This window comes from Alkalinema sp. FACHB-956 (assembly GCF_014697025.1).
Lineage (GTDB): Bacteria > Cyanobacteriota > Cyanobacteriia > Leptolyngbyales > Leptolyngbyaceae > Alkalinema.
On the sequence record NZ_JACJRC010000016.1, the window covers coordinates 1 to 115343 of the forward strand.

Genomic DNA, 115343 nt, shown 5'->3' on the forward strand with positions numbered 1-115343 from the left:
GCCGCTAAGGCTACTTTGGCTTTGAAGTCGGCGCTGTATTGTTTGCGTTTATTGCCCATGAAATACTCCTATCACAGTTTGAGTTTTCAGAGCTTAACTACCTGTCCAGTTTTTGGGGTCCACCGTACCTCTCGAGCGATCGAAATACAAAAACCGGGGTTCTTTGCACACTCTCAATTTTTAAAAGCCCCTAGAAGAACCCCGGTTTTTAGTCCTCACGAGCGATCGATTACACTAGAACTAAGCACAACGGTCATCCCAATGGTTCCTAACTCCCTGCGGTGGACAACTCGCGATCTGGATGTCATGCCCGACGATGGCGGCTGGAAACGCTATGAAATTATCGATGGAGAATTGTTTGTGACCCGCGCCCCCCACATCCGCCACCAAGCCTCAGGTGGCCACATCTATGTAGAATTGGCAATCTGGTCAAGAACAACCCAACTGGGGGAACCCTTTCAAACTCCAGGCGTTATTTTCACCCCGACTGATGCCGTTATTCCGGATGTGGTTTGGATTAGTCGAAACCGCCTCGCGAATGGCGTGGATGAAGCCGGTCACCTGGTGGTCGCGCCTGAGCTGATGGTTGAAATTCTGTCCCCCGGTGCCATCAACGAGCAGCGCGATCGGGAAGTCAAACTCAAGCTGTACTCCCGCCACGGTGTGCAGGAATATTGGATCGTCAACTGGCAACTCAAAACCCTAGAAATCTATCGCCGCACCAACGCCCAACTCCAACTGGTCACCACCCTCCTCGAATCCGACACCCTCACCTCCCCCCTACTACCGGGATTCAGCACCGCGATCGCTCAGATTTTTACCTAGCCCCTGCTAACAAAAACCGGGATTCTATTAGTAATCTAATTCTTCGAAGCATAATTTAAGAATCCCGGTTTTTAGGTCAAATTCTCCTACTTCCCATTGCTGCCCATGGTTCTCCAGCCCTTTGCCCGCAACCAGCCGATTCCTCCCTTAGAAAGCGGCGATCGCTTAACCCGTGCAGAATTCGAGCGTCGCTATGAAGCAACCCCCGAAAAATTTAAAGCCGAACTGATTGAAGGAGTGGTTTACGTGGCATCCCCGGTTAGAGTCTTCCATGGAACCCCCCATGCGGCCTTAATCGGGTGGTTAACCGTGTATTGGGCTGCAACCCCTGGCGTCAGCGTGGCAGATAACACCACCACCCGACTGGACATGGACAATGAACCCCAACCAGATGCCTTACTGCGCATTGAAACCGGGGGGAGTTCCACCATTAGTAACGATGGCTACATTGAAGGGGCACCGGAACTCATCGCCGAAATTGCGGCCAGTAGTGCTGCGATCGATCTGGGAGCCAAGCAAAACGCCTATCGTCGCAATGGAGTTCAGGAATATCTCGTCTGGCAAACCTTTGAAAATCGTTTAAGTTGGTTCCGCTTGCAGGATGAGGAATTTGTGTTGGTGGAACCGGATGCCGATGGCATTATTCGCAGTCGTGTGTTTCCAGGATTATGGTTAGCAATGCCTGCGCTCTTGGATGGCAACATTGCTGAAGTTCTCAAGGTACTGCACCAGGGGCTCGCGGATCCCAGCCATCAAGCCTTTGTTCAGCAGTTGGCTAAGCGATAAATCCTCAAACAAAAACCGGGGTTCTCTCACACTCCCAAATTTTTAGAAGCACCCAGAAGAACCCCGGTTTTTAAGCCTTCATCGATCGCGCTACGGCACAAACTTCTTAAAGGCCAGCGTTACATTGTGACCGCCGAATCCAAAGGAATTCGACAGCGCCACATCCACGACCTGTTCCCGGCTTTCGTTTGCAACGTAATCCAAATCGCAGCCCTCGTCAGGGTTGTCTAAGTTGATCGTCGGTGGCACCCGATCGTTCGCGATCGCCATCACACTGGCCACCGCCTCAATCCCCCCCGCACCGCCGAGCAAGTGCCCGGTCATCGACTTGGTGGAACTCACCGTAATCTTGTAGGCATGATCGCCCAGCGCCAACTTAATCGCAGCGGTTTCGTTGGGGTCATTAATCGGCGTACTGGTGCCGTGGGCATTGATGTAACTGACCGACTCCGGCAACAAATCCGCATCCTTCAGCGCCAGGGAAATCGCCCGAGCCGCATCCTTCCCACCGGGCGTTTGACCCGTCATGTGGTAGGCATCACAGGTGGCACCGTAGCCCACCAGTTCCGCGTAAATTCTGGCACCCCGCGCGATCGCGTGTTCCATTTCCTCAATCACAAGGATCCCCGATCCTTCCCCTAGAACAAAGCCATTGCGATCGCGATCGAAGGGGCGGCTAGCATGGGTCGGGTCATCATTGCGGCTGGTGCAGGCCGCCTTACAAGCCACAAAGCCCGCCACCGACAAAGGCGTTACCGCCGCTTCCGTCCCGCCACAAATCATCGCCTGGGCATAGCCGCCGCGCACAATCCGGAACGCATCCCCGATCGCATTGGAACCCGCCGCACAGGCTGTTACAGAGCAGGAGTTTGGCCCTTTCGCACCCAACTGAATTGCCGTCACCCCGGCTGCCATATTAGCAATCATCATGGGAATCATGAACGGGCTACAGCGATCGGGCCCTTTAGTGCGATAGACCTCATGCTGATCCTCCAGCACCTTGAGGCCACCGATCCCTGTCCCAATCAGCACCCCGATTTGCTCGGCATTCAGTTCATTAATTTCTAACTTGGCATCGGCAACTGCCTGCTTACTGGCCGCCACCGCAAACTGAACAAAGCGATCCATGCGTTTCGCCTCTTTGGGCGGCATATACGCACTGGGGTCGAAGTTCTTCACTTCCGCTGCAATCCGACAGTCGTGAGCGGCAGCATCAAACAACGTGATTGGCCCAATGCCATTCCGACCCGCCATCAATCCGTCCCAATACTCGTTCAAAGTATTGCCGATCGGCGTAATTGCACCGAGACCTGTGACTACAACGCGCTTATATCCAGGATTTGCCATGATTTACAGTTCAAAGGTGAGGTCAAAAGTTCTGAGTCTTGAAGCTTGAGTCTTGAGCCAGAGTCAGAACTGAAAACCCAAAACCCAGAACCCGAAACTTTAACAATTAAGCAGACTTCTCTTTGATAAAGTCCACAGCCGCTTGGACGGTCGCAATGCTTTCCGCAGCTTCATCGGGAATTTCGATGTCGAACTCTTCTTCCAAAGCCATCACAAGTTCAACGGTATCCAGGGAATCTGCACCGAGGTCATTTTGGAAGCTGGCTTCAGGGACAACCTTGTCCGCTTCCACGCTGAGTTGATCCACCACGATGCCTTTTACTTTTTCAAAGATTTCAGTCTCAGTCATAACCTTCCTCAATTGTTTGCAGCCACTAATAGCAGCAATGCTCTCCTACAGAGACTTCATTATTCCATGAATTGGGATCTTGGAAGGGAGGAGGCCGGTTTGAGCCCAGGAAATTTTGCAATTAGCAACCTGTTGCGATCGCCCAGAAAGGCCGAGCCGCCGCAATGGAAGGTGCAAAAGCCCCGAGTTTCCCGAAGCGCTAGTCTGTTGCCCCAGCCGTGACCGATCGTAGGCGACTCCGTTAACTTTGGGCAACTCCGTTAACTCTGCATGATTCCTGCTGCACGATTCACTTTGCACGGAACTTTGCACAATTAACTCTGCACAAACGGGGTCACGAGTGCTAAGTCTGGACGCAGTATCCGCGCATCTCGCAAGTAGGGATGGTAGATTTTTTGGGCGGGATCGGGGGTGTTGAAATGCAGCAACAACCGAATACAACGCTCCAAGCTACCCGCCACATACATGTGCTGAAAATCCATCAGAGGAACCTGATCCCAGCCGGGACGTTTCCGGGCGATCGCCGCTGGAAAAATAGCATCTAGATCCCGAGTCACGGAGAACGTTACGCTAACCACTTCCGACAAATCCAGCGGATTTCGGGACTCTAGTTCATCCAATAACTCTGTCACTGCCTCTGCGATCGCGTCTTTCGTATTTTCAGTGACGGTGATTGCGCCCCGAATTGCTCGAACTCGCCAGTGCACGTTAGGTATCCTCCGGGTGTGAAATGAGGTGAGCAAACTAATCATAGGAGATCTGGACACAACAGCCTCCCGGAGAACCGTCGCAAAATCGTAGAGGAACCTAGGATGATGGGATCCGGGAATTTTCGTAGAACCGGTCTATTCCAGTCGTCGTCGGGGATTGTCACCCCTGGGATCCCCCTGATAAATCCCCGCTACCAGACTAGCTAGGGAGAACCGCCTTTGCCAACCACGATCGGCCCTATTTTGTAGAAACAGTTTATTCCCACGCCCAACGCTTTACGGAATTTTGATGTCTCCCTGTGAGACTTCCCTCCAACCACTGGGGATGAATGGGTCGGTCATTAGGCTAGCGTGACAGGCCAGGTTGACAGACTAGCGTGACAGGCCAGGTTGACAGACTAGCGTGACAGGCCAGGTCACGGACGGTACAACCAGAGCGGCATACCCTGGGTTTCCAACTCAAACTCCAGCCAGTTGATCCCCGTTTGCAGGGCAGGTACCTTGGCCCAGGGTTGCAGGCGCGATCGGCTCCCCGTGACTCGACTCAGCAAGGGCTTGGGTTCCTCAAACCGAAAGACCTTGGCTTTGTCCGGATCTAGCCCTGCCAGTTCCGCAGCCCAGCGGCGAGCATCTTCCTCCGTTCCGAGGCGATCGATCAGTCCCAGCTTCAGCGCCTGCTCACCGGTAAAAATGCGACCATCGGCGAACTGCTTCACAGCATCCGGTTCCAACTTGCGGCCCTCCGCCACCACCTGAACAAATTGTTCATAGCTGGTGTCGATCAAGTCCTGGAGAATCTGCTGTTCTGGCTCCGTCAATTCCCGATCGAAGGAAAGGATATCTTTATACGGCCCCGATTTAATCACCTTAAAGGACACACCAACCCGATCGAGCAGGCGTTCCAGGTTATTGCCCCGCAGAATGACGCCAATGCTGCCCGTAATGGTGCCGGGGTTGGCCATGATGTGCTGGGCCGCCACCCCAATGAACACGCCACCCGACGCAGAAATATTGCCAAAACTCGCCACCACCTTACAGCCCTTGTCCTGGAGCCGTTTAAGGGCGCTGTAGATTTCGTAGGAGTCGCCCACGGTGCCGCCGGGACTGTCGATCCGCAGCAGCAACACCGGAAATTTGCGCTCCTCCACCTCTTTCAGCGCCTCCAGTACCCGCTTGCGGGTGCCACTGGCGATCGCGCCTTGAACTTCAATGCGAGCAATTTGTTTTTTGTAGCGGGGACGAAATGGAAACATGATTTGTGGGAGGTTGAGAGGGCCTAAGATGCAGTCAATGGTGTGAAATGGGTGTGAAAGCTATGGATTGGAAGCCAGAGCGTAGAATCCAGAGTGCGCAGTAAACGCCATCCAGTCAACCCACATCGGGCAACCCGATCGAGCGAATTGAAGGATTTCTCTGCTTCACACCCTATACAAATACTTTACACAACTACATAATTTAACTAATCCTTCCACGCTCTTAACCTTGCCATGCTGTCAAAGCTTTCCCAGGGGAAATCCATTTCGGCGCTGCTGTTGATTGCTCCCTTCTTCTTTTGGGGCACGGCTATGGTCGCCATGAAGGGCGCGATCGCCGATACCACGCCGTTTTTCCTAGCGGGATTTCGTCTTGTTCCGGCGGGCTGTTTAGTGTTACTAGCGGCCTTCCTGAGTCGCCGAGAACAGCCGAAAACCTGGCAGGCTTGGCTGTGGATCAGCCTGTTTGCCCTCGTGGATGGCACCCTCTTTCAGGGGTTTCTGGCCCAGGGCTTGACCCGTACGGGAGCTGGATTGGGGTCGGTGATGATTGACTCCCAACCCTTGGCCGTGGCGCTGCTGGCTTGGATTTTGTTTGGTGAAAAGATTGGTTTGATCGGCGCGATCGGGCTGCTCCTCGGGGTCGTGGGCATTAGCTTGCTGGGCTTACCCCAGGAATGGATTAGCCAGTGGGTGGATCCTGCTGCCTGGGGGGCAACGAGTTTCAGTTTTGTGCCCCTAGATCTGATCAGTAGCCTGTTTGATAACGGCCAATGGCTAATGCTGATGGCGGCCCTGTCCATGGCGATCGGGACGGTGATGGTGCGCTACGTTTCTCGTTACGTGGATCCGGTGGTTGCAACGGGGTGGCATATGATCCTAGGTGGACTGCCGCTGTTTCTGCTCTCCGATTGGCTGGAAACTGGCCAATGGACGGCCTTAACCTCTACCGATTGGCTAGCCTTGGGCTATTCCACGATCTTTGGCAGTGCCCTGTCCTACGGTTTGTTTTTCTACTTTGCCTCCCAAGGGAATTTAACAAGCCTCAGTTCCCTGACGTTTTTAACCCCTGTTTTTGCCCTGACCTTTGGTAATTTCTTCCTAGCTGAAAATTTAGAACCCTACCAGTGGCTAGGGGTTGCCCTCACCCTAGTCAGCATTTACGCAATCAATCAGCGGGATGTCCTCACCGCCAAGCTCTGGCCCACGGGGGATACCCCAGATTCCTCGCAGGCTTTAACCAATTCAGTGGCCGATCGCCCAGAGGGAAGCACCATGGCCACGGTGGCCGTAGGCTTGGCCGACGATCGGGGCTCTGAATCCTAAAATTTCTGCACCGTAACCGGACTGGGAAGTTAGGATTGAACCAAGTTTGTGCAATCTGAAGAGTATTAAGACTTCTCTGAGCAAAATTGAACGTTATGGCTTCTCGCTGCCCAAAATGGTTTTGGATTGCCTGTTTGACGGGGATCAGTTGGTGGATCCCGGTTTCAGTCCTGTCCGCTACCGCCCAGAGCGCTGCACCATCGGCCCCAGCTACCCAACCCGCAGCCGAGAAATCTGCCAAGAAATCTGCCGAGAAGTCTACGGAAAAACCAACCCCACCCTCAGCTCAATCCAAGACTGAAAAATCCAGCAAACCACCCACCAAACCTTCCCTGAAAAGGCTACTCGTGCCAGGGGTGATGGGCCTCTCCGTTGTGGGTGTGGGCGTGGGGACTGTCGTATTAATTTTGCGGCGATCGGCGATCGGGCAACCGTCCCAGCAAACCCGACCACTAGGAACCTCAACCGCTCCAGCCCCCCAAGCCTACATTCCCCTAGCACAACGAGCAGCAGCAACCACTCCTCCCGCCGCCGTCGAACCCACCGTTCAACCCACCGTCGAACCTGCCGTCGAACCCACTGGTAAACCCACCGTCGAATCCACAGCAGGTGCAACTCCCACAGCAGCCCCAGAGACAAACCATCCGATCGAGCCCCCCACCCTAGAGTCCCCCACTCCCCAATTTCCAATCTCCACTCCCCAATCTCCACTCCCTACTCCCCAATCTCCACTCCCCACCCACCCCACTCCCCCTCTCCGCCTCAGCAAACACAACATCGTTGATACCCTCCTCCAAGAACTCCAACAATGCGATCCCCAAAAGCGTCAAAAAATTATTTGGGAATTGGGCCAACGGGGAGATAGTCGAGCGGTGCAACCCCTCGTGGATCTGCTGTTGGACTCAGATTCTCGGCAGCAGAGTTTAATCCTGTCGGCCCTCTCGGAAATTGGCACCCGCACCCTCAAGCCCATGAGCCGAGCCTTGGCACTGTCTTTACAGAATGAAAATGCCGATGTGCGGAAGAATGCCATTCGGGATGTCACGCGCATCTATGACCTAGTGGCTCAGATTAGCCAACTCCTCCATAGCGCAGCAGAGGATCCGGATACAGAGGTGCAGGCAACGGCTCAATGGGCCTTAGGGAAAGTCAATCGGATTAAAGCTGCCCCGCCAGAATCCCTTAATTAACCCTCAAAATAATCGTCCAAGCCTCACTGACTCGGCTTTTCTTCCCTAGGGTTCTCCCAACGGAGAGCGACATGGGATACTAACGACGTTAAGCCTTTGGAGAGATGGACTAGGGTATGCGATCGCTCAAACTGTTGTTTGTTTCAACCTCGGTGGGGGCCCTGGGCTCCGGATTGGGAGGGGGCGTGGAACTGACGCTACGCAATTTAGCGATCGCCCTTCATCAGCGTGGCCATTCCGTCACGGTTGTTGCCCCCGATGGCTCAAAACTAGAAAGTTTTTCGCTGGTTGAAATCGTCGGGAATTTGCAAACGACGGCCCAAAGCCAAGGTCGAGAAGCGCCGATTACCATGCCCAGCAATCCCGTCATCGGCAACCTGTGGAGCTATGTGCGGCAAGTTCAGTCCTGCTATGACCTGATTCTCAACTTTGCCTACGACTGGCTACCGTTTTACCTGACGCCCTTTTTTACGACCCCGATCGCCCATTTGGTCAGCATGGGATCCCTCTCAGATGCCATGGATCAAGCCATTCTGGACGTGGCAGACTCCTTCCCCAACACGATCGCGGTGCACAGCCATGCCCAAGCGCAAACCTTTGAAATGGGGTTTACCTACTTCAATCTGCAAAATGGGTTAGATCTCTCCCAATACCAGTTTTGTTTAGAGGCTGGCGACTTTCTGGCCTGGGTCGGGCGGATCGCACCGGAGAAAGGGCTGGAGGATGCCGTACAAGCAGCGGCCCAGACGGGACTTCCCCTGAAAATTTTTGGGGTGATTCAGGATGCCGCCTACTGGCAACAAATCCAAACCGACTATCCCCAGGCGGCCATGGAATGGATGGGATTTTTGTCTACCCAGGAATTGCAGAAAGCCCTAGGCCCTGCCCAAGCCCTCCTGATGACGCCCAAATGGGTGGAAGCCTTTGGCAACGTCGCGATCGAAGCCTTGGCCTGCGGGGTCCCCGTAATTGCCTACCGCCGGGGCGGGCCAGCGGAAATTATCCAATCGGGTTACAGCGGATGGTTGGTGGAACCCGACTCCGTGGAGGAACTGGTGCAAGCCATTCACAAAATTCCCCAAATCTCTCGCACCATTTGCCACCGAGAAGCCGAAATGCATTATTCCCTGGCGGCCTTGGGCGATCGGGCGGAGGCTTGGTTTAAGCTGATTCTGCAAAATGAAGCGATCGACTAGTGGGTTCTCTCGCGTCGTTCTGACAGGAATCAGGGACAATGAATGCCAAGAATTTCGTATGAGAGATTTTGAATGCGTCCGTGCTGTTTCCCGACTCCGCTTAAACCGGGTGATTCACTGTGTGCGATCGCGCCTAGTGGTGCCCTTCGAGAACAAACAGCCTTTCACCAAGGGCTAGAAATTTGGCAGGCACGGGGCTACCAGGTGGATGTGCTTCCCGGCTATGACGATCGCTGGGGCTACCTGGCAGGCACTGACAAAGCCCGCTGTCAGCAGTTAGCGACGGCCTTGGCCAACCCAGACTATCGGGCCGTTCTCTGTGTGCGGGGGGGCTGGGGCGGGGCACGCCTCTTGGAAACCTGGCAGGCCACCTGGGGAGATTTGATTATGGCTGAGCCGAAGTGGTTAGTGGGCTTTTCCGATATCACCAGTTTGCTGTGGGCCTTGAGTCTACAGGGCATCAGCGGCGTCCATGGCCCCTTACTAACAACGATCGCCCAAGAGCCGGGGTGGTCATTGCTACACTTATTCGATCTCGTGGAAGGTCGTGCCCTGGAACCCTTACAGGGCAAAGGCTGGGGTGGAGGCATTGCATCCGGGTTACTGCTTCCGGCCAATTTGACCGTGGCAACCCATCTGCTCAATACGGCTTACCAACCGGATTTACAGGGCATTATTCTGGCGCTGGAGGATGTGGGAGAAGCCCCCTATCGCCTCGATCGCATGTTGACCCAGTGGCGCATGACGGGAGCCTTGCGGCAAGTGGCGGGGATTGCCCTTGGTCGATTCAGCCTCTGTGATGCCCCCAGTCACATTCCCAGTTTTACCGTGGAAGAAGTGTTGCGCGATCGCTTAGGGGATCTTGGCATTCCGATCGTGGCGGATTTGCCCTTTGGCCATGAAGGTACGAATATCGCGTTGCCGGTTGGAGTTCCGGTGACGCTAGATGGCGATCGGGGCGCTCTTTACTTCGCTGAAGCCGAATGACCGATGCCTGATTGGGCGCTGGATTGACAAGCGTCACCAGGAATCGTAAAACTTTGCCATGCAGAGCTGGAGAGCTATGTTACATTGACAGCACTATTTCGGACAGCGCCATTTGGAAGTTAGTCCCTGTTTTAGGTCTGTGGAGTGCGATCGATGGAATCTTGCTTGCAGTTGCTTTGGCGAACGCTCCGGTGGCCTCCTAGGGTTGCAGGAAAGCTGGGGGTCTACCGTATTTTGATTGTGACGTTGATTCTGGGAACAGCTTTGCCCACCCAGGCTCAATCGATTCTGAATATGGTGATGGGAGAAACGCAGGATGCGCTCCCACCCCCCCCAGGGTTTACGGGTTCTGCTCCAGGCAGTTCCACGCCTGCTAGTGCCCCTACTCCTAGTGCCCCTGCTCCTAGTGCCCCTAGTAATTTTGTCGTCGTTCCCCCGACGGGCATTCCCCCCATGGGCACTGTTGCACAGGCCAATCCGGCAGCCCGTGCCCTCACACCGGCTTATCGAATTTTGGTGGACGATCGTGCCATCAGCCTAGCGCAAGCGAAACAGATTGAACCCCAAGCCTTCATCACCACGATCGGGGGGCAGCAATGGATTCAAGTGGGAGCCTTTAGTACCCAAAATGCGGCGTTCCAGCAAGTGCAGCGTTTTGCGAAGCAGGGGATTTCCACGCGCGTAATCGGGGCAAATGATTCACCACAGCGTCCGCCAAACTCGCAAACGACAATGCCCACGGGCTACTATGTGGTGGTTCCAGTCGCCATTGATCAAGTTAATCCAGTGGCGCGGCGGTTGGTTAATCTGGGCGTTTCAGCGCAGTATACCCAGTTGCGGGATAAACCCTTGGGTTTGCATTTTTCGATCGGAACCTATGCCGATCGAAAAACCGCTGAACAACTCAGTGATTATCTCCGGAGTGATGGAGAGTTGGATGCCCGGGTGTTCTATCAACCTTAGGGCCAGTAATGTTGAATTTTGGTACCCAGATATACCCTAGATCACTTGTCCCAGCATCCAGCCGGAGGCCAGCCCAATCCAAGCAGTTACGGTCATGATGACGGTTGATAGTTTTTCTCCGTAGCGCGCGGATTGCAGATCAATGCGGGCCAAGGCTTCACAGGCCAACAGCATAAACACGGGCAAAAAGAGTTTGAACCAGTTCAGCAAAATGGATGCCATGGCTGCCAGTCCCACCAAAGTGGTAAATGCAACGGCATCGGATTCAAAGCGTCCATTCAGGAACCGTCCAATATTGGTGAGCGGATGGACGAAGAAAACGGCGAGAACCAGCGCCCAAACAGCCGCAATCCAAAAACTGGTCGGGGGATCGGCGGTTTCGGTTAAAAATTTACCAAAGGCCGTGTAGGCACCGAGGAGCAGAAAAACAGCCCCCCATGGAGATTGTTTGAATTGTGCCATTGAAGAAATCCCCGTTGTTTGAATGGACAGTTCCGACAAAAACGCTCGATCGCCGGTAATGATTATGGCATCACCAGCGATCGAGCGTTGTCCATGGGAGAGGAAATTAAAATTCGAGGCAATTAAACGGGTTGCGATTGGAGTCTGAATAACCGTTAAGCGCTGCTAGAACTTCTCGCCCACTGAAATCATGCGGACTTCTCCGTTGCGGCGAATGGTGGCCACTGCGCCATTGGTATCGACCAATGTCCAACCGCTAGAACCAATGTTTTCTCCAATCCCTACGGTTTGCGTCACGCCATTCGATCGGAAGATTCCGCCGGTACCTCCGGCAGCTCCAATAAATTCCCGTTGCGGCGCAGGGGCCGCCGCGGGGCGGTTCGCAGGGGCGGCCCCGGCACGGTTGGCCGATGCTCCTACGGCTCCCACGGACGCCACAGAGGATCCAACTGGAGCCCCATTGGGCGCAAAGCGATTGACCAGGGCCGTTAAGCGATCGAGCACTTGGTTTAACTCATTGCGAGTGGCATCGGGAGCAGCATTGGGAGCCGTGGGTAAGCCTGCATTGCCTGGAGCCTTGCCATTCATCGCGGCAGGTTTTGGCAAAAGCACACCAGAAGTGGAACCCAGCCCACTCGGGTTACCCGACACAGGGGTTCCCGGCACCACGACCTTAGGCACTCCCGCAACGACTCCATTGGCGGCTCCGTTGGGCGCAGGGCCGAGGGCAACAGAGGATGCGGAGCCAGAAGACTGGGCCACTTTTTGTTCAATGGATTCCAGCGATCGGCCTAGGTAATCTGCAAATTTTTGATCAGCGGGACTGACGGTGGGCACAGTGGCCACAGGTTGGGTCGGTGCAGGCGGTTGACTCAGCGCTTGGATGACGCGGCTCAACACCCCTTGGCTCGCCAACCAAATCATGACAGCGGCAAGGGCGGAGGAAGCCCCCACAAACATCAATAGCTTTTCTGCTAAGCCATAGGATGCCTTGCGTTGTTCCTGGCGAGCCAACTCTGTCGGGGCGGCGGGCAATTCCAAAGATTCATTAAAATTGGCAACGGCGGGGACGATGGGTTCCTCTGGGCGAGCCATCACCAAGCCGGGACGGGAGGCCACAAAGGCTGCTAAATCCAAATTCAGAGCCGATTTAGCCGGTTCCGCCACTTTGACAGAATCGGTCGGGGGCAATAAACTGCCGTCTAAAATTTGATCGACATCTCCAAACAACTCGTCCATCAAGTTGTTGGCATAGATAGAGGACGGTGGAGACGACCGATCGGCAACCTGTTGTGTTTCAACGGGAGCCTCTAAATCTGCGTTCCATGACTGTTCCAGGAGGATGTGATCATTCTTAAGATCGTGTGACATAGCGGTTCCACCAACCCATTCCGTCGGATTGACTCCAATAGATGCTTAGCAGTCTACTCGAAAAATCAAAAAACGCTACATATAATGTGGGACTTTTCTCAAAATCTGCCTTCAGGGCGATCGAACCGTCAGATATAGCGGTTTTCCTCCGTGGAGGGGCTTGAGGGAAATGTGCCAATTTCCCAAGTGGCTGTTGAGCCAAAATGTTGCCTGATCCGCTAGCTTGGGAAAGGTTGGCATCGGCTAGGCGCTTGAATTTGGGAAACGGTAGATTGGGAGAACAATAGGTTCAGCTTTGGAAACCGGGGAGGTGGCGGATGAGTTACATCATGGTGGACGTGGAAGCGGATGGCCCTATTCCAGGGGATTATTCGATGGTTGCTTTAGGCGCGATCGTGGTGGAGCCGTCCCTCAGCCAGACCTTTTATGCAGAACTCAAACCGATTTCCGATCGGTGGATTCCGGAGGCGCTCCAAGTGAGTCAGTTTACCCGTGAAGCAACCCTTCTGTTTGAGGAACCGCAGAGTGTGATGGAACGCTTTGCCCAGTGGGTGGATTCTGTAAGTATTGGCCGTGCTTTTTTTATTTCCGACAATAACGGGTTTGATTGGCAGTTTGTGAATTGGTATTTCCATCACTTTTGCGGGAGGAATCCCTTTGGCCATAGTTCAACGAACCTGGGTTCACTCTACAAGGGGTTAATGAAAGATGCATTTGTGAATTTTAAACATCTTCGCAAAACGAGTCATACGCACAATGCATTGGATGATGCGAGGGGAAACGCTGAAGCCCTCTTACAGATGAAGACGGAGTTAGGTTTGAAGATTAGCCTGAAGTGATAGTAGACAAAGGTGTAAACGGTCTTTTGGTGTAAACGGTCTTTTGATGTAAACGGTCTTTTGGTGTAAACGGTCTCTTTAGGGTGCGATCGCGTAGATTTCGTCTCTGCTTGCCCGCTAACTTGCCGTCTGACTTGTCCACACCATAACGCCTACCCCATAACGCTCACAGCATCAAGGCAATCCATCGCAATCAAGGCGACCCATCGCACCAAAACGCAGGGGCATGAAATATCTGAATTGGGCACCACACAGTTCGGATCTTTAGGCGATCGAGGTGGGTGATCTCGCCTTGGGCAAGTCTATCCTCAGGGTTCCCTAGCCTGATAAACTTTTGTTAATCACCTCTCATGTAATCACCCACCATGACTAAAGGATTTGGGCAACCCAAGGTAGCTAAAAAGCCGCCCTCCGAAGCTGCTAAAAAGCGGGCTGAAGCGGCGAAGCAGATGGACGATATGAAAGCAAAGGGGATGCCCGAGTTTGAAATTTACCTTCGGATTCGGGATAAAAAGCCGTGGTATCCGGTGGGTGCCATTTCTGTCCAGCGTTCTAATCAGATTAACCAAGCGATTTACGCCAACGAAGAGGGCTTGCTACAAGGCGCATTTCGCCTTTTTCCTATTCTGAAAAAGAATGCGCAAAATTTGGAGTATGGCTATCGGTTGAAGGACTATCGGGATGAGGAAATTCAACTCGCAGTGAAGCCCACTTCGATCGTGCCCAATGCGTTGCAAAATGCCGTTGCGAATGTTGGTGCAACGATCGGGGGACTGTTTAAGAAAAAATCTGTGTAGTGTCCGTCTTTTTGACTCCCCGAAAGCTATACTGAATGCACTGTTGGTCGAAGGTTGCGGCCTACTAAACTTAAGTAGCTACTAAACTAAGTAGCCTACTAAACTAAGCGGCCTACTAACAGGTTGTGGCCTGCTAACTTCGGGGAACGCGTTGCATTTCAGCCCATGACTCCTGATACCGAGCATTCATCGTCATCCTGGGAGTCCCAGCCTGATCCCAGTGTACTCCCAGGGGAGTCAGCAGTCGTTGTTCAAGATATTGTTCTATCGTTGGATTCGGGAGCGGGTGTAATCCCAATTCTTCAGGGGATTAGCTTTACCGTTCCTCGGCAGCAATTACAATTTTTGATGGGGCCATCGGGATCCGGAAAAACAACGCTTTTGCAAATTCTGGCTGGTTTTCTACGTCCGACGAGTGGGGATGTCCAGTTGTTAGGGCAGTCACTCAATTGTTTGACCAATGCACAATTGACACAATTTCGTTTGCGTCATCTCGGCTTCATTTTTCAGCATTTTAATTTGTTTCCAGCCTTGAATGCGGAAGAGAATGTTGCGCTGGCCTTACAGATTAAAGGCGTTCGCAAGCGGGAGTTGAAGGAACGGGCGATCGCGTTGCTGAATCAAGTGGGGATGGCCCATAAAGCCGATCGACTGCCGCGAGATTTGTCCGGCGGGGAACAGCAACGGGTGGCGATCGCGCGGGCGCTGGCAGGTGACCCGGAAATTATTATGGCCGATGAACCGACGGCGGCTTTAGATTCGGCTAATGGAAGAGTTGTGATTGATTTATTGCGCGATCGGGTGGTGCAGTCTGGTGCAACGGTGCTGATTGTGACCCACGATTTTCGGTTGTTGGACAAACACGATCGGGTGTTGTTTTTGGAAGACGGTAAGTTACTGAATGTATAAGACTGGGGCGCGCGATCGCCTACTCACCCTGACTGTTTAACCAATTGGTGAGATCCTCAATCGATTCAAAATCCAGTAAGGCTTCACCAAGGGATTCAAGGTGTTCGATCGAGAGCGCATTGATGCAATCGAGGGTGTGATCGGGGAGGGCTCCCACCTTGCGAGTCAGTTGTCGTAAAATCAGCGATCGTTCACGTTCCAGCGATCGTTGGGCTTCTTCCAGCCGACCTTCCTGTCGGCCTTCAACCTTACCCCGATCGTAGCCAATTCGTTCCACGCTGGTAATGTAAGGCACTTTGCGCTCCTCCTCGTAGGCTTGCAACTCTTGCCAAAACTTACGCTCTAACGCTTTGGGTAACCCCAAAATCCAATCGATGAAGTTGAACAGATTCAGCACATCTGTTTTATTATAGCCAGACTCATGCAGAGAGCTGAGTTACCCTGTAGCACGACGGTCGCCAATGTGGTTTCCCATCGCACAAAATTGCAATACTCGTAGCATGGTGATCGAAATAATCGAAAATCCGAAATGAAATTCAAGATGGGCAATAGCGATACATGGCAGAATGCGCCAGGATTTTCGATGATGCAAGTATCATTTGAAAAATCCTGGCGCAATTGATTTAGGAGATAGTCCTATCAGTGTCGCCTAAACAATCAAGGGAATGATTAAGGAATTAATTCTCCGGTTTCTTGTAAGGCGTTTAATCTAGCGTAGATACCACCGTGATCGATGAGATCTTCGTGGCTACCGACTTCAACGATTTCTCCTTGGTTTAACACCACGATTTTGTCGGCTTCGCGCACGGTGCTGAGACGGTGGGCGATAATGATGAGCTACAGGTACCAAACAGCGATCGCCGAAACCGTCGAAAACGCCCAAGCCACAGCAGTCATGGTTTCTATCATAGTTAGGGGATGGAAAGATGACAGATCGCTACTATTCTAGTCACCCCACTCAAGGGTGCCAAGGATTTTGAAAAAATAGTAGAAATTGACCGTTAATGCCACTAATGCCACTGCCCTTCCGCGATCGCATTTAACGCATCCCGATCGAGCACCGTAATCACGCCGCCCCGCCGATAGGCCACTACCTCCTGCATCTGCCGCAGGAGCCGCACCGACTCCTCATAGGTAATCCCAATGCTCCGGGCAATGTGATGGTGAGACAGCCGGAACGTTAACGATGGCAGCTCCCCCTTCAGCCGTTGTTCAGAAAGCAAACTCTGCTGCAACAATCTCGCCAACCGAACAATCGCCCGCTCAGAAATCAAATCATGAATCGTTTGGTGCATCTGCTGCAAACGCTGGTTGTACACCTCCAAAATCCGAAATGCAATCTCTGGCTGATTGCGAATTTGCTGAAACAACGCCTCCCGTTCGATCGTCAGTACTTGGGAATCCGTCATGGCCGTCACCGTCGCCGGAGCCAAGCCATCCCCCACCAACGCAGGCGCAGCAAAATTCTCCCCCGGCAACAATACCCGCAAAATCGTCTCCTTCCCCGAAGTCCCCACCCGCGTCAACCGTAACGCCCCCTGCACCAACCCATACAGCCGAGGCAACAGTCGATCGCCCTCCATCATGACAATTTCATTTGCAGCATAGTCATAGATCAACCCATGGGGCTGCAATTCCCCCAGATCCGCCAAGGATAAACCTTGGAAAATCGCCACTTCCGCCAGTTGCTGAATTGAAGCAATCTTAGATCCTTGAGCCATAGGGTGTGGTGCTGGATTCCCAGTGCGATCGCGTTCTCCCATTGTCCCTCGATCCCCAGGGTCTTGAGTCAGCAACATTTGACGTAGCCATTTGAGTCAGCAATATTTGACGTAGCCATTCGAGACAACAATATTTGAGACAACAGCATTTAAGACCACAGCGGGGAACCCTAAAAGTATTTAACAGAAACCAGCTTGGACAGAACCATGCCTAAGAAATTTCCCCTTCTTACCACGATCGCGCTACTGAGCCTGTTCACAGTGAGTTGTGGCGGCGATCGGGCTACCTCCAACGCCAGCAGCACCCCCGCCCCTCAGCAACCCGCCTCTCCAACCCCCGTTGCTTCCACCAGTCCCGCTCCCCTGCCATCGGCTTCCGCCCCCGCCACGCCCCAGGCAAATCTCACCCCTCAAAATGAATCCACCGCCCCAACGGGAACCCATGCGGGAACCAACGACAACACCTACCTTGTGCAAACCCAGGATGGATCAGCCTTAAATGTGCGGGCGGATATTTCCACCAATGCCGCGATCGTTGGTTCAATTCCCAATGGCACCCAAGTCCTGATGCACCTCAGCGATCGGAGTGGAGAATGGCTAGAAGTCTCGGCTCCCGGCAATCTGCGGGGCTGGGTTTCTGCCCAGTATCTGGTCGATCGTAAAGGCAACGTGGCCTCTCCCTCCCTTTCCGCAGCGGCCCAGCGTCTCGCCAACAGCACCCAAGCCAACAGCACTCAAGACAACACCCAAGACAACCCAGCCAACGAATCGCCCTCTGAAAATGCATCAGGCAAAACCTATCGAGTCAAAACCGTCGATGGGACAGCCTTGAACCTGCGCGTCAGCCCCCAATTGGGCACAGATGTCGTGGCCAAACTCCCCAATGGCGCGATCGTCACCGAAGTCGGTACTGTAGGGCAATGGACGGAAGTGGTGACTTCGGATGGGTTACGGGGCTATGTGGCGACCAACTATCTGGTAGACAACTAGCTGCGGGTCAGACCAGACGTGGCTTCCCCTGTGTGGCTTTCCATGTGTGGCGGCCTCGTCTTTAGCCAGGGAAGCTCACTGAAGGCAAATTTCTCAAGAAAAAACGACCGCCCTGCTGGAATCCAGCCCTGCGATCGCGTTCAACTTTGATCCTCTGAATATGCTTCTATAAGATACTCAATTTGTTGAGTGAATGCTTCCCCCGATCGTCATCAAAAACAATGACTAAAGTCATGCTTCCAAAAATCAACCCCGGCTCCACTCTCCCCGGCGAACTGCGATAGGATGACAAAAGACTCCGTCCAGACAGTCCTCTCCATCGCGCCTTTAAGGGGTGCCATTGACCTATGTCACCTGCTACCTCCATGCCCGAACGGGTTTCAGCCTCTCCCTCCATCCGACGCATTCTGCGCTATGTCGAGTGGACAGTCCTCACCGTCATTTTCATCGTGATTCTTGTCACCCCCCGGTTGACCCCTTGGCAGCAGTTACCCACTTGGATGGTATTTCCCTTCCTCGGAATGATTGCCGCGATGAGCTTTTGGATGCCCCTAGACCAACCTGCTTGGCAACGCCGCAGCTATGTCTTAGTTGAAATCCTCTTAGTCTTCGCCTGTCAGGTTGCTGGATTTAACTTTGATATTCTACTATATCTTTTCATTGCCAAAAGTTGTTTTCTTCTCAGTCGGCGGGACGTTGCTATTACGGTTATCGGTATTGGATGTTTCTGGCTCCCCTTCCAAGTGATGCTATTTCCCCATAGCGTTGAATTTATTCAACGATTTAACCAGCCCCAGGAAATCCATAAACTTGTCTTTAGTAATGTAATTAATTACATTGGTTCCTACATTACTGCCAGTGTCTTTGTCCTGTTGTTTAGTTATACGATCGTCGCGGAGTACAAAAGTCGCCAACGGGCCGAAATCCTCGCCCAGGAAGTGGAAACCCTCGCCGCAACCCTGGAACGCACCCGCATCGCCCAGGAAATCCACGACTCCCTCGGCCACACCCTCACCACCCTGGATATCCAACTGGAAGTGGCTCAAAAAATGCGCGATCGCGATCCCAAAATTGCCCTGCAAGCTGTAGACACTGCCAAACAACTGGCCAGCCAATCCCTCCAAGATGTGCGCCATGCCCTGCAAACCCTGCGATCGTCCACCGTCAATCTTAACGACGCTGTCCTCGACCTTGTGGAACAAACCCGTCAGCATAGCCCCTTTACCATCCAAACCCATCTGGATCTGCCACCCCTGCCCCTTCAGGCCAGTCATCAACTCTACTGCGTCATCAAAGAAAGCCTAATGAATGTGCAAAAACATGCCCTAGCGAGTCAGGTGGTACTGAACAGCCGCACCACCGCCGAGGAAATTGATTTATCGATCGCCGATGATGGTGTGGGATTTAACATGAATCTGCCCTATTCAGGCTTTGGCCTCCGGGGAATGCAGGAACGGATTGAATCCCTAGGCGGTAAAATTCACATCAAAAGCAATCCCAACCAAGGCACCGAAATCACCATTAACCTGCCTCGGAGCAGCCTCTCCGCTGAATCCCCCTGCTGTTCGGTCAACTGGCTTGCGGGTATCGCCCAGCGATCGGATAATTTTCCAGTGAAAACTATGGGTTCTAGTATTATTTTTATGATGATCAGCATGGCAAGTTCTTGTTTCCAAGCTTTGGATTAAGTCTTTCGTCAGTTTTATAATTTAGTTATTGAATGCATTTATCCCCGTATGATTCGGTTGTTGTTAGTCGATGATCAAGACTTATTTCGCCAGGGATTGGCTTCCCTGCTGACGATCGAAGAAGATTTACAGGTGGTGGGGCAGGCGGGCAATGGCCAAGAAGCGATCGACTTTTGCAGTGAGTCCCAGCCCGACGTGATTTTGATGGATGTCCGGATGCCCATTTGTGATGGGGTCAAGGCAACCCAGGAAATTCACCAGCGTTATCCTTGGATTCGGATTTTGGTACTGACGACGTTTGATGAGGATGAGTATATTTGGCAGTCCCTCCAAGCGGGAGCCATGGGCTATTTGCTAAAAAGTACCCCGTCTAACCAAGTGGCCAATGCCATTCGTTCCTTGCATCAGGGGCATAGCCAACTGGGGCCGACGATCGCGCCCAAGGTCTTCGCCCAAATTAACCCCACGCTGACTAATAAAGAATCCCAGCGTCATTTATTTAGTGAACGGGAACTGGAGGTTCTGATGTTGCTGGGTCAAGGTCATAACAATCGCGAAATCGCCCAAACTTTGCACTTGACTGAAGGCACGGTAAAAAATCACATTACACGAATTCTGAGTCAACTAGGAATGCGCGATCGCACCCAAGCCGCTCTCTGGGCACAAAAAAATCTTATGGACTAAGGCTCAAAATATAAGTTCGTCAATTATAAGACCCTAGGGCAGGGGCAACCCTTGCTGAAAAATTTTCTCTGGGCCTAGGGGCTCTGCATGATTAAATTGATTATCTGTAACAACTTGAATGATGTTAGCTTCGTTATTAGAAGTGCCATTGGATAAAGGTTGAATCGATCGAATAGTGATGCCTGCACGAATAAATGCAAAGGCAACAATTTTGACATCTTCAGTACTCACACCCGAACCATACAAAATAGTATTGGGTATTTGCGTGGTTTCGGAGAGGGGCTGAATGTCCTGATCAAATCCCAACTTAGTAAACACTCGTTTAAAATGCTGTGCATCAACGCCGATCGGTGTGTATTGCAGCGTAATTTTTTGCAGACGTTTGAGAACGGGTTTCGCCGTTGGTGAGGTTGGGTTGGGCGCGATCGGGGGTTGAATCCCTGCTCCTGAATTGGATGGGGAGGGTGATTTCCCCTCTGTTTCCGTAGCGATGATTTTAGCGGGGCTTGTGCCAGGATTGATCTGTTTTTCTAATTGCTTGAGTGTTTGCTGATAACAATCATCGGCTTGTTTGGCCTGCTGAAATTCCTGGGCTAGGATTGCGGGTTCCGCCTTTTGTAGGCTTTTAATTTTTTCGTCTGAGAATCCGAGCTTTTTTAGTTCCTGGCTGACCGTTTGGGTATCGCGGGCTAACTGGGTGCGAAGGACATCAATTTCTAGTTCCTTTCTAGCAATGTCTTGATTGAGATGGCCAACTTCTTCCCTTGCTTTTTGTACGGTGAAAAACAGAGTCAGCCCCGCAACCACGATCGTTCCAAGCGACACAATTGTACTGACTTGAATGATTCGTTTCGTCCGCAATCCAATTTCTGCTAGCCGTTGATTGGCAGATTCTACAATACGACTTTTAGTAATATATTGATGTTGTAATTCCGTCGGTTTTGGATTTTTATTTTCTGCTTCTATATACCATTGTTCACTCGTTTCTAAATCCTTACCCCTTAGCAAAAAACTATCGTCCCGATCGCGCTCCCATTCAATTGCTTTTACTAATAATCGAGTATGTTGCTGCACATGCTCCCAATCCGTTTCGATCGTCAGCGTCAGCGTCTTAAACATTTGCTGAAAATCATCACTTTCTCGAAAGAATAGCCAATTGTGGCGGCTGAGGGCTGGATGGACGAGGTTGGCATCGAACTGATCATCCCGTACCACTGGAATCAGCCGTTTGTTACACTTTACGGCATGGTCAATTTCCTGCTTGCATACAGTAGACAGAACAGAGTGGGGTGTCAGGATAAACAGAAAAATATTGGCCGACTCAATTCCGCGCTCAATGGCCTGCCACCAATCTGCGGCGATCGGAATATCTTCCCAGTCAATCCAAATATCGCGTTGTTGCTGCGACAAAGCGCCATGGAGTTGCTGGACAAAGGGCTTATCCTTGCGGGAATAGGAGATAAAAACGTCAGACATAGCAGGATCCCCAGAGCACGGAGGGTATGAAGGAAACTAGAATTTTAAGGTGTGCTATAGGCTTAAAAGTACGCTACAGCCTTAAAGTGCGCTACAGCAAGAAACAAAGACGTTTCTGAATCATTGTGCCAGTTGCGAAAATTGGTTGGCAAGGTTCCTAGATGCACTGCTCCCATACCATCTGCCTGTGGGACGATCGCTGGCTTTTCGGGCCTTGCGCTGATTTCCTGGACTCACGTTGATTTCCTCGGCTCGATTTGGCTATCGTGGGGTGTATTGTGGAATGTGTTCTCCCGCATGTGCTCTCCCGATCGCGTCTATGCTGTCTTTTCTTTCCGGTCTCATCGTGGCTCAGGCAACCCCGGCTCCCACCCCACGGGAAACTTTACGGCCCCAGGAAATGCGCAGTTTACCGGGGCAACTGGATAATATCCCGGTTTTTAACAGCAACAGCCCAGAATTGGTCTTGAAGGAAGGCATTCTTCTGTCTACCTTTCCCAAGGCTGGCAAACGAGTCCCCGAGGCCCACCTCAACTACGCATTTTCGGGACGCTTTGATCTGTTTGCCCACCACATTGCCAAGGGCACGCCCGAGAACCTGCGGACTCTTTACCTAGGCGTTCTGGTGCAAAATCCTGGTTCCCAGCCCGTTACGATCGACCTTTTGCAAGCCGCCAGTTACCTCAGCCAACCCGACGCTCCTTTTATCGATCTGCCGCCCTACGTTAATAATGCAGAAGGGACTGTCTATTCTGGCCCCGGTAGTCGGATTACCCATGAAGTGCTGCGGGGCAAGCGTCAAGATCTCTTTCCGCCCACGCTGACTCTGGCACCGGGCGAGAGCCAGATGCTCATGAACCTACCGATTCCGGTCAAAACCTTAACTCCCCCCTTAAATGGCCGATCGAGCCTGCTGAAATTGCGCAGTACAGGCCCCGTTTACCTCGCCAGTATGGCTTTGTTCGCCAAGGATGATGCGACTGGCCAGGAACGCCCCCCTACCCTGGCAGAATGGGCTGATCTACTCCAAACAGGTGAGCTATCCACCCCCCGCGATCGCGTTCCTACCCCGATCGAGCAAACCACGGGCCAGGTCATTTACGGTCGGGTGGCGGGAGTTTCCCTGGGGGCAGAATGGAAGGCTGTGGTGACTGACCCCGGACAGCCCAACCTGAAAATTCCTCAACCCGGCAATGCGTTTTCCTATGGCCTCAGTTTGCTCAATCGCGGTACCCTAGGGACCCAGCAGAACCAAAGCGCCAAAATGCTTGTGCGCTATCCCGATACGGCCTATCAGTCCCACGGGAATTACGTCGTCCGCTACAGTCTGACCTTACCCTTGGTTAATCCCAGCGATCGCACTCAGGCCGTGGCAATTATGGTGGAAACCCCCCTCAAACGCGAAGATACTCAACAGGGATTGCGCTTTTTTGACCCGTTACCGCGTCAGGTCTTTTTCCGAGGATCGGTGCGCCTTCGCTATACCGATGATGAGGGATTACCCCAATTGCGGAATGTTCATTTAGTGCAACGCCGCGGTCAGGCTGGGGAACCTCTGGTTGTCATGAATCTACGATCTCAGGAACGGCGGCTGGTGCAATTTGATTTTCTCTATCCTCCTGATGCCACTCCCCCGCAGGTCCTCACGGTACAAACTCTCAACCGTCAATAACGCTACTCTCCAGTTAGGGGTAAGAGTAACTGCATTACCCCTGCTCTGCTTCCTCGATCGGTTGAAAAATCGATCGCAGCTTTTGTAACGAAGAATTAATTCCCAGCAATTCAGATTCATTGAGCTGATCAAACCGCTCTTTCAAAAACAACATGTGTTCAGGAAAGACCCGCTCAAACACCGCATTTCCTTCTGGGGTCAGCTTAACAATGAAGCAGCGACGGTTGTTGGGGGGCACTTCCCGCCGGACTAACCCTTTTGCTTCCAATCGATCGACAATTCCCGTCAGTGTTCCTTTGGTGACTAACGTTCTGGCAGCGAGTTCATGCATCATCATGCCTTCGGTATTGCCTAAGGTGCAGATTACATCAAACTGGGGAGAGGTTAAGCCCAGCGATCGAATGTGGGGTTCATCCACTGCACAAAAGGCTTGGTAGGTTCTCACTAACTCTCGCAGCGTAACTATAAAGGTTGGCTTTTTTCCGTTTTGTTCAACGGGGATGCCTAGCGTCGAAGGACTGCCTGCCACCTCATCTGCACGTTTAGTCATCATCATAATTGTGAGTGTACTCCTCTGAGAACCAGTCTCAAATACAGCGATAAAGTCAATGATTGACAATAAGAACAATCAATACAATGACCTTCGCAATATATTAGTAGACCTTATCACAAGCCGATAAAGTCTTCCTAAAGTTCAGGCTAGGTAACTTTACCGAAAATTAATCAGGTGATCAACCTTCTTCCAACCTAACTTTCTGATTGTGTGACCACCTTTAACTGGTAATGTTCTCGCTTTAACTTTTCAATTGTTCAATTAAGTAATTTAGCGTCTGGATTCACGTTTTATCCAGCGTTGCTGTGTAGTTAAATTTAGTGCATACGTAATTTGGGTGATGTGCGGCGTTCAACCCCACATTGCACTCAACTCAACATTGCGCGCAACCCCACGTGTTCAACCCCACATTACCGATGCAAGCAGCACTAATCACGACTACTAGCAGCACTAATCACGGCACCCCAAGCTTTCCCGCGTCTCAATGCCTGTAATTGGATTGGTGCCGGAGGCACGATCGCAGAGTTGCTTGACAACGTAGCGATCGACAATGGCATCGGTAAAGTCGGCATTCGTGACATCCGCTTCATCCATCATGGTCAGCGTCATGGTTGCCCCGGTTAAAACCGCGTTGCGTAGATTGGCTTTATAGAATGTGACGCGATCGAGTAAAGCATCCGTCAAGTCGGTATCACTTAAGTCAGCACCTAACAAATTGGCTTTCGTAAACATTGCCCCTTTGAGGTTCGCTCCTTGAAACTTGGCATTACGTAACTCTGCACTGACAAATACCGCCCCTTGCAGATCTTCCTTGGAAAAATCGCGCCCCGTTAAGTCCGTACTGGAATAATTAATCGTTTTGGATTGGGCCAAGGCAACGGCTCTGCCATCGAGCAACACTAGGGCGATCGCCAACAGGACAATGACTCCCCCAATCAATAGCCGAGCAACCCAATTCCGCCCAGAAAAAACGCCTAGGCTCCAAAAAGAGTTGTTGCTAGAAAAAACACTAGAAAAAATGCCAGTGGAAGCGTCAGTGCGAGACATCGTGGCCCTCAGAACATAGCTGCTTCCATTATGGCGGGAATTGTGGACTTCCTGGGGTGTTGCCCGATCGGCTTACTGGGGATTGGCGGATTTGGCGGCAGGGTTGGCCGATGGCTTCTGGCGATTCCAGTCATCCCCGATGCGTAGGGTCAAGTCAGATTCCAAGTCCCCCGTTGAACTGGCCTCCACAGAGCCTAGGTGCAGCATTTTCTTCAGCATTTCCGCCGATTCCAATTGGCCTCCCTGGACAATGATTTGGGTTTGTTTTTGGGTTTCTGACCAGGGTTCGATCGCAAAGACATTGGTATAGCCCAATTGCAGCAATTCACCCACCACCTCTTGACCTGCATTGGGGTTACTGGAAGCATTTTGTACGGCAATGCGTAGGCTGGCGATCGAGGTTTCTTCAGCAGTGCTGCTGCCTTGGTCAAAGTACTGCTTCATGACCCGATCGCGGCCTGCTTCGTTCATGATCCAGTAGCTGGCCCGAAATTCGTTGGGGGCACTAAATCGTCCGGGTAGCATCACCATCTTGACGTTTTTCTGATCCAACTTGAGGCCGAAGTTGACCAAGGCCAGCATTTCCTCAAAGCTGAGATTCGTATCAATATACTTTTGCATCGTGCTCAAAATTCCGGGCACGCGGGGAAAGACCATCGGTGAACTCACCTGCGATCGCAGTGCCTTCAGTAAGGTCTGCTGCCGTTGCACCCGGCCAATGTCGCCAAAGCTATCGTGGCGGAACCGGGCAAATTGCTCCGCTTGGTTGCCATCCAGGGTTTGCCAGCCTTTCTTGAGATCGATGAAAAGCTTCTGGGTTTTGTCCTGGTAGGACATATCTTCCGGAACGTACACCTTGACGCCCCCCAGTTGATCCACCAGTTCCTTAAAGGCATCGGTGCTGACCCGCACGTAGCGATCGACTTCAATGTTATTCAGGGTTTGGTTGACGACCTGTTTAGCGAGGGCTGGCCCACCACTGGCGTTGGCTTGGTTGATTTTGGTAACGCCAATGCCCGGAATATCCACTTGGGTATCGCGGGGAATTGACAACAAGTTGACCGTTTGCTGCACCGGATCAATCCGCAGGAGCAGCATCGTATCGCTACGGCCAGAAAAAATCTCGTCGCTGCCTTCCTTGGCATCGGGCACGCGATCGATCCCCATCACCAGCACAGTTACAGGTCGAGTAATTTGGTACTGAAAGCCGCTCTTAATCAGATCGCCCAGTAGGCGCTGTCCTTCTTGGGGCGGGATGGCTCCTGGGAGAGGCATCGTAACGGCTAAAAAAGATCCAGCCCCCGCCGCAACCACGGCAGTCAGCACTAACGATAGCCCTTGGGCGACGGATTGGATCAGGGGTGAGCGCCATTTTGGAACCACAGTCACCTGGTCAGCTTGCCGGGAAAAGGGGCTAGAATTGCCTGGGTTGGCAGGAGATGGGGATGATGAATGGTTCGTCAATGGTTTCACAAGCCTCACACTACGTTGGAAAAGATTGAGCGTATCCGGCGTATCTGTCTAACGTATCGATCCGTCTCAGGTCTCTAGCTGTTTTAAGGTTTCTAACCGTCTGACCTATCTAGAAAGCCTTTCGAGAAAGTCTCTGTAAGCAAGTTTTTGCCAACAAGTCTTTACAAGCAAGTCTTTGCCAACAAGTCTTTGCCGGACATCTCTCACCGAGCAACCCTGTCAATCCTAACGAATTTCTTAAGGACTATCCTGAACCTTGAAATCCGATCTTTTCAACAGTGTTTTTGCCTGTAAAGCAAATTCCCTGACTAGAGTCATTCATCCGGACAACGAGCAAGACGGGATTTCGGCGGGAAAGTTTCTGCCAGACTGGGCAGAGTGCAAACTGGGTAGAGTGCAAACTGGGTCAAGTCCAACGGCCTAGGTTGCAGGCCATGGAACCTAGGAAATGACGGTTGTCACCCCTCAAGGCAGATAACCTACCACGATCGGGAACCCTGAACGACGGGGCTTGGGTAAATTACCCAGGGTCTTCACAGCTCGGAATCGATCATTCACAGATCATTCACTGGAACCCTAGAAACTGTCGGCAAAAAAATTTGTCCACGCTGCTAGTAATTTTTCCACAATCTTTATGCATCCTTTATGCATCGATCGTAAGATGCGGAAACCTAGGAAGAGTTGTCAAAGATCCCAGGTGTTTACTAGGCACTCGATCGAGTCTTCACTAAGATAGGGGCGAATTGAGGGGGGCGAATCCTGACTGCTCTGAAATCTTGGGGATGGTAAATCTATAGAGAGATGCTCCATCCACTGCTGACCCCCGTTCTGGGTTGTAGGCTGTCTGTGTCCCGTAATCCTGCCCCGTTGACAAACCTTGCACCGTACCGTTGATTAACTATGACCCAACCCCTGATTTCCGTAATTTTGGCTGGTGGTAAGGGGGAGCGCTTTTGGCCCCTGAGTCGCAAGCATCGCCCTAAGCAGTTCCTCAGCCTGGATGGCAGCGGTGAAAGCCTCCTCCAAACCACTGCCCAGCGTTTACTCAAGCCGGCCCAAGGCTGGGAAAACCTCTGGGTGATTACGGCCTCTCACCTGGCAGATGCTGTGCGGGCGCAGTTACCGGATTTGCCTCCCGAAAATCTGTTGGTGGAACCGGAAGGACGGGATACAGCTCCAGCGGTGGCCTGGAGTACATTAGAAGTGGCCAAACGCTACGGGGATCAAGCTGTGGTGGGGTTTTTCCCAGCGGATCATTGGATTGATGATGCCGATCGCTTTGCGGAAACCCTGCTGGCTGCCCAACATTTAGCACTCCAAGAGTCAGCGATCGTCACCTTGGGGATCCAACCCACCTATGCGTCAACGGGTTACGGCTACATCGAGCAAGGCAAAGCGATCGCCCAGTACGAGGCAGCAACGGGCAATACCTATCCCGCTAGCCAAGTGGTGCGCTTTACCGAAAAACCCGATCGAACTACCGCTGAAGACTTCATCCAGCAAGGCTGCTTTAGCTGGAATGCGGGCATGTTTGTCTTTCAGGCCAAAACCGCGCTGCAAGAGCTGCGCCAGCACGCCCCTGAAATTTTGGAACCGCTGGAGGCGCAGGGGACTGCTGCCTATGGCGAAGTCCCGAAAAAAAGTATTGATTATGCCTTGATGGAAAAAACCCAGCGGGCTTGTGTGTTACCCGTCACCTTTGGTTGGGATGACCTCGGGGATTGGGGGGCGATCGAACGACTGCTGAAAAGTGACAATCCCAATGTCGAGTTAGCGCAGCATGTGGGTTTAGATACTCGGGGGGCCTTGTTCTACGCCACTCAAGAGGATGACCTGATTGTGACGATCGGTCTGGAAGATACGGTGATTGTGCGGGATGGCAAAGTAACGTTGATCGTGAAAAAGGATCGCACCCAGGAAATCAAATCCGTGTTGAAGACCTTGCAGGGCAATCCCGCCTATCAAGATTTTCTGTAGAGTGCTTTTAAGGGCGTCGGATTGACAAAGACCACCCCAAATCGGTATGTAATGTAAGGCCATGCGCGGTAACGGGCATGGTTTTTTGTTGTTAAGATGAACCGCCGAAGAAAAAATAACTCGCTGTTTAGAATGTTAAATAAAACAGAATAAACATGAGTTGTCGGTTGGCTTGCTCCCCTTTTGTGGGATTTTAGGTCTTGGTCTTACCCCGATACAGGACATCATTTATACCTTGGGGTTTATTCAACACTTGCCTTATGACTTTTGAAGGAACCGCTCAATCGACCTTTGCGATCACCACACCGCTCTACTACGTCAACGATTTGCCCCACATTGGCAGTGCCTATCCAACGATGGCGGCGGATGCGATCGCGCGATTTCAGCGGCTTCGCGGCTATGACGTTCGCTTCATCACAGGCAGCGACGAGCATGGCCAAAAGATTCAACGGACGGCGGAAAGTCTCGGACGCACCCCCCAGGCCCATTGTGACCAGATTGTCCAAGGCTTTGATTCCCTCTGGAAGCTGTTAAATATTCGCTACGATCGCTTCATCCGCACCACCGAATCCCGCCATGCCGCTATCGTGCGGGAATTTTTCCAACGGGTGTGGGATAACGGCGATATTTACCTCAGCCAACAAAAGGGCTGGTATTGTGTTTCCTGCGAAGAATTTAAAGACGAAAAAGAACTGCTGGACGGTCATCGCTGCCCGATTCACGTCAACAAAGAAGTGGAATGGCGGGATGAAGAGAACTATTTCTTTCGCTTATCCAAATACCAGGATGCGTTGGAAAAACTCTATGCTGAACGGCCCGAGTTTATCCAGCCGGAAACCCGCCGCAACGAAGTCCTCAGCTTTGTCAAACAAGGGCTGCGGGACTTTTCCATTTCCCGCGTCAACTTTGACTGGGGATTTCCCGTCCCCGCTGATCCCCACCACATCATTTACGTCTGGTTCGATGCACTGCTGGGCTACATTACGGCTCTGTTGGATGATGCCGATGAACCCACCTTGGAGAACGCCTTAAAACACTGGTGGCCCATCCATACCCACATCATTGGCAAAGATATCCTGCGGTTCCATGCTGTGTACTGGCCTGCGATGTTGATGTCAGCGGGATTGCCCCTACCCCACCGCGTCTTTGGTCATGGATTCATCATTCGCGATGGGGTCAAGATTGGCAAAAGCACAGGCAACGCGATCGATCCCGTGGGCTTGACCGAGCGCTACGGAGCCGATGCCATGCGCTATTACTTCCTCAAGGAGCTGAAATTTGGCCAAGATGGGAGCTTTGAAGAAGTTCGGTTTGTCAACACGCTAAATGCAGATTTGGCTGATAATTTAGGTAACTTATTGAACCGAACCCTCAAGCTTGCGGTAAAAAATTGTCAGGGCGCAGTACCCGATCTCAACGGAGCAACGGTTACAACAGACAATCCTCTGAAGTTAGAAGGTCAAGATTTGTGCGATCGCGTGACAGCGGCCTACGAAGCCTTGGCATTTCATGACGCCTGTGAAGCAATTCTCAACCTCGTTCGGCTGGGAAATCGCTATATTGATGATCAAGCACCATGGAAACTCTATAAGTCTGGTGAAAGAGAAAAAGCGGATCAAGTGCTCTATGTAGTTCTGGAATCGGTTCGATTAGCCGCTTATCTCTTGTCGCCCATTACACCCAGTATCAGCACCGCCGTATATCAACAATTAGGATATTCGGTTGACTTTAGTGAAACTCCCTTAATAGATGTGTCGATCGACTACTCGACCCATGGAACATGGGGAATACTGACAGATAAACAACCCCTTGGTGATCCCAAACCAGTCTTCCAGAAGCTCGAATTGCCAGATGTAGCCGCGAAGGGTGATGCTAGCGGTTAACTCAGGAGGTTCCCTATGCGACAGGAAGTGGTGCTTTCTCTCATCATGGTTATGGTTACGAAGCATCAGATGACTCGCATAAAAATTGAGGTATAGAAACTGTGTTGAGCAATAATGTTCACCCTGAAGGAGAGATTATGTTCTCTCCAGAACAGGTTCTCGAAAATCGAGGTCGAGTAGCTATCTTTATCGATGGCTCCAACCTGTTTTACGCAGCGCTTCAACTTGGCATTGAAATTGATTACACAAAGTTGCTCTGCCGCCTGACGGCAGGGTCGCGACTCTTAAGATCGTTTTTCTACACCGGAGTCGATCGCACCAATGAAAAGCAGCAGGGTTTTCTGCTGTGGATGCGTCGCAATGGCTACCGGGTGATTTCAAAGGATTTAGTACAACTACCCGATGGATCCAAGAAGGCTAACTTGGATGTGGAAATCGCCGTAGACATGATGTCGTTGGTCGGCTCCTACGATACGGCGGTGCTGGTCAGTGGCGATGGGGATCTGGCCTATGCCGTCAATGCCGTTAGCTATCGTGGCGTGCGGGTAGAAGTGGTCAGCCTGCGATCAATGACCAGTGACAGTTTGATTAACGTGGCCGATCGCTACATTGATTTGGACACCATCAAGGAAGACATCCAGAAAACCCCTCGCAGCTATACCTATCGCCCGCTGTCTGGCATGGGCATCGCGGAAGAAGAAGGTGTGATGTAATTTCTGGATTGGCTCAGAACCGGGCATCGGCCCGTGATAGGAGATTCTGACCGGGGATTGAGCAAGGGGGTTGTGAAATAAATGGTGATCAGAGAGTTTGCTGTGGCTCCTAGGGGATGGCAGGGACTCTCTGATTCTGTTTTGAGGCTGGGGGGTTACAACCAATGGGCTGAACCCAGGAGTTGAACCCAGGAGTTAAACCCAGGGGTTGAACCAATGGGCTGAACCCAGGAGTTGAAACAGGGGTTGAAACCAATTGGGTAGAACAGCGTCTATTCTAAGGGAGGTGGCATTGGAGGAAGGACATTGAGAGGATCCCAGGTTTTATGCGGAGTCTTGGCAGGTGTGGTGCTGGTGGCGGGTTGCGCACCAGGGGGAAACCGAACTGCGGATAAGCTCCAAAAAGATGTGCGGGATGCCCAATCCTTTGATCCCAGCTTGACGTTTAACGATTTGACCTTGGAGCAGGCAGACGAGCAAGGCAAACTGCTCTGGAAAGTCAAGGCCAAGCAAGCCATCTACAGCCGAGATAAAAAAGTGGCGGCGGTGATTGCGCCCCAGGGCGAGTTCTATCAAGATGGCAAAGCGGTCTTTAAAATTTCCGGCGATCGCAGTGATGTGATTGAAGATGGCAAGTCGATCATCCTTAAGGGCAAGATCACGGCGGTCAATCTGAAGGATGGGGTGGAAATTAAGGGCAACGAGTTGGAATGGCGACCGTCGGAAGATGTGCTGTTGGTCAAAAATAAATTTACCGGCACCCACAAGCAACTAAATATTGCTGCTAACGAAGGAAAATTCTACAGCCGCAGCCGGAAGGCGCAGATGAAGGGGCAAATTGTGGCGGATGTGAAAAATCCCAAGCTACAACTCCGCAGTGAGCAGTTAACTTGGCTGTTGGCAGAGGAAAAAGTGACCGCCGATCGCCCCGTGCAAATCGATCGCTACCGCAGCAACAACCAGGTCGATCGGGCCACGGCGGACAAGGCAGAATACGACCTAAAAACCAAGATTGCCTCCCTGCAACAAAATTCCCAGGTGGTGATGGCGCAACCCGTTCTGCAAGCGAAAAGTAATGTGCTGACCTGGAATACCGATCTGCAAACCATTACCGCTCCCCAACCGATTAATGTGGTGAATGCCACGGATCAGGTGACGATTAGCGCCGATCGGGGGGAAATGAAGCTTCAGGAACAAATGGCATACCTCAACGGCAATGTGCGGGGGGTGAGTCAGAAAAATCAGGCCAATGTGGGGGCAGATCGGCTGACCTGGAATTTAGCGACCCAGGAATTTGAGGCCGATGGCAACGTGACCTACCAGCAGGCCAATCCGGTGTTTAACCTGGTGGGATCCCAGGCGCGGGGACGGTTGCAGGATCAGCAGGTGGTGGTGACGGGTGGCCCCGCCAGTAGCGATAACCGCGTCGTCACGGAAATTATTCCCAGCACGCTCAAGCAGAATTAATCGACTTCCGGTGCCTGTTGCTGTACCCATTGCCGAAAAGCCTTCAATGCCTGACGACGCACCTCTTGGGCGCAGCGATCGAGAAATTGGGGGAGAACTGCTGCGATCGGAAAGTTGGGAAAATGAAGACTGGTTTGGACTGCTTGATATTTGCCATCCTGGAGTTGGTAGATGCGGAGTTGGCCCTGCTCCAACTGGCATAATCAGCCCCCGGACAATAGCTCTGTCCGATCGCGGCTGCCTAATTTCGCTACGGAAGCATTCGGGATGGGGCTGGGTTGCAGGCTCGCCGATCGCTGGGTGGGCTTGCCCCAGTAGGCTTGCAGTTGTTGCAGTAGAACATCTTGCTGGTTACGCAGGGCTTCAATATTGGTTCCCCGGTTGATAATCGTGAACCAGACCAAGCCCCGATCGCGGGTCGGCAGAACCCCGGACAGGGCGCTAACTTCATTCAGGGTTCCGGTTTTGACCACGGAATTTTGGGGAATGGAGCGATCGATTAAGGTGCCAATGTCGGTGCCAGAAATGGGAAAGAGATCGGAAATTGTTAAGTTGTAAGTCTTGGCGTAGCGGGCTAAGGTCGTAAACAACGCTGTGACGCCGTGGGGGGTTAACCGATTGGGGGTGCCTAGGCCCGACCCATTTTCCAGCAGGATTTCGTCTGGACTGATTCCCGCTGCTGCTGCTGCCCGTTGCGCCGTGGCCTGTGCCCCTCCCATCAAGCGAGACAACCCTTCAGACATGGCGTTATTGCTGTAGACATTGATATTTTTAATCAGATAACGCAGGGGCAGAGATTTGCGCCGAAGCAACGGTTGACTGGCGGGAAGTTGGGGACTGTAAAGCACGGTGCCCGCGATCGCAACCTGGGGCTTGGCGGGCTGGGGTTTCATCTGGGCGTACTGGGCTTGAATGGCCTCTTGCCAAGCCTTGCTGTTGATCGCTTGTTTGAATAATGTGCCGGATTTCATGGCATCCAGTTCGAAGTTCATGCCAAAGTTGCCCGTGATCACCAGATTGCCTGTGACTTGGCGAATGCCCAATTGGTTGAGGGCGTTCCCGATCGCGATCGCCTCTTCCCACACCAGCATCGGATCGCCCCCCCCTTGGATAACTAGATCACCTTGGAGGACCCCATTTTGCACGGGGCCAGTGCTACCCACGAGCGTTTCAAACTGATGATCCGGCCCCCAGGTCGATAGGGCAGCAAGGGATGTGGCCACTTTGGTCAGGGAGGCTGCCGAGAGAGGGGTGGAGCCTTGGTGGTTGACCAGCAGCGATGGCCCAGCCTGTAACCACACTCCCTGCTCCTGGACGTTTAGCCCTTGGCTAGTCAAACCGTTGAGGTACCGCCGCACAATTTCTTCAGCCCCCGCATCGGCGTCGGGTAGCACGATCCAGGGTGCATCCTGCAACATCTCCACGCCCACAGCCTTGGGGACATCCATTGCCTTGAGGGTTAAGGGTTTAGAGTCCCCTAAAAACGGCAGGAGAAATAACAGAAAGCTTGTCTGGAGGCCAGGAAGCAGAAATTTCAGCATAGGGATAGGGATGGTTGGAGCCCGAGAAGGACGAAGGGGATGGGGAGACTAGCAACTCTGAGGAAGCAAGTCTATTAAACAACAAGATTGCACACTAGGATGAAACAACTAAGGTTAAATACTCATGAATAAAACCCAATATTGGGGCTCTTACCGGAAAATTTAAACTCTAGTAATCTGGACAAAATCAACAATCTTCACAAGTTAAGGTAAGCAGTAAATAACGGGGGCTGAGGCATAATCCAATGCATCCATTGGTGTCATTGATAGGAGAGATCCGTGCGGTTGCAGAAACCTATGGGGTGTCACGATCGCCCTTCTAAGGACTACAGACAATAGATTACAAAAATATCACAAAAGAAATATTACAAAAAATGTCGCAACCATCAGGCTGATATAGGTTGTCTATCACTAGCGTAATTCCGACAGAAAGGAGTCCTAGTGGCGTGCTGGGGGTGGTCTGATAGTCTTCTAGTAAGGCTAGGGCTAAAACAGGCTAGGGCTAATAACAGGCTAGGGCGCGATCGTCCCATCGGGCATGATTGCGCCCTGCAAGTCAGCATCCTTCAAAATCGTGCCCGTTAAATCTGCGTTTTGCAAATTGGCGTTGCGTAAGGTGGCTCGTCTGAGGTCAGCATAGCTGAGGTCGGCTCCGGTTAAATTGGCTCCGGTCAAATCTACCGCTGGTAAATCCCGTCCGACGGTGCGATGCATATTAGCGCGGCAAAACTTAGCCCCTGCAAGATCCGCATTGCAGAATAACACCCCGTGCAACGTGGCATAGCTCAGATCGGCCCCTTGCAAATTGGCGTTTTGAAAATCCGTAGGATGGGCGGTACTGGATTGCAAGTCAGCATCGTAGAGGATTGCGTTCACTAAACTGGCATGGCTCAACACTGCACCATTCAGGGTCGCTTTGCAGAGATTGGCCCCATCCAAACAAGCATTGACGAAATTTGCCCCACTCAGATCCGCTTCTCGCAGAATCGCCCCTTGTAAATTTGCGCCAGTTAAATTCGCTCCCCACAAAATGGCTTCACTTAAATCTGCGGACTGGAACCAGGCTTGGGTTAAGTCGGTTTTGCCCAGCCGCGCTTGACGCAAGTCCGATCGACTGAAATTTGCCCCTTGGAGGTTTAAATTTGTTAACTCGGCCTCTTGCAAATTGAGTTGCAAAAAGTCTCGTTCTCCACGGAGATAACAGGTAATCAGATCGGTTACGTTCATACACACACAGCGATACGCGGATTGATAGAACAATTCAAAAAACAATTCAATCGAGCAATGCCAGGATCAGCGTCACCAGTCTCCGTGCGTTACACGGATCTGTGCGCTACGAGTCTGATCCAGTGCTTATTCAGTAATACGTCAGGGAAATACGTCAGGGATTGCAGGTAAAGCCTATCACCAGACAGGATATCACCAACGATATAACAACGACATCACCAAGGAGTATAGCCAGAAGACCAACCCGCGTCTCTGGCTCAGCGAGCTGAGATTCATCGTTCCATGATAATTCACTGTTCTACTATATAGAGATATAGCGAATTTTGTTGAGAGACTTGAATAAAAATCTTGAGAAATCATTAACTCAGCCCTTCGATCGTGGGGATCTTCATTAAGATCGATAGAATATATTACCCGACGGTAGTATGTTAAGACTTGCTGTGTTTCGCTCCGGAGTCAATTCCTGTGTCTTCTACCGTGAACTCTGCGCAAAATCCATCTTCCACCCCTGGCGCTGCTGGTAAACACCATCAAATCGTGATTGTCGGCGGAGGAGCCGCAGGCATTACCGTTGCGGCGCAACTACTCAAGCAGTCCCGATCGCTGGATGTGGCGATCATTGAACCCTCGGCGAAGCATGATTACCAACCGGGGTGGACTCTTGTAGGGGGTGGCGTTGCGCCCCTGTCCGACTTTGTGCGGGATGAAAAAGCGGTGATCCCTCCTGGTGCAAAGTGGTTGCAAACGGCTGTGGCTAGCTTTGATCCCGCTCAAAATACCCTCACCACGATCGACGGCCAGCAGATTCACTACGATTACCTGGTGGTCTGTCCTGGGATTCAAATCAATTGGCATTTGATTAAAGGACTCAAGGAAGCCCTGGGCAAAGGCGGTGTCACGAGTAACTATTCCAAAGAGTTTGTCCCCTACACCTGGGAAACCATCCAAAATTTCAAAGGGGGCAACGCGATCTTCACCCACCCCGCTACGCCGATTAAATGTGGGGGCGCGCCGCAAAAAATTATGTATATGGCCGACGATGCCTTCAAAAATCGCGGTCTGGGCAGCAAAACTAACGTAACCTTCTGCATTGCTGGCCCCAAAATGTTCCCGATCGCGCCCTACTCGGCAACGTTGGATCAAGTGGTGGCTCGCCGGGGTATCACGCCAAAATTCCTGCATAACCTGAAGGAAATTAAAGCCGATACGAAGGAAGCGGTTTTTGATGTTACCTCTGCCGACGGCGTGCAGGAAGTCACCCTGCCCTACGACATGATCCATGTGACGCCGCCCATGAGTCCCCCCGACTTCATCAAGCAAAGCCCCCTCGCCAACGAAGCAGGCTGGGTCGATGTTCACAAACACACCTTGCAGCACAACCGCTACCCCAACGTCTTTTCCCTAGGGGATGCCTCCTCCCTGCCCACATCTAAGACCGCTGCTGCTGCCCGCAAACAAGCCCCTGTTCTGGTGCATAACCTGTTGGCGGTGATGAATTCCCAGTCCTGCGATGCCCAATACAACGGCTACACCTGCTGTCCGTTGATTACCGGCTACCAATCGGCCATGATGGCGGAATTTGACTACGACGGTAATTTAACTCCGTCCTTCCCCCTCGATCCCACCAAAGAGCGCTACATCATGTATCTAGCCAAGGTGCACGTTCTGCCCTGGCTCTACTGGAACCGCATGTTGGCGGGCGAAAGCTTTGAGGCCGATGTGTTTAAACCGCTGAAAAAGCTGGCGGGTTGGTAAGTGGTTGGCCGCACTCAGTTTAAGTATTTGGTAGCACTTAGTGGTTGGTAGCTCTTAGTTTTGGTAGCACTTAGTGGTTGGTAGCTCTTAGTTAAAGTTACCGGCTTCTTGCAGCCATTCTGTAGGGGGAAGACGGCGGTAGGTGCCATCTTTGCGGCTCATGAGTTGATAGCCAATCAATTCCCGACGCAGGGTAGCGCAGTCTTCGTGGTGCTGCTTGAGGATGGCGTTGATTTCTTTTTCGGAATAATCCCGATCGGGTTCAATTTTTTGGACTAACCATTTCAGCAAGACAAACCGCTTTTTGCGGGCTGCTGGAATTGTAAGAATGCGATCGTTTTCGACAAAGGCTTTCAGTACCGTTGTTTCCCAATCCTCTGGTTGCACCGATTGCGCCAGGGTTTTGAGTTGTTCGGAGGAGAGGAGGTCACGGCTGAGCAATTGAAGTTGTTCGGAGTTGAGCCGGTAGAGATGGGTATTGCCTTCGGGATTCAGCAGCACCAAGTTTAGAGACTTCAGCTTGGCGAGGTGGTGGGAGATGGTAGGCGCTTTGAGATGTAGCAGAGCGGCCATTTCTTCCACACTACATTCACGCTGGGCCAGTAGCCCTAGCAGTTTTAGTCGCGTTTCGTCGCTCAGGACTTTGAAGAAGTCCAGGAGGGTTTGTAGATTCTCAGGGGCCATGGGGCATTACCGGAAATACAGTTAATTAGATGCTTGTCTAATTAGAATTCTATCTAATTAGTTCCGGGAATGTCCACTCGATGAGGCTTGCACTCGATGAGGCTTGCACTCGATAAGGCTTGCAATAGTATTCCACCGTTTATAAGTGACAATGAAGGGATTGAGTGGGAGGCGGCTACATGGCGATCGAAAGTCTGCGTCGGAGTTGGAGCAATCCGTGCGGGACGAGCATCGGGCATAGACTACAAAGCGGGCATAGACTACAAAGATTGTGGCGTTTTGGTATTTGCTTGATCGCGCTCCTGGTAGGATTCTGGTTAAACCTCGCCCCTGCTCAAGCGTTGGACTATCCCCCGCCCCTGTCCTACAGCAACGCGGATTTAAAAGGCCAAAATTTTTCGGGTCAGGTTTTGCGCACGGCAGAGTTTTCCAATGCCAATTTGGAAGATGTCAACTTTAGCGCGGCGGATCTGCGCGGGGTCGTCATGAGTGCATCGGTGTTGACGGGCACCAATCTCCACGCAGCGAACTTAGGCAATGCCTTGATGGATCAGGTGAAGTTTAAGCAAACGGACTTGAGTGATGCCATTCTGACGGAAGCGATTCTCCTGCACTCCACCTTTGAAGCGATCGACATTACAGGGGCCGACTTCACCGATGCCATTTTGGATGGGGCACAGATTGCCAAGCTTTGCCAAATCGCAGCGGGCACCAATTCCATCACCGGGGTTAGTACTAGAGACTCCCTCGGCTGCCTGGATTAGGTGGCTCAGATTTCCACGGGGCCAGTACCTGTTTCCAATAACCTTTTCAGATACTCTTGCCTTTTCAGATACACTTTGTTAGTGAGCGAGGGAATTTGTGAGCTGGTGACTGAATTCTGGTGATCTGGGTCACTAGGTTTAAATCCTCTGGGTCAATCCTCTGCGATCGTTTGTTAACGCTTTCCGCCCATTCTGTCAGTCCCATGGTGAATTCCAATCCTGTTCAACAAACTGTACCGACTCAAGTACAACGGGTTGGAATCATTGGTGGAGGGCAATTAGCCTGGATGATGGCGGAGGCCGCGCAGAAATTAGGCATTGATCTGATTGTCCAGACGCCCCATCCCACCGATCCTGCTGTTACGATCGCGCGGGAATCGATTTTTGCCCCCGTCGCCGATGCAGAAGCCACAGCAACCTTGGCGCAACGCTGCGATGTGATTACCTTTGAAAACGAGTTTGTCGATCTGCCTAAGTTGAATCGACTAGCGCAGGAGGGCGTTATTTTTCGTCCCGGACTCAATTGCCTAACGCCCTTGCTGGACAAGTACCACCAGCGCTGTTTTCTGCGCCACCGGGACTTGCCGACCCCCGATTTTTCGCTGCTGCCCACTTCTCCCTATCCGCTGATTCCCAACCGCCTGCCCTGTGTGCTGAAAACGCGCCGCCTGGGCTACGACGGCTACGGCACCTTCATCGTTAAGACGGAGGATCAGTTTGAAGAGTTGATCTATAAAATTCCCGTCGATGCCCTGATGCTGGAAGAGTTTGTGCCCTTTACCCGCGAGTTGGCGGTGATGGCGGCCCGATCGCTCAGCGGGGAAGTGGTAGTCTATCCGATCGTGGAAACCCAGCAGGAAAACCAAGTCTGTCGGCGGGTGTTTGTGCCGACGGATCTGTTGCCACGGGTGGAACAGCAAGTCCACGCGATCGCCCAAACCATTCTGGAAAGCTTGCAGTATGTGGGGATCCTGGGGATCGAATTATTTCTGACAGAGGACGATCGGGTCTTGGTGAACGAGATTGCTCCCCGCACCCACAATTCCGGCCATTACACGTTGGATGCCTGCGAAGTCTCCCAGTTTGAACAACAGTTACGCGCGGTCTGTGGCTTGCCCTTGGGCAGTCCGGCGTTGAATTGTGCGGGGGCGGTGATGGTGAATCTGCTGGGCTTTGAAAGCTCCAGTGGTGACTATGCCCAACAACGCCAGCAGCTAGCGGCCATTCCTAACGCCCAGGTACATTGGTACGGCAAAACAGAATCTCGCCCAGGCCGCAAGTTGGGGCATGTTACGGTGCGGCTGTTCCAGGAAGAGAATTTAGCTGAGACCTCGATCGCCCTAGCCCAGGAAATTGAGCGCATTTGGTATCCTGACCAGGCCCCTGCTTGATCCCCCGTCGATACTGCTGCCTTCAGGTCAAACTAGCCAATCCCGACCTCCACCGTTTACAATACTGGAAGGTTCACGGCTACGTTGGTGACTGCCAATAATGTTTTTTGATCTATGTCTTTTCTTATAAGGGAACCTCACGGATCTTGCGGCAGTAGACTGAGCTTGTACTCAGAAACTTTATGCGAGATATAACGGTACCCACCTGGTTTAAGCCAGGTCTAAAACTGAGGTAAGACGGCGCAGCGGTGAACCCACTTAAGCAATTTGGTTCAGCCTTTGGCATTGGTATGCAAGACGCTGACGAAAGGTCAGCCTTTAGATCTCAACTGGATTCAGTTGAGTTTTTTAGTTTTTAGGCAAGTTGTTAAAACAATGTGAGTTCGATAGCTATTCGATAAATAAAAAAAGTCCTTCACAAATACCCTGGGCCTGGACGCAGAATTCACTTTCGGGGGGTGTCGGGGGAGTAGAGTCCCCTGACATAGCAGGGGCGCGGGGAGAAGTTCCCCGATCTTCGCTGCGCAGCAGCCCCGACGATCGCAACCTAGCACGAATCTATCGAACTCACCTTAAAACACGATCGCCATAGCGGGGATCGGTTGAATGGATGGCAAGAAAGATGGTCGCTCTCAGCAGGTTACGGTAAGGTTAAAAGTAACTCAACTTCTTCTGCGGGAAAGATTTCTCCATTGAACCTTTTGTCATTACCGATCGCTGCTCCTAGCGCTGTTTCTCGGGTTTGTTTAGACAACGGTTTGACCCTGATTCACCACCAAATGACTGCGACCGATGCGATCGCAGTGGATGTCTGGGTGAAGGCCGGTGCAATTTTGGAACCCGATGACGCTTCGGGCATGGCGCACTTTCTGGAACACATGATTTTTAAGGGCAGCGATCGCCTTCTGCCTGGAGACTTTGACGCCATTATTGAAAATCACGGTGGTACCACCAACGCCGCCACGGGGCAGGATTATGCTCACTTTTTCCTAGTTTGTGGGGCGCACGCCCTGGGGGAAACCCTGCCCTGCTTGGCGGAACTGCTCCTGAATGCAGCGATCCCCGACGAAGAATTTGAGCGGGAACGGGAGGTCGTATTTGAAGAAATGCGCCAAGCCTACGACAGCCCTGACTGGCTAGGCTTCCAAGCACTTCTGGAAACGGTGTATCAACGCCACGCCTATGGCCGATCGATTCTGGGAACGACGGAAACCTTGATGCGGATGACCCCGGAACGCCTGCGCCAGTTCCATCGATCGCGCTACCAGCCAGAGCATATGACGGTGGTGATCACAGGCAATCTCAGCCAAGCAGAGGCTATCCAAGCCGTCAGCCAAGCTTTCCACACCTTCCCAACGCCCACGCCCTTTGATCCCTACCAGCCCGATGCCGAACCGCCGATCGTGGGGATTCGCCGTCAGGTCTTGCAACTGCCCCAGGCAGAACAGGCGCGGCTGATGCTGGCTTGGATTGCACCGGGATCCCAATCGAAGCGCGATCGCTGGTCGGTGAAAGGTTTGGATCTCCTCTCTGTGCTGTTGACCGAGGGACGCACCTCGCGCCTCGTGCGGGAATTGCGGGAGGAACGCAATCTCGTGCTGGATGTCAGTGCCGCCGTTTCCATGCAGCAGGATTCCAGCATTTTTACGATTACGGCTTGGCTGGATCCCGAAGATTTAGATCGGGTAGAGGCCATCATCGGCGATCGACTCTCGGAGTTGACCCATGCGCCCATTACGCCCACGGAACTGAACCGAGCCAAGCGACTCATTTGTAACGACCACGCCTTTTCCTCGGAGTCGCCCAGCCAAATTGCCAGTCTCTACGGCTACAACCACACCTTGGCAGAACTGGAAGCAGCGCTGACCTATCCCGACGACATCCGATCGTTTGTTTCCGGCGATCTCTGTAATATTGCCAGTCAGTTCCTCTCGCCGTACCACTATGCAGCGGTGATTGTACGCCCGGAGTAGACCTGTCTAAGTCTGCAAACAAAAATCCCCGATCGTTCTTTTTGGAGAGATCGGGGATTTTATTGAATTGATTGACTGTAGCTGGGGCTCTGATCCCCCCTAACCCCCCTTCAAAAGGGGGGGATTTGATTCTAATCCCCTTTTTCTTGGCATAGCCTCTCCGCAGGAGATAGGGGGATTTAGGGGGATCGAATCCATTCGTTAAACGCTGCCAATCACAGCCACGGAGCTTACTTCACCGTAGGAGCGACTGTACTGACGATCGGCGCTTTCGCGATCGACGTCGCCGACGCATCTACGGGAGATTCCGCTACGGTCTTTGCCTTGGTCACCGCTTGCAACATCGGTGTCTTTGCCACAGCAGCATCGGAGAAGGCAAACAACGGATTGGACAGAATCCCCGCGATCGAAGTCGCTACCAGGGAAATAATCAGCCCCACTTGCAGCGGACGCATTCCTGGCAGATCCCAAGTCACCGGCGGGTAATTCTTCACCACTTCCGACATTTCCTGGGGTTCCTTGACCACCATCATCTTGACCACACGGATGTAGTAGTAGATGGAGATCACACTCGTGACCAAGCCCAGCAGCACTAAGCCATAGGCTCCCGCTTGCCAACCCGCCCAGAACAGGTACAACTTCCCAAAGAAGCCCACCAGCGGCGGAATGCCACCTAAGGACAGCAGACAAATCGACAACGCCAAGGTCAACAGCGGATCCTTTTGATACAGACCGGAGTACTCACTAATCTGATCCGTCCCTGTACGCAGCGAGAAGAGAATCACACAACTGAAAGCGCCTAGGTTCATGAACAGGTAAGCCAGCAGGTAGAAAATCATGCTGGAGTAGCCTGCATTGGTGCCAATCACCAACCCGATCATGATGAAACCCGCTTGACCGATCGACGAGTAGGCCAGCAGTCGCTTCATGCTGGTTTGCGCCAGGGCGACCACGTTGCCCAGTACCATACTCAAAATCGCCAAAGCGGTCATGACAAAGCGCCATTGTTCATCCACTAGGGGGAAGGCCGTCACCAACAAGCGGATTGCCAGGGCAAACCCGGCGGCCTTAGACCCCACGGACAGGAAGGCGACCACTGGCGTCGGCGATCCTTCGTAAACATCCGGCGTCCACTGGTGGAACGGCACCGCCGCGATCTTGAAGGCGATACCCGCGATCGCAAACACCAGGGCAATCACCAGACCGATCGACGATCCCAGATCCGCACTGGCAATGTGAGCCGCAATCTCGCCCAGCTTGGTTTGCCCACCGGACAAACCATAGAGCAGCGAAGACCCGTAGAGGAAAATCGCCGAACTGGAGGCCCCAATCAGCAAATATTTCAGCGCCGCTTCGTTCGATCGGGGATCGCGTTTGGTGTATCCCGTCAACAAATAAGAGGCAATACTCAACGTCTCCAACGAGACAAAAATCATGACTAACTCATCTGCGCCCGAGAGAAACATCCCCCCCAGCGTCGCGGTGAGTAGGATGGTGACAAACTCTGACAACGCCGTTCCCGACTGCTCGACATAGCGCACAGACATCAGGATGGTCACCGCTGCCGAAAGGGCAACGATCCCCCGGAAGGCGACACTCAGCGCGTCCCCATTAAAGCCACCCAGGAAAGAAATCGGATTCGCGACATTCCACTGTGTGGTGTAGAGCGCAACCACTGCCGCAAGAAGACCCGCGATCGCAACGTAGGGCGTCCACTTCGCGGAGTTAGTCCGTCCCACAATCAGATCGCCAACAATGACAATCATCAACGTGGTGATGACGATGCCTTCTGGCAGGATGACGCCCGCATTCAATTGACTGGCAAGGCTTGCAAAATCCATAGAACCGTCTCTAGGCTGCGTTAATCATAGCGGGAGAAATCTTAATTCTCCCCATTGGATTGTACCGTGCAATTTGATAGGAGATTTTGCCTATTCCAGCTTTTTCGGGGGCCGAACGATTCGAGATCGCTAGGGATCGCCATAGAGACTGCACCGATCGCGCCCATCTCCCACCCCAGTCGCACCCCTGTTTTGTAGGTGGATCATTGATTGAATCTGGGTGGGCGACTCCCTTATAGGGAAGTCCACCCAGCCCCGACAAGTTCCCCCGACAAGTTCACAAGTGCCAGTTCATAAGTGCCAGCGGACTGTTATATATAGATATCCAGATATAGATGTTTTAGAGATTCACTGTTCAAATATCCGCTACTAGCTGCTGCGAAACGTTTCCCCACTGGATTCTTGGATTGCATAGAAAGGTGGAAATTAGGGTGGCTAGTGGTACATCTACCCTCCGATCGGGGCACCATTCTTACAAAAACCTTGTAGTCACGGCGAAACTAACTCGTTATGGTTATAAGTTAAACAGGATGTGTTCGATCGGAACTTGGATCCAGCACGATTTTACTCTAGTCCACCTACCGCCGCTGTTCAGTCGGATTCCCATGTCCACCCTTGTCATTGTCGAGTCCCCCACCAAAGCCAAAACCATTCGGAACTATTTGCCGAAGGGCTACCTCGTTGAAGCGTCGATGGGGCACATTCGGGATTTGCCCCAGTCCACCAGCGATGTCCCCAAGGAGATTACCGACAAGCGGGTGCGGGAATTGGGGGTTGATATTCATTCAGATTTTGAGCCGATCTACCTCATTCCCGATGACAAAAAAAAGGTAGTCAAGGGACTCAAGGATGCACTGAAAGGCGTCGATGAACTCGTTCTGGCAACGGACGAAGACCGGGAAGGCGAAAGTATTTCCTGGCACCTGTTGCAAGTGCTGAAGCCCAAGGTGCCCGTCAAGCGTATGGTCTTCCACGAGATCACCCAGGAGGCCATCCAGGAGGCGATTCGCAACTGTCGCCAGGTGGACGAAAAGCTGGTGCGGGCCCAGGAAACCCGGCGGATCCTCGATCGCTTAGTGGGCTACACCCTCTCCCCCCTGCTCTGGAAAAAGATTGCCTATGGCCTCTCAGCGGGGCGGGTGCAATCCGTCGCCGTGCGGCTACTGGTGCAGCGGGAACGGCAACGCCAAGCCTTTAAACAAGGGTCCTATTGGGATCTCAAGGCGTTATTAGCGATCGCTGAAGATCAGACCAAGGGGAGCAAGCGTAAAAAGGGCAATGGCGAATTTGAGGCCAAGCTGATCACCCTCGGTGGCAAAAAGCTGGCGACGGGGGCAGATTTCGACGAAAATACTGGCCAAATCGCCAAGGGCAAAAAAGTTGTTCTACTCAATGAAGAAGAAGCCCGCGCCTTGCAAGCCCGTCTGACGGGTAAGCCCTGGACCGTTACTGACCTGGAAGAACGGCCCGTCACCCGTAAACCTTCGCCGCCCTTTACCACCTCCACCCTGCAACAGGAGGCTAACCGTAAGTTAGGACTCTCAGCGCGGGATGCCATGCGGACGGCGCAAAGCCTCTACGAAAACGGCTACATCACCTACATGCGGACGGACTCGGTGCACCTGTCCCAGCAGGCTATTTCCGCCGCGCGCAGTTGCGTGGAATCCATGTACGGCCAGGACTACCTCAGTCCCCAGCCCCGCCAGTACACCACTAAGGCCAAGGGAGCCCAGGAAGCCCACGAAGCCATCCGTCCGGCGGGTAGCAGCTTCCGTACACCCCAGGAGACGGGGTTATCCGGTCGGGAGTTCCAACTCTATGACCTGATCTGGAAGCGTACCGTGGCGACCCAGATGGCGGAAGCGCGACAAACCCAGATTTCCGTGACGATCCAGGTAGAGGATGCGGGATTCCGGGCCTCGGGTAAACGCATTGACTTTCCTGGCTTCTTCCGGGCTTACGTGGAAGGGTCGGACGATCCCGATGCGGCGATCGATAACCAAGAGGTGATTTTGCCCGCCATGAAGGTGGGGGATCACCCCGATTGCCACGGCTTGGATGCGATCGGCCACGAAACCCAACCCCCCGCCCGCTATACGGAAGCCTCCCTGGTCAAAATGCTGGAAAGTGAAGGCATTGGCCGACCCAGTACCTACGCCAGCATCATCGGCACAATTATCGATCGGGGCTATGTGCAATCGGCGGGTAACTCCCTGGTGCCAACCTTTACGGCCTTTGCCGTCACCTCGCTGTTGGAAAACCATTTCCCCGATCTGGTTGATACCAGCTTCACCGCCAAAATGGAGCGGACGCTGGATGATATTTCCACCGGGGAAGCGGCCTGGTTGCCCTATCTGAAGAATTTCTACATGGGTGAGTCGGGGTTAGATACCCAAGTCAAGGTGCGGGAGGGGGACATCGATCCCATCGCGGCTAAGACGGTTGAACTGGAGAACCTGGAAGCCAAAATTCGCATTGGCAAGTATGGGGCTTACCTGGAAGTCGATCGGGATGGGGAAACGGTCAAGGCTAACATTCCCAAGGGGCTGACTCCAGCGGATTTGGATCCAGACCAGGTGGAAGTCCTGCTGCGGCAGAAGACCGAGGGGCCGGATAAGCTGGGTCTCCATCCGGAAACCGGGGAACCGATTTTTGTTCTGATGGGCACCTATGGCCCCTACGTTCAGTTAGGGGAAGCAGTGGAAGGCAGCAAGGCTAAACCCAAGCGATCGTCCTTGCCGAAGGGGGTCACGCCGGAAAATATCACCTTGGAGCAAGCCGTTGGACTGCTCAGCCTCCCGCGGACCCTGGGGATGCACCCTGACACAGGTTGCAAGGTACAGGCTAGCCTGGGGCGCTTTGGCCCCTACGTGGTGCATGACCAGGGCAAAGAGGGCAAAGACTACCGATCGCTTAAGGGGGATGACGATCCGGTCACGATCACCCTGGAGCGGGCGTTAGAATTGCTGGCCCAGCCCAAGACCGTGCGGGGTAAACGGGCAGCGGCTAAACCCTTGCGGGAGATGGGTGCCCATCCCGAGGATGGAGAACCCGTGAATCTCTACGATGGCCCCTATGGGGTTTACATCAAGCATGGCAAGGTGAATGCGTCGTTGCCGGAAGGGCAGACGGTAGAGTCTGTGACGATGGAGATGGCGGTGGAAGCGTTGGCGGCCAAAGCAGCTAGCAAGAAGACGAGTAAGGCTTCGGCGAAGACTGCGGCCAAGAAGACGACTACCAAGAAAGCCACCACCACAGCTAAAAAGGCCACGACGAAAAAGACCACCACCAAGAAAACTAGTCCGAAGGCGAGTTAGCTGGCAAGTTAGCTTTAGCTGGCAAGTTAGCTTTTAGCTGGCAAGTTAGCTTAGGTGTGGTGTATCCCGATCGACCTGAGGGATCTGTCTAAACGATCGATCCTCCGGTCGATTGATGATCGTGACGCGGGGCTAGTGGCTGATTTGCTGGAGAAGTTGATCAATTAGACGCACCATTTGCTCGTTTTTTTGAGTTTGGGCAAGGAGTCTAGCTTGCTTAATGGCTGCTAGTCCTTCCTGAACTTGGCCACGATCGTAGAGCGTCTTACCCAGCCGAAAGTGCGCAGGTGCATAATTCGGATTAATCTCCAGGGCAAGGCGATATTCAAAGAGGCAGTCCTCGATATGACCTTGCTGGCAAAGAGCCCCAGCGAGATTATCATGGGCTATGAAATTGTTGGGATCGTGGCGAATGGCGTGCCGATATTCTGCAATCGCCTCTGTAATTTTGCCTTGTTGGAACAGGGCAAATCCACGGTTGTTGTAGGCGATGGTCATGTCTGGAGCAAGTTCGATCGCCTTGTCGTATTCTGCGATCGCCTCTGTCAGCTTGCCTTGCTTGAACAGGGCTAATCCCAGATTATTGTGAGCCATCACGTTACTCGGGTCCAGTCGGATGGCTTGGTGGTATTCCGCGATCGCCTCTTCCAGTTTGTCTTGGCCCGACAGCAACAATCCCAGGTTATTGTGGGCGGAAGCATCCTTGGGGTCAAGCCGAATGACTTGGCGATATTCGGCCATGGCCTCCTCTGTCTTCCCTTGGGTCGTCAGGATTAACGCCAGAGAACTGTGTGTATGGGCAAAATTTGGATAAATGCGAAGAGCTTGTTGGTAGGCTACCACCGCTTCCTCCAACTTGCCTTGCGTAAAGAAAGCAAAACCTAGGTTGTTGTAGGCAAAGGGATCGTTAGGAGTCAAACGGATGGCTTGGTGGTATTCCGCGATCGCTTCATCGACTTTGCCCTGGGCAAACAGCGTGAAGCCTAGATTGTTATGTACGGAGCCCTCCTTGGGATCTAAACGAATCGCTTGGCGATACTCCGCAATTGCGTCCTCTAGTTTGCCTTGGCCGAACAGAATAATTCCTAAGAAGCTATGGGTGTCTGCTAGGTTGGGTTCGAGGTGAATCGCTTGTCTCAGGGCCGCTTCTGCGCCAGCTAAATCACCATCCCCTAAGCGCTGTTGTCCTTGCTTTAGATAGTCCGCAGCAGAGGCCTGCGCAATCACGGCAGTCTGGGTAACAACAGAGAACTCCAAAGAGGACTCCAATGCGGGCCGCTGGAGCAGCCCATTGGTGGGAGTAAGGGCTAGTAGGGCAGGGTTGCCGAAGGGAAGATTGACTACGCCGATCGTGGCAGCCAGTAGGTATGGAAAAAGTGGTCGTGTACCCACATATCATCGCCTCCTTAGCATATCTGAAACTGAAATACTGGGTGCTGAAAGACTCGTCGTTGGAATGCTGTAGGGGAGATCCGATAACGGGAATAACAACGCTAAGTATCTTTTGACGACTGGGGTATATCTATATTCTACCTTCCATCCATCTCCACTCGTTTTCTGGATTCATTCTGGACGGATCATCTCCATTCCCAAGGACGGTTAAGCGATCTAGGATTTTTGGAAGAATATTAGACACAGAATCCTCTGCACTGAGGGTAGCCTTTAGGTGTAGGGTTTTAAGGTGTCATCATTGACGCACACAAATTCTGCACCTATTCACCCACAATTTGCGATCGCGCTTAACGCACAGGTTATGACTGGAGAAAATCTGCCTAATCAAACTTCCCCTGATCAAACTTCCCCTGATCAAACGCCCATTGATGCTGAAGCGTTACTGACAGCGATGCGACGCAAGCAAGGCACTTGGGTGGAATGGGCGGAAGCTTGCCAAGCCTTGCAGAAAGCGGGACAGACCGATCAAGCGATCTTTGAAGCCACGGGATTTGAACCGATTCAGCAGAATCAAATTATCGTTGCGATGCAGGTTTACAAATCCATTGTGCAAGTGGGCATTAATGATGCCACGCAGACCCATTTCGGGCAGCGGGCCAGTGATGTGTTGTATGAGTTCCGCATTCTGGCTCCTAGCGATCGGGCGACGGCGGCGGAATTTGCCTGCGATCGCAAAATTGACATGGATGAGGCGCGGGAAATTGCTAAGGCGATGAAGGACTTTACGCGCCTGAGCCAACCGCCTGCGGAATTTACCAGTCATCCCGGCGATATCATGGCCTATTTTGCTTGGCGGGCGGCGAAACAAAAGACGGATTTGCAGGCGCGATCGTTGCTGATTGCCAAGGGCTTGAAATATGCCCACAGTGTCACGGCGCGGCGGCAGGTGGAAGGGTTGCTGACGGATTTTTCGGCCAGTCCTGCCAAGGCCGCTCCCCGGTTACCCGTCTATCGCCTAGAGACCGATGAGGAGTTGCCCAGTGTGTTGCCAGTCGTGGGTGAAATGCCGTTGACGCTGGCGGATCTGCAAGCAGTCCCCCTCTATGAAACAGAGGAACCCTTTGGCATTGTCAAATTTTCTGGAACGGGGGCCTATGTGCCGGTTCCCGGTTGGCAGGTGATTCGCACGGCGTCCGATCCATTGGTGCTGTTGGCGATAAGTGATCAGTTGCCGACGCGCTTGCCGGGGAACGTGGAGCAGGTTTTGGTTGTGGTCGATCGGGCGCAGCGATCGTGGGATGCGGATAGTTATTTCGTGGTAGCGAATGAGGCCAACGAATTAGAAATCCAGTGGTTTGAGGAAGCTCCGGCGGGTTCGTTGCTGGGCCGGGTGATTCTGGTGATGCGTCCGAAGAAGATTTTGGATGAGAGCTATACGCAGGAACTTTGGCAGTTTGAGGAGTAGCTGTTTATGCCTACTTGGATCTACATTATACCCTAGGAACTTTCCTACCCAATAGATGGGGGGATTCCAAGGGATATTTCGGGTAAGCCATTGAAGTACTAGAAGTCAACAAGCGTATGGATAAAGATTTAACGTCATCTCCCTTGGAGCGCCAAAATATCCTGAATAATCGTTATGCTCTGGAGAAATTGCAAGAACATCTAGGCTTGGGTGGCACGTTCTATGATGGGGAGTGGCTTTTCACCAAGCACCAGCTTGTTGAGATATTTGGCGTCAGTGGAAGCACGATCGAGAAGTACCTAGCTAGTCATAACGCTGAGCTAAGTGCTAATGGCTATATTGTTCTGCGAGGTTCAAAACTCAGAGCATTCAAGGCTTTGATAGGTGGTACCGTAATTGATTACGGTACCAAAACCTCGATCTTAGGCGTATTCAACTTTAGGGCAATGCTCAATCTTGCTATGGTACTAGTGGAAAGCGATCGTGCTCGTGTCATTCGATCTCGCATCCTCGATATCGTGCTTGACGTAATGGCAGAGCGAGTCGGAGGTCACACAAAATATATAAATCAGAGGGATTGTGACTATCTACCTGCTGCTTATCAAGAATTCAACTATCGTAAAGAGTTCACGAATGCCCTAGGTGACTATGTGGAAATGGGCAAGGCCAAGTACGGTATCTATACTAACAAGGTGTATCAGATTGTTTTCCGAGAAAAGGCTCAGGAATATCGCCAAATACTAAAACTGAGCAACCGAGAAAATCCCCGAGACACTATGTACACCGAAGTTCTCAAGGCTATTGCAAGTGTTGAAAATGGCTTAGCCGCTGAGATCAAGGCTGCGGCTGAGCGGCTGAACCGAAAGTTACGTCCTCCAGAAGTAGATAATATTTGTGATGAGGCTGACAACAATCCATTCTTGAAACCCATCATCGAAGATGCTCGCATCAAAATGGCTAGCCGTGATTTAGGGTTTCGAGATGCTCTTCATCACCAATTAGAGGCATATATTCAGAGTGTTCCAGAAAGTGATTTTGAACGCTTTTTAGGTGAAGCAAGTCGTTCTCTAGAAGAACAACTCTCGGATCCTGAAATTTTGGCGGTATTTAAGCGTTTGAAGGATCGCTAGGGTTTGACAAAAATGGTCTTCTACTTTGATATTCACTATGCCGTAAAAGTTCATGATTGGATTATTGAACAATCTGGGGGCGTATTTGGGATCCAAAATATAGGTTTACTAGAGAGTGCCCTAGAGCACATCCAAAACGATGATTACTATCCAGAGCTTCATCACAAGCTAACTCACCTTGTCTTTGCAATTAATAAATTCCATGCGTTCACCGATGGCAATAAACGGTCTAGTATTGCGCTTGGTGCTTACTTACTTCAGATTAACGGTTACGAGTTTGCAATTCAGAAATTTGTGCTGGAGATGGAAAATATAGCGGTCTGGCTCGCTGATGGAAAAATCTCTAAAGAATTGCTAACCGAGCTAATTGAGTCAATTCTTTTTGAAGATGACTTCAGTGAAGCATTAAAACTGAAGCTAGTTCTCGCAGTAAATATTGAAGAGCCATAGCACAAAATTAATTCAACCGCTCACGTTAATAGTCCTTGGCGATCTTGGCAACTTTGGTACCGGGGTAGTAGGAGCCGAGGATTTGTACGTATTTGTAACCCTGTTCCGCGAGGTTGAGTGCGCCGAGTTGGCTCATACCTTTGCCTGCGAAGGCTTCGGCTACGATGTCATCGGAAGCTGCGTAGAGGGATTCGACGATGCCGCCTTTATAGCTGACGTATTCTCCAGAAGTCATGTCTACGGCTTGGTTGGTGCGATCGTCTTCTTTTTCGATGCCGCTATAGACTTGGAAATATTCGTCGTTGCCCAGGTGATAGAGCGGGTGGGCGGGTTTGAAATAGTAGGTCATAGCGTAGGAGCGGGCGGCAACGGCTTGGGCTTTGAGAGCTTCAGGACTCCAACTGGGGGACACTTCGCTAGCAACAACGCTGTAGAGATACTGACGCATATTGACATAGTTAACGGCTTGGAGTTGGCCCTGGTGAATGGCAAGTAGGAGTTTGCCGCGATAGGCGCGATTGTTGACGTAGAGCAGGCCGCCGGGTTCTGGGGTGATGAAGGCCCCGAGGGGCAGTTTGGAGCTACCGAGGCTAATGCCTTGGCCGTCGAATTGGGCGGTGTAGACTTCGCCTGCGGTCATGGTTGCAATCTTTTCACCCTTGTCGTTGCTGACAATACCGTTGGTGGAGCTAGCAATCACGATCGCGTTGCCTTTAGCGATGCCGACATGCATTTCGATATAGGCGTCTACAGGAGCATTGGTCGCTTCGAACAGAGCCTTGGCGCGGCGGTTCATCTCCTTTTGTTCGGGGGTGAGTTTGGAGAGATCGACGGGGGTGGGGCTGGGGGATGCGGTGGGTTTGGCGGCGGTGGTGGCGGCGGTGGAATTTGGGATTTGGGATGCGGGGGTGGGGATTGGGGAGGCTGGGAGGCTGGGAGGGTTGACTAGGGTAGATTGGGGCGGGGTGGGGGGACGGTGTTGGTCTAGGCCCCAGGCGATCGCGGGGAAGATGCCGAGGAGGGGGAGGAAGATCCACGGGTGTTGGTGAACCCATTGGCGGAGAAGTTGTTTGGCGGAGGGGGTGGGGGTGGCTGGGGTGGGTTGGGTGAGTTCTTGGACGAGGGCTTCGTAGTCGGCGGAGCAGGGTTCAGCGGCTTGGGGTTGGGGAACAGCAGGATCGATCGTGGGGGTGGGGTTAGCGTCGGCTATGGGCTCCACGGTGGGGCTGGGGGGAGTTGCTGTTTTCGATCGTTTGAATGGGAAGTTCACCGCTGTTTACCTGTTTGTTAACCGTTTGCTAACCCGTGGAAAATACACTCGCCTGTTTAATCAAGCTGTCCAGCTTTCTATGATAGCGATCGAGGTTACGGATTGACAGGTTTGTGGGAATGGGTGGGGGAGAACTGGTTAGACTAGAGGAATGATGGATCTACGGGAGGTGGCTGCATGAATGTGTTGGCGGAACCGTTGACGATCGCGGCTTCGGCGATGTTGTTGAGTGATGAGCAGTTTTATCAGTTGTGTCGGCAGAATGAGGCGCTACGGTTTGAGCTGTCGGCGGAGGGGGAGTTGATTGTTATGTCGCCGGTGGGTGGGGAAAGTGGCAAGCGGGAAATGGCGCTGGGGTCGCGGGTGTGGAATTGGAATGAGGCGGCGCAGTTGGGGGAAGTGTTTAGTTCTTCGACGATTTTTCGGTTGCCGAATGGAGCAAAGCGATCGCCGGATGTGGCGTGGGTGCGGGGCGATCGGTGGGCGAGTTTGACGCGGGAGGAGCGGGAACAGTTTCCGCCGATCGTTCCGGATTTTGTGATTGAATTACGGTCTGCGACGGATGGGTTGGCGAGTTTGCAGCGGAAGATGGTGGAGTATCGGGATTGTGGGGTGCGGTTGGGCTGGTTGATTAATCCGCAGGATGAGCGGGTGGAGATTTATCGGCCTGGGATGGAGGTGGAGGAGGTGGAGTTGCCTGCGGTGCTGTCGGGGGAGGATGTGCTGCTGGGATTTGAGTTGGAGTTGCGACGGTTTGATCCCCCTAATCCCCATTATGAAGGGGGACTTTGAAAAATTGTTGGTGGGTATTCGATCGCGCAGTGGAAATAATCTGGGATGAAAAGGAATGACGTTTGTATTTGAGATTGTGGGGGAGGTGGATGCATGACTGTGTTGGCGGAACCGTTGACGATCGCAGCTTCGGCGATGTTGTTGAGTGATGAGCAGTTCTATCAATTGTGTCGTCAGAATGAGGCGTTGCGGTTTGAGCTGTCGGCGGAGGGGGAGTTGATTGTTATGTCGCCAGTGGGTGGGGAAAGTGGGAAGCGGGAGTCGCGGTTAATTGCGCGGGTGGATGTCTGGAATGAGGCGGCGCAGTTGGGGGAGGTGTTTAGTTCTTCGACGATTTTTCGGTTGCCGAATGGGGCGAAGCGATCGCCGGATGTGGCGTGGGTGCGGGGCGATCGGTGGGCGAGTTTGACGCGGGAGGAGCGGGAACAGTTTCCGCCGATCGTTCCGGATTTTGTGATTGAATTACGGTCTGCGACGGATGGGTTGGCGAGTTTGCAGCGGAAGATGGTGGAGTATCGGGATTGTGGGGTGCGGTTGGGCTGGTTGATTAATCCGCAGGATGAGCGGGTGGAGATTTATCGGCCTGGGATGGAGGTGGAGGAGGTGGAGTTGCCTGCGGTGCTGTCGGGGGAGGATGTGCTGCTGGGATTTGAGTTGGAGTTGCGACGGTTTGATCCCCCTAATCCCTCTGATTCAGTGAGACATTGAAGGATAAGCGGGACTTTGAAAAAATTGTTTGTGAGTATGCGATCTTGGGGGGTTGATCGCTGCGGGGGTGGTTTGGCTGGGCTGGATATAATTGAAGCAATGATTATCCGTTCCTGGAATAGCATATGTTTTTTGAGGGATTGGCGACGGCTGGGGCAGTGGGTGTGGGCCAACTGGTGTTTGACCAAGTGCTCAAGCTAGGACAGGCGGCGGCGGAAGATTATGTGAAGGATTTTTTTAAGGATTCGTTGAAGGCCGGGGTGGCACGGACGAAGCCGGATGTGACGAAGAAGGCGGTGGCGAGTGCGTTGCAGGAGTTTCTGGCGATCGTTGTGGAGGAGTTGGAGGATCGGGAACTGTCACGGGCGGAGATTCGCGATCGCTATGAGGTGAATTTGGTGCAGTTTGTGCAAGAGGCTGCGGTGAAGCCGTTGCTGGGGCAGGCGTTTGAGAAGGATTGCAAGCAGGTGGATACGGAGACTCTGGCGGCAGTTTGGCAGCGATCGCAGCGCAAAGGTAAGCCGTTTACGCCGATGCCGGAGGGGTTTGATTGGGATGGGGTGGGCAGTTTGTATTTGAAGAAGGTACGGCGGATTGTGCGGGAGACGCCGGAGTTGCGGGCACTGCTGGAGGTGGAGTTACAGGAGCAGCAGGCGGAGAGTTTGCAGCAGCTTGCGGGGGTGAATCCGGGGTTTGATGTGGTGAAGTACCGGGAGAGTTTGCAGTGTAGCTATGGCTATTTGAAGCTGTATACGTTGGATAGTACCTATCAGGCGGATGCGATCAAGCTGTGGCGGATGTTTATTGAGCAGACGGTGCGGGAGGCGTTGCCGCCGTTGCGCTATGAGATTCCGCTGGATGTGAAGCGGCAGTTACAGGCGGAGGGGGGATTGGAGGCGGATCTGTCGGCGGAGGCGTTGGCGGTATATCGGCAGGAGTATTTTCAGCAGCCTGCGCGGAAGGTTTTGGAGGCGGTGGCGGATGCGCAGAAAGCGGTAATTTTGGGTGATCCGGGGGCGGGGAAATCGACGTTGTTGCAGTATTTGGCATTGGAATGGGTGGAAGATCAAGGGGGTGAGGGGAAGACGCAGGCGTTGCCGTTACTGATTGAGTTACGGGAATATGTGCTGGATGGGGTGAAGGGATTTTTGGAGTTTTGGCATCGGGGCAAGGGAGCGGATTGGCTGTTTGATTCGTTGCAGTTAGATCAGTATTTGCAGTCGCAGCCGACGATCGTGATGTTTGATGGGTTAGATGAGGTGTTCGATCTAGCGACGCAGGAAGCTATCAAAGATGAGATTGTGCGGTTTAGCCAGCAGTATCCCAAGGCGAAGGTTTTGGTGACTTCTCGGATTATTGGCTATAACCCGGAGCGCTTGCAGCAGGCGGGTTTTCAGCAGTTTACGATTCAGCCGTTAGATCGGGAGGAGATGCATGAATTTATCGATCGCTGGTACGATTTGGCGTTGGGCAGCGATTCGGATAAGGGGCGGTTGGTGACGCAGTTGAAGGATGCGATCGAGCAGTCTCAGGCGATTCAAGATTTAGCCGACAACCCATTATTGCTGACAATGATGGCAATTTTGAATCTAGAACCAGGGGAATTGCCACAAAAACGTACTGATTTATATAAGCGTGCATCGTTACTTCTTGTAAGCAAATGGGATTTAGAACGTAAGTGTTTGCCAGAAGGTTGGGTCGAACCATGGGTAAAGCAAGAAATATTGAGTCTAATTGCTTATGAAATGCAAGTGAGCAATGAAGGGTTAAGAGGGAATTTAATTAGCGCAAGACGACTAACACAAATTTTGACAAGTTATTTGCAAGATCAGTGTTTTGAAGCTCCAAGAGAAAAAGCGAAGAAGCTAATTGAAGAATTTCGGCATCGAAATTGGATTTTGTGCGATCGGGGGGCGGATACTTACGGGTTTGTGCATCGCACGTTTTTGGAGTATTTTTGCGCGATGGAGATTGTACATCGATTTGAGAAGTCGCGGGAGTTAACGTTTGAGCAGTTACGGGATGAGGTGTTTGGGGGGCATTGGCAGGATGAGACTTGGCATGAGGTTTTGAGGCTGATTTGTGGAGCGATCGATTCTCAGTTTGCAGGGCAGTTAATTGAATCTTTAATAGGTTTAAAGAGAAGTGATAGAAAAGATAGTAATCGATTAGAGCAAGAGCTTTATAGTATTTCATTGGCAATTGAATGCTTTGCTCAAATACATAATTCTCAGCCATCTCAGAGAGTATCAAATGTTTTATTGGAGGCAACTCAACAAGTCTTTCTGGCAGAAAATTATTCGTCATGGTATCCATTAGAACTTATTCGTATGGGCAATGCTGTTTCATCTATTTGGAAGGAAGATCAGGAGTTGCTGGAATGGCTAATATCTCATCTTGAAAGTTCTACTCCCTTTGCAATATTTGCATTATCAGCAATTTCTAAAGGTTGGCGAAATAGTATTGATGTACCTCGTTTTCTGATTGATCTAGCGCATAAAAATTACACCCATGCATCATCAGAGGCAGTTAGTGAACTAGCTCGAAGTTGGAAGTCTGATCCACGAACCTTACCATTACTCAAAACATTAATTCGCCAGAAAAAAAACATACGTCAACCTGCTATTCATGCATTAGCAAGGGGTTGGAAAGATGAGCCAGATACTTTACTTACTCTTCAGGTTATTGCCTGTGATGGTGATGATCCTTTTGCACAACACATAGCAGTACGGGGAATGCTGACTGTCTGGGAGGCAAATCTTGATGTCAGAAAATTTCTACTTGATTTCGTAATGGATGATTCTATCCATCAGAAGGAGCATCAAACTGATCATCCACGGCTAGTTGTACTCATAAGCCTTTCAGACGAATATCCCCTACATCCCGAAACGATCGAACTATTGCGCGATCGCGCCCTCAACGACCCCGACGAGCAACTCCGCCAATGGGCACAAGAACAACTTCAAAAACTAGAAAATAGCCCTTGATATGCACATCATCCCCCGCAAAGAGAACAAAAACCATGAAAACTCTAGACATCAACCAAACCATCACCAACTGGACAAACCTTTCCAGCACTATCTTTGTTCCCCGCACTGAAGCTGAATATGACGCATTAGTCGAACTGCTCGATCGGTTAATCGATCAAGTCGGTGAAGACGAAACCCATCCCCTCGCCTCCATGATGGATGTCATTGGCGCACTCATCGAAAACTATGAAACTGCCAACGTACCAGAATTAGAAGCCGCTTCTTGACCCGCGATGGAATTCGATCGAACGATTGCGCGATCGTGCCCTCAACGACCCCGACTCCAAACTCCGCCAATGGGCACAAGAATAACTGCAAAAGCTGGAGACTCAGCAATAGCAGACTAGCTTGAATTGAGCTTATAATCGAGTATGGCATGGCTACCTCACAGGAGGCTAAACGTGGAATCCACCATCGACATCCCAGGACTTAAAGCCCTCATCAAAGAAACCATGCGAGAAGTCCTCCAAGAGGAACGAATTCTTCTCTGCAAAATGCTCATGCCCTACATTAGTGACGAAGAGCAAGCTGAAATCAACGCTCAGTTTGGCAAACCTGGTGATGACGAAGATGAAGAATGGATTGACATGACAGAGTGGGTCAAACATGGTGGTCAGATTCCGGAAACAAGCAATTAAGTTTCTCCAAAAATCAAACCCAAAGCTCGTTGCTGAAATTCAAGAACAGCTTAACCAGATTGATGCATCGATCGAACTCCAGTCAATCATCCCTTTCACAGAACTCGACATTACAAAGATGAAAGGAGATTGGGCTGGGTATTTTCGGCTACGTATCGGTGATATTCGAGTCATTTTCACCGTAGATGATGAATCTGGCAACGTCGATGTTTACAAAATAGGCAATCGTGGTGATGTTTACAAGTGATTCTCTCCTCAATGACCCCGACTCCAACTCCGCCAATGGACACAAGAACAAATACAAAAACTAGAGCCTAGCTCTTGATACAACAGAACTCGATCGACAGATAGAAGTCCCCAAAAAATTATAGTTTTACAATAAAAGGAGTCCTCATAATGGCTGAAAACACTGTGAAACTAGAACAACAAGTTGAGTTCGAGTCTTTACTCGCAGTAGTCTCATCTCTCAATAAGGCTGATAAGCATAAACTCCTAGAAATCTTAGAGGATCAACTGTTTGACGATGCTCTAGAAAACGATCCAGAACTGATGGCAGAGATTGAAACCGCTCGTGCTGACTATGCCGCAGGGGACTACATCACCTTTGAAGAATATCTTGCCCAACGTCGAGCCTCCGGTGTATGACCTATCAAGTTACTGTTCCCAAAGCTGTCCAAAAACAAATTGATGCACTGCCGCTGGAAATCCTCGATCGTGTTGCAGAAATCATTCAGGATTTAGCTGAAAATCCACGCCCTAATGGTGTTACAAAACTAAAAGGCAGCGATCGTACCTATCGCCTCCGAGTGAGTGATTATCGAATTGTGTACGATATTTACGATAAGGAGTGAGTGATTGTGCTAATTCGATGTCAGCATCGACAGGAGGTTTATCGCAAATGATCCTGCACTATTCCGAAGACAATCAACTCGTACTCATTGAAATCCTCGACCTCGCTCAGTTTCTCGCCACCAATGATGGTGAATTCCAAGAACTGATCTACACCTAAGATCAAGGTCCTACGATCGAACGATTGCGCGATCGCGCCCTCAACGCCCCTGACGATCAACTCCGCCAATCGGCACAAGAACAACTGCAAAAACTAGAGCCTAGCCCCTAGGCCAACCGCTCCGCCTCCAACCCGCAAGATTTATAATTTTAATCAAGGAGGTTCATCCTATGACACATCAGCTTCAACAGGCCATCACCCTGGCGCAGTCTTTATCGATCGAAGATCAGCTTGAACTCTTAAAAACCCTGTCAGCAATGATTCAGCAAAATTATGCACTGGAAAATGGCGATAATGACAACGATGATGAAGTTAAATTCTCCGCAGAAAGTTTCAGCCGTTCTTGGCATCAAATGATGACCGGCCAAACTTTCCCATTAGAACAGCTATGGGAAGACTCAGACGATGAGTGATAATCCTCCACCCATCCAGATACAATTCACCTCAGAATTTAACCGCAAATTCAAGGCTCTCAAAAAAAGATACCGAAATATTCAATCCGACTTGCAGCCTGTTCTAGAAGAATATTGCTCAATATCCTGTATCAACCATTTGGTAACGATCGTGCCCTCAACGATCCCGACGATCAACTCCGCCAATGGGCACAGGAACAACTCAAAAAAACTAAAGCCTAGCCCTTGAAAGCGACAATATACCTGAATTTGAAGCAGCCTCCAAAAACCAGGATTTTTAGAAAATCCCGGTTTTTAAAGCGACTTACTCCGCTGCCCGATCGCGCTCCATCATGCTGATGTATTTCCAATCGGAACCGAGGACTGGAATCGGTGGACTCCAACGAATGCGTTCACAAAACCGCACCACTTGTAGTTGGTTAATCGTGGATTGGATCTCTTCGCGGGTGCCGAGCAGGTAGATTTGGAACGGTCTGCGGCTATCGTCGATCGCGCGATCGCTGCCGTCAAAGCCAGTAAACATGGGATTTCTCCTAAACGTAGAGGGGAAGAAATCCCAAAAATTAAGACCACCCTCTGTGCAGGACAAGTAGGGTGGCCCGATCGAATGTTAAAATCCGTGTCAGACCGCCTAGCTGCTAACTCCAGCTTGGGGTTTAGCTACCCTCTGTTGGGTCCAATCAACGTTGGGTAGCGCCTTAATTTTTGGGGTCGTAGCTGATTCAATCGGGACTTTAAAACAACTTCAAAACACGGTTGTACTCAGCTATGAGAAGCAACAGTACTAAGAAACCAACTAACCTGTCAACCGTACTGAGACACTTCGCAACAGTGTGGATGAGCAACATCAAGCGAGACTGACATAAAATCACAACTGAGCAAGCAAATCCATCGGAGTATAGACAGGTATACTCGACTCAGTAAAATCTTGATGATCGCGAGTAATGATTGCCTCTAGTTGATTCAAAGTCGCACAAGCCAGTTGAATACTATCTTCAAAATCCTTGAGATTCAAGCTTAGTGATGTTTCTACGACTTGACGATCAACTTGACAGAAATTGAGTCCAGTCAAAATTCTCTGGATTGCAGTAATAGCAACTTCCCGCCCTTCAGCTTTACGAATAATGTAAAAAATATTGGTAATTGTTGTCGCAGCAACGTAGCCCTCAAGCCGACCTTCTTCTATCTGTCTAAAAAGTTGAAAAGTGGATTCAACAAAGGGTTCTCGCTCTAGCAGTAAATCGAGAACAACATTTGTATCAATTAAAACTTTCATCATCAAACTTATTGATACTTTTCCGTAAGGTAGTCGGTATAGTCCGCTTGCAACTCCTCATCACTGAGAGTCTGTCCAGCACGTTTCGCAATCCCCAGAAGTCCTGTTAGCGTTCCAGGTGCTACTTTTGGGACACTACTCGAAGACTGGCTGCTCGAAGCTTGACTGAGTTGTTTCTGGTGCAAAAATTCAGCAAAATCAAGAACCTCGCTGACTTGGTCATCTGGAAGAACCTTGATTAAAGCGTAAAGTTTTTCAGCAGCAGTCATAGAAAGTTCAGAAAGGGAAGCGAAAGGATAACTCAATTATCGCGTAGATTACTGGAGGCATTGGTAGGTGCGATCGAGCAATCCCCCACCCCTCAAGCACCTGCCCCCTCAAACACCCTGCCAAGTCCCATGGAAACTCGGCGGAATCACCTCCGGCAACCCCAACCGACAGATCGGCCCCTCTGCCAACCGCTCAGCCCCATACACCCACACCTCACTACAACCCCGATCGCCGTCAAACACCACCGTCAAAACCCAACCCCGCTCCGGATTCTCCCGATCGGGCGCATAGATCGGCTCCGTCGGATAGCGATTCTCCCCACAATCCGCGATCGTCAGATCCCCCGTCTCCCCATCCACCCGCGCGATCGCCCCAAACAACTCACCCATCGTCTCATCCACCCCCGATCGATGCACATTCACAAACGTTTCCCCCCACGGTTGCCCCACGCATTGCGGAGCCACCACCGGAAACTCACAATGCCGATCGACCAGCGGAAACGCTTCTAAGACCCGCGATCGGGCCACATCCAACCGCAACCGCCACAACCGCGCCCCCGCCACCGTTTGCACCCGCCCCGTCGCCACCTCCCGCAGGAACTCATTCGTCGCAAAATCCTCATAGCGCACCACATCCAGCACCACCGTCCCATCCGCCAGTTCCGCCCCATTGCCAAAATGCCACTGGAACCAAGGCTCCACCCGCCACCGCGCTACTAATGCCAAGGACTCCCGATCGCACACCACAATCTCCGTCCCCAACTGTGGCTGCCACTGCATCCCCTCCGAAAACGTCTTCAGCTTCAACAGCACCGGCGGCAAATTCAACTGCACCGGCGGAATGCAAAAAATCAAATACCGCCCCGCCAAGACAAAATCATGGAGCAACGGAATCCCCGCTAACTTCACCTGCCCCCGCTGCTGCACCTGGCCCGTCCGATCGCTGCGGTAGAGATGCAAAATCGTCTCCCGCCCAAAGGCCACCCCAAAATTAAAAATCTCCCCCGTCCGTCCATCCCGCTTGGGGTGCGCCGAATAACTCGCCTGCGGGGACAACCCACCTAACGGATCCAGCCCCCGCGTCTCCAACGTCTGCAAATCCAACCCGTGGGGCAGTCCCCCCTCCCACAGCGCCAACAGCCGATCGTCCAGCGCCAACACCGACGTATTCGCCGCATTCTTCAGCGATCGCCAGCGCTGCACCCAACTGTCTGACCCGTGGCTGCCATAGCCACCATAGAGGAACCGCCCCGCCTGCTCCTCCGCCAAGTAGCCCGCCGTTTCCACATAGCGATAGGTTGCCGTCACCCCCGCCGCCGCAAACTTAACCGCCAGAATCGCCCCATCCCCATCAAACCAATGGCCCACCCGGCGATGACCTCCGGTCGGTCGAAGACCATCCCCCCGTTCCAGCCGCCCCGGCCCATTGCGATAGAGCGTTCCCCGCAGCCCTGGCGGTACCTGCCCCGCCACCACGGGCAACCCCTGCGCCCCAAACCCCTGGGCCGTATGCAACACCGCCCCTGACCAAGCTTTTGCCCCAGCTTGATTTGCTCCAGTTTGATTTGACCCAGCGTTTGACTCAGCCTTCAGCACCATAGGACTCGATCGATAACAAATCGATAACAACAGGACAACCATTGCCACCCTAGCAGAAAACTTTGATCCGCCCAGATCCGCCCTCCAATCCCGTCCGGTGAACTGGCTCCTGTCCCCGCGATCGAATCTCTTGATAAGTAATCATGCCTAACCCTAGTGCCTAACCTAGATAGGTCTGGTACAATGCCGAATGTCGTTTTAGATAAATCGAACGTTGAGCCAGTCGATTGATCTACCTAAGGTAGACGAATTTCTACAAGAGCTAGCAACCATTCAGCAGACAGGCTCGAAGCGGGTTGCTATGTTGGGGTCGCGTCATGTACCAATTACGCATCAAAAGCTGATTGAACTCATGACCTTTGCACTGGTGTCTGAAGGGAACCGAGTCATCACTTCGGGGTCAACGGGCACCAACTTCGCCGCAATCCGGGGCGCACTCCGAGCTGATCCATCTCTATTGACCGTGATTTTGCCCCAGAGCCTCGATCGCCAGCCTACGGAATCCCGTGAGCAGCTTGAGAGTGTTATGAACTTGGTGGAACATCCCGAAAACAACGATTTGTCCTTGGGTGAAGCCAGCGCCCTGTGCAACCAAGAGATTATCTCGCGGTGCCAGCAGTTGATTTGTTTCGCCTTCCACGACAGCCGCACCCTGCTGCAAACCTGCAAGGAAGCCGAAGAACAACGCAAGGTCGTCACGATCTTTTATTTTGACTAAACCATTCTGGCGAGCCAACAATAACGATCCTGCATCAACCAGCCACTCAGTCAGGTCATTCTGTCTGTGTGGGTTTATTGTGCAGCTTCAAAATTGTTGGATGAGAGTGGATTTTTTGATGGCATAATCCTTGTCTGACAAGGCTAGGCAAAACTAGGCAAAACTAGGCAAGATCATGTTTCTTTCTCAATTACCGATACAAACGGTGCTGCTAGGGGCGATCGCCACAGCAGCCTTTTTAGTGTATTTGCCCTTTATGGCGGTGGGCTATGCACGGGCCACTAAAGGCTACGACACCTCGGCTCCCCGCGCCATGTTTGACCAACTGCCAGACTGGGGCAAACGCGCCACCTGGGCTCACCAGAATGGTTGGGAAGCCTTCGCGATTTTTACAGCCGCCGCTCTAATGGCCTACGTTGCGGGGGTAGACTCCGATAGCGCTCGTTGGGCTGTGGTGCTGCATTTGATCGCTCGCACTCTCTTTCCCCTGTTCTATATTTTCAACATCCCACCCCTGCGATCGTTGATGTTTGGGATCGGGTCGTTAGCCAGCTACAGCCTGATGTATTTAAGTATTCTCCAGAGCTTATCGAAGTAACCCCAGTTTGGGTCATCATTTGTACCAGGCTGGTTACTCAACCGAGTGGATTCATCGAGTTGATTCACCGAGTGGATTCAAGGACAAGCGCGTCCCCCTTTGCAAAGATTAAGGTAACGATTAGACCTATGGCTGGAACCTATTCATTTGATATCGTGAGCGATTTCGATCGGCAGGAATTAGTCAATACCGTCGATCAAGTTACCCGAGAAGTCAACAGTCGCTACGACCTGAAGGATACCAACACCACGCTGGAACTGGGCGAACAAGCGATCGTGGTTAATACCGCCAGCGAAATGACTCTACAGGCGGTGACGGATATTCTGGCGCAAAAGGCATCGAAGCGGGGCCTCTCGCTGAAAATCTTCGACTACGGCAAAATCGAAACCGCCAGCGGCAACCGGATTCGCCAGGAAATCACCCTGAAAAAAGGCATCAGCCAAGAAATCGGCAAGCAGATTACTAAGCTGATCCGGGATGAGTTTAAAAAAGTCCAAGGCTCAATCCAAGGGGATGCGGTTCGTGTGTCGGCTAAATCCAAAGATGAACTACAAGCTGTCATCCAACGCATGAAGCAGGAAGAATTCCCCGTCGCCCTGCAATTCAACAACTTCCGTTAACCCGCATCCGGCCCACTAAAATCCCCCCTGCGACATTCCCCCTTTTGAAGGGGGGCCAGGGGGGATCGAATTTAGAGCATTAACAACAAAACGGGTTTAATGCGATCGATTCAACACGCCGAATCGATCGTCAGCCATTACACCGCAACCTTTGCCGCATCCAACGCTTCCACCAAGCTGCGTACTGCTGCAACCATAGCGATTTCGCTGTTGAGTTGGTTGATGGCTGAGCCAACGCCCACACCCGCTGCACCCGCTGCCACAGCCATGGGAGCCGTCACGCTGGAAATCCCCGACGCGCAAAGCACAGGCACATTCACCGCATTGGAAATTTCGTAGGCCGCTGCCAAGGTGGGAGCCGCTTTTTCAATCAAGCCCAACACGCCAGCGCTTTGGGGCGCTGCACTGGTACCGCCTTCGGTTTGGATAATGTCTGCACCCGCTTCCACCAGCGCTTCTGCCAGGGCCACTTGCTCATCCAGAGCGAGGACGTGGGGCACGGTGACGGAAAGGGTCACATCGGGCAGCAGGGCACGGGTTTGTTGCGTTAGGGCCAGCACTTCCGCCGCACCAAACACTCGACCTTGGGCATAGAAGCTATCAAAGTTGCCAATTTCGATCAGGTCAGCCCCTGCTGCTACCGCCATCACGAACTGTTCCGGTTCCACCGCAGAGACGCACACGGGCAGGTGGGTGAGTTCTTTGACCATGCGGATCAGGTCAGCATCGGCTGCGATGTCCACAAACGTTGCGCCACCCAGTTCTGCCGCCTTCACCACCGCTGCCACATTGGCCCGATCGAAGTTTTGCAGGCCACTGATTACTTTCAGCGCACGCTTTTGTTCAAATGCACTCTGGAGCGTAGGAAGAATGGTCATAGTTCTTTCTGGTTCAGAAAATGAGTTTCACCTATTTTAAAGGATCAAGGGTGTTAAGGCATCAGGGGCTGCTGGACTCGCACTAAGGGAGGCGATCGGGTTGCTGTCTAGATTGCGGCCTTAGTCTTTCCCCGAGTTAACGATCGGGTTTAATGCCAATCAAAAGCGCGAGTTCTAACCATTTCCAATAGCAATCCACATCGACAAACCCAATTTCCCGCAGCCATTGCAATTGCGTTCCCATCTCCAATAACTGATTTGATGGATCATCGTTTTCCGGCAAAATATTGAGCCTTTCTAAAAACCGATGGTGCACCCGTTGCGAAGGGGAGGCTACGTGTTCCAGATTGCAAAAAATACCGCCCGGTTGCAGGTGGCTAAAAATTTCCTGATAGAGCGATCGCTTACGATCGTGGCTCAAGTGGTGAATCGCGAAACTGGAAACGATCGCGTCAAACTGACCTAGGTCGGGTAACGGCTGATCTAAATTGTGCTGAACGATGGTAACGGTCGGATCATCGGCAAAGCGATCGCGCACTGCCGTCAGCATCGTGGGCGAGAAATCAAGGGCGGTGGCGACACTGACCGATCGGGTGGCTTTGACTAAGGCCAGTAAGCGACCATTGCCTGTCCCCAAGTCCAAGACGCGATCGATCTGTGGCGGTAAGTGTTCTAGCAGCGTAGTTTCGCCGTCTTTGCGGTGGGGAATGGTGTCGGCCCGTTCCAAATAGCTGAGGGCATGGCTGGCCTGATCCCAGAGGTTCATAGAGACTCCCAGAAATGAAGATGATTGAATATACTACAAATACTACAAACCTGCAAAACCAACTGTGCAAAATCTCTAGATGGAATTCTTGCTGATTGCTGGGGGGGATAAAATTCAGCAGACAGGGTGTTCCTGGTTTTGGATTGGGGCTAGAGTGGTTGAGGAGTCAGGGTTGTGGCTCTGCGGCTGGCAACTGACTGATGATTTCCTAGCCCACTTCTGACCCCGCTTCTAACTCACTTCTAACCCACTTCTAACCCACAGGTGATCTATGCCGGACTGGTTCTCTCAATCTGCCGATCACACGATCGATCGTGCCCTGCCCGAATTTGTACCCCATGCATCTCGTATGGCGCAAATTCAAGACCCGATTATTCCGATCGTGGGAGAGCTGATCCGCCAGCATCCGGGAACCATTTCCCTAGGACAAGGGGTAGTGAACTATCCGCCGCCGCCCCAGGCTTTGGAACAGGTAGCCCAGCAGTTTTCCAGTCCAGCGATGCATCTCTACAATGCAGTGGAGGGATTACCGGCGTTACGATCGGCGATCGGGCAAAAACTAGCCGTTGACAATCACATTCATCTCAGTGATTCCCAAGCCGTTGTGGTGACGGCGGGGAGTAATATGGCGTTTATGAATACCGTATTGGCGATTACGCAACCGGGGGATGAAATCATTTTATTAACGCCCTACTATTTCAACCATGAAATGGCGATCGGGATGGCGGGGTGTAAGGCAGTGCTGGTGCCGACGGATGCGAACTATCAGCCCAAGGTAGAGTGGATTCGGGCTGCGGTGACCGATCGAACACGGGCGATCGTAACGATTTCGCCCAATAATCCAACGGGGGCGGTGTATCCCCGCGAGACGTTACAGGCGATTAATCAACTGTGTCGGGAATATCAGATTTACCACATCAGCGATGAAGCCTATGATTACTTTACCTATGGGGTTGAGCATGTTTCTCCCGCTTCCTTAGAGAATAGCGCTGACCATACAATTTCGTTGTTTAGTTTATCGAAAGCCTATGGGTTTGCGGGTTGGCGCATTGGCTATATGGTCATTCCCATAGCGTTGCTACCAGCGGTGCGCAAGATTCAAGATACGATTTTGATTTGTCCGCCTTTAGCATCACAATATGCCGCGATCGGAGCGTTGCAGGTGGGCCGATCGTACTGTGAGGAAAAGTTCAAAGCCATTCAGCAAACGCGGGAAATTGTACTGAATGAGTTGGCGAAAATTTCCCACTTTTGTACAGTGCCACCGGCGGAGGGGGCATTTTACTTTTTCCTGCGGTTGGCAACGGAGGGGGATGCGATGGCGATCGTTGAGCAATTGGTGCAGCAATTTGGGGTGGCGGCGATTCCAGGGAGTACCTTTGGCATGACGGAGGGGTGTTATCTGCGGGTAGCCTATGGCGCATTGGCTCCAGAGACGGCGGCGGAAGGCATCGGGCGATTGGTCAAAGGGTTAGCCGCGATCGTAGACTCGGAGGGCTAATTCTCCGCTGGGTCTGGCTCGTCGAGGCTGGGCAGTTGGTCGAGGGGCAGTTGGGTGAGGCGGGCGATGGTTTCGGGGGCCATGCCTTCCCGCAACATGGCTAGGGCGATTTCACGGCTTTTGGCGACTGCACCCTGTTCGATGCCCTGCTGGACGCCTTGTTCAATGCCCTGCTGGACACCTTGTTCGATACCTTGTTGAATCTTTTGGTTCCATTCGGCTTCAATTTGTTCGTAGGTAATCGCTAAGGCCATGGTTACCTCCTGGAGATCTTTACTTAGATTTTGCCTTGCTTTGAGGTTGGTCTGCAAGACGGTGATGTGACGGATGCTGAGTTCGCGGTAGGGATGGTTTTTAGGTAATGCCATGAGTTCTTGGATGGCGCGGCGTTGGACGTTGTCGCGCCCCAGAAGTCGGAGCCAGAGGGTGTCGAGGGTTTCGGGGAGTTGGTGGACGGCGATGACGGCGGCTCGATCGCCTTCTGGGAGGAAGTAGATGCCTTCGCCCCAGGTTTCGGTTTGGGTCATGCCGAATTTTTTCTGCATGCGTTGGGAGAGGGTGGGGCTGATCATCCAGAGGAAGGGGCGTTGGTCGAATTGGAAGCGGCGGTTGTCCTGCTGGGCTTTGCGGACGAGTTTGAAGCCGAGGATGGTGGATTTCGATCGACAGTTGCAGATTTCGGCTCCGGGGATGGCGTTGCGGAAGGGTTCGATCAGGCAGGGTTGGGTGATCATACGCCCGAGGCGGCCAATGGGGGCGGGGAGGAGTTCGGGGTTGGGTTGGAAGTAGACATCGACGTTGCGGATTTCGCCGGAGATGGGGAATTCGGTTTCGACGGTGCCGAAGTCGGAGAGGAATTCTTTCATCCAGTCTTTGGCGAATTCGTCGTGGAGGGTGCGGGACATGGGGAATGGGTGGGAGAGTAGGAGGGTTAGGGATGATTGGGGGATAGTGAGGACAATGGGGATTGGAATGCTGGAGCGATTACTAGGAGAGTCGATCGCGTTCCATCTTGCTCACATACTGCCAATTGGAACCAGGAACGGGAACGGGGGGACTCCAGCGCATCCTATCGCTAAACCGCAACACATACAATTGATTGATGGTGGATTGGACTTCTTCGCGGGTGCCCAAGAGATAAAATTGCAGGGGTTTACGATCGCCCTCGATCGCGCGATCGAGATCGTCAAAGCTAGCAAACATGGGGATTTCTCCTGTGTAGGGATGGGAGGAAACCCCAAAAATTAAAGCCACCCTCTGTGCAGGACAAGTAGGGTGGCCCGATCGAATGTTACAATCCGTGTCAGACCGCCTAGCTGCTAATCTCAGCTTGGGGGGTTTAGCTGCCCTCCGTTGTTGGTAGCAACGTTGGGTAGCGCCTTAATTTTTGGGAAACAAGCTGATCGAATCGGGAAGTTAAACACGGTTGTAATCAGCTATGGAAACATAGCCTACGGATAACTCGGGGAACTGTCAAGCACCGTGAGACACTTCGCAACAATGGCGATCGGCAACATCAAACAGGCTTGCATCCCGCGATCAGTGGCTAAATTCACCGGACAACAGGGCTAAGCAATGCGATCGCTCACCTGCTGAAACAACTGCTGCACCAGATCTAAATTTTTATCACCGGGCTGATTTTCTACCCCACTGGAAAGATCAATCCCCTGGGGCTGAATCAGGGTTAGGGCTTCGCGAACATTCTGGGGCGTCAGGCCCCCCGCCAGCAGCCACGGCTTCTTAGGACGAAAGGTCTGCAACGTTTGCCAATCCAGCGTCTTGCCTGTGCCGCCGCCCAGCGTGGGGTGATAGGCATCCAGCAACAGCCAGTCTACATGGGGTTCATAGATTTGCGTATAGTCGAGATCCTCGATCGTGCGAATGCGAAACGCCTTAATCAATTCCACACCGGGCAATAATTCCCGCAGGCGATCGCAGTCTTCCGTCGATTCGTTTCCGTGCAGTTGGATACTGGTCAACCCGGCAACCTTGGCAATTTCCCCGATCGCTGCGATCGTCTCATTCATGAACACCCCCACCCGCGCCACCGTCTCCGGCAATTCTGCCCCAACGGCTTGGATCTGGGCTGGAGTCACATAGCGAGGTGACTGGGGCACACAGATAAACCCCAAGGCATTAGCCCCCAACGCCGCGATCGCCCGCCCTTGCTCCGGCATAGTAATGCCACAAATTTTAATACGCAAACCCATGAAATATCGCCCTAGAAAGAATAGAAACCCAGCTATATCAGCATTTCAGCATAGCTAATAGGCCAGCATCGCCCAAAATCTGTCACAGAATCCTCAAAGCTTCGTTGCAAAACTTAATCAGTTTGTTAACTCTTCAAACGATTGATCGAGATTGGTCAATCTATATCCCTATAATCCCATTAATGGCGATTCGCGCACCCACAACAGTGTTGCTCTCATTCCACGACTCTAACGTGCGGTCGGTGAATTGCCAACAATTCGAAGTGTTGTCATGGTTCTGGTTGATGGGGTTTCCTTCAGCCAGTTTTTATTTGGGGCTATTTTTTCAGCCTGGTTTTTCTGGGGCATGATGAATGATCGCTTTGGGATTCCGCGATCGTTCCCCTGACTGGAGTTAGGTTATTTAGACATCTCTCTTAATTTAGACATCTCCCTTAATGGGCGATCGGCTTCACCCTATCTGTAGACGGAACCTGCCGTGATCCCCTCTAGGGTAATCACTAGGCGTTCCTGCACAGGATGCGTTTCCACGATCGCCGCTGATAATTCACTTCTAAATCATTTAAGGAGAACTTCTATGCCAAACGTGACAGCCCAGGGAAAAACCTTTGCAGTCCCCTACGAAGCTAATTTAAGAGAAGCACTGCTTGAGCAAGATATCGACCTGTACAACGGTGCCGCCAAGCTGCTCAACTGCCATGGCCATAGTAGCTGTGGTAGCTGTCTTGTCAAAATTGAAGGGATGGTTTCTGAACCCACCGAATTTGAAAAGCTGAGAATGGCGATTCCGCCCCACTCCCAGCACCACGATCGCCGGTTGGCTTGCCAAGCAAAAGTCCTCGGTGATGTCAGAGTGACCAAATATGACGGTCACTTTGGTACAGGTGATGAAGTTGCTTGGACTCCCGATCAAAATCTCGTGGCAGAACCTGTAACTCATTAAACTGAACCTTTCCGACTCACCTTGAACGAGATCGGCTTCACCTAAAATGAGTCTTCATTCAATCAGCATTGATAAACTGATTGGATGGGCATTGATGGACGGTGGAGCTTTTCCTGAATTGCGGTATTTCTGACGATTAACCCTGTCGCGATCGCAGAATTCAGGCCGAGCAATCGGTTTTAGTTCTGCAACCAGGGACTAGAAATCGTGGGTTGTAGATAGATTTGGGCGAGGTTGAACTTTATGGAAATTGCGGTAGTCCAAATAGCGATCGCCGGACTGGGAAAGATGAAAAATATCCATAAAGTAATGATCCCACATCACTTCATAATTACTATAGATATTACGTGCATGAATCGTTTCTGTAACAGTTTCATCAATGCCAATTAACGAAACAATCAATTGGGCATGGGAGGCGGCTAAGGACTCTGGTGTCTCTCCATAGAGAGGGCTAGTCTCCGAGATGGGATGCATAATATTCCACGTCAACATGAAACTGGGGGTGCGCGATCGCAGCAGAGGCAATTCATGGAACCGTCGAATAAACTCGCCTTCCAGCGTATATTCATCCCGAATTAAATATAACCGTGCCTCGGCTTCCAAAATTTGATTGCGCCGTTGGTTGGCCGATCGTAGGGTCAGTGTAGGCACACCATTATGGGGCGCAATGACCGCGTACTTGCTGAAGATAATCCGCGCAGTGGGACGGGCAAAGCGGGCAAATGCCAATCCGGTGACAACGGCAATCATCAACAGGCTCATAATGGCCTCCAGAGTGACGATCGTATTGGCATAGGTCGTCTTAGGTGCAATCACCCCATAGCCGATCGACCCTAACGTATGCACACTAAAGAAAAATGCATCCTCAAAAGATCCAGAACGAGCTCCTGTCAACCCATCCGGCTCTAAAAGATATAATACCGCAAATACAGTGTTGATTAATAAATAAACACTAGAAACAATTCCAAAGAAACCCCACCAAGGAACAGTCAGCATTAAGTGATAGGGATCCCGCCAATAGGTATACCAAGCATTGAACCTATCCACCTGTAACTGACCATTCTGGTTCGCAATCCGGATCACACCGTGTCGTCCATGACTGGCCGATCGACGAAATGAGAGCGGCAAAGGAGGCTTCTTCATGGGGGTACCCACCCGAACAATACTGTCTAGTGTAAAGGTCTAGAAGTAATATTGAGGGTGAAAGGGGAAGAGGCGCTAGGCGGAGGAGTCGTGGGTGCACGATGTAATCGATCGCCTAGCTGAGTTCACTTGACTGCCTATGCAATTTGCAGTCTTAAACGGGGCTCAAACTAAACTGACCACAGGTTTCGATTTGCCAATTGGGATCTAACGATTTGAGAGGGCGATTGGCAACCAAACTGAAATCATTCATGGCTCCAAAGCCCACATGACCCGTCAAGCGGTTACGCCAAAGAATATCAACTTTACCGTCGTTGTTAAAATCACCCGTATCCTGAATCAGCCAATTGGGATCTGCCCGCTGGGCAATGCTGTATCCGGCCTGCACTGTAGTGTTGTCCATGTGCCAGATGGCGGTTATGCTGGCTGTCGTATGTTCCCAGATAATATCCAGCTTGCCATCGCGATTCATATCTGCAATCCCCTTCACGGTCCAGTTCAAGTCTGCGACTGCGGTTAAAACAGTTCCACCAGCAATTTGGCCATTGTTCAAGTGCCACAGAACATTGTATCCCTGCCGCTGATGTCGCCAGAATAAATCAACTTGTTTATCTCCGTTGAAATCCCCCAAGCCAACGATTTCCCAGGCGGTATCGGCGACGGTACCCAACTTTGCTGAACTGGCGATCGAAAAATTATTGAGATGCCAAGTGACTAAATCCCCTGTGCGGCGATTTCTCCACAGTAGATCGGTATTTTGATCTTGATTAAAATCCGCTACCCCAGCAATTTGCCAGCTTAAATCCTGCATTGTGCCAAAATTGATCGAAGCTTCATAGGTGCAACCCGCCATCTTCCAAAAAGCGAGTACACCTGTGCGATCGTTGCACCAGAGCAAATCTTGATCTCCGTCTCGATCAAAATCCCCTCGGGCAGCCACTTGCCAGGCGGCATCGGCGACCGTGGGCAAGTCATGGGTGACGATCGTTTGATCGGGTTTAATTTCCCATAATTGAGTTTGCCCCGTCTTGATATTGCGAAATAAAAGTTCAGTGTTACTACTAGCTGCGCTGGGAACGGCCATTCCAGGCAGGGAGGTATTGAGCGGCTGGGTCGAATTCAAAGCGGTGGGGGATTGAATCGCTAGGGGGGCCGGAGTTTCCCAGCTTAAAGCACTGCTAAAAGACATAAATTTTGCTTGACTGCTTCCAAGGACAAACGCAAACGAACTGAGTATCTGAATGGTGAAAAACTGGCAATCACACTGCCAGAAGTTTCTTTGTTGTAGTTGATTGACTGGGGGCTTGCCGTCCGAAGAACTGCGCAGGGTCTTTCAGCTTTTACCAAAGGTTAATCAACAGTTACGGAAGCTACGGAGGGACAGCTTGGCAACAGTTGAACGGTCTGAAATCGCCCATTCCAGCTCTCCAACGACGGGCTCCGATCTCGATCGTGACAATGCATAACAACGGCATAACAACGTATGACAACGTATAACAACGCTTAAAACAAGCCGTAATCCATCGGCCTAGACTAGATGAGAGCGGTATAATTGGCTCAACTTTTGCATTCAGTAAGGTTATCTGTCCCAGACTGGCTAATGCTGACTGTAACCAGCGCTTGCTACTGGTTCCATAAGTTTTTCATTTACGCTATCTGCTGTATTTGGTGTTAGATCGCAATGTTGAAAAAGGGTTCTTCCGCGAAGCAGGTGCCATTGGCATTTGCATTAGTCATCGCCACCATGCCTTCAGTGCTGATGACTTCTACGACGCCTGCACCAATCACGTTGGCACAAACGGCTAATCCCCCCTCGTTGCCTCCATCACTCCCCCAGGGCTCGATCGTGCGGATTGACGGTTCTGGAAGTTTAGCCGCTGTCAATCAGGCGTTGAAGCAGAGTTTTGAGCGCAAGTATACGGGTAGTAAAGTTGATTTTGCCAGTCGTGGGACTGATCAGGGGCTACAAGCTTTAAATGCGGGTCAAGTCGATCTGGCCTCGATCGGGCGATCGCTCACCAGCGCAGAAAAGGCCCAGGGATTGGTTGCAATTCCCATCAAGCGCGAAAAGATCGCGATGGTGGTGGGAGAAAATAACCCCTTCAATGGCAGTCTAACGATTCACCAATTTGCCAAAATTTTCCGGGGGGAACTGAAGGATTGGTCCCAGGTGGGGGGGGAGGCTGGCCCGATTCGCCTCGTCGATTTACCCGATGTCAGCGATACGCGCCAAGCCTTTCCCAATTACCCCGTGTTCCAATCGGCTCCGTTTCAAGCGGTGGCCACAGCCACCAAGTTAACCGATGAGGAGCCAGGGTCGATCGCTCAAAAGGTTGGCTCCGACGGCATTGGCTATGTTACGGCTGACCAAGTGGCCAACCTGACGGGCGTCAAGGTGCTGGCGATGCATGATGTCTTGCCCACCGATCCCCGCTATCCCTTCTCCCAGCCCTTGGCCTATGGCTACAAAAAAGGCAAGCTGACTCCGGCCGCTCAAGCATTCCTGGCATCAGTGGCTGATTCCAGTGGGCGGCAGGCCATTCAATCCGTGAGTTCGCCTGGAGCCGAGATCCCTAATGTCAATGCTGAAGTGGCCAATGCGATCGCGGTGGGCACGACGGCCCTCGCCGCTGGCAACACTGCCGCTAAACCGACGGGGACGGAGACAACGGCAAGCCCTGCGGCAACTGCGGCTCCGGCAACTGCTGGAACCGGCTTACAAGCGCAGGCTCCGACGGGGACGACTGCTCCCACAGCTTCCACTACTCCCACAGATTCCACTGCGGGCACGGCTTCCAATGCCGCCAGTCCCGATGCTACTAGTACCAATCGCGTTGGTGCAGTTGAGGCTGGATTGCCTGGTTGGTTGTGGTTCCTCCTCCCGATCGGGGCAGCAGCGGTGCTATGGTGGAGTCTCAAAGGGCACAAGACTGACTCTGCACCTTCCTCTGGAGAGATTTCCCCTGGGACAGTTCCCCCGGCGGAAATGCCACCGACTGAGTTAGGCGCAGTGCCGTCAGCGGCGGGGGCTATGGATGGATCTGTGCCCGATCCTGGGTTGGAAGCAGTCCCCTTAGCAGCAGCTTCCTTAGCAGCAGCTCCCTTGGCAGCAGCAACGGAGGAACCCGTAGCCGCCGTGGAACCCAACTCCCGTTGTGCAGAAACTTCGGCAATCCCGCTCACGACGGCGGAAATGGCAGCTCCTACCGCGATCGATGCCGATGGGGATGGCATTCCCGATGGGGTTGCAGAAACGGCCCCCCGATCGATCGATGGCAATGCCATGGGCTTACTCTTTCCTGGGTTAGCCGCAGGTGCAGCGGGGTTGGCAGCGGCAGGATTGGCTGCTGGGTCTACTGCACCGGATGAACCTGCCTTAGCCCCTGAAGCTGTACCAGTGCCTGAACCTGCCTCAGCCCCTGAACCGATCACCCAATTGCCGCCCCAAGTGCAGCCCTCACCGGAGGAGCAGTTCACAGAAGTGGGGTTAGAAAGCAATTTCGCCAATCTAACCGCAGTTTCGTCGGATGTAACCGCAGGTGCGCCGGAGCCTTCCGCCCCCCTCACCCCACCAGCGGATTCGGCAGCGGTGACGGCCCCGTCCCCGGATTTCGAGCCCCCCAAGGTTGCTGTCAATCCCCTAGCCGCCGGAGCCGCGATCGTGGGAGGAGCCGCCGCAATGGGGGCCACCTTTGCCATGACTGCTGATGATCCCACTCAAACCCAAGTGGAAGCGACCAAGTTTGATGTGGGCCAAACGGATCTCAGTAGTGAAGCCCTGGCCACCGTTGATGACGGGTTACCGGAGCTGCCCGATGGCTATGGCGAGAGTCGGATTGTGCTGATGCCTCGCGATCCGCAATGGGCCTATGCCTACTGGGATGTGTCGAATGACCAGCGGGATGCCGTGCGACGCCAAGGCGGACAACAGTTGGCCCTGCGTCTCTATGATTCGACGGATGTAGATCTGAGCTATCAGAACCCCCACAGTATGCAGCAGTATGCCTGTGATGAAATGTCGCGGGATTGGTATTTGCCGGTGCCGGTCAGCGATCGCGATTATGTGGCGGAAATTGGCTATGTCACGGGGGATGGACGATGGCTGATGTTGGCGCGATCGAATACCGTGCGGATTCCGCCGGTCTATCCCTCCGATTGGTTTGATGAGCAGTTTATTACGGTGGATTGGCAGGAGGAGCTCCCAGGCAAGACCTTCCTGGAATTGGTGCCACCGGGAACGGCTCCGGGCGATCGATCCATGTTCCCGCCGATCTTTGGGTTATCTCAGGATGCGGAAGCGATGCGGATTGCGGGTTCACTCTTTGGCTCAATGCACCAGTTACCATCTTCTGCCATCAGTTCCTTTATTTTCCCGTCGGGAATGGGAATGTGGAGTTTGCCCACCCCCTCCGGGATGGGAATGTCCGGCATTACAGGCATGTCGGGCGTAGGGTTCTCTGCCTCAATGCCACCGGAACGATCGCGCAAATTCTGGATGGTGGCCGATGCTGAGCTGATTGTCTATGGTGCAACGGAGCCAGATGCCACAGTTACGATCGGTGGCGTTCCCATCAAACTCAATTCCGATGGGACGTTCCGCTTCCACCTATCCTTCCAAGATGGTGTACTGGACTATCCCATCATGGCCGTCGCTGCTGACGGAGAACAGATGCGACAAATCCGGATGCGGTTTATGCGCGAAACCCCCTTGCGCAACACCAACACCAAAGACGACGCCACAGAAGAACGGTTCTAGCCCTCGCCCAAGGCTCATGGGGAAGAAGGGGAACAGGTGAAAAATGTTCGATCGTTGCGTTTTCAGCGATCAAACAGCCCTACTCCCCACTTTCTACTCCCTACAACCCCAAAAGTTCAACGGACAGATCCTTCCTACCGCCCACTCAAAAATTGCGAACCCAGATTCAGCGGTAATCGTGGTGCACCCAGAATCGATTCATACAATTCCTCTACCCGAGTAATATTGTTGCTAAGGGTGTAACGGTCTAAAACCCGTTGTCTAGCCTTTTGTCCCAAGAGTGCTGTCAGTTCCGGATGATCGCGGAACATTGGCAATAGGGTTTGTAACTGCGTGGCCACCGATTGAGTCGTTCGCATAATGACACCCGCCCCTTCCTCTAACACTTCGCCATCGGCCCCAGCATCCGTTGCAATGCAAGCCAGCCCGCAGGACATCGCTTCTAGGAGTGACAAAGACAGTCCTTCCACTAACGATGGCAGGATAAACACATCCGCACTGCGCAAAATATCAATCCGTTTTGCTTCTTCCGCCACAAAACCCAGCCATTTCACGCCGATCTCTTCGCCATATTGTGACTTGAGCGGTGCGAGCAATGGCCCACTCCCCACCATGAGTAGTTTGCTATTGTTGCCCATGTTGGAGGCTTTCCAGGCGCGCAGCAAGGCTTCCACGTTCTTCTCTGGAGCAATGCGACCTTGGTAGACAAACACCCGATCGCCCCGCCAGCGGCCTTGGTATCTTGACTCGCCGGGACAGTATTTTTCCACATCGACGCCGTTGGGAATCACAGCGACCCGTTCTGCTGGGACGCCTAGTTTAACTAATAAATCCTTTTGTAAATAGGAAAAAACAATGACCCGATCGTAGTTGGCCAGCGCCGGGGCATAGAGTTGGTACATCAAATACTGTGTCCCAGAGGCCCAGTTGCGCAATTGGTTATCAAAAGCGGGATGGAAGGTGGCGACGAGGGGCACGCCCAACTCTTCACAGAGTTCCGGGAGCCGGAAATCCAAGGGCGAGAGCGTCAAAGATGCATGGACGACATCGGGTTTTAGCTTTTTGAGCGATCGCAACAGCACTTTGCTCGATCGCAGTTTGGGCAAGGTGTAAATCTGCGACTTAAACAGAAACGGAATGGTCACCTCTTGGAAGTTGGGAACGTTGTCCGGCACTTCATCTTCCCGATCCGCCTGGGAAAAGTGGAAGAAGCTGACGCGGTGGCCTCGATCGAGCAACGCATTGGTCACTTCGCGACCGTAGGTTACGTTGCCACAGAAGGGTGATTTTTTTCCCAACCAAGCGATGTGCATAAAGACTACTCCGTCACCATAGGGTTGATTTGAGTATGCAAAGCAAACCCCAGAAAAGCGAGTCGCAATGACCGAATCTCGGGTGTCGCTGCAATTGTGATCGATCTTGTGAGGATGCGGAGTGAGGAACGCAAACCCTAGGTTGCTCGGCAATCAACCCAGTTAGTTACCCAGAACCTAGCCCAGTTACGGGCGGACAGTGGCAACGTTGTATCATTCCCTAGGCCAACGCTACGGGAAATCTGTTAGGCATTTTGATCCCGAGAGATGTACCAAGTCAATCCACCGCCCGCTAGAGCCGCCCCCGCCAGAATCAGAAACACCACTTTTAAGCCCAAAACCGATTCCCCGACTCCAGCCAGTACCAACGGCAAGCTCAAGGCCACATTCACTGCATTATTTTGCAAGCCAAAGACCTTGCCCCGCATATCTTCGGGCGTTTCCTGCTGAATTGCGGTTTGCATGGGAATCCCGATCGCCGCTGCAAAGAACCCTGTCAAGGCGATCGCGAGTAGGGATAACCAAAGGTGGTGGTAGGTGAACGCTAATCCCACCAACGAAGCAGCCATCCCCAAGGATCCGTATACACCTAGGCGGTTGTGGGAAATCTTCTGGCCAAAGTTACCTAGCAATGCAGCTCCGATCGCCATGCCAACGCCCCCAGCTGCCAGAAGGAAGCCAAACTGAGAGGACTTGATTTCCGGCATTACCTCCGCTAGCCGTACTGCTAAAACCGAGAGTGCTGCAAAAATAGAGAACAGAATCACCAGCTGGATCAGCGCCGCCCGGACATGGGCCTGAACGCTTAGATATTTTAGGCCATCCTTAATATCCTCAAAGACGTGGGGCTGTTCGACGGGAACCTCCGATTTCTGCTCGCCCGTTTTCAGCAATAGCAGAATAATGCCCGCTAGGGCATACCCCCCACCTACCACAATTTCCTTGCCCAAATCCGAAATTCCAAAGCCCGCCACCAACTGGTCGGCCAAGGCTAGGAGCGGTTCTCCCACGGCAAACCCTACAATCACCGAAGCCATCATGGTGGTGGTGTAGAGGGAGTTGGCGGAGAGCAAGTGACGCTTTTCGACGATTAACGGAATGACGGACTGCTCAGCAGGGGCAAAAAATTGGGTCAGGGTGGAGACCAAAAAGGTGACTCCCAGCAGCAAAATAAATCCAACGGGTGTGGTGCCCCAACTGCCCCAGTCCTTGACAAACCAAAGCAGAGGCGGAAGGGTTACCACCAGCAACCCTCGCAAAAGATTGGTAAAGACCAACACGCCCTTTTTAGACCAGCGATCGACATAGACTCCCGCGATCGACCCAAACAGAATGGCTGGAATGGTAAAGGCCACCATGGTGGAAGAAACCCAGCCGCTAATGGGCTGATCATCGGCCTGAAAGCGACTCGCAATCAGGGCAATCATCAACACGAGATACACCTTATCCGCCAACTGCGAAAAAACCTGACCCGCCCACAGCGTCAAAAAATTACGATTCTTTAAAACGGGAACAAACCCCTGTTCACTTTCCGAGTTAGGCAGGGCAGATTGAGAGGAAGACGTAGCCGATTCACCCGCCACTGAGGTTCTATCCGACGTTTTATAGAGGTTATCTAACGATTTATCTAATGGAGATTTATCTGACGATTTATCTTCTAAAGACTTGTCTAATGCGGGCTTATCTAAGGTCGGTTTCTCAAAGGGCACAACTTTAGATTCTGTAGGGCCACTGGTCAAGTTACTTCGGGGAAAGGGTTTCCCAGAGGTCGGCGCATGGGTCTTGCGGGGAGGTTCTGACGACACAGGTTGGTGCATACCGACTATTGGATTACCTGGAGGCTAGTGAATACCGGGAGAGCTAGATGATCCGTTATCCCAAAGTTTACCACTTGTAACAGTAGAGTTTGGGGGCGATCGCGAGGAGATTTTGTGGGGATGAAACGTCTCTTAGGGGGAACTGGAATCCGCTGCCCCGAAGAGACGATCGATCAATTTGGCTGAGCGAATCGATCGATCGAAATGATACGCCGTACATCGCCGCAAAAGCCGTTCGATAGATAACCATGCCATATCCGTAGACATGCCTCGAGGTAAGCGATCCGGATCGATCACAGGACAAAGGGTTTCCGCTAATTGCTGCATGACAGTGACCTGAGTGGATCCCAATTGTAGAGGCCGGATCACTCGTTTTGTCGAGTAGATCTGAGCCGGACGTTCTGCCACTCGCACCAAGCCACAGCTAGACTCCGAAAGAATGATCTGTTCATCTTCAGGATCCACGTTTGCCCGTTGCTGCTCAGCCTCAAATTGGTTGAGGGCTGCTAGGGTAACGGCTCCTCCTGCTTCGATACTAAACGCTACTCGCCAATTCGGGTTGTCCAATTCCGGTTGCACGGGGTCTCCGCTGAGGCAACACTGATGCATTTGGGGGGCAATTCCCGCGTAGGCTAGGAGTTGGAAAATGCCGTGGGTGAGGCAGGGTAGGATTTCCGGAGTCGCTGCCTGTTCAACTCGGCTTAAATGCTCAATCAGCAAATAAAATAAGCCCTCCTGCACTAAATCAATGACAGCTTGCTGCAAGGCTAACTCCACGAGGTATTGCCCTGCGGTGAGTTTTTTGATATCGAGGGCGAGTTTGGGAAAGGATTCGATCGACTCCGCTTGCAGGACTTTATCCATGGACTTGCCCTTGGCAATCAGCAGGTCATTGACCACAAAAAGCGCACTCCGACCGGATAGCCGCGACTTTTGTTTGCGGGCACCCGGTGCAATCACCCGCAGTAAACCCTGTTCTTTGGTCAAAATGGTCAGGATCCGATCGGCCTCTCCGATCGGCTTACTTTTCAAATTAATTCCCGTGACTTTATAAGTCCGCGACATTCAGTTCAGTCCTTCAGTAACTCCCTAATAAGTCCTTATCAATTTTTGAAGCAGACTGAAGTGGTGAGTCTGCTGGGTTGCCTGTCAAGTCTGCTGGGTTGCCTGTTTCACGATATCAATGCCCCGTGAGGTTCCCAAGCGCGTGGCTCCAGCCATCACAAGTTCCAAGGCTTGCTCAGCGGTACGAATGCCCCCCGATGCTTTAATGCCAACCCGATCGCGGGAGATTTGTTTTAACAGGCGAATATCTTCCACCGTCGCGCCCCCAGTCCAACCGGTACTGGTTTTCAAAAAGGCGGCTCCGGCATCCATGGCAATTTCTGCGGCCATTTGCTTTTCTTCGGCGGTCAAGTAAGCCATTTCCAAAATCACCTTGACCGTTTGTCCCGTTGCTTCACAAATTTCGGCAATTTCGCGATGAACCTCATCGTGTCGCCCTGCCTTGAGCCAACCGAGATTAATGACCAGATCTAATTCCGTTGCTCCCTGTTCTGTGGCGATTTGGGCTTCGTATAACTTGACCGCAGATGTATTTGCGCCGGTGGGGAACCCAATGACGGTACAGACTGCGGTAGATTTCCCATGGAGTAGCTTAACGGCCTGGGAAACATAACAGGGTGAAAGACAAACGGCGGCAAAGCCAAACCGATCGGCCTCTTCACACCATTGAGTCACCATTTCCGGTGTCGCGATCGGACTCAGCAATGAATGATCGATTAAAGGCGCAAAATCAATTGCCCTGTAGTCTAGTACCACGCCATCCCCCATTTCTGATAAGAGAACTTTACCTGCGAGAAACGTAAATCTACCCTCTAGATCCTCCGTTTCTGCTCTCTTGTTTTTGCTCTCCTATTGTAGAGTTCGGGGCTGAGCTGGGTATTCTCAATCAGTTGAGGATAGTTTTACCGGGTTCCTGACCCCTGAGTCATGATGGGGGGGGGATTGGGATGGGGGACAAACTGCGGGTAAAATTCCGAAGACCCATTGGATGGGACTGGCTTTTCTGGCATTTGCTTTTCTGGCATTTGCTTTTCTGTGACGAACAGATAAGCCGGAGCAACGGTTGGCCCCTGTGCACTTCTGCACTGGGAAGCGGAATTCAGGCCAGAAAAAATGACGGCGGTCGTCGTGGCCGAGATGGTAATCAGGACGATTTTCAAAACAGCATTCATCTTAGTCGAGCACCTAACAAGTTCTTACCTCATATCCTAGGAAGTGGACTCTAAGGAGTTCTGGGTTGGCTCCGAAAATCTACCGATCGGGAGATCGCGTCAATCGGTCAGCGGAGCGATCGATGCCCAGATTCCTAGGATGTAATACCAGTATTCGTGGGATTCTTAACAAGCAAATAATTCAGACTAAGTCCTAGAGTCTGTTCTTCTCTTCTGGGGTTTGAATACGAGGGGAAGACGTAATGGGAATAGGGGTAGGGATAGGGATAGGTCAGTGCCTAAGGGCGGTTTGCCACGCGATGGCGCGATCGGAGTGAGCGCAAGGCCGCACTATAGGTAAAGGTCTGGAACGGGTGAACGGCGAGTAGCGGATTCCAGCGGGATTGCCATTGACCTGGGCCATCCGACCTATCTAACCTCAGCTCTAACCTCAGTAAAGAATGTTTCGGCGATCGATCCGCTTGCCAGAAAAAGCAATGGAAAAATCTAGGGGGAATTTCTGTTTTCAGACTTGTGGGGTATACCATAAGATAGACCAAAAGTAGAACACCCGGGGCTTTTGAATGCATTACTGTAGCCCTAGTGCGGTGTAACTCAATCCGTAGAAATCAGGTCTCCTTTGCAAACGCTTCACTAAGCAACCGTGATCCCTCGGATGACATCAAAAATCATCCCCCCCTATAGTGAAAAATTTTGTTGCTGAATCTTTACTGTCAATGTAGAGATTCTCCTAGGGTAAAGATTTAGCCGTCGAAATTCCTCGATAGATTCCTGATGCCCCGATAGAGTCCTTGCAAGGGCCGGTAGGCAAGAACACAAGAAGTAGGCAAGAACACAAGAAGTAGGCAAGAACACAAGAAGTAGGCAAGAACACAAGAAGTAGGCAAGAACACAAGGAAGGGAAACACAGTAAACGGGTGGGCTGAAACAGATCCGCTGAAATTTTGTGCGACTAATTTTTGGTGCGGTTAATTTTTTGTGCAACTTTTGTGCAGGGATCGAATCATTCCTGTGCGCGATAGATTGACTTAAATTGACTGATGGTATTAGTCAAAGCCACAATCCTCAGCGAAAACCGGGATTTGTAAACATTTATTGATTTGTGGTGTTAAGCTCTGTTGCAACTTCGGAACGGGAACCCCAAGGGCAGGAAAAGTCCGTGATAGGATGCCATACGTAGCTTTTAAACGTTTGGAGATAGAGCTTTGGCACTACGGGTTGCTGTTGTAGGTGGAGGTCCCGCCGGAGCTTGTGCGGCGGAGGTCTTGGCAAAAGCTGGTATTGAAACCTATTTGATCGAGCGCAAGTTAGACAACGTTAAACCCTGTGGTGGCGCAATTCCGCTCTGCATGGTGAAAGAGTTTGATCTGCCGGAAGATATTATCGATCGTAAAGTTCGGCGAATGAAGATGATTTCCCCCTCCAATGTGGTGGTGGACATCGGTCAGACCCTCAAAGATAACGAGTATATCGGTATGGTGCGCCGGGAAGTCTTTGACTCCTTCCTGCGCAATCGGGCGGCGTCTCTGGGTGCCCAGTTGATTAACGGCACGATGTATAAACTAGAGTTGCCAACGACCCAAAATGGTAGCTACAAGTTGCATTATGCCGACCACACCAACGGCATTGAAGGGGAAGATAAGACCCTAGAAGTGGATTTGGTCATCGGAGCCGATGGGGCAAACTCCCGGGTGGCGAAGGCGATCGATGCGGGGGATTATAACTACGCGATCGCGTTCCAAGAGCGGATCATGCTCCCCGAAGACAAGATGGCCTACTACGAAGATTTGGCGGAAATGTACGTTGGTGACGACGTTTCCCCGGACTTCTATGCTTGGGTGTTCCCCAAATACAACCACGTCGCTGTGGGAACGGGAACCATGAAGCCAAACCAATCCCGGATTAAGGAACTGCAAGCGGGGATCCGGGCACGGGCAGCGGCCAAGCTGCGAGGCGGTAAGATTATCCGCGTAGAAGCTCACCCCATTCCTGAGCATCCCAGACCTCGTCGGGTGGTGGGTCGCGTGGCCCTCGTTGGAGATGCAGCAGGTACCGTTACCAAATCTTCCGGTGAAGGGATTTACTTTGCTGCGAAGTCGGCTCGCATGTGTGCGGAAACGATCGTAGAGTTTTCCGAGAAGGGTCAACGGATTCCAACGGAAGCGGATCTCAAGGTTTACATTAAGCGTTGGGATAAGATGTACGGCACAACCTATTTGGTGCTGGATATTCTACAGCGCGTGTTCTACCGTTCCGACGCCACTCGGGAAGCCTTTGTTGAAATGTGTGCGGACATTGATGTGCAGAAGCTGACCTTCGACAGCTACCTGTACAAAACGGTTACCCCCGCGAATCCGCTGACTCAGCTCAAGATTACCGCCAAGACCATTGGTAGCCTGCTCCGGGGCAATGCCTTAGCACCCTAGTGGAAGACGCACCTGTTCTACGGACAGATTGTTCTATCACGAAGGCTAGGAGCTGCAACTAGGAGCTGTAACTGGTAGCAGTAACTAGTAGCCTCCGGTTCAATGGATATCAGACAAAAAGGAGAGAGTCGAATAGGCTCTCTCCTTTTTGCGTTGTATCGCTGGAGCCCCAACTGGCGTCTAAACAAACTGGAGCAAACCGCCGGCCAAGCCGTACGCCAATGAAAAAGGAACGATAATATCGTTCCTTGCCAGAGGGTTTTCAGATTTGTCTAAGGGAGCAGGAGCAAAATTGTACCCCTGCTAGGTTGAGTTTTAGCCCGCGATCGAGGTGGTAACCTCTTCAATACTGGTATTCGGCAGTTCTAGGCAATAGCCTGCGCCGTAAACCGTCTTGATGTACTGGGGATGGCGCGGTTCTGGCTCCAGCTTGGTACGCAGGTGGCGCACATGGACTCGAATGGTTTCAATGTCATCATCGGGATCATAGCCCCAGACCTCCCGCAAAATTTCGCTGGGAGAAACAGTCTGGCCGTGGCGCTGCAAAAGGCAGTGCAGTAGCTCAAACTCTAAGTGCGTCAGTTTTACCGTTTTGCCAAACCACACCGCTTCAAAGCGTTCTGGCACCAGGGTTAACGGGCCATAGTTCAAAATTTCTGCATGTTTCGCAGCTTGGGGGATGCGATCGGTGCGTCGTAGTAAGGCCCGTACCCGCGCGAGCAACTCTTCTACTTCAAAGGGTTTGGTCAGATAATCATCCGCTCCGGCATTAAACCCTTCCACCTTATCCTGGGTTTGCCCCAGGGCCGTCAGCATGAGAACTGGAATATCAGCAGTCCGATCGTCACGGCGAAGACGTTGACACACAGTAAATCCATCAACCTTCGGCAGCATGAGATCGAGCATGATTAAGTCTGGCTGCATCTGGAGAGCCATGGCTTGACCCTTGATCCCATCTGGCGCTTGACTTACTTCATACCCTGCCATTTCCAGATTGACCGCTACTAGCTCAGCGATCGCAGGGTCGTCATCAATCACAAGTATCCGAGGCATCGTTAAAACAGCTGTCCTAAAGAGGTTGATGAATGAACCAGAAATAATTGACTACTAAGAGTGGTTACTAAGAGAGCGGTTGCTAAGAAAGTTATGAAGATTATGCTCAAATTATACGCAATGATTCATGTTTCTTGGATTTTCTGCGTTGATTCACTACAGAGTATCTAGCTTTCTTAGTGTAAATTTTTATATCTTCAACCTTTTTTAATTATAGAAACGCTGCGGCCTAGTTGTCGGTGATGGGTTACACGGTTTCACCCCAGAAATCTACAAAGGGCTCTTAAAAAAGACGCTTCAAAAAGCACTCTTCAAAAAGGGCTCTTCAACTTTGTAACCATGTTGCAACAGGCTGTTTGCTGTTTTACACCCTTTCTGGAGGTCAGGTGCTTGTTTATTTTTTGCCTTCTTGTAATCAGTCTGTTTGCCCTAAGGTCGTTCCGGCGGAACTTTTATCCCGCGCTTCAGGCCAGTGATGCGCTGCAAATCCCTTTGGAAGGTGAATCTGGCACGGGGCCGCAGGATGGATCTGCCAACTTTCCCCTGCCTTCGGTGTCTGTCATTGTGCCTGCCTACAATGAAGCCCTCAACATTGAGGACTGTCTCCTAGCGATTTTGGAAAGTTCCGATCGCCCTGCGGGCCAGATTGAAGTTTGGATAGTGGATGATCAATCGACGGATCAAACGTTGGAGATTGTCACTCAGTTACAACATCGACTCCAGGATCCCCGATTGCAGGTGCTGGCGGGACAGCCCCGTCCGGAGGGGGAAGTGTGGATGGGGAAAAATTGGGCCTGTGCCCAGGCCGCGCAGCAAGCTAAGGGCGACTATTTATTATTTTTGGATGCGGATGTGCGGTTGCGACGGGGCGCGATCGAAGCTGCGCTGGCCCATGCCCTCGATCGGCAGGCGGACTTGTTAACCTGCTGGTTGACGTTAGTGTGTGATTGTTGGGGGGAATGGCTGGCTCAGCCCATCATTGCCCAGTTGTTTGCGGTGGGTTTCAAACAGGATGAAGTCAATGATCCCGCCTGTGACTGTGTGTTTGCCGTGGGGCCATTTATGTTATTTCGGAGATCGGCCTATGAGGCGATCGGGGGCCACGCAGCCGTCGCAGCAGAGGTGGTGGAAGATGTGGAACTGGGGAAACGGATCAAACGCCAAGGTTGGAAGCTGTGGTTTGGGACGGGATCAGCCCTCGGGGAATTGCGCATGTACCGCAGTCTCGGAGCCTTGTGGGAGGGCTGGACAAAAAACTGGCATCTGGGATCGGAGCGTAATTGGCGATCGACGCTCTATTCGACCTATGTGGTGGGTATGGTATTTGTGTTGCCCTGGTGGGCGAGTTTAGCGGCGTTGGGTAGCCTGGGGCAGCCAGCCATGGCGCTGGTCGATGGGGGGCTACCGACGATCGGAGACTGGCTGCCGTTCAGCATCACTGTTCTCAATGGCGCGATCGCGGTGTTCTTGCTCTATGGCCAATACGACCTGCGGCAGCGAACCCAGGCAAATTTTGGGATTCCAACCCGCTACTGGTGGTTAGGCTGGCTAGGGAGTTGGATCGTCTTTTGGATTCCGATCGCCTCGCTGATTAAAACGGAAACGGGCTGGGGCTGGACTTGGCGAGGCCGACCGTTACAGATCCAACGGAAATAATTCGTAATCATCCATCTGGTTTCTAGAGGGGCTTCCAATTGAGTCCAGGATGTCCCTCTAATTGACGGATTGAATCATTGAACGAGTTGTTAATTTAACGATATCTAAACTGTTATGGATAAGACTTTTAACTTACCTTGAGAAGCCAGTACAGTGCATTACACTGCACTGTAAGTTAGCAGGACTGCCCGATCGGCGTTGTGTTGGCGGCTGTAGATCCCTCATGTTGGATTTTGATAATGCATCTTGACTCGATCGTTTTAGTCTTGATCCAGATTGTTCTCGTGATAGCGCTGTCCCGACTGGTTGGACTTGCCTTTCGTCGCATTAAGCAGCCTTTAGTGATTGGCGAAATTGTGGCCGGGATTATGTTGGGGCCGTCCCTGCTGGGAGCCGTTGCTCCCGTGGTGGCGACTACTCTCTTTCCACCGGAGAGTATTGCCACCCTGGGAGTTTTGTCCCAAATCGGTTTAATTTTTTTCATGTTCCTAATTGGGCTGGAACTTGATCCGAAATATCTCAAGGGTGGTGTTGACTTAGCTATTCTAATTTCCCATGTCAGTATTTTAGTCCCATTCTCCCTAGGAATTCTCCTCTCATTGCTACTGTTTCCGTTGGTCTCCAATGCAGGCGTCTCTTTCACAGCATTTGCCTTATTTCTGGGGGCGGCGATGTCCATTACCGCGTTCCCGGTTCTGGCGCGTATCATTACTGAAAATAATTTACAAAATAGTCGGATAGGGTCGTTAGCTTTAACCTGTGCGGCTGTGGATGATGTGACAGCTTGGTGCTTGCTGTTAGTGGCGATCGCGGTTACCCGCACTAACAGCATGGTTGGAGCAATTCCTAACATTTTAGAAGCGGGACTGTACATTGGATTGATGATTTGGGTGGGTAGACCCTTACTCCGGCAATTTGCGGTTTTCTATCGACGTACAGGCAAGTTGACCCAATCGATGTTAGCGGTTATTTATATTTGTGTTGTTATTTCTGCACTGATTACCGAGACGATCGGAATTCATTTAATTTTTGGTGCTTTTTTGTTGGGCGCTGTTATGCCCAAACATGAAGGCTTAGTGCGAGAATTAGCGCAAAAAACCGAAGACTTTGTTTTGACCTGTTTGTTACCTATTTTCTTTGCCTATAGTGGTCTACGCACCCAAATTGGGCTACTCAACAGTCCACCCCTATGGGGGTTATGTGCCTTGGTGGTGCTGGTGGCGATCGTTGGTAAGTATGTAGGAACCTTTGCGGCGGCTAAGGTATCTGGCCTCTCTAACCGAGATGCTTCGGCCTTGGGTTGGTTGATGAATACACGCGGCTTAACGGAACTCATTGTTTTAAACATCGGCTTAAGTTTAGGGGTAATTACGCCGTTGCTGTTCACCATGCTGGTGATTATGGCATTGGTCACCACATTTATGACTTCGCCACTATTGGAGTGGACTTATCCGAAAAAAATGATGCGCATGGAGGTTCTCGAACCCCAACCCGAAACGACAGAAGCAGCTCAATATAAGATTTTAGTCCCCGTTGCGAATCCGAACAGCCAACAGGGATTGATTCGACTCGCGATCGAAATTGCCCGTTCCCAACAACAACCCACTTCAGTTCATCCCCTCAGTTTGATTCAGTTAGAGCAGGACTATGTGTTTGAAAGTCTGCCAGCGGAGGCCGATCGATTAATTCAAGCCCAGCAAGAAAAACTCCGGGCCATTGTGGCTCAACTGGACTCCGATCACGCCAGCGATGTGGCAGCCTCGCCCGTGGAAGTGTCAAATATCGTTCAGGTGTCAAATAATGTCGCTAAAACAACGGCAGACATTGCAGTGCGAGAACAGATGAATTTAATTTTGCTGGGATGGCATCGTCCTGCTTTCAGTAGTAATCGTTTAGGAGGGCGTGTTGGCCAGATTCTGAGTACTGCCCCCGTGGATGTTGCAGTGTTTATCGATCGTCAACCTCAACGACTGAATCGGTTATTGATTCCCTATAGCCCGAACATTCATACGGAACTTGGGATTCAATTAGCACTTCGGTTGTTGTTAAATCATCCCGATCGCCAATTAACGTTGCTGCGAGTATTTCAAGAGGGACAATCGATTGAATTTAGCTACGAGTGGAACCAATTGTTTGAACAGTTACCGCCCACGGTGCGCGATCGAATTTTGACGCCTGTGATTCAAACTAACTCCCTAATTAATACGGTGATTGATGCTTCCCAAACAGCGGATCTCACGATCGTGGGGGCCAGCCGAGAATGGGGCTTAGAACGCCAAACCTTGGGGCGCTATACCGATGAATTGGCCGTTCGTTGTCGATCGTCCTTACTGATTACCCGTCGCTTCAATCGGGTGGCTTCCCATCACCTAGAAGCTGTCCTAGATCGTCTCACTGAGGTCTAAAATGCACTTCTTAAATAAGACTTCTCTCATTTTCTATGCCAGTGCAATTACATTGGTGGTTAGTCTATTTATGATTGTGACGCGGTATGGGGAAGCCAATTTAAAAGCTGAGAAGAAAATTGCGGGTAAATATACGATCGCGACGAGTTCTAGCAAGACTTTAAACGGTCAAGTGCTGGAGTTAGATCAGTCCGGGATTTACCTCAATGGTGGCCTGTATGCTGCAACGATCGCCCAAGACGATCGCCAAATGCCCAAGGTGTATAGTCTCAGTGGTTCCAAACAAGGTGCCCGCTGGGTTCTGTCTGGGACAACCGCTGCTGCTGCTTGTGCCTCGGGGGACAGTGCGTCGGACGTTCGTCAGCAGCAGGGGCAGATTGCAACCACCCTGACGTTAACGATCGAAGCGGCCCCGTCGCCAACGATCGTTCAAGGCCAACTGACCTGTCCAACGCCAACTCCATCGGTCAGTTTTACGGCCCAAAAACAACCAGAAATCACTAAGGGTGAAGTGTCCGGTAAAGGTCATTAGTTTTGAAATCTAGTCTTTAATCCAGCCTTCACTTTGCTCTAATCTAGACGGTGTCTAATCCAGACTTTGCTCTAATCTAAAAGGTTGAGTTGAATTGGAAGTTGAATTGGAAAAGGATGCGATCGCGTGTTGCAGCGTAAATTAAAAATCGTGGCGGTCGGTAAAGTCAAATACCGTTGGATTGAGACCGGGATTCAGGAATATCTCAAACGCTTACCGGGGTTAAATATCACTGAAATTAAAGACTCGAATCAACGCACGACGTTAACTGAAATTCAGCCCTATTTGAAAGCCCAAGATCAGTTAATTGTGCTGACTGAACGGGGGAAGTTGCTAGATTCGATCGCTTTCTCCCAGTTCATCCAACAGCAAACATTCGATCGATCGTTAGTCTTTGTAATTGGCTCCTCCGATGGCATTACCCCAGAGCTAGAAAAATCTGCCGATCACACCCTTGCCCTTTCTCCCATGACCTTTACCCACGACATGGCTCGGTTATTACTCATTGAGCAAATTTATCGCGCCATTTCGATCGCGACCAACGGCAACTATCACAAGTAACGGCTTGCCTATGGGGAAGGGGGCACTGCATCGATCGCCCCCCAAATACACCATTCACTGGCTCCCAAACCAAAAAAGGGTGAGTTGTATAACCCACCCTTATCTGATACCTAGATTGACGATTTCGCCGATCGGGCTAGATGAGATTGTCTAAACCCGTCGCGATCGCCAGCTATCGCCTTACTGCGACATGACTCTACTTAGATTCGGTGAAATCCGCGTCAATCACATCATCGCCACTGGGGGCAGAACCGCCGCCACCCGGAGCCTCACCACCCGCAGCCCCAGCGTCACCGCCCGCTTGCTGGTAGATATTGGAACTCACTTGGTACAGCGCTTGCTCCAGTTCGTTCTTCTTCGCTTGAATGGAGTCGAAGTTTTCCGCTTGGATGGCATCCCGCAGTTCCTTGACCAGCCCTTCGATCTTGGACTTGTCCGCCGCAGGGACTTTATCCCCCAGATCGCTCATTTGCTTCTCAGCTTGGTAAGCCAGCGAATCTGCTTGGTTCTTCAGGTCGATGCGATCGCGCTTCTCTTTGTCCGCCGAGGCATTTTGTTCGGCATCGCGCACCATCTTCTCCACTTCGGTCTTATCCAGAGTGGACGCACCCGTGATGCTGATGGTTTGTTCCTTCCCTGTGCCCTTATCCTTCGCCGTCACGCTGAGGATCCCGTTCGCGTCGATGTCAAAGGTAACTTCGATTTGGGGCACACCTCGGGGTGCGGGAGGAATGCCATCCAACCGGAAGGTTCCCAAGCTCTTGTTGTCGTTGGCCATTTCCCGTTCCCCTTGCAGGACGTGGATTTCCACGTTGGATTGGCCATCTACAGCAGTGGAGAAGACTTCCGACTTCTTGGTGGGAATGGTGGTGTTGCGTGAAATGATTTTGGTCATAACGCCACCCAGGGTTTCCACACCCAGGGACAGGGGTGTCACATCCAGCAGCAGCAATCCTTCAGTGCCCGCTTCACCGGACAGCACGCCCCCTTGAATAGCCGCACCCATGGCGACGACTTCATCCGGGTTCACGCTTTCGTTGGGTTCTTTGCCCAGAACCGTCTTCACCAGTTGCTTCACCGCAGGGATCCGGATGGAACCGCCCACGAGGACGACTTCATCAATCCGATCCTTCGTTAACTTGGCGTCGGATAGTGCTTTTTCCACGGGAATGCGGCAGCGATCGATGAGATCCGCACACAGTTCCTCAAACTTGCCACGGGTCAGGGTCAGTTCCAAGTGCTTGGGGCCGTCCTGGGTCGCAGTGATGAAGGGCAGGTTGATGTCCGCTTGGGTAACGCTGGACAGCTCAATCTTGGCCTTTTCTGCGGCTTCCGTCAGCCGTTGCAGGGCTTGCTTGTCCTTACGCAGGTCAATACCTTCTGCCTTTTGGAACTCAGCGGCCATGTAGTCCACGATCTTCTTGTCGAAGTCGTCACCCCCCAGGTGGGAATCCCCAGAGGTGGCCATCACTTCAAACACACCGTCGCCAATTTCCAGGATGGAAACGTCGAAGGTACCGCCGCCCAAGTCAAAGACCAAGATGATTTCGTTGGCTTTCTTATCCAGACCGTAGGCGAGGGATGCAGCGGTCGGTTCGTTGATGATCCGCAGCACATCGAGACCCGCGATCTTACCGGCGTCCTTGGTGGCTTGGCGCTGGGAGTCGTTGAAGTAAGCCGGAACGGTGATCACCGCTTGGGTCACTTCTTGGCCCAGGTACTTGCTAGCGTCTTCCTTGAGCTTGCGCAGGACTTGGGCCGAAATTTCTTCCGGTGCAAACTGCTTGCCTTGGGAGGGGCAGTCTAGCCGAACGTTCCCACCGTTGTTCAGCACTTTGTAGGGAACTTCAGTGGTTTCGTTGGTGACTTCATCGTAACGACGACCAATGAAACGCTTGACCGAATAGAACGTATTTTCAGGATTCATCACGGCTTGGCGCTTGGCAATTTGGCCCACCAAGCGATCGCCATTTTTAGCAAAACCCACTACCGAGGGGGTGGTGCGAAAACCCTCTGCGTTCGCAATTACGGTGGGCTTGCCACCTTCCATCACAGCGACGCAAGAGTTTGTAGTACCTAAGTCAATTCCAACTACTTTTCCCATAGGGCTAAGTTCGACTCCAATTGAAAACTGTCCGTTACGTTGATTAGGGGGTTAAGAAACCTATCTGGGGTGCGTCGCGTGGGAAGATTCGCACCAGGGCTGCCCTGCACTGTCGAAAGAATTCGAAGTACTCCGGGCAATGTATCCCCTCACCCTAATATGGTGGGCGGGTTGGGGGATTTGATGAAGGGGTATTTACCGAACCTGACCGAGGGCGGTTCCGAGGAGAGCGCCGGGACGGTTGGCAGAATAATTGCCCCATCCCGGCGGCGGTCGTTAGCCTTCAGTGCGGTCAGCCACTGGCGTTTCTGTGGGCGCAGTACCGATCGCGACTTTGACGACTTTGTGCCGATCGGCGGTCAATTTGGGCAGGGTCAGGGTCAGCACCCCATGGATAAAGTCTGCCTTGGCCTGTTCGTTATCCACTTCCACGGGCAAGGGAATCACCCGATGGAAACTGCCATAGCGAAATTCCGATCGATAGATTTGCTGGCCTTCAGATGGTTCTTCGCTTTGATATTCGCCCTTAATGGCAACGGCATCCCGAGTGACTTGAATATCCAGATCCTTGCCTTCAATGCCTGGAATTTCTGCCTTCAGAATCACTTCCGTATCCGTCGCTTTTAGTTCGATCGCCGGAACCCGCACCGCCCGATTGACGGTCGTCATCAGACCTTCCCGGCTGAGAGGGGCCATTTCGTCAAAGAGTTGATCCAGTTGACGACGAACGGTTTCCAGTTCTTGCCAGGGTTGCCAACGCATTAAAGACATGGTGTTACCTCCAGAAGGATTTTGAATAGACCGTTGAATATAGCGAGGAGAGACCAATCGATACATCACACGCACCTTGAAAGAGAGAGTAGATTAAGCAGGCATTGCAGCCATGTTTTGATTACAACGATTTCGATCAACGCCGCTGCGCCCAGAACCATGACACAACTACAAATTTGGATGGAAATTTAAGTTGGTGGGCGCTTCGTTGTTGATGTAACTAATCTAAACGACATCGCTGATAGGAGTATTGAGGACAACCGTAATGATTATGGTGGAAGTTGCCGAATCATGTCACAAACGTAAATTCTAAAGAGGTCGTAACAACCGAAATAGCAAGGGTGTCAACCGAACTCTAGACACATTTTAGAGGGGTTCTCTCTTCGGTTTTTCTAGGCCGTTATCTGGACTCTGGAACCTGGACTCTGGAACTCTGATACGGACACCCTATGCCAAGGCTGATGCCAATCATTGAGGGATTTGAATGAGATATCGAGATGAGGTCTTGAGATGAGGGCTCAGCCTGACTGAAGTGCGTGCGTTCAAGTGCGTTCAGTAACACTGAAGAAAAAAGATTGAGTTCGATCGAGGCAGGAATTTCGAGGATCATAACGATTGTGACTAATTTGTGTGACTAATTTGCCTTGGGAGTGCGCCGAATTTCTCCGCTCGCTGTAGACTGGTAGCTAAAATTGCTAATCACTGATTGCAGGCTTGTCACGATCGAGGAGATTCCAAACATGATGGTTGATGTGGTGCAAACCTTAACCCATTACAGTGCTGATCTGGCGACCCTAGATCTTTCACATTTCAATCCTTCTCACTTCACCATCTCCCACCTAGGGGACAGCATTCAATCCCTGCACCTGCATCTACCCGCCCTACCCGATGACTGGACGGGGGTGGCCCAGCAGTTCAAGGAACCCGACTTTGCAGGCGATGTCGGCAAAGCTTGGGGTCGCTTTGTCAAAACAGGTCAGGTCTGGGCGTTCTTGATTGGAATAATCTTTGGTTACTTGATTAAAACCTTCACGAGTTTTGGTTAAGTCTGGAAGAGGTTGGGGTCGGAGTCAGGGCCAACTGGGTGAGCGTTGAAAGTGCAAAGCAAAGTCAGAGAGTGGAGAAAATCCGGTCCTTTTCTCGCTCTCTTTTTGGGTTTCCCTCGCCTCAGTATCTTGCCCCGTGGCCCCTCTTTTCGGGATAATCAACGGCTGTTGTTAGCCCAGCCTTCCCACCGTGCAGTCAAATTCTCCTGACCAGTCTTCTGCTAGTTCTGCTAGTTCTGCTTCGCAAACTTGGAGTCAGCGATTTGAGGGAACCCTTCATCCCGCGATCGTGCGATTTAATGCCAGCATCGGTTTTGATATTGAACTGATTGAATACGATCTGACCGGATCCCAAGCCCATGCCAAAATGCTGGCGAAACAAGGCATTATCTCCGCTGAGGAAGCTGAGCAACTGGTGCAGGGGCTGGAACAAATTCGCCAGGAATACCGCGCTGGCCAGTTTCAACCGGGGATCGAAGACGAAGACGTGCACTTTGCAGTGGAACGGCGGCTGACAGCCCTGGTAGGCGATGTCGGGAAAAAGCTCCACACCGCCCGATCGCGCAATGACCAAGTGGGGACAGACACCCGTCTCTATCTGCGGGATCAAATCCAACAAATTCAGCAGCAACTTGCGACCTATCAACGGGCTCTCCTGTCCCATGCGGAACAGCATGTCGAAACTCTGATCCCCGGCTATACCCATCTGCAACGGGCACAGCCCATTAGTCTGGCGCACCACCTGCTGGCTTACATTGACATGGCCGATCGCGATCGCCAACGGCTAGAGGACGTGCTCAAGCGGGTGAACCTCTGTCCGTTGGGGGCCGGAGCCTTGGCGGGGACAACCTTTCCCATCGATCGCCACTACAGCGCAGAATTACTGGGTTTTGCGGGCGTCTATAGCAATAGTTTGGATGCCGTCAGCGATCGGGATTTTGTGGTGGAGTTTCTCGCCGCTGCCAGCTTAATCATGGCCCACCTCAGCCGCCTTTCAGAAGAAGTGATTTTCTGGGCCTCCCAGGAATTTGGCTTCATTAGCCTCACCGATGCCTGCGCCACGGGATCCAGCATCATGCCCCAAAAGAAAAACCCCGATGTGCCCGAACTGGTGCGGGGAAAAACGGGGCGGGTGTTTGGTCACTTGCAAGCCATGTTAGTGGTGATTAAGGGATTACCCCTGGCCTATAACAAGGATTTTCAAGAGGACAAAGAAGGCTTGTTCGATGCGGTGAAAACCGTACAGGCTTGTCTGGAAGCGATGACCATTTTGTTTGAGGAAGGCTTAGTGTTTAAACCCCAGCGCTTAGCCGCTGCCGTGGCAGAAGATTTTTCCAACGCAACGGATGTGGCCGATTATCTGGCTACTAAAGGGGTGCCTTTCCGGGAAGCCTATAACCTGGTGGGGAAAGTCGTACGAACCTGTCTTGGAGCGAATAAATTGCTCAAAGATCTAACCTTGGCGGAATGGCAGGAACTGCACCCCGCGTTTGAAATGGATATCTATGACGCGATCGCGCCTCAACAGGTCGTCGCCGCCCGCAATAGCTTTGGTGGAACGGGATTTGAACAGGTGCGCCAAGCACTTTCTACGGTGCAACAACGGCTAAACCCCTAGCTCTAAACCCCTAGCTCTATACACCCCTAGTCTATAAACCCCTAGGTCTAACGGTAGGGCTGTCGAATTTTTTCCTGTTGAGGGCAATCTAGTAGTAGCTATCGACTAGAAAGTCAGGCCTTACAAGTTCTTTCGCTGACGTGGGACTGCCCCTATGTTTAAAGTTGTCGTCGCACACAGTAATGATCCAGATTCTTCCAGTGCGATTCAGGAAGTGATTGACCAATGTCTTGGGGATCTAGACGGGGTTCAACCCCAAGCGGGACTTTTGCTGGCAGCCCTTGACTTTGACTATGCCCTCCTCCTCGCCCGTCTGCATGAAACCTTTCCCAATCTGCAATTGATCGGGGGGACGACCGATGGCGAAATGTCGTCGGTGCTGGGATTTGAAGAAGATTCCATCACGCTGATGCTATTTTGTTCCGATACGGTACAAATTCGGGCTGGGGTGGGCCTGGGGGTTTCCCAGGATGTGGCGGCAGCGACCCAGGCGGCAGTGGATCAAGCTGGGGGCGATCGACCGTTCGATCCCAAACTCTGTATTACGGTGCCGGATGGCTTGACGGTCAGTGGCGTGGCGGCGATCGCAGGACTCAAGCAAGCCCTAGGGCCAGAGGTGGCGATCGTCGGCGGTACGTCGGGTGACCAGTGGAACTTTCGTCAAACCTATCAGTTCTTTGGCGATCAGGTGCTCAGCGATGCGATCGTGATCTTGCTGTTCTCCGGCGATCTCAAGTTTTCCCATGGGGTGGCTAGTGGTTGGTACCCCATGAGCCGCAAAGCTGTGGTAACTAAGGCCAAGGGCGCACTGGTCTACGAAATCGATCATCGGCCTGCCGTTGAGTTTTATGACCATTATTTAAACGGCTTAACCGTATCGGGGGAATATCCGCTAGCGGTGTTTGACCAAGCGAGTGATGAATTTTATCTGCGGGCTTCCAATGCCTGGGATCGGGAGCAAGGCACGATTCTGTTCATGGGGGATGTGCCAGAAGGAGCCACGGTGCAAATTACCCATACTACCTGTGACGACATTATTGCCGCCACCAAAACCTCGATCGAAAAAGCCCGGAGCCACTATCCCGGTGAACAGCCTGCCGCCATTTTTCTCTTTTCCTGTGCAGCCCGACGACGTTTATTGGGAACAAGAACTTGCGAAGAATATGAGTTAGGGCAACAATCGATCGGAGAAGACATACCGACGATCGGCTTTTATACCTACGGTGAAATTAGTCCTCTCGCACCGGGGGGAGAAGCTTTCTATCACCAAGAAACCTTAGTAACATTGCTACTGGGTGTGGAGTGATTAGCAGTGAATGATTCTGAGGCGGCGCAACGAATTCAAGAGTTGGAGAAAGCGAACCGAATTCTTCAAAAAAAACTCGATCGGGCTCAACAAGGTCGCTTGCAGGTGGAGGAAAGTCGTCGGCGTGCAGAAGCCGTTTTAAGTACGACGATCAAGGAACTGCGGGAATCCCAAAATATGTTGGAGGAACGCAGTCAAGCCCTCGAACAGGCACTTCACGATCTGCAAGGGATGCAAACTCGAATGCTGATGACCGAAAAAATGTCAGCATTAGGCGTGCTGGTAGCGGGCGTTGCCCATGAAATTAATAATCCAGTCAGCTTTATTTACGGCAATCTGGATTATGCCAACCAGTATGCGCAGGATCTCCTGCGTCTAGTGGATTTGTATCAAAAACACTATCCTGATCCGAAGTCTGAAATCCAAGATTTGATCGAATCGATCGATCTGGAATTCATGAAGTCCGATGTGCCCAATGTGATGAATTCCATGAAAATGGGGGCAGAGCGGATTAAAGAAATCGTCCTGTCGCTGCGGACGTTTTCTCGGATGGATGAATCGGAAGTGAAGGCGGTTAACCTCCATGAGGGCCTAGATAGCACGCTGACGATTTTGGAACATCGTCTGAAACCTCAGCCCCATCGTCCAAGAATTGAGGTGATGCGGCAGTATGGTGAAATTCCAGAAATCGAATGCTATGCGGGGCAGCTCAATCAGGTGTTTATGAACATCATCAGCAATGCGATCGATGCCCTGGAAGAGTACTTTGTGGAGATTAAGAATAGCCCAAGCCATTGTCCATCGCCCCCCCTGATCTTGACGATTAAGACAGAATTGCTAGAAGCAAATCAGCAGGTACAAATTTGTTTTCAAGATAATGGCCCGGGCATTCCGCCGGAAGTGATTCCGCAGTTGTTCGATCCCTTTTTTACAACGAAGCCCGTGGGCAAAGGTACGGGACTGGGCTTATCGATCAGTTATCAGATTGTGACTGAAAAACACAATGGTCGGTTGGAATGTTTGTCTAAGTTAGGACAGGGAACGGAATTTATCATTTCTATTCCTGCGCGGCAATCTTTGATCCAGGAACCTGCTTTCAGTACACAAACGGCTGAGAGTTTAGAGACGGCTGAACTCATCAGTTCAGAATTGTTGGATCAATCAGACCTGGTTAATCCAACAGTGGATCAGGTTGAACTGGAGCAGCTATCCCACTAAGGCAGAAGCTTGTGCCGACTGTCCCTGGGGCCAGACTGGCCTAGGCGGACAATTAGGCCAATCGTTCTGTTAATAATTGATAAAATCCGTCACTGTCGATCGTTTCTACTACATTCACATTCACTGCTTTGCCCGCAACGCCATACCAATCCACGATCGTCCGGCCTAAACTCTCCGCACTCTGGGTTTCAATTTCGACAAAACAGGGCCGAGCCGTGAACAAATCGGGTCGCAGCAGATAGGCAATCACACAGGGATCGTGCAGGGGCGCTCCGGCAAAGCCGTATTGTCCCATGTCGTGGCTGCTGTACTGGGTCAGCAAGGTGGCGACGGTGGAGCCGATCGGATCGCCAAGCTCGCGAATTTTGCTCACCCGTTCTGGCGTAGCGATCGCCTGGTGGGTGACATCGAGGCTGATTAAGGTCAGATTGAGTCCCGCAGTCAAAACCACCGCAGCCGCATGGGGATCGGTGTAGATATTAAATTCCGCCGATGGGGTCACGTTGCCATGGGTAATGGCTCCTCCCATCATAACTACCTCACGAATCTGGGGGATAATTCTGGGCTCCTTAATCAAGGCGATCGCGAGATTGGTTAAGGGGCCAAGGGTGGCGATCGTGATGGGTTCTGGGGCGGCCAGCAAGGTGGCGATCAGGAAATCTACGCCGTGCTGTTCTTGCAGGGGGATTTGGGGTTCTGGCAGCGTAATTTGGCCCAGTCCGGTCGCACCGTGGACATATTCCGCCGTTTCCAGCGTCGATCTCAGCATCGCCCGAGGACAACCGGCAAAAATGGGAATTTGGCGCATACCTGCTAATTCGCAGATTTTCCGGGCATTGGTCTGGGTGTGCTGCAAGGGCACATTGCCTGCAACGGTCGTAATTCCCAGGATTTGCAATTCCGGCGAGGCGAATGCTAGCAGAAGTGCGATCGCATCATCGACGCCTGGATCACAATCAATGATCAACGGTTGTGGCACCATAGAGAATTAAGCCCTACCCTTTGCATGCTTTATTTTCCATCGTCTATTTTGAATTGTCTATTTTGAACTGGCACCCAACCCATGACCGTTGACGCGATCGAAATTCTTTCTGCCCAAGAAGTGCGGCGAACCCTGACTCGTCTCGCTTCACAAATTGTTGAAAAATCCGGTGATTTGTCCAATTTAGTGCTGTTGGGAATTTGGACTCGGGGGGTTCCCTTAGCCAAGGTGTTGGCGGAGCAAATTGCCGCCCTCGAACAGGTTGAGGTACCGTTGGGTTTTCTAGATATCACCTTCTACCGAGATGACCTCGATCGCATTGGTGTGCGGACGCCGGAAAAAACGGAAATTCCCTTTGATTTGACGGGTAAAACCGTGGTGCTGGTGGATGATGTGATTTTTAAAGGGCGGACAATTCGCGCGGCCTTGGATGCCATTAACGACTATGGTCGTCCGGGGATTATTCGGCTGGCGGTGATGATCGATCGGGGCCACCGGGAAGTACCGATTCAACCCGATTTTGTCGGGAAAGTTTTGCCCACGTCCAAGGAAGAAGTTGTAAAAGTTTATCTTCAAGAAATTGATGGGCGCGAAGGTGTTGAGTTACTGAAGGTCTAAAAAATTCAACCAAGCAGCCTTTTTTTATAGACAGGTCGTCGTATAGCTAGGTAGGTCATCATGCAGCAAACCTTAACACTCCAATTGGACGATCGTGTTTTTGCAGTGATTCAACAACAAGCCGAAAATCTGGGAATTCCCCTGGAAGAATTTGCTGCTAGCTTATTGGCGCAGCAGTTTCCCCCCGTGCCTCAGCCGGATCTTACAGGTATGGAAAACAATCTTGCCAAAGCCAACTTTGAACGCCATTTTGGGAGATTACATCTCGGTTCTGCCATAGCTGTGGATAATGAAAGTATTGATGAGGATTTAGCTCAAGAGTACTCTGATTCTCACGGAGACCTGTAATGTTGTTGGATACGTCTGGTTTACTGTGTTTGCACTATCCCAGCGGAACCTCTTCATACTCAAGCTTGTGCTGCTTATAAACAGGCAACTAATCTTCTAACCCATAGCTATGTGATTGCAGAATATGTCGCATTGGCAAATGCAAGAAAATTTCCGCGTCCATTGGTTCTAGATTTTATTAATGATTTGCTCAATAATCCAGATATAGAAGTTGTCTGGGTAGATGAGACATTAAATCGAGCCGAGATCGAACTATTGCACAGGAGGCAAGATAAAACTTATTCGCTGTGTGATTCAGTTAGTTTCGTTCTAATGCGTCAAAGAAAAATTTTCCATGCATTAACAACCGATCGACATTTTGAGCGGGAAGGGTTTATTCGGCTCCTGTAATCTTCTGCTCTAGCAAAGGCTGAAACTCTTGTGGTCTAATTGGGAAGGCTGCTAAAAGTTCCGATGATGGCGCTGTCAAGTTTATTCCAATCAGTACAGGTTAATCCATGTCTTCCCAAGAAACGCAAAATCGTAAAGCCGATCACCTGCGCGTTTGCCTCGAAGAGGATGTGCAATGCCGGGAAACCACCAGCGGGTTAGAACACTATCGCTTTACCCATGCCTGTCTGCCGGAATTGAACTATGACGAGATTGACCTATCTACCCAGTTTCTAGGCAAACGGTTGAATGCGCCGATTCTGATTTCCTCCATGACGGGCGGAACGGAACTGGCGAAATTGATTAACTATCGCTTGGCCACGATCGCCCAGGAATATCGCTTGGCCATGGGGGTCGGCTCCCAGCGGGTGGCGATCGAAAAACCGGAGGTGGCCGATAGTTTCCAAATCCGTAAGCTGGCACCGGATGCGCTGCTGTTGGCCAATATTGGAGCTGTACAACTGAATTACCACTATGGGCTGGAGCAATGCCGCAAGGCGATCGACCTGTTGGAAGCCGACGCCTTAATTCTGCACCTGAATCCCCTGCAAGAGGCGGTGCAAACGCGGGGCGATCGCAACTTCGCCGGACTGTTGGAAAAAATTGCGCTGTTATGCGATCAATTGCCCGTTCCCGTGATTGCCAAGGAAGTGGGCAATGGCATTTCTGCGGCCATGGCGAAACAACTGATCCAGGCGGGTGTGGGAGCGATCGATGTGGCCGGGGCGGGCGGTACCTCCTGGGCCAAAGTAGAGGCGGGACGAGCCACTGATGCTAAACAGCGGCGTTTAGGAGCCACCTTTGCCGATTGGGGCTTGCCGACGGCGGATTGTGTGGTGCAGGTGCGTGAAGTGGATGGGGAGATTCCCCTGATTGCCTCTGGGGGCTTGCGGACGGGGCTGGATGTGGCCAAAACGATCGCCCTGGGGGCGGATTTAGGCGGATTGGCTCTTCCCTTTTTGCAGGCAGCCAATGACTCAGAAGCTGCACTCCATGAATTAGTCGATATTTTATTTGCAGAAATTGCAACGACCTTGTTCTGCACAGGCAGTCCCAACTTGCAAGCCCTGCGGCGATCGCACCTGCTGACTTGCGCGTGCTGACCATTGAAGATTTGCTGCTGAATGTACAAAGAATGCTGTTAGAGGGTGATAATGATCGGGGTGATTTTGCAGAAATCTCAGGATCCGTCATTACCACCCCGCTGCTTGTCTACAAACGCAGCGGGAATTCCAAAAGATTCTGTAATTTATGGTGATCAGTGGATCCGTAATGGTAGAATCGGATTCATCATAATTCCGATAGACTTACCGGGGATGTCCCCCTTGCATCACAGCCATGGTCATGACACCTGATACACCAGCCCTTGAGAAAAAACCTTCTAAGGTAGAAGGCATCAAGGAAAGAAGTAACTTTCTGCGGGAGCCCCTCGCCAGCGAGTTGCAGAATGATCTCAATTATTTTTCTGAGGATGCGATTCAACTCCTCAAGTTCCATGGTTCCTATCAGCAAGATAACCGCGAGAACCGCGTTAAGGGTCAGGAAAAAGACTATCAAATGATGCTGCGGACGCGCAGTCCCGGAGGCTTCATCCCGCCGCAGTTGTATCTCACCCTCGATCGGCTCTCCGATGAGTACGGTAACCACACCCTGCGAGCGACGACGCGCCAAGGGTTCCAACTCCATGGTGTGCTCAAAAAGAATTTAAAGGCCACGATCGCGGCGATCGCCCACAGCATGGGGTCAACCTTGGCGGCCTGCGGCGATGTGAATCGTAATGTGATGGCTCCGCCTGCGCCCTTCCGCAATCGGCCAGAATATGAGTTGGCGCGGGAATATGCCAATCGGATTGCGGACTTACTGACGCCCCAAACCGGAGCCTACTACGAGATTTGGCTGGATGGGGAAAAAGTGGTGTCCGGCGAAGAGCATCCCGATGTCATCGCAGCACGGCAGAACCATCAAAATGGCTCAACTTTCCCCGATTCCGTAGAACCCATCTATGGCACCCACTACATGCCCCGCAAGTTCAAAATTTGCGTCACGGTGCCGGGGGATAACTCCGTTGATCTGTTTTCCCAAGACCTGTCGCTGGTAGTGATTTGTAATAATGCAGGTCAGCTCCAGGGCTTTAATATCTACGCAGGGGGCGGTCTAGGCCGTACCCACGGCAAGGAAGAAACCTTTGCCCGGATTGCTGATCCGATCGGCTATGTCGAAGCGGCGGATATTTACGAAGCAGTCAAGGCGATCGTGGCGACCCAGCGGGATTACGGCGATCGCACCGATCGTCGCCATGCTCGGTTGAAGTACTTGATCCACGAATGGGGCGTTGACACCTTCAAAGCCAAGGTGGAAGAGTATTTCGGGAAAGCCTTGCAGCCGTTGGCTAAACTTCCCACTTGGCAGTATGAAGACTTCCTAGGCTGGCATGAACAGGGCGACGGCAAGTGGTTTGTCGGCATTTCGATCGAAAACGGTCGGGTCAAAGATGCGGGGGAATTTCGCCTCAAGTCTGCGCTGAAAACCTTGGTGTCTACCTATCAGCTGCCAATGCTGTTGACCCCGAGCCAGAACGCGATTTTGTACGATATTCGTCCGGAAGATAGGGCGGCGATCGCGCAAATTTTGGCGGAGCACGGCATCAAACGGGAAGACGAAATCGACACGTTGGTGCGTTACTCCATGGCCTGCCCCGCACTACCGCTCTGCGGTTTGGCCAATACTGAAGCTGAGCGGATTTTGCCGGACATGCTGACTCGGGTTCGGGCGGTGTTAACCAAAGTCGGCTTGCCGGAAGAGCATTTCATTACCCGCATTACGGGCTGCCCCAACGGCTGTGCCCGTCCCTACCTGGCGGAATTGGGCTTTGTGGGGAATGGCCCCAATCAGTACCAACTGTGGCTGGGGGCTGCGCCGAACCAAACCCGGTTGTCCGAGGTCTATGTCGAGAAAATGCATCTCGATGACTTGGAAAAGACGCTGGAACCCGTCTTTGCCTTGTTCAAAAAGCGTCGGAAAAAGGCGGAAAGTTTCGGGGATTTCTGCCATCGAGTTGGTTTTGAAGCGCTACGCCAGTTTGCGGTAACCTATGCAGCGCGGCGGGAAGGCAAAGCGTTGGATCACCGGAAACGGGTAACGGTGCGAGATGAGGTCTATCTGCGCTTGCAGGATGCCGCTGCCGCCAAGGGGGTTTCCATGACGGAGCTGGCGACGGAAATTATCGATCAATACCTGAGTCAACATCAAATTGCAGAAGCAGTACCCACAGCGTTCACCAACGAATCGGTAGATGCTGAGCAGGTCATGGTTGAAGCAGTTTCTGAAGTTCCGATCGAATCTACTGTTACAGCTTCCATTGAACCAACGATCGAACTTGTTGCGGAACAGTCTACGGAACAATCTGCTGAATCGTCTACGGAATTACCGATCGAACCTCTAGCAGAATCTGCGATCGAACCTATTGCGGAACAGTCTATGGAATCCTCTGAACAATCTGACGCAACAGCAACTGAACCTGTGGAGTCAGAAACGGAATCCCTAGAGACGCCTGTAGAAGCTTCCGTAGAAACGCCTGTAGAAACGGCGGTTGCGGCATCCTTTAGTTCTTCTACTGCTTCCCCTGGATTCGGCTCTAGCTGGGACGGGCGTGGTTTCTAAGGTTTAAATTGGAATTATTAATTTGAATCAGAAAAACAGGGCGGATTCATTTTGCCCTGTTTTATTTTGACCTTAATACATGTCCCTATCTTCCAGCTTCAGCGTTCATCCTTCCGCGTTTTGCCACAGTTTCAGCAAATCTTTAGCTTTCCCTCATCGGTTTCTCGAAAAAATCCTGGATGCTAAAGCTATCTAATTTTGGGATTAGGCCATGGGCATTCAATTGGGGCGAGAGATTTGTGGTCGATCGGGAATTGCCAGTACCCGTGAGTGGTTGGTTACCAATGGGATTGGCGGCTATGCAGCAGGCACGATCGCGGGCTCGCTGACTCGGCGCTACCATGGGATTTTAATTGCAGCACTCCAGCCCCCTTTGGGACGCACGTTATTGGTCAGTCAGCTGGAGGAAATCATTGACTATGGCGATCGTACCTATGAACTGGCGACGAATGTCTGGAGTGACGGTTCGGTGCACCCCCAGGGCTACCAATACCTAGAGCAATTCTCCTTAGAAGGTAGTATTCCCACTTGGCACTATGCCTGTGCCGATGCACTGCTGGAGAAACAAATCTGGATGCAGCCGGGTGAAAATACAACTTACATCACCTATCGGCTATTACGAGCAACACAGCCGTTAATACTTCGAGTCAATGCTTTAGTGAATTACCGAGATTACCACGGTGATACACAAACGATTTGGTCAATGGATATTCGATCGATTCAGGATCATCCTCAAATCCAGGGCGTAAAAATTCAGGCATTCCCCGAGGCTGTTCCGTTTTATCTACTCAGCGATCGGGCAACGGTCACTCCTGCCCACGACTGGTACTACAATTTTGATTTAGCGGTAGAGCGATATCGAGGGTTAAGAGATCGGGAAAACCATCTCCATGCTGCCACGTTTCAGATGACGTTAAATCCTGGAGAAGTAGTGACCCTTGTCGCGAGTACTGAGCTTCATACCTCGATCGCGTGTGATTCTGCCCGACAGCAGCGCCAGCACCATGAAAAAACATTGCTACAAGCCGCGATTTCTCAGAACAAGACCCAGCTAGTTCCTGATTGGATACAGCAGTTGATCCTAGCGGCTGATCAGTTTATTGTCGATCGACCGACGCCAGATTTTCCCATGGGTAAAACAATCATTGCAGGCTATCCCTGGTTTAGTGATTGGGGACGGGATACGATGATTAGTCTGCCGGGACTCACGCTCTGTACAGGGCGTCCAGACATTGCCCGATCGATTCTACTAACGTTTTCTAAGTATGTCGATCGGGGTATGATTCCCAATCGCTTTCCCGATGCAGGGGAAATTCCTGAATATAACACCGTTGATGCAACCCTTTGGTATATCGAAGCAATTCGCGCTTACTATTACCAGACAGGAGACGAGGATTTACTTAAACAATTGTTTCCTGTGGTGCAGGAAATTATTGATTGGCATTGCCAGGGAACACGATATCAGATTCGTGCTGATGCTGAGGATGGCTTACTCTACGCGGGGGAGCCGGGGGTGCAATTGACTTGGATGGATGCAAAGGTGGGCGATTGGGTGGTGACGCCCCGGATTGGCAAACCGATCGAAATTAATGCCCTCTGGTATAACGCTGTGCGATCGCTGGCAAAATTTGCGCGGCGACTCCAGCAACCGCACCAAGACTACGACGCCCTTGCCGATCGGATTCAAACCCATTTCGCCAAGTTCTGGAATGCTGAATTGGGGTATTGCTATGACCTGTTGGATGGGCCGGAGGGGGCAGATTCAACGTTGCGACCGAATCAATTGTTCGCGATCGCCTTACCTGCCTTGGGTACAGCCGATTTTCCAGCCCTACTCACCCTTGACCAACAAAAAGCGGTGGTCGATCGCTGTGCACGACATTTACTCACATCCCACGGGCTGCGATCGCTCAGTCCCAGTCATCCCCAGTACCAAGGGCACTATGGCGGCACGCAGTTGCAACGGGATGGAGCCTATCACCAGGGTACGGTTTGGGGCTGGCTGTTGGGGGCATTCGCGATCGGGCATTTTCGGGTGTATGGGAATGCGACAGCGGCGCTGCAATTTTTGCAACCGATGGCACACCATCTATTGGATCACGGGGTCGGCAGTCTCAGCGAAATTTTTGATGGGGATGCGCCAATGACGCCACGGGGTTGCTTTGCCCAAGCTTGGACAGTAGCGGAAGTGCTAAGGGCTTGGTTCGTCCTTTCTGAGTATTTAACGCAGATTTAATAGACTTATCAGGTATTCTGGCCTGAATATGAGGACTCAATACTAGTTTATTTTTGGAGGATGCCAACCGAACTCTGTCCAAATAGCACGGGCTGCAACAATATTGTCATTATTTAATCGAAGAGAGATTATAGTTGCTCTCCCGATCGAGGTTATTCCAATAATTTGTGTACCGCCGTTGTCCCAGTGAAAATGCTCACGCCACTGTTGTCTACGGGGATTGAAAAGGGGGACAAATTGTTGTGTTTGAGGATCGGTTGCGCCTGTCCTAGCTCCTTTGAATTCGTTACATCGATAACAAGCAGCAGCGAGATTATCGGCTGAGTCTTGGCCTCCCTGGGAGATTGGACAAATGTGATCCATGACTAAAGGACTTCCAGTAAGGCGGGAAGAGGTTTTGCAGTACTCGCATCGGTAACCGGCACGATCAATCACTTGCTGTCTAAGACTGTCCGAAATTGCCATAGTCAAAGCTTATGAGTCATAATCTGTGCTTTACAACTCGTTGAGAGTAGGAATTTTTTGCCCGCGCCAACGCAGGATTGACCAAGCGTAAGCTTTTTGTAGCATGAGTTGGTCGGCAGCTTCCCGGAGTGCGGTAAGTTCCTGGCGTTCTTCGATCGTGAGTTGATCGGTTTCGTTTTTAGTTAATAGATAGGCGTGGCGATCGTGTTGCTGAGGAGAAATCGTGGCTTGAGCGATCGTCTGGAGGGCCTCGCTACTCAGGGTTTGGAGAGCAAGAAGGTGGGGTTGAAGCTCCGAAGGTGCGTTGTCAGGAGTGGGAGGGAGATTGCTGAGAATACTTTGTGTAATGAGAGCTTCTAGGGGTTGGTGGGTTAGGTTTGCAATGCGAGTGAGTTGCTGAAAAACCAGCTCGGGAAGTTCGATCGTGATGGACTGTGACATAACTGGTGGGCTTTAGAGCGAAGGATTCCTCTATTTTAACCAATGGAAATTTCATCCAAAGATCTGGGATGGAAATTTACTGAGGACACCTCGCGATTACCTTATCCAAGGTTAGAGGATGACCGAAACCCTACCAGTTTATTGAGTACTTCCTAATTTGTTATCTTCATTAAATTTTTAACGTTACTTTTCCTGCAATTCAAGCGTTAACTTTAAATACATTACTCAAATTTCACTTATTGATAGAGTCAATATATCTACTGCATCCAAAGTTGTACAAGTCCCTGAACATTGCGATCTATTGCGGACTAGGTTGGCTCGTGGTGGGTGTTTTAGGATGTAAGTAGATAATGTGTAAACCTCGGAGGTTCCTATGTTTTTGATGCATAAACCGACAGGTACGCTTGTTGAAGTGCTGACCCTTCCCGACCTCTTCGATCCATTCCAAACGGAAATTACCGGGCAACGGCATGCGGGGGAAGAAATGCAAGATCCGTTACCGTTTTTGAAGGCAGAAATGGTTTTCCCATCCGGTGAAGCACTCCCGACCTGTTGGATCAATTCCCACTACCGGGAACAGATGACTCAATCGGCAGCGAAATTCGCGGTTAGGGCTTAGTCGTAGCATCGATCGCGTGATAGTGTCGATGAATGCTCAGGATCGATCCTTGATCGCTAAACCGTTGCTGATTCAATTGGCAGAATTGATGCAATAACATCCTATTTGCCTCGATGCAAAAAAGGGAACAGGCTAGCTGCTCCCTTTTCCTACAGTTGAATCACTGAGTTGAATTACTGGATGGCTCGATCGTGCGTTATTCGATCACGTCGATCGTACCTGTCGATCGTCAAGCGATCGCCCCTACCCTTGTACCTTCATCGCCTTAGCCAATTCTGCGGCAACGAGGGGACGGGAGAATTCTGGCGGCGGTAATTCCCCACGACGCAGCATTTCCCGCACCTTGGTACCTGATAGGTGAACCCGTTGCTCGGGGGTGCTGGGGCTGGTTTTCACCGTGGCCATGGTATTTGTCACTGTGCAGTAGAAAGCGTGCTCAAACTTCAGGGGCACAATGCCGATCAACGCGGGATCGAACTCGTCAAAAATGTATTGAGCATCGAAGGTGCCGTAGTAGTCGCCCACACCCGCGTGGTCACGACCAACGATGAAGTGGGTGCAACCGTAGTTTTTCCGGATGAGTGCGTGGAAAATCGCTTCACGAGGCCCCGCGTAGCGCATCGCTGAGGGGTTAATCCCCAAAATGACCCGATCCTGGGGATAGTAATTTTCGATCAGGATTTCATAGCAGCGCATCCGGATGTCTGCCGGGATGTCATCTTCCTTCGTGGCACCTACGAGCGGATGTAGGAACAACCCATCCACGATTTCCATGGCGCACTTCTGAATGTATTCATGGGCGCGGTGCACGGGGTTGCGGGTTTGGAAGCCGACGATCGTATGCCAGCCCTTATCCAAAAATGCCTGACGAGAGACAGCGGGATCCAACTGGTATTTCGGGAAGAGGGGATGGGGATCCCGTTCCAGCAACCAAATGGGGCCGGCCAGATTAACATTGCCCTGTTGGTACACCACCGCCACACCGGGATGCTTTTCATCATCGGTGCGATAGACGTTGACGGCTTCCTTCTGCTTGTCGTAGGTATATTTTTCCGTCAGTTGCAGAACCCCGATGTAGCGTCCGGTAGAGTCATCCAGACGTACATAGCTACCTTCTTCTAAAGGCGCGGCCACTTCTTCCGTCACAGACAGCGTAATCGGAATCGACCAAGGCAGACCATTGATGAGGTGCATATCCACCACCACACTGTCATAGTCCTGTTGGTTCATAAATCCGGTCAATGGGCTAAAGCCCCCGATCGCAATCATGTGCAAATCGGAAACCGCCCGCTCATCCAAGGCCACACGGGGCAGAAAGTCTGCTTTGCTGAGGAATTCTTCCTTTTGGGCTGGCGTTGCGATGCGGTTAATCAGTTCCCCACCGTGGGGAGCAATGCTGTCTGGACGGTGATACTTGGCCATGGGTTCTCTAGGGATTTCAACTCATTGCAAGCTTTGATCCTACCAGAGTCTTAACCCACCCCTAAATCTCTCGTGAAAACATCTAGGGTCGATCGGGGGATAGAGATTTTGGCAGGAATTAAGCGAACTCAACCGATCGGTAAAAATCGGCGGGTTAGGCGTATTTTTTCAGCAGCAGCGCTAACTTTTCCTTGGTTGCAGCAGGGACTTTATCCATGGGGGTCAGCACCGCATATTTCAAGGCGGAATGGGCCTCCGATTCAAATAAATCAGTACTCAAGCGCCGCACCACTTCTTTGATCACCGCTTGGGCGTTGGTGGCATTTTTATGCAAATTGGCTACCACCATATCCACCGTCACGCTGTCATGGTCGGGGTGCCAGCAGTCGTAGTCCGTCACCAAAGCTAGGGTGGCGTAGGCAATCTCGGCTTCCCGCGCCAGCTTGGCTTCCTGCAAATTGGTCATGCCGATAATCGTTGCGCCCCAACTGCGGTACAGGTTCGACTCCGCCTTGGTCGAAAACGCAGGGCCTTCCATGCAGACGTAGGTGCCGCCCCGATGGATGTCGATGCCTTCGATCGTGAGGCTTTCGGCTGCATCCGCCACTAGGTTCGCTAATTTAGGACAAACAGGATCGCCAAAGGTAATGTGGGCAACAATGCCTTCCCCAAAAAACGTAGACACGCGGTTACGGGTGCGATCGATAAATTGATCGGGAATCACCATGTCCAAGGGTTTCGCGGCTTCCTTGAGGGAACCCACCGCCGACGCTGAAATGATGTATTCCACACCGAGGCTTTTCAGGGCGTAGATGTTGGCGCGGAAGGGGAGTTCCGTCGGCAGAAGTGTATGGTTGCGACCATGGCGAGCCAGGAATGCCACGCGGGTGCCTTCCAAGGTGCCCACGATCAAGGCATCGGAGGGTGCCCCGAAGGGAGTTTCCACCGTGACTTCTTCCACATCCTTGAGCGCATCCATCTTGTAGAGGCCGCTGCCGCCGATAATGCCAATTTTGATATCCTGTGCCATGGGTCTAAGTTCGTGTGACTAAGTTTCGGTGTGCCTGAGTGAAAAAGTTGCCAGCGCGCGCAAATTGAACAGCGTCTAGGGTACAGGTTGCAGTTCCCTAGGGCAAGTCCTGATTGTTGATCTAAGCCACCTCTGGATCACGCAAGAGCCAAACGCCGGTGTAGGTCATGCCGCTATCATCCGGTTGGATCAGCAGGAAATGTAGGCCCTTAGCCGCCTGCTTGCGTTCCATAAACGTTTCCCCGGCTGTACGCACTTCTGGATCGGCCACCGTGGTGAGAATGTGCCGATCGCGTTCCCCGGCCCGCAAAATCACCCCATCCAATTCCCCCGCCACATAATTGACCGCGATCGGTTCCACCCCTGCTAACCAGCGCGCCAAGGGCATGGACTTGCGGCCCCCGTTGATCACCACACCGGGCAACAGCTGGCTGGACGCGAGGCCCACCCGCAAGGGGTCGTGCATCTCCGGCAGAAAAGAGAGCGGAATGGGCCGATCGAGGAACAGATCCAAAAAATCTCCAGCGACGATACTGGCAAACCGCCAACGATCGCCCCAGAGGGTTTCGGGAATGGGTACGGGGGGATTCAGCATGGTATCTCGTGCTTCAATACGTCAAATTGACTATCCAAAATTGACTATCCAAAGTAGAAGTTTAAAACCATGCCGGAAATAAAGGTTAACTGCGCCGCGATCGCAAACAGGTAAACGATCGCTCTGGGTTTGAACATGGTCAACATCAGTCCTACCCCTTTCAGGTCAATCATGGGGCCAAAGACCAGGAAGGAAACAAGAGAACCCGTCGTAAACGAAGAGGAAAACGACAGCGCAAAGAACGAATCTACGGTAGAGCAGATCGACACCAATGCCGCCAGCAACATCATGGCCAAAACGGAGGTCACGGGATCTTGGCCTAAACTTAAGACCCACTCGCGCGGTACAAAGGTTTGCAGCAGCGCCGCCACCAAACTACCAAAAATTAACACGCCCGCCAGTTCCCGCAGCTCCTGTACCATGCCTTCTACCAATAGCCGCAGCCGCAGCGACAAGGGTTGCTTGACCACATCGGTGAAGGCTGCCTGGAGGGCGATCGCGTCTCCAGTGGGCAGAGGTTGGTTGGATTGGCCGAGGAGAAACATCCCGGAGCCTAACAGTGGACTGGAGGTTTTCGGCTTGTTGGTTTCTAGAATTTTCCAGCTTGGAGTAGCTTGCGGTTCCTGGGCAAGACGGTCTTGGCGGACGGTGATGGCGGTGGCAACGGCAGGGCGCAAAAAAGGCCGCAGATCTTTTTGAATGCTGAAGATCCAACCTAATAGCGTGGCGATCGCCAGGGATAAACCCACCCGCAGAAACACGACCTCCGGTTGATCCCGAAAGGCCACCCAAGTCGCCCAAATCACAATGGGATTGATGACCGGAGCGGCCAGGAGAAAGCCGATCGCGACAGAGGCTGGTGCGCCTTGCATCAACAGGCGTCGTGCGACCGGAATGTTGCCACACTCACAGACGGGAAACAAAAAACCGATGCAACTGCCTGCCAAGGATCCTAGAAAAGCATTTTTGGGCAGTAGGGCGACCAATCTTCGTTCGCTGACAAAAAATTGTAGCAATCCTGAGAAGAGAACTCCCAGTAACAGGAAAGGCATAGCCTCTACGATCAAGCTGAGAAACAGAGTGAAAGCGCTGTTAAATTGATACATTACAGCCCTACAAACCTAGGAGAGGATAGCTTAGGGATCATAGCGCAATCGGGAGACGATCCAATGGTTTCTGTGCAGGGTGGCCCGATCATGCTAAACCCCTAAGGTGCTGGAAATCACCTCAGGGGCTAGGAAAGTTAGAAAATTGACGTAATTGCTGTCCAATTACTGGATTTTGACCCAATAGCCTTGAACTGGACTAATAAGCCACTAATAAGCCAACGTTTCCAACGTTTCTCTTAAATACAGATGGACGAGGAAATCTAAACTCACGGATTGTAAGCGCTGGTCTTGGCTGCGATCGAGCCGCCAGCGTTGAAACCCTGAACTGTCCGCGATCGCTCGTTTGAGGCTATCCCAAACCTTCGCGTCAGAGAGACCCTTATCTTGGTTGGACATGTGAGAACTAGCCATAGACACCTTAAATAAATCTTTGAGGAAAACAGCGAACCGCGAAATCTACAAACGTTCTGAGGAAAAGGCGAATGAACCAAGGTCTGGCAACCACAGCCTAACAAACAAAGCTGGATGAATAATTCCTGATGAACCGTACTTGATAAATGGTGCTAGTGAACAATCGGATTAGATCGCGTTTGGAACTCAACCTACGGGTGACGGGTGCAGATCTAGTTTAACCTTTCTTCAAGATCGGCTAAAACCCGTTGAATAGCTGTATTCTGAACAACAATTTTTAGACAAACTTCTCCCTGATCCTACCGTTTTACGCGGGTGTCGTGGGAAGAATTTGATTAACTTTTAGACCCACGATAGTAAAGTTCTGTTTTATCGTGGGGACGGTGAGCGGCTCTGCGGCAGCAAAATGCTCTTCGCCTGCCAGCATCACTTGAACAACACTGAGCGGAACTTCCAAAAAAAGCGTGGCTAGAAAAAAGGCGATCGCGGCGGCGGGTAATCGCAAAACTGGAGGTATCGGCAAGATCGCAGTTGCTAGTGCAGCCCAACTCTGGATTTGCCACAATAGAACGCCTAGGCCGATCGCGCCCAGCAACAACAGCAGTGGGTTTCGGCAGGTTTGAAACAGGGACAAAATTTTCTGTTGATTGGGGGTGAGTGCGTCGGGATGGATAGCAATCACGAGGATGCTATAGATATAAAACGGCCTTTGCCATTGCATCCAGAAAATGGGCAAGCTGCCGATCACAAAAATCAGCAAGAATTCTACGATCGCGGAAAAGCTGGACGGTGCAGACGCTAAGGCAATCCCGCAGCCTAGGAGAGCGATCGGAACCACCACAATTCCAGATAAGTGGATCCACAAATAGGGATCTAACCAAAATTGATTTATTTTCATGGGACTTGAAGCGTCACAGTATCCCAAATCACAGTTCACTGAATTTGATTATCCCCTGTTTTAGCCCAACGGGCTAGATCGCTGGAGAGGTAAGAATGAGCTAGCCCTAGGAATTGAATCTTTGATCGAAGGTTTAATCGATCAGAGATTCCCCCTTCAGTGGAGCTAAGCCTAACCTCTCCCAAGCGGTTAAAGGTTAGTTGCAGGAATAGGATCCAGAGACTGCCCTCACTGAGACAACGTTATTTTCTACGGAAGTAACCCTGAACTGCTCAACGGCGCGGCCTCCATAGGCATTCACTCCATAGCTGACATTAATCGTAGAACCGACTGGGATTGACCCAGGGTTCACTCTTTCGCTGGAAGAAAGCGCTGTTGAAACGCCCTCTGCCCGTGCTTGAGGGGAGGCATTACAACCGTCCAGCATATTGTTCGTAATGAATAGACTAATGTCTGATGTCGTTGTGTCCCCGCCTCCTGGCTGCACTTCTCCACCCAAATTTTGGGAGTCCCAAGAAGGTAGATTAAGCAATTCTCGGAGCCTATCCCAGGAGATGGTGCTGGGGCGTTTTCCGACCACGGTCACGGTGGGTAGTTCGGTTTCAGCTTGGGCCGAAGGTGCTACAGCAACTCCACCAGCAACAATGGCTGTTAACAAAAGTAATCCTTTGAAGTTGTGAATCTTCATGATTTTCAGGGGTGAATTGCGTGAACAAACGGTCACAGAGTAACCACCCCTGTATATCTACGGATACAACACAGCTTATGCAGACGATTCAACCCAGTGTTGCGACTGTGTTGCGACTGTGTTACGACCGTGTTGCGGTGGCATTTACGGAGCCTGTCCTGATCGGTTGAGATTCGGTCAGTGAGCGATCACCCCGCAATGCCCGATCGCAACGAGAAGCTATCCGATCGCCGCTAGGATCGCCTCGCCCATGCCTTTGCAGCCTACCGCGATCATCCCTTCTGACATGATGTCTCCGGTGCGATATCCCTGATCGAGAACGGTCACCACGGCTTGTTCGATCGCTTCCGCCGCTGCGGCTTCATTCAGGTCATAACGCAACATCATCGCCGCACTGAGGATTTGGGCGAGGGGGTTCGCTTTATCCTGTCCGGCAATGTCGGGAGCCGATCCATGTACAGGTTCGTACAAGCCCGGTCGGGCGGAACTGAGGCTGGCGGAGGGCAACATCCCAATACTGCCCGTCAGCATGGCCGCTGCATCGGAGAGAATATCGCCAAACAGATTGCCCGTCACGATCGTGTCAAATTGCTTGGGATTGCGCACCAA

At 51.8% G+C, this 115343-nt stretch carries 104 protein-coding genes, 1 other RNA gene and 4 pseudogenes (1 of these 109 running past the window's edge); 59 read left to right on the forward strand and 50 right to left on the reverse strand.

The window, feature by feature from the left end:
- Positions 1-261: 261 nt before the first annotated feature.
- Positions 262-825 (forward strand): Uma2 family endonuclease, encoded by a 564-nt coding sequence (locus H6G21_RS16325; RefSeq protein WP_190574500.1) that lies wholly within the window; start codon positions 262-264, stop codon positions 823-825.
- 105 nt (positions 826-930) lie between these two features.
- Complete coding sequence (locus H6G21_RS16330) at positions 931-1611, forward strand: Uma2 family endonuclease (protein WP_190574501.1); 681 nt, start codon at positions 931-933, stop codon at positions 1609-1611.
- A gap of 90 nt (positions 1612-1701) precedes the next feature.
- On the opposite strand, the gene fabF is transcribed toward H6G21_RS16330, so the two are convergent.
- The 4 genes from fabF to sppA all read right to left on the reverse strand — a co-directional run bounded on the left by fabF (position 1702) and on the right by sppA (position 5273).
- Positions 1702-2958 carry a beta-ketoacyl-ACP synthase II gene (gene fabF / locus H6G21_RS16335; RefSeq protein WP_190574502.1) on the reverse strand — a complete coding sequence of 419 codons (1257 nt, stop codon included), beginning with the start codon at positions 2956-2958 and terminating at the stop codon, positions 1702-1704.
- A gap of 106 nt (positions 2959-3064) precedes the next feature.
- Positions 3065-3307, reverse strand: a complete 243-nt coding sequence (locus H6G21_RS16340) for an acyl carrier protein (RefSeq protein ID WP_190574503.1) — start codon at positions 3305-3307, stop codon at positions 3065-3067.
- Between the two features lie 314 nt (positions 3308-3621).
- Positions 3622-4014 carry a chorismate mutase gene (aroH, locus tag H6G21_RS16345; RefSeq protein ID WP_190574504.1) on the reverse strand — a complete coding sequence of 131 codons (393 nt, stop codon included), beginning with the start codon at positions 4012-4014 and terminating at the stop codon, positions 3622-3624.
- Positions 4015-4433: 419 nt separating this feature from the next.
- A complete protein-coding gene (sppA, locus tag H6G21_RS16350; protein ID WP_190574596.1) occupies positions 4434-5273 on the reverse strand; it encodes a signal peptide peptidase SppA in 840 nt (279 codons plus the stop codon).
- 231 nt (positions 5274-5504) lie between these two features.
- On the opposite strand from sppA, the gene H6G21_RS16355 reads away from it, so the two are divergent.
- The 5 genes from H6G21_RS16355 to H6G21_RS16375 all read left to right on the forward strand — a co-directional run bounded on the left by H6G21_RS16355 (position 5505) and on the right by H6G21_RS16375 (position 10932).
- On the forward strand, positions 5505-6596 hold the full coding sequence (locus H6G21_RS16355) for a DMT family transporter (protein WP_190574505.1): 1092 nt from the start codon (positions 5505-5507) through the stop codon (positions 6594-6596).
- Between the two features lie 95 nt (positions 6597-6691).
- Entirely contained in the window at positions 6692-7786 is a 1095-nt protein-coding gene (locus H6G21_RS25430) for a HEAT repeat domain-containing protein (protein ID WP_199307272.1), read from the forward strand.
- Between the two features lie 116 nt (positions 7787-7902).
- Complete coding sequence (locus tag H6G21_RS16365; RefSeq protein WP_190574506.1) at positions 7903-8982, forward strand: glycosyltransferase family 4 protein; 1080 nt, start codon at positions 7903-7905, stop codon at positions 8980-8982.
- A 72-nt stretch (positions 8983-9054) separates the two neighbouring features.
- Entirely contained in the window at positions 9055-9969 is a 915-nt protein-coding gene (locus H6G21_RS16370; protein WP_190574507.1) for an LD-carboxypeptidase, read from the forward strand.
- A 153-nt stretch (positions 9970-10122) separates the two neighbouring features.
- Entirely contained in the window at positions 10123-10932 is an 810-nt protein-coding gene (locus H6G21_RS16375) for a hypothetical protein (RefSeq protein ID WP_190574508.1), read from the forward strand.
- A gap of 36 nt (positions 10933-10968) precedes the next feature.
- Here H6G21_RS16375 and H6G21_RS16380 read toward each other — a convergent pair whose 3' ends face one another.
- From H6G21_RS16380 to H6G21_RS26065, 3 genes are all read right to left on the reverse strand, one after another.
- Positions 10969-11394, reverse strand: a complete 426-nt coding sequence (locus H6G21_RS16380) for a hypothetical protein (protein WP_190574509.1) — start codon at positions 11392-11394, stop codon at positions 10969-10971.
- A gap of 165 nt (positions 11395-11559) precedes the next feature.
- Positions 11560-12765 (reverse strand): hypothetical protein, encoded by a 1206-nt coding sequence (locus H6G21_RS16385; RefSeq protein ID WP_190574510.1) that lies wholly within the window; start codon positions 12763-12765, stop codon positions 11560-11562.
- Positions 12766-12876: 111 nt separating this feature from the next.
- Positions 12877-13005, reverse strand: a complete 129-nt coding sequence (locus H6G21_RS26065) for a hypothetical protein (protein ID WP_277875302.1) — start codon at positions 13003-13005, stop codon at positions 12877-12879.
- A gap of 77 nt (positions 13006-13082) precedes the next feature.
- Here H6G21_RS26065 and H6G21_RS16390 point away from each other — a divergent pair, with 77 nt between their 5' ends.
- From H6G21_RS16390 to H6G21_RS16400, 3 genes are all read left to right on the forward strand, one after another.
- Positions 13083-13604, forward strand: coding sequence for an exonuclease domain-containing protein (locus H6G21_RS16390; protein WP_190574511.1), 522 nt, complete (start codon positions 13083-13085; stop codon positions 13602-13604).
- 365 nt (positions 13605-13969) lie between these two features.
- A complete protein-coding gene (locus H6G21_RS16395) occupies positions 13970-14401 on the forward strand; it encodes an HHL1-like protein (RefSeq protein WP_190574512.1) in 432 nt (143 codons plus the stop codon).
- Between the two features lie 165 nt (positions 14402-14566).
- Positions 14567-15310 (forward strand): ABC transporter ATP-binding protein, encoded by a 744-nt coding sequence (locus H6G21_RS16400; protein ID WP_190574513.1) that lies wholly within the window; start codon positions 14567-14569, stop codon positions 15308-15310.
- Between the two features lie 19 nt (positions 15311-15329).
- Here the strand turns inward: H6G21_RS16400 and H6G21_RS16405 are convergent, their stop codons facing one another.
- Both H6G21_RS16405 and H6G21_RS16410 read right to left on the reverse strand, forming a co-directional pair.
- Positions 15330-15707 (reverse strand): DUF4351 domain-containing protein, encoded by a 378-nt coding sequence (locus H6G21_RS16405; protein WP_190574514.1) that lies wholly within the window; start codon positions 15705-15707, stop codon positions 15330-15332.
- A gap of 613 nt (positions 15708-16320) precedes the next feature.
- A complete protein-coding gene (locus H6G21_RS16410) occupies positions 16321-17031 on the reverse strand; it encodes a Crp/Fnr family transcriptional regulator (RefSeq protein WP_190574515.1) in 711 nt (236 codons plus the stop codon).
- A 207-nt stretch (positions 17032-17238) separates the two neighbouring features.
- Here H6G21_RS16410 and H6G21_RS16415 point away from each other — a divergent pair, with 207 nt between their 5' ends.
- The 3 genes from H6G21_RS16415 to H6G21_RS16425 all read left to right on the forward strand — a co-directional run bounded on the left by H6G21_RS16415 (position 17239) and on the right by H6G21_RS16425 (position 20393).
- Positions 17239-18021 carry an SH3 domain-containing protein gene (locus H6G21_RS16415; RefSeq protein WP_190574516.1) on the forward strand — a complete coding sequence of 261 codons (783 nt, stop codon included), beginning with the start codon at positions 17239-17241 and terminating at the stop codon, positions 18019-18021.
- 347 nt (positions 18022-18368) lie between these two features.
- Entirely contained in the window at positions 18369-19709 is a 1341-nt protein-coding gene (locus H6G21_RS16420; protein ID WP_199307273.1) for a sensor histidine kinase, read from the forward strand.
- Positions 19710-19757: 48 nt separating this feature from the next.
- Positions 19758-20393 (forward strand): response regulator transcription factor, encoded by a 636-nt coding sequence (locus tag H6G21_RS16425; RefSeq protein WP_190574517.1) that lies wholly within the window; start codon positions 19758-19760, stop codon positions 20391-20393.
- Positions 20394-20426: 33 nt separating this feature from the next.
- Here the strand turns inward: H6G21_RS16425 and H6G21_RS16430 are convergent, their stop codons facing one another.
- On the reverse strand, positions 20427-21869 hold the full coding sequence (locus tag H6G21_RS16430; protein WP_190574518.1) for a TIR domain-containing protein: 1443 nt from the start codon (positions 21867-21869) through the stop codon (positions 20427-20429).
- Between the two features lie 319 nt (positions 21870-22188).
- On the opposite strand from H6G21_RS16430, the gene H6G21_RS16435 reads away from it, so the two are divergent.
- On the forward strand, positions 22189-23541 hold the full coding sequence (locus H6G21_RS16435; RefSeq protein WP_190574599.1) for a DUF3370 domain-containing protein: 1353 nt from the start codon (positions 22189-22191) through the stop codon (positions 23539-23541).
- A gap of 34 nt (positions 23542-23575) precedes the next feature.
- Here H6G21_RS16435 and H6G21_RS16440 read toward each other — a convergent pair whose 3' ends face one another.
- The 3 genes from H6G21_RS16440 to H6G21_RS16450 all read right to left on the reverse strand — a co-directional run bounded on the left by H6G21_RS16440 (position 23576) and on the right by H6G21_RS16450 (position 26530).
- A complete protein-coding gene (locus H6G21_RS16440) occupies positions 23576-24097 on the reverse strand; it encodes a MarR family transcriptional regulator (RefSeq protein ID WP_242041883.1) in 522 nt (173 codons plus the stop codon).
- A 447-nt stretch (positions 24098-24544) separates the two neighbouring features.
- Positions 24545-25141, reverse strand: a complete 597-nt coding sequence (locus tag H6G21_RS16445) for a pentapeptide repeat-containing protein (RefSeq protein ID WP_190574519.1) — start codon at positions 25139-25141, stop codon at positions 24545-24547.
- Positions 25142-25213: 72 nt separating this feature from the next.
- Positions 25214-26530 (reverse strand): LCP family protein, encoded by a 1317-nt coding sequence (locus H6G21_RS16450; protein ID WP_347278034.1) that lies wholly within the window; start codon positions 26528-26530, stop codon positions 25214-25216.
- 984 nt (positions 26531-27514) lie between these two features.
- Here H6G21_RS16450 and H6G21_RS16455 point away from each other — a divergent pair.
- The 4 genes from H6G21_RS16455 (at position 27515) to lptC (ending at position 32654) form a co-directional block, all read left to right on the forward strand.
- Entirely contained in the window at positions 27515-28591 is a 1077-nt protein-coding gene (locus tag H6G21_RS16455) for a mannose-1-phosphate guanylyltransferase (RefSeq protein ID WP_190574520.1), read from the forward strand.
- Positions 28592-28851: 260 nt separating this feature from the next.
- On the forward strand, positions 28852-30474 hold the full coding sequence (metG, locus tag H6G21_RS16460; RefSeq protein WP_190574521.1) for a methionine--tRNA ligase: 1623 nt from the start codon (positions 28852-28854) through the stop codon (positions 30472-30474).
- Between the two features lie 137 nt (positions 30475-30611).
- Positions 30612-31187, forward strand: coding sequence for an NYN domain-containing protein (locus H6G21_RS16465; RefSeq protein WP_190574522.1), 576 nt, complete (start codon positions 30612-30614; stop codon positions 31185-31187).
- Positions 31188-31493: 306 nt separating this feature from the next.
- Positions 31494-32654 carry an LPS export ABC transporter periplasmic protein LptC gene (lptC, locus tag H6G21_RS16470; protein WP_190574523.1) on the forward strand — a complete coding sequence of 387 codons (1161 nt, stop codon included), beginning with the start codon at positions 31494-31496 and terminating at the stop codon, positions 32652-32654.
- Here the strand turns inward: lptC and H6G21_RS16475 are convergent.
- The 3 genes from H6G21_RS16475 to H6G21_RS16485 form a co-directional block, all read right to left on the reverse strand.
- Positions 32651-32848 carry a hypothetical protein gene (locus H6G21_RS16475; protein WP_190574524.1) on the reverse strand — a complete coding sequence of 66 codons (198 nt, stop codon included), beginning with the start codon at positions 32846-32848 and terminating at the stop codon, positions 32651-32653. The genes lptC and H6G21_RS16475 overlap by 4 nt on opposite strands.
- A gap of 9 nt (positions 32849-32857) precedes the next feature.
- The gene (locus H6G21_RS16480) at positions 32858-34195 is read right to left on the reverse strand and encodes a D-alanyl-D-alanine carboxypeptidase (RefSeq protein ID WP_190574525.1); all 1338 of its coding nucleotides are present in this window, start codon (positions 34193-34195) and stop codon (positions 32858-32860) included.
- A gap of 513 nt (positions 34196-34708) precedes the next feature.
- The gene (locus tag H6G21_RS16485; RefSeq protein WP_190574526.1) at positions 34709-35422 is read right to left on the reverse strand and encodes a pentapeptide repeat-containing protein; all 714 of its coding nucleotides are present in this window, start codon (positions 35420-35422) and stop codon (positions 34709-34711) included.
- 477 nt (positions 35423-35899) lie between these two features.
- Between H6G21_RS16485 and H6G21_RS16490 the strand changes: the two genes are divergently transcribed.
- On the forward strand, positions 35900-37177 hold the full coding sequence (locus H6G21_RS16490) for an FAD-dependent oxidoreductase (protein WP_190574602.1): 1278 nt from the start codon (positions 35900-35902) through the stop codon (positions 37175-37177).
- A gap of 87 nt (positions 37178-37264) precedes the next feature.
- Here the strand turns inward: H6G21_RS16490 and H6G21_RS16495 are convergent, their stop codons facing one another.
- On the reverse strand, positions 37265-37861 hold the full coding sequence (locus H6G21_RS16495; RefSeq protein ID WP_190574527.1) for a metalloregulator ArsR/SmtB family transcription factor: 597 nt from the start codon (positions 37859-37861) through the stop codon (positions 37265-37267).
- Between the two features lie 290 nt (positions 37862-38151).
- On the opposite strand from H6G21_RS16495, the gene H6G21_RS16500 reads away from it, so the two are divergent.
- The 4 genes from H6G21_RS16500 (at position 38152) to H6G21_RS16515 (ending at position 41989) form a co-directional block, all read left to right on the forward strand.
- Positions 38152-38625 (forward strand): pentapeptide repeat-containing protein, encoded by a 474-nt coding sequence (locus H6G21_RS16500; protein WP_242041885.1) that lies wholly within the window; start codon positions 38152-38154, stop codon positions 38623-38625.
- A 203-nt stretch (positions 38626-38828) separates the two neighbouring features.
- Positions 38829-40016, forward strand: coding sequence for a 5-(carboxyamino)imidazole ribonucleotide synthase (locus H6G21_RS16505; RefSeq protein WP_190574529.1), 1188 nt, complete (start codon positions 38829-38831; stop codon positions 40014-40016).
- Positions 40017-40086: 70 nt separating this feature from the next.
- Positions 40087-40272, forward strand: a non-coding RNA gene (gene ssrS / locus H6G21_RS16510) — 6S RNA.
- Between the two features lie 436 nt (positions 40273-40708).
- Positions 40709-41989, forward strand: a complete 1281-nt coding sequence (locus H6G21_RS16515; RefSeq protein ID WP_242041886.1) for a pitrilysin family protein — start codon at positions 40709-40711, stop codon at positions 41987-41989.
- Between the two features lie 230 nt (positions 41990-42219).
- Here H6G21_RS16515 and H6G21_RS16520 read toward each other — a convergent pair whose 3' ends face one another.
- Positions 42220-43830 carry an NAD(P)H-quinone oxidoreductase subunit N gene (locus H6G21_RS16520; RefSeq protein ID WP_190574530.1) on the reverse strand — a complete coding sequence of 537 codons (1611 nt, stop codon included), beginning with the start codon at positions 43828-43830 and terminating at the stop codon, positions 42220-42222.
- A 605-nt stretch (positions 43831-44435) separates the two neighbouring features.
- On the opposite strand from H6G21_RS16520, the gene topA reads away from it, so the two are divergent.
- Entirely contained in the window at positions 44436-47147 is a 2712-nt protein-coding gene (gene topA, locus H6G21_RS16525; RefSeq protein WP_190574604.1) for a type I DNA topoisomerase, read from the forward strand.
- A gap of 132 nt (positions 47148-47279) precedes the next feature.
- Here the strand turns inward: topA and H6G21_RS16530 are convergent, their stop codons facing one another.
- Positions 47280-48539 carry a tetratricopeptide repeat protein gene (locus H6G21_RS16530; RefSeq protein WP_190574531.1) on the reverse strand — a complete coding sequence of 420 codons (1260 nt, stop codon included), beginning with the start codon at positions 48537-48539 and terminating at the stop codon, positions 47280-47282.
- A gap of 361 nt (positions 48540-48900) precedes the next feature.
- Here H6G21_RS16530 and H6G21_RS16535 point away from each other — a divergent pair, with 361 nt between their 5' ends.
- The 3 genes from H6G21_RS16535 (at position 48901) to H6G21_RS16545 (ending at position 51584) form a co-directional block, all read left to right on the forward strand.
- Positions 48901-50004: a RuBisCO accumulation factor 1 gene (locus H6G21_RS16535; protein ID WP_190574605.1), complete on the forward strand. Its 1104-nt coding sequence runs from the start codon at positions 48901-48903 to the stop codon at positions 50002-50004.
- Positions 50005-50120: 116 nt separating this feature from the next.
- Positions 50121-51134 (forward strand): DNA-binding protein, encoded by a 1014-nt coding sequence (locus tag H6G21_RS16540; protein WP_190574532.1) that lies wholly within the window; start codon positions 50121-50123, stop codon positions 51132-51134.
- Positions 51135-51146: 12 nt separating this feature from the next.
- Positions 51147-51584: a type II toxin-antitoxin system death-on-curing family toxin gene (locus H6G21_RS16545; protein WP_190574533.1), complete on the forward strand. Its 438-nt coding sequence runs from the start codon at positions 51147-51149 to the stop codon at positions 51582-51584.
- A gap of 25 nt (positions 51585-51609) precedes the next feature.
- Here the strand turns inward: H6G21_RS16545 and H6G21_RS26265 are convergent, their stop codons facing one another.
- Positions 51610-52854, reverse strand: a complete 1245-nt coding sequence (locus H6G21_RS26265) for a SpoIID/LytB domain-containing protein (protein WP_347278035.1) — start codon at positions 52852-52854, stop codon at positions 51610-51612.
- A gap of 177 nt (positions 52855-53031) precedes the next feature.
- Here H6G21_RS26265 and H6G21_RS16555 point away from each other — a divergent pair, with 177 nt between their 5' ends.
- The 9 genes from H6G21_RS16555 to H6G21_RS16595 all read left to right on the forward strand — a co-directional run bounded on the left by H6G21_RS16555 (position 53032) and on the right by H6G21_RS16595 (position 59443).
- The gene (locus H6G21_RS16555; protein WP_190574534.1) at positions 53032-53646 is read left to right on the forward strand and encodes a Uma2 family endonuclease; all 615 of its coding nucleotides are present in this window, start codon (positions 53032-53034) and stop codon (positions 53644-53646) included.
- Positions 53647-53739: 93 nt separating this feature from the next.
- Positions 53740-54354: a Uma2 family endonuclease gene (locus H6G21_RS16560; protein ID WP_190574535.1), complete on the forward strand. Its 615-nt coding sequence runs from the start codon at positions 53740-53742 to the stop codon at positions 54352-54354.
- Positions 54355-54479: 125 nt separating this feature from the next.
- Positions 54480-57341, forward strand: coding sequence for an NACHT domain-containing protein (locus tag H6G21_RS16565; protein ID WP_190574536.1), 2862 nt, complete (start codon positions 54480-54482; stop codon positions 57339-57341).
- A 35-nt stretch (positions 57342-57376) separates the two neighbouring features.
- Positions 57377-57610, forward strand: a complete 234-nt coding sequence (locus H6G21_RS16570) for a hypothetical protein (RefSeq protein ID WP_190574537.1) — start codon at positions 57377-57379, stop codon at positions 57608-57610.
- A gap of 186 nt (positions 57611-57796) precedes the next feature.
- Positions 57797-58021 (forward strand): hypothetical protein, encoded by a 225-nt coding sequence (locus H6G21_RS16575; protein WP_190574607.1) that lies wholly within the window; start codon positions 57797-57799, stop codon positions 58019-58021.
- On the forward strand, positions 57990-58268 hold the full coding sequence (locus H6G21_RS26270; RefSeq protein ID WP_190574538.1) for a type II toxin-antitoxin system RelE/ParE family toxin: 279 nt from the start codon (positions 57990-57992) through the stop codon (positions 58266-58268). The genes H6G21_RS16575 and H6G21_RS26270 overlap by 32 nt, the downstream gene beginning before the upstream one ends.
- Positions 58269-58417: 149 nt before the next feature.
- Positions 58418-58666 (forward strand): hypothetical protein, encoded by a 249-nt coding sequence (locus H6G21_RS16585; RefSeq protein ID WP_190574539.1) that lies wholly within the window; start codon positions 58418-58420, stop codon positions 58664-58666.
- Complete coding sequence (locus H6G21_RS16590) at positions 58663-58872, forward strand: type II toxin-antitoxin system RelE/ParE family toxin (RefSeq protein WP_190574540.1); 210 nt, start codon at positions 58663-58665, stop codon at positions 58870-58872. The genes H6G21_RS16585 and H6G21_RS16590 overlap by 4 nt, the downstream gene beginning before the upstream one ends.
- Positions 58873-59200: 328 nt before the next feature.
- Entirely contained in the window at positions 59201-59443 is a 243-nt protein-coding gene (locus H6G21_RS16595; RefSeq protein WP_190574541.1) for a hypothetical protein, read from the forward strand.
- A gap of 304 nt (positions 59444-59747) precedes the next feature.
- Here the strand turns inward: H6G21_RS16595 and H6G21_RS16600 are convergent, their stop codons facing one another.
- The 4 genes from H6G21_RS16600 to H6G21_RS16615 form a co-directional block, all read right to left on the reverse strand.
- Positions 59748-59966 carry a hypothetical protein gene (locus tag H6G21_RS16600; protein WP_190574542.1) on the reverse strand — a complete coding sequence of 73 codons (219 nt, stop codon included), beginning with the start codon at positions 59964-59966 and terminating at the stop codon, positions 59748-59750.
- Positions 59967-60311: 345 nt separating this feature from the next.
- Positions 60312-60722: a PIN domain-containing protein gene (locus H6G21_RS16605; RefSeq protein WP_242041887.1), complete on the reverse strand. Its 411-nt coding sequence runs from the start codon at positions 60720-60722 to the stop codon at positions 60312-60314.
- A 5-nt stretch (positions 60723-60727) separates the two neighbouring features.
- The gene (locus H6G21_RS16610; protein ID WP_190574543.1) at positions 60728-60988 is read right to left on the reverse strand and encodes a DUF2281 domain-containing protein; all 261 of its coding nucleotides are present in this window, start codon (positions 60986-60988) and stop codon (positions 60728-60730) included.
- A gap of 108 nt (positions 60989-61096) precedes the next feature.
- Positions 61097-62629 carry a carotenoid oxygenase family protein gene (locus H6G21_RS16615; RefSeq protein WP_242041888.1) on the reverse strand — a complete coding sequence of 511 codons (1533 nt, stop codon included), beginning with the start codon at positions 62627-62629 and terminating at the stop codon, positions 61097-61099.
- Between the two features lie 172 nt (positions 62630-62801).
- Between H6G21_RS16615 and H6G21_RS16620 the strand changes: the two genes are divergently transcribed.
- The 3 genes from H6G21_RS16620 to H6G21_RS16630 all read left to right on the forward strand — a co-directional run bounded on the left by H6G21_RS16620 (position 62802) and on the right by H6G21_RS16630 (position 64523).
- Positions 62802-63305 (forward strand): DNA recombination-mediator protein A, encoded by a 504-nt coding sequence (locus H6G21_RS16620; protein ID WP_190574544.1) that lies wholly within the window; start codon positions 62802-62804, stop codon positions 63303-63305.
- Between the two features lie 175 nt (positions 63306-63480).
- A complete protein-coding gene (locus tag H6G21_RS16625) occupies positions 63481-63903 on the forward strand; it encodes an MAPEG family protein (RefSeq protein ID WP_190574545.1) in 423 nt (140 codons plus the stop codon).
- Positions 63904-64031: 128 nt separating this feature from the next.
- Positions 64032-64523: a YajQ family cyclic di-GMP-binding protein gene (locus H6G21_RS16630; protein ID WP_190574546.1), complete on the forward strand. Its 492-nt coding sequence runs from the start codon at positions 64032-64034 to the stop codon at positions 64521-64523.
- A 137-nt stretch (positions 64524-64660) separates the two neighbouring features.
- On the opposite strand, the gene H6G21_RS16635 is transcribed toward H6G21_RS16630, so the two are convergent.
- Both H6G21_RS16635 and H6G21_RS16640 read right to left on the reverse strand, forming a co-directional pair.
- Positions 64661-65401, reverse strand: coding sequence for a DUF561 domain-containing protein (locus H6G21_RS16635; protein ID WP_190574547.1), 741 nt, complete (start codon positions 65399-65401; stop codon positions 64661-64663).
- A gap of 136 nt (positions 65402-65537) precedes the next feature.
- A complete protein-coding gene (locus H6G21_RS16640) occupies positions 65538-66167 on the reverse strand; it encodes a class I SAM-dependent methyltransferase (RefSeq protein ID WP_190574548.1) in 630 nt (209 codons plus the stop codon).
- 349 nt (positions 66168-66516) lie between these two features.
- On the opposite strand from H6G21_RS16640, the gene H6G21_RS16645 reads away from it, so the two are divergent.
- Positions 66517-67668, forward strand: coding sequence for a pyridoxal phosphate-dependent aminotransferase (locus H6G21_RS16645; protein ID WP_190574610.1), 1152 nt, complete (start codon positions 66517-66519; stop codon positions 67666-67668).
- Here the strand turns inward: H6G21_RS16645 and H6G21_RS16650 are convergent.
- The 3 genes from H6G21_RS16650 to H6G21_RS16660 all read right to left on the reverse strand — a co-directional run bounded on the left by H6G21_RS16650 (position 67665) and on the right by H6G21_RS16660 (position 69872).
- Complete coding sequence (locus tag H6G21_RS16650) at positions 67665-68573, reverse strand: hypothetical protein (protein ID WP_190574549.1); 909 nt, start codon at positions 68571-68573, stop codon at positions 67665-67667. The two genes, H6G21_RS16645 and H6G21_RS16650, sit on opposite strands and share 4 nt — an antisense overlap.
- A gap of 82 nt (positions 68574-68655) precedes the next feature.
- On the reverse strand, positions 68656-68871 hold the full coding sequence (locus H6G21_RS16655) for a hypothetical protein (protein WP_190574550.1): 216 nt from the start codon (positions 68869-68871) through the stop codon (positions 68656-68658).
- A gap of 365 nt (positions 68872-69236) precedes the next feature.
- Entirely contained in the window at positions 69237-69872 is a 636-nt protein-coding gene (locus H6G21_RS16660) for a phosphoribosylanthranilate isomerase (protein ID WP_190574611.1), read from the reverse strand.
- A 583-nt stretch (positions 69873-70455) separates the two neighbouring features.
- Here H6G21_RS16660 and H6G21_RS16665 point away from each other — a divergent pair.
- On the forward strand, positions 70456-70821 hold the full coding sequence (locus H6G21_RS16665) for a 2Fe-2S iron-sulfur cluster binding domain-containing protein (protein ID WP_190574551.1): 366 nt from the start codon (positions 70456-70458) through the stop codon (positions 70819-70821).
- A 198-nt stretch (positions 70822-71019) separates the two neighbouring features.
- Here the strand turns inward: H6G21_RS16665 and H6G21_RS16670 are convergent, their stop codons facing one another.
- The gene (locus H6G21_RS16670) at positions 71020-71964 is read right to left on the reverse strand and encodes an ion channel (RefSeq protein ID WP_190574552.1); all 945 of its coding nucleotides are present in this window, start codon (positions 71962-71964) and stop codon (positions 71020-71022) included.
- Between the two features lie 154 nt (positions 71965-72118).
- Positions 72119-73153, reverse strand: a complete 1035-nt coding sequence (locus tag H6G21_RS16675; protein WP_190574553.1) for a VCBS repeat-containing protein — start codon at positions 73151-73153, stop codon at positions 72119-72121.
- 570 nt (positions 73154-73723) lie between these two features.
- Here H6G21_RS16675 and H6G21_RS25745 point away from each other — a divergent pair.
- A pseudogene (locus tag H6G21_RS25745) lies at positions 73724-74461 on the forward strand (substrate-binding domain-containing protein); the annotation flags it as partial.
- 1230 nt (positions 74462-75691) lie between these two features.
- Positions 75692-76720, forward strand: a pseudogene (locus H6G21_RS25750) (DUF4912 domain-containing protein); the annotation flags it as partial.
- Positions 76721-76854: 134 nt separating this feature from the next.
- On the opposite strand, the gene H6G21_RS16685 reads toward H6G21_RS25750, so the two are convergent.
- The 5 genes from H6G21_RS16685 to H6G21_RS16705 form a co-directional block, all read right to left on the reverse strand.
- Entirely contained in the window at positions 76855-78033 is a 1179-nt protein-coding gene (locus tag H6G21_RS16685) for a glycosyltransferase family 4 protein (RefSeq protein WP_190574555.1), read from the reverse strand.
- A 245-nt stretch (positions 78034-78278) separates the two neighbouring features.
- Entirely contained in the window at positions 78279-79850 is a 1572-nt protein-coding gene (locus H6G21_RS16690; RefSeq protein WP_190574556.1) for an MFS transporter, read from the reverse strand.
- A gap of 132 nt (positions 79851-79982) precedes the next feature.
- Positions 79983-80915: a DNA repair protein RecO gene (recO, locus tag H6G21_RS16695; protein ID WP_190574557.1), complete on the reverse strand. Its 933-nt coding sequence runs from the start codon at positions 80913-80915 to the stop codon at positions 79983-79985.
- An 84-nt stretch (positions 80916-80999) separates the two neighbouring features.
- Positions 81000-81671 (reverse strand): deoxyribose-phosphate aldolase, encoded by a 672-nt coding sequence (gene deoC, locus H6G21_RS16700; RefSeq protein WP_190574558.1) that lies wholly within the window; start codon positions 81669-81671, stop codon positions 81000-81002.
- Between the two features lie 146 nt (positions 81672-81817).
- On the reverse strand, positions 81818-82087 hold the full coding sequence (locus H6G21_RS16705) for a hypothetical protein (RefSeq protein WP_190574559.1): 270 nt from the start codon (positions 82085-82087) through the stop codon (positions 81818-81820).
- A 1205-nt stretch (positions 82088-83292) separates the two neighbouring features.
- Between H6G21_RS16705 and chlP the strand changes: the two genes are divergently transcribed.
- The gene (chlP, locus tag H6G21_RS16710) at positions 83293-84513 is read left to right on the forward strand and encodes a geranylgeranyl reductase (protein WP_190574560.1); all 1221 of its coding nucleotides are present in this window, start codon (positions 83293-83295) and stop codon (positions 84511-84513) included.
- A 315-nt stretch (positions 84514-84828) separates the two neighbouring features.
- Here chlP and H6G21_RS16715 read toward each other — a convergent pair whose 3' ends face one another.
- On the reverse strand, positions 84829-85566 hold the full coding sequence (locus H6G21_RS16715) for a response regulator transcription factor (protein ID WP_190574561.1): 738 nt from the start codon (positions 85564-85566) through the stop codon (positions 84829-84831).
- 390 nt (positions 85567-85956) lie between these two features.
- Between H6G21_RS16715 and H6G21_RS16720 the strand changes: the two genes are divergently transcribed.
- From H6G21_RS16720 to H6G21_RS16735, 4 genes are all read left to right on the forward strand, one after another.
- The gene (locus tag H6G21_RS16720; RefSeq protein ID WP_199307278.1) at positions 85957-87222 is read left to right on the forward strand and encodes a glycosyltransferase; all 1266 of its coding nucleotides are present in this window, start codon (positions 85957-85959) and stop codon (positions 87220-87222) included.
- Positions 87223-87461: 239 nt separating this feature from the next.
- Complete coding sequence (locus tag H6G21_RS16725; RefSeq protein ID WP_190574563.1) at positions 87462-89627, forward strand: cation:proton antiporter; 2166 nt, start codon at positions 87462-87464, stop codon at positions 89625-89627.
- A gap of 1 nt (position 89628) precedes the next feature.
- Positions 89629-90159, forward strand: a complete 531-nt coding sequence (locus tag H6G21_RS16730) for a hypothetical protein (RefSeq protein WP_190574564.1) — start codon at positions 89629-89631, stop codon at positions 90157-90159.
- Between the two features lie 126 nt (positions 90160-90285).
- On the forward strand, positions 90286-90720 hold the full coding sequence (locus H6G21_RS16735; RefSeq protein WP_190574565.1) for a 23S rRNA (pseudouridine(1915)-N(3))-methyltransferase RlmH: 435 nt from the start codon (positions 90286-90288) through the stop codon (positions 90718-90720).
- Between the two features lie 196 nt (positions 90721-90916).
- On the opposite strand, the gene dnaK is transcribed toward H6G21_RS16735, so the two are convergent.
- Positions 90917-92824 (reverse strand): molecular chaperone DnaK, encoded by a 1908-nt coding sequence (dnaK, locus tag H6G21_RS16740; RefSeq protein ID WP_190574566.1) that lies wholly within the window; start codon positions 92822-92824, stop codon positions 90917-90919.
- Positions 92825-93100: 276 nt separating this feature from the next.
- Positions 93101-93595, reverse strand: coding sequence for an Hsp20/alpha crystallin family protein (locus H6G21_RS16745; RefSeq protein ID WP_190574567.1), 495 nt, complete (start codon positions 93593-93595; stop codon positions 93101-93103).
- Positions 93596-94335: 740 nt separating this feature from the next.
- Here H6G21_RS16745 and H6G21_RS16750 point away from each other — a divergent pair.
- From H6G21_RS16750 to H6G21_RS16765, 4 genes are all read left to right on the forward strand, one after another.
- Positions 94336-94641 carry a hypothetical protein gene (locus H6G21_RS16750; protein ID WP_190574568.1) on the forward strand — a complete coding sequence of 102 codons (306 nt, stop codon included), beginning with the start codon at positions 94336-94338 and terminating at the stop codon, positions 94639-94641.
- 190 nt (positions 94642-94831) lie between these two features.
- Complete coding sequence (argH, locus tag H6G21_RS16755) at positions 94832-96259, forward strand: argininosuccinate lyase (RefSeq protein WP_190574569.1); 1428 nt, start codon at positions 94832-94834, stop codon at positions 96257-96259.
- A 154-nt stretch (positions 96260-96413) separates the two neighbouring features.
- Entirely contained in the window at positions 96414-97565 is a 1152-nt protein-coding gene (locus tag H6G21_RS16760; RefSeq protein WP_190574570.1) for an FIST N-terminal domain-containing protein, read from the forward strand.
- 6 nt (positions 97566-97571) lie between these two features.
- Positions 97572-98783, forward strand: coding sequence for an ATP-binding protein (locus H6G21_RS16765; RefSeq protein WP_190574571.1), 1212 nt, complete (start codon positions 97572-97574; stop codon positions 98781-98783).
- 52 nt (positions 98784-98835) lie between these two features.
- Here the strand turns inward: H6G21_RS16765 and H6G21_RS16770 are convergent, their stop codons facing one another.
- Positions 98836-99765: a nucleoside hydrolase gene (locus tag H6G21_RS16770; RefSeq protein ID WP_190574572.1), complete on the reverse strand. Its 930-nt coding sequence runs from the start codon at positions 99763-99765 to the stop codon at positions 98836-98838.
- A gap of 81 nt (positions 99766-99846) precedes the next feature.
- Between H6G21_RS16770 and pyrR the strand changes: the two genes are divergently transcribed.
- From pyrR to H6G21_RS16795, 6 genes and pseudogenes are all read left to right on the forward strand, one after another.
- The gene (pyrR, locus tag H6G21_RS16775; protein ID WP_190574573.1) at positions 99847-100383 is read left to right on the forward strand and encodes a bifunctional pyr operon transcriptional regulator/uracil phosphoribosyltransferase PyrR; all 537 of its coding nucleotides are present in this window, start codon (positions 99847-99849) and stop codon (positions 100381-100383) included.
- A gap of 60 nt (positions 100384-100443) precedes the next feature.
- Positions 100444-100731 carry a hypothetical protein gene (locus H6G21_RS16780; RefSeq protein ID WP_190574574.1) on the forward strand — a complete coding sequence of 96 codons (288 nt, stop codon included), beginning with the start codon at positions 100444-100446 and terminating at the stop codon, positions 100729-100731.
- Positions 100731-101121 (forward strand): annotated as a pseudogene (locus H6G21_RS26275) (PIN domain-containing protein). The gene H6G21_RS16780 and the pseudogene H6G21_RS26275 overlap by 1 nt, the downstream one beginning before the upstream one ends.
- A 107-nt stretch (positions 101122-101228) precedes the next feature.
- Positions 101229-102263, forward strand: a complete 1035-nt coding sequence (fni, locus tag H6G21_RS16785) for a type 2 isopentenyl-diphosphate Delta-isomerase (protein WP_190574575.1) — start codon at positions 101229-101231, stop codon at positions 102261-102263.
- Between the two features lie 235 nt (positions 102264-102498).
- Positions 102499-104370 (forward strand): annotated as a pseudogene (gene sir / locus H6G21_RS16790) (sulfite reductase, ferredoxin dependent); the annotation flags it as partial.
- 661 nt (positions 104371-105031) lie between these two features.
- Positions 105032-107056, forward strand: coding sequence for an amylo-alpha-1,6-glucosidase (locus H6G21_RS16795; protein ID WP_190574577.1), 2025 nt, complete (start codon positions 105032-105034; stop codon positions 107054-107056).
- A gap of 42 nt (positions 107057-107098) precedes the next feature.
- Here H6G21_RS16795 and H6G21_RS16800 read toward each other — a convergent pair whose 3' ends face one another.
- On the reverse strand, positions 107099-107521 hold the full coding sequence (locus tag H6G21_RS16800) for an HNH endonuclease signature motif containing protein (protein WP_190574578.1): 423 nt from the start codon (positions 107519-107521) through the stop codon (positions 107099-107101).
- 30 nt (positions 107522-107551) lie between these two features.
- On the reverse strand, positions 107552-107962 hold the full coding sequence (locus H6G21_RS16805; RefSeq protein ID WP_190574579.1) for a hypothetical protein: 411 nt from the start codon (positions 107960-107962) through the stop codon (positions 107552-107554).
- 373 nt (positions 107963-108335) lie between these two features.
- Between H6G21_RS16805 and H6G21_RS16810 the strand changes: the two genes are divergently transcribed.
- Complete coding sequence (locus H6G21_RS16810) at positions 108336-108581, forward strand: acetyltransferase (protein ID WP_190574580.1); 246 nt, start codon at positions 108336-108338, stop codon at positions 108579-108581.
- A gap of 243 nt (positions 108582-108824) precedes the next feature.
- Here H6G21_RS16810 and sat read toward each other — a convergent pair whose 3' ends face one another.
- The 8 genes from sat to leuB form a co-directional block, all read right to left on the reverse strand.
- On the reverse strand, positions 108825-110003 hold the full coding sequence (gene sat, locus H6G21_RS16815; protein WP_190574581.1) for a sulfate adenylyltransferase: 1179 nt from the start codon (positions 110001-110003) through the stop codon (positions 108825-108827).
- 154 nt (positions 110004-110157) lie between these two features.
- The gene (locus tag H6G21_RS16820; protein ID WP_190574582.1) at positions 110158-111033 is read right to left on the reverse strand and encodes an S-methyl-5'-thioadenosine phosphorylase; all 876 of its coding nucleotides are present in this window, start codon (positions 111031-111033) and stop codon (positions 110158-110160) included.
- 121 nt (positions 111034-111154) lie between these two features.
- Positions 111155-111628, reverse strand: a complete 474-nt coding sequence (locus tag H6G21_RS16825) for a Tab2 family RNA-binding protein (protein WP_190574583.1) — start codon at positions 111626-111628, stop codon at positions 111155-111157.
- A gap of 44 nt (positions 111629-111672) precedes the next feature.
- Positions 111673-112734, reverse strand: coding sequence for a permease (locus H6G21_RS16830; protein WP_190574584.1), 1062 nt, complete (start codon positions 112732-112734; stop codon positions 111673-111675).
- Between the two features lie 210 nt (positions 112735-112944).
- Positions 112945-113148 (reverse strand): hypothetical protein, encoded by a 204-nt coding sequence (locus H6G21_RS16835; RefSeq protein WP_242041890.1) that lies wholly within the window; start codon positions 113146-113148, stop codon positions 112945-112947.
- A gap of 307 nt (positions 113149-113455) precedes the next feature.
- Positions 113456-114046 (reverse strand): low-complexity tail membrane protein, encoded by a 591-nt coding sequence (locus H6G21_RS16840; protein WP_190574585.1) that lies wholly within the window; start codon positions 114044-114046, stop codon positions 113456-113458.
- 196 nt (positions 114047-114242) lie between these two features.
- Complete coding sequence (locus H6G21_RS16845) at positions 114243-114770, reverse strand: hypothetical protein (protein WP_190574586.1); 528 nt, start codon at positions 114768-114770, stop codon at positions 114243-114245.
- A gap of 183 nt (positions 114771-114953) precedes the next feature.
- Positions 114954-115343, reverse strand: partial view of a 3-isopropylmalate dehydrogenase gene (leuB, locus tag H6G21_RS16850; RefSeq protein WP_190574613.1) — the final stretch only. It continues 693 nt past the right edge of the window; 390 of the gene's 1083 nt are visible here — the last part of the coding sequence; its start codon lies beyond the right edge, outside the window; it ends in the stop codon at positions 114954-114956.

Coding starts and splice junctions, on each gene's coding strand:
- H6G21_RS16325 (WP_190574500.1), top strand. CDS start 262: ATGGTTCCTAACTCCCTGCGGTGGACAACTCGCGATCTGGATGTCATG.
- H6G21_RS16330 (WP_190574501.1), top strand. CDS start 931: ATGGTTCTCCAGCCCTTTGCCCGCAACCAGCCGATTCCTCCCTTAGAA.
- fabF (WP_190574502.1), bottom strand. CDS start 2,958: ATGGCAAATCCTGGATATAAGCGCGTTGTAGTCACAGGTCTCGGTGCA.
- H6G21_RS16340 (WP_190574503.1), bottom strand. CDS start 3,307: ATGACTGAGACTGAAATCTTTGAAAAAGTAAAAGGCATCGTGGTGGAT.
- H6G21_RS16355 (WP_190574505.1), top strand. CDS start 5,505: ATGCTGTCAAAGCTTTCCCAGGGGAAATCCATTTCGGCGCTGCTGTTG.
- H6G21_RS25430 (WP_199307272.1), top strand. CDS start 6,692: ATGGCTTCTCGCTGCCCAAAATGGTTTTGGATTGCCTGTTTGACGGGG.
- H6G21_RS16365 (WP_190574506.1), top strand. CDS start 7,903: ATGCGATCGCTCAAACTGTTGTTTGTTTCAACCTCGGTGGGGGCCCTG.
- H6G21_RS16370 (WP_190574507.1), top strand. CDS start 9,055: ATGCGTCCGTGCTGTTTCCCGACTCCGCTTAAACCGGGTGATTCACTG.
- H6G21_RS16375 (WP_190574508.1), top strand. CDS start 10,123: ATGGAATCTTGCTTGCAGTTGCTTTGGCGAACGCTCCGGTGGCCTCCT.
- H6G21_RS16380 (WP_190574509.1), bottom strand. CDS start 11,394: ATGGCACAATTCAAACAATCTCCATGGGGGGCTGTTTTTCTGCTCCTC.
- H6G21_RS16385 (WP_190574510.1), bottom strand. CDS start 12,765: ATGTCACACGATCTTAAGAATGATCACATCCTCCTGGAACAGTCATGG.
- H6G21_RS26065 (WP_277875302.1), bottom strand. CDS start 13,005: ATGCCAACCTTTCCCAAGCTAGCGGATCAGGCAACATTTTGGCTCAAC.
- H6G21_RS16390 (WP_190574511.1), top strand. CDS start 13,083: ATGAGTTACATCATGGTGGACGTGGAAGCGGATGGCCCTATTCCAGGG.
- H6G21_RS16395 (WP_190574512.1), top strand. CDS start 13,970: ATGACTAAAGGATTTGGGCAACCCAAGGTAGCTAAAAAGCCGCCCTCC.
- H6G21_RS16400 (WP_190574513.1), top strand. CDS start 14,567: ATGACTCCTGATACCGAGCATTCATCGTCATCCTGGGAGTCCCAGCCT.
- H6G21_RS16410 (WP_190574515.1), bottom strand. CDS start 17,031: ATGGCTCAAGGATCTAAGATTGCTTCAATTCAGCAACTGGCGGAAGTG.
- H6G21_RS16415 (WP_190574516.1), top strand. CDS start 17,239: ATGCCTAAGAAATTTCCCCTTCTTACCACGATCGCGCTACTGAGCCTG.
- H6G21_RS16420 (WP_199307273.1), top strand. CDS start 18,369: ATGTCACCTGCTACCTCCATGCCCGAACGGGTTTCAGCCTCTCCCTCC.
- H6G21_RS16425 (WP_190574517.1), top strand. CDS start 19,758: ATGATTCGGTTGTTGTTAGTCGATGATCAAGACTTATTTCGCCAGGGA.
- H6G21_RS16430 (WP_190574518.1), bottom strand. CDS start 21,869: ATGTCTGACGTTTTTATCTCCTATTCCCGCAAGGATAAGCCCTTTGTC.
- H6G21_RS16435 (WP_190574599.1), top strand. CDS start 22,189: ATGCTGTCTTTTCTTTCCGGTCTCATCGTGGCTCAGGCAACCCCGGCT.
- H6G21_RS16440 (WP_242041883.1), bottom strand. CDS start 24,097: ATGATGATGACTAAACGTGCAGATGAGGTGGCAGGCAGTCCTTCGACG.
- H6G21_RS16445 (WP_190574519.1), bottom strand. CDS start 25,141: ATGTCTCGCACTGACGCTTCCACTGGCATTTTTTCTAGTGTTTTTTCT.
- H6G21_RS16455 (WP_190574520.1), top strand. CDS start 27,515: ATGACCCAACCCCTGATTTCCGTAATTTTGGCTGGTGGTAAGGGGGAG.
- metG (WP_190574521.1), top strand. CDS start 28,852: ATGACTTTTGAAGGAACCGCTCAATCGACCTTTGCGATCACCACACCG.
- H6G21_RS16465 (WP_190574522.1), top strand. CDS start 30,612: ATGTTCTCTCCAGAACAGGTTCTCGAAAATCGAGGTCGAGTAGCTATC.
- H6G21_RS16480 (WP_190574525.1), bottom strand. CDS start 34,195: ATGCTGAAATTTCTGCTTCCTGGCCTCCAGACAAGCTTTCTGTTATTT.
- H6G21_RS16485 (WP_190574526.1), bottom strand. CDS start 35,422: ATGAACGTAACCGATCTGATTACCTGTTATCTCCGTGGAGAACGAGAC.
- H6G21_RS16495 (WP_190574527.1), bottom strand. CDS start 37,861: ATGGCCCCTGAGAATCTACAAACCCTCCTGGACTTCTTCAAAGTCCTG.
- H6G21_RS16505 (WP_190574529.1), top strand. CDS start 38,829: ATGGTGAATTCCAATCCTGTTCAACAAACTGTACCGACTCAAGTACAA.
- H6G21_RS16520 (WP_190574530.1), bottom strand. CDS start 43,830: ATGGATTTTGCAAGCCTTGCCAGTCAATTGAATGCGGGCGTCATCCTG.
- topA (WP_190574604.1), top strand. CDS start 44,436: ATGTCCACCCTTGTCATTGTCGAGTCCCCCACCAAAGCCAAAACCATT.
- H6G21_RS16535 (WP_190574605.1), top strand. CDS start 48,901: ATGACTGGAGAAAATCTGCCTAATCAAACTTCCCCTGATCAAACTTCC.
- H6G21_RS16540 (WP_190574532.1), top strand. CDS start 50,121: ATGGATAAAGATTTAACGTCATCTCCCTTGGAGCGCCAAAATATCCTG.
- H6G21_RS16545 (WP_190574533.1), top strand. CDS start 51,147: ATGGTCTTCTACTTTGATATTCACTATGCCGTAAAAGTTCATGATTGG.
- H6G21_RS16555 (WP_190574534.1), top strand. CDS start 53,032: ATGAATGTGTTGGCGGAACCGTTGACGATCGCGGCTTCGGCGATGTTG.
- H6G21_RS16560 (WP_190574535.1), top strand. CDS start 53,740: ATGACTGTGTTGGCGGAACCGTTGACGATCGCAGCTTCGGCGATGTTG.
- H6G21_RS16565 (WP_190574536.1), top strand. CDS start 54,480: ATGTTTTTTGAGGGATTGGCGACGGCTGGGGCAGTGGGTGTGGGCCAA.
- H6G21_RS16570 (WP_190574537.1), top strand. CDS start 57,377: ATGAAAACTCTAGACATCAACCAAACCATCACCAACTGGACAAACCTT.
- H6G21_RS26270 (WP_190574538.1), top strand. CDS start 57,990: ATGGTGGTCAGATTCCGGAAACAAGCAATTAAGTTTCTCCAAAAATCA.
- H6G21_RS16585 (WP_190574539.1), top strand. CDS start 58,418: ATGGCTGAAAACACTGTGAAACTAGAACAACAAGTTGAGTTCGAGTCT.
- H6G21_RS16590 (WP_190574540.1), top strand. CDS start 58,663: ATGACCTATCAAGTTACTGTTCCCAAAGCTGTCCAAAAACAAATTGAT.
- H6G21_RS16595 (WP_190574541.1), top strand. CDS start 59,201: ATGACACATCAGCTTCAACAGGCCATCACCCTGGCGCAGTCTTTATCG.
- H6G21_RS16600 (WP_190574542.1), bottom strand. CDS start 59,966: ATGTTTACTGGCTTTGACGGCAGCGATCGCGCGATCGACGATAGCCGC.
- H6G21_RS16605 (WP_242041887.1), bottom strand. CDS start 60,722: ATGATGAAAGTTTTAATTGATACAAATGTTGTTCTCGATTTACTGCTA.
- H6G21_RS16610 (WP_190574543.1), bottom strand. CDS start 60,988: ATGACTGCTGCTGAAAAACTTTACGCTTTAATCAAGGTTCTTCCAGAT.
- H6G21_RS16615 (WP_242041888.1), bottom strand. CDS start 62,629: ATGGTTGTCCTGTTGTTATCGATTTGTTATCGATCGAGTCCTATGGTG.
- H6G21_RS16625 (WP_190574545.1), top strand. CDS start 63,481: ATGTTTCTTTCTCAATTACCGATACAAACGGTGCTGCTAGGGGCGATC.
- H6G21_RS16630 (WP_190574546.1), top strand. CDS start 64,032: ATGGCTGGAACCTATTCATTTGATATCGTGAGCGATTTCGATCGGCAG.
- H6G21_RS16635 (WP_190574547.1), bottom strand. CDS start 65,401: ATGACCATTCTTCCTACGCTCCAGAGTGCATTTGAACAAAAGCGTGCG.
- H6G21_RS16640 (WP_190574548.1), bottom strand. CDS start 66,167: ATGAACCTCTGGGATCAGGCCAGCCATGCCCTCAGCTATTTGGAACGG.
- H6G21_RS16645 (WP_190574610.1), top strand. CDS start 66,517: ATGGCGCAAATTCAAGACCCGATTATTCCGATCGTGGGAGAGCTGATC.
- H6G21_RS16650 (WP_190574549.1), bottom strand. CDS start 68,573: ATGTCCCGCACCCTCCACGACGAATTCGCCAAAGACTGGATGAAAGAA.
- H6G21_RS16655 (WP_190574550.1), bottom strand. CDS start 68,871: ATGTTTGCTAGCTTTGACGATCTCGATCGCGCGATCGAGGGCGATCGT.
- H6G21_RS16665 (WP_190574551.1), top strand. CDS start 70,456: ATGCCAAACGTGACAGCCCAGGGAAAAACCTTTGCAGTCCCCTACGAA.
- H6G21_RS16670 (WP_190574552.1), bottom strand. CDS start 71,964: ATGAAGAAGCCTCCTTTGCCGCTCTCATTTCGTCGATCGGCCAGTCAT.
- H6G21_RS16675 (WP_190574553.1), bottom strand. CDS start 73,153: ATGTCTTTTAGCAGTGCTTTAAGCTGGGAAACTCCGGCCCCCCTAGCG.
- H6G21_RS16685 (WP_190574555.1), bottom strand. CDS start 78,033: ATGCACATCGCTTGGTTGGGAAAAAAATCACCCTTCTGTGGCAACGTA.
- H6G21_RS16690 (WP_190574556.1), bottom strand. CDS start 79,850: ATGCACCAACCTGTGTCGTCAGAACCTCCCCGCAAGACCCATGCGCCG.
- recO (WP_190574557.1), bottom strand. CDS start 80,915: ATGTCGCGGACTTATAAAGTCACGGGAATTAATTTGAAAAGTAAGCCG.
- H6G21_RS16705 (WP_190574559.1), bottom strand. CDS start 82,087: ATGAATGCTGTTTTGAAAATCGTCCTGATTACCATCTCGGCCACGACG.
- H6G21_RS16715 (WP_190574561.1), bottom strand. CDS start 85,566: ATGCCTCGGATACTTGTGATTGATGACGACCCTGCGATCGCTGAGCTA.
- H6G21_RS16725 (WP_190574563.1), top strand. CDS start 87,462: ATGCATCTTGACTCGATCGTTTTAGTCTTGATCCAGATTGTTCTCGTG.
- H6G21_RS16730 (WP_190574564.1), top strand. CDS start 89,629: ATGCACTTCTTAAATAAGACTTCTCTCATTTTCTATGCCAGTGCAATT.
- dnaK (WP_190574566.1), bottom strand. CDS start 92,824: ATGGGAAAAGTAGTTGGAATTGACTTAGGTACTACAAACTCTTGCGTC.
- H6G21_RS16745 (WP_190574567.1), bottom strand. CDS start 93,595: ATGTCTTTAATGCGTTGGCAACCCTGGCAAGAACTGGAAACCGTTCGT.
- H6G21_RS16750 (WP_190574568.1), top strand. CDS start 94,336: ATGATGGTTGATGTGGTGCAAACCTTAACCCATTACAGTGCTGATCTG.
- H6G21_RS16760 (WP_190574570.1), top strand. CDS start 96,414: ATGTTTAAAGTTGTCGTCGCACACAGTAATGATCCAGATTCTTCCAGT.
- H6G21_RS16770 (WP_190574572.1), bottom strand. CDS start 99,765: ATGGTGCCACAACCGTTGATCATTGATTGTGATCCAGGCGTCGATGAT.
- pyrR (WP_190574573.1), top strand. CDS start 99,847: ATGACCGTTGACGCGATCGAAATTCTTTCTGCCCAAGAAGTGCGGCGA.
- H6G21_RS16780 (WP_190574574.1), top strand. CDS start 100,444: ATGCAGCAAACCTTAACACTCCAATTGGACGATCGTGTTTTTGCAGTG.
- fni (WP_190574575.1), top strand. CDS start 101,229: ATGTCTTCCCAAGAAACGCAAAATCGTAAAGCCGATCACCTGCGCGTT.
- H6G21_RS16795 (WP_190574577.1), top strand. CDS start 105,032: ATGGGCATTCAATTGGGGCGAGAGATTTGTGGTCGATCGGGAATTGCC.
- H6G21_RS16800 (WP_190574578.1), bottom strand. CDS start 107,521: ATGGCAATTTCGGACAGTCTTAGACAGCAAGTGATTGATCGTGCCGGT.
- H6G21_RS16805 (WP_190574579.1), bottom strand. CDS start 107,962: ATGTCACAGTCCATCACGATCGAACTTCCCGAGCTGGTTTTTCAGCAA.
- H6G21_RS16810 (WP_190574580.1), top strand. CDS start 108,336: ATGTTTTTGATGCATAAACCGACAGGTACGCTTGTTGAAGTGCTGACC.
- sat (WP_190574581.1), bottom strand. CDS start 110,003: ATGGCCAAGTATCACCGTCCAGACAGCATTGCTCCCCACGGTGGGGAA.
- H6G21_RS16820 (WP_190574582.1), bottom strand. CDS start 111,033: ATGGCACAGGATATCAAAATTGGCATTATCGGCGGCAGCGGCCTCTAC.
- H6G21_RS16825 (WP_190574583.1), bottom strand. CDS start 111,628: ATGCTGAATCCCCCCGTACCCATTCCCGAAACCCTCTGGGGCGATCGT.
- H6G21_RS16830 (WP_190574584.1), bottom strand. CDS start 112,734: ATGTATCAATTTAACAGCGCTTTCACTCTGTTTCTCAGCTTGATCGTA.
- H6G21_RS16835 (WP_242041890.1), bottom strand. CDS start 113,148: ATGGCTAGTTCTCACATGTCCAACCAAGATAAGGGTCTCTCTGACGCG.
- H6G21_RS16840 (WP_190574585.1), bottom strand. CDS start 114,046: ATGAAAATAAATCAATTTTGGTTAGATCCCTATTTGTGGATCCACTTA.